This window comes from Bacillus sp. RZ2MS9 (assembly GCF_001816185.2).
GTDB classification, from domain to species: Bacteria; Bacillota; Bacilli; order Bacillales; family Bacillaceae_G; genus Bacillus_A; species Bacillus_A cereus.
On sequence record NZ_CP049978.1, the window covers coordinates 4,384,750 to 4,500,092 of the forward strand.

A 115,343-nucleotide genomic window follows, 5' to 3' on the forward strand; every position below is an offset into this window, starting at 1 on the left:
TGAACGAATACTTTATTAACCGCATCTGATAAACCTTTGTCTAATGTGAAGCGTTCACGAGAATAGTCTAGTCCTAAACCAACTTTCCCCCATTGTTGACGAATGTGAGAAGCGTACTCTTCTTTCCACTCCCAAGCTTTTTCAAGGAATTTTTCACGGCCAAGATCGTAACGTGAAATACCTTCTTCACGAAGTTTTCCTTCTACTTTCGCTTGTGTTGCGATACCAGCATGGTCCATTCCTGGAAGCCATAGTACATCGTATCCTTGCATACGCTTCGTACGAGTTAAAATATCTTGAAGAGTTGTATCCCAAGCATGACCTAGGTGTAACTTACCAGTTACGTTCGGAGGTGGAATTACAATTGTATACGGTTGTTTCTTCTCGTCTCCTGTTGCTTCAAAATATTTGCCTTCAAGCCACCATTGATAAAGGCCTTCTTCAACGGACATATGATCATATTTAGTTGGTAAATTCTTTTCCGTGTTTGACATTATTTTCCCTCCTTAAAATAAAAAATGTCCCTCATCCAAAAAGGACGAGGGACATCGCGGTACCACCTTTATTTACAAACAAATTCATAATTTGCTTATACTCTTAATTTGATAACGGACAAATCCGTCTTTTCCTAATAAGAACTATTCCGTTCAGAAAAGATGCTCCAGGGCTACCTTCTAACATAACTATCTAGAGAATCTCTCAGCTAATGATTCTCCTCTCTGAAGACGTTTCATGTTATACTCTTCCCCTTCAAGGCATTTATATGATTGTTAATTATTATATACAATAGTGTAAAAAACGAAACCTTATTCGTCAAGATAAATTTAAAACTACAGCTTTTCGTGCAAAAAAAAGAAGATAAGTAGAATCCTCTACTTATCTTCTTTCCCCCGCTATTTGCGGGCAGTAAGACCTCCACCTCAAAACTCAGCTGAAGCAAAGAAGTTAGATGGGAGCCCTGCTGCCCGTAAACGCCCAATTGGTGAAGGCTAATCATCAGCGGAGAATGCCTTTACTTTATCCGTTCCCTTGCTGGGCAGCTTGTAATTGCGACAGGAAATATTCTATATTGCTAACGAGCCAATGCGATTGTTGCAAACTCTTTACTCCGCGCAGTTCATTTTCCTCGTTGCGATTATCTCTTCTTTTCTTATAAGACTGGATTTGCCGAATAAATTGCGATGGATACGTCATATACGCAAACATAAGTAGTTGCTCTTCTTTCGTAAAAGGGAAATTTTTTTGATACATTTGAAACCATTCAAACCGATCACTTCTTGCGATTGGATATGTGTTTAAAGACCGTGAATAAAAACCTACTATATCTTGCACAGGCGTTGCAAACTTCGATTTTTCTAAACTAATAAAATAGCCATTCCGCTCATAGTCAAATAAAAAATGATTAAGTGACACATTACCATGCACAAAAGTAATACGCGTTTTCTCTTTTTCTTTCATCGCATCGTTCCACTCATTTAATTGCTTCGTTGCAAATTCACGCGCTCTCATTACATGATGATAGTACGTACAATATTGCAATTCAAACGGGGACATATACCATTTTGATTCAGATTCTACGAGAAACTCTTCTAACATCTCACCATCATTTTCCCAACGATCGGATATACTTGTATAATGTTTTTCTAAATCTTCTTCCGTATACGTTTCTTCCTTCACAGTTTTTTGATGCAACGTTCCAAGTGTCTGAAACATTTTATGGTATTGATCATTGTCCTCACCGTTTCCTTCTGCACGTTCTAACCAAGGCATTAAATAATAATTATACGTCCCGTCACTTAAAATATAACTTCCATCCGTCGCATGATATATAGGTACATAATTTGAAAAACCTTTCTCCTTCAAATATTGAATATGATGCAGAAAGTTATTCCGCTCTAACTTTCTGCCTTCTATTTTCTTGAGTGCATATGGACCTTGATTCGTATAAATTTTCATTACATTTCCGTGCTCTTCCATATGCTGCGTATCCAATCTATATTGCCTCACAATAGGTTCATAGTGATTTCGCAACTCAATATCCATACGAATAACCCTTTCTATTCAAAACATAGCCTCTAAGAAAGGAAGTGAGTGAAAACACTCACTTCCTTATTTCGTCTTTACCCTTGAAACGGGAATATAAATAATTTGCCCCGTATTTAAAAATATATCTTCTGTTTGATTGACACGGTGTAAATTTTGTACAGACGTTTCATAACGGTCTGCAATAGATTCAATTGTATCCCCTTCTTGCACGAAATACATTCTTAACTTTGTAAATTCTTCTTCCGGTTCTTTCGTAAATAGTTTTGTTAAATAAAGCGCATTTTCATCTCGCTGTGAGTACTCTTCTTCTTGTTCTTCCTGCTTTTTCGCTTTTTCTTTCTTGAAATCTTTTCGTCCGAACAGTTCAAATTGTGGCGTTGTTTCTTGCTCCTCTTCACGTTCCACAAATTCATGTTCTTCTATTTTCTCTTCTTCTAATTCCTGCTCTTTTCTTTCCTCTAATTGGAACGGTTCAAATGCGTAATCTTCCCACTCATCTGATTCCTTATATGCTGGTTCTTCTACATGCGGCGCCGGTCTATTTTCATCCTCTTGCGCTGAATCTTCTTCTAACTCAGCATACACCGTTTCTTCCTCTTCAACTTCATCCTCGCTTCTCTCTTCATCACACAAACCGGTAATAGATATATCCGCTAATAATTGTAAGCAACCATTTTCCTTTAATTCATAATCAAATTCCTCGATTGATACATATAGCTCTTCAATTACTTTCACTCGATTTCTCGGAATTGATATTTCAAGTGGAAAGGAATGTACAAGTTCATTAACCCCATCTTCTCTTGTTTCTACATAATCAATTGACTTTGCTGGCGATAGTTCTCTTAATGAATACGCCGAATCATCTTTTCGTGCAACATACTCTCCCGTTAAATCTAATTGTCCTCTCACGATTACTTCATGATCAAGCTCTTCTATCTCAACGTCTGGATCTAACGAAATTGACAAAAGTTCTTCGACTTCCTGTCCTTTTTGGAACCACACAGATTCTTTTAATGAAAATCGTAATGAATGATCTGCAGCCACTTCTTTTCCCCCTCCCAAACTATATGTCATTACAGATTTATGTGCGGAAAGCTTACTTTATGAATAAAAAAAATCGCTCCCCTTACGGAGAGCGATTTTCTCTAATACATTACGCTTTTAATTTTGACATTGCAATTTCAGCTGCTGCAATCGTCGCTTCAATATCTGCATCACTATGTGCTGTCGATAAGAATAAACCTTCGAATTGAGATGGTGGTAAGAATACACCTTGTTCTACCATTTCACGATAGTAAGCCGCAAAGAATTCTAAGTTTGAAGATTTTGCTGCATCGTAATTAATAACGGGTTCATCTGTAAAGAAAATACCAATCATAGAGCCTGCACGGTTAATATGGTGCGGAATGCCATGTTTTTCAGCTGCTTTACGTAATCCAGCTTCTAACATTTCAGCTTTACGCTCAAATTCTACATATGATTCTGGCGTTAACTGTACTAACGTTTCATAACCTGCCGCCATTGCAAGTGGGTTACCTGATAAAGTACCAGCTTGGTAAATCGGTCCGCTTGGCGCAACTTGGCGCATAATTTCCGCTTTACCACCGTATGCTCCTACTGGTAAACCACCACCGATTACTTTACCTAAGCATGTTAAATCAGGCGTTACGCCATAATAACCTTGGCCACAATTATAAGCTACTCGGAACCCTGTCATTACTTCATCAAAAATAAGCAATGCACCGTTTTGTTCTGTTACTTCACGAAGACCTTCTAAAAATCCGGGCTGCGGAGGAACAACCCCCATATTTCCTGCTACTGGTTCTACAATTACACAAGCAATATCATCACCGAATTGTTCAAACGCGTATTTTACACTTTCTAAATCGTTATAAGCTACTGTAATCGTATTTTTCGCTACACCTTCTGGTACACCAGGACTATCTGGTAAACCTAAAGTCGCCACACCAGAACCAGCTTTAATTAATAACGAATCACCATGACCGTGGTAACAACCGATAAATTTCAAGATTTTATTACGACCTGTATAACCACGAGCTAAACGTAGTGCACTCATTGTTGCTTCCGTTCCAGAGTTAACCATACGCACAATCTCAATTGATGGCACGCGCTCAATAACAAGTTTTGCTAATTTATTTTCAATTTCTGTTGGTGCACCGAAGCTTGTACCTCTTTCAGCAACAGATTTTAACGCTTCTACAACACGATCATTTGCATGACCATGAATTAAAGGACCCCATGATAATACGTAGTCGATGTATTCATTCCCATCGATATCATATACTTTAGAGCCTTTTCCACGCTCCATAAACAACGGATTCATCCCAACAGACTTAAAGGCACGAACCGGGCTATTTACGCCACCAGGCATTAAGTCTTGCGCCTCTTCAAACGCTGCAATTGACTTATCAAACTTTTTCATTATTTAGCGCCTCCTTCTTGTAACCATCTTGCTGCATCTTTTGCATGATACGTAATAATTAAATCTGCTCCTGCACGTTTCATACTAATTAATTTTTCAAGAACAACTTCTTTTTCATTAATCCAACCATTTTGCGCTGCCGCTTTAATCATCGAATATTCACCACTTACATTATAAGCGACAACTGGTAAATTAAAGTTATTTTTCACATCACGAACGATATCTAAGTAAGAAAGCGCTGGTTTTACGATTAAGAAGTCTGCACCTTCCATTACATCTGATTCTGCTTCACGGAATGCTTCCATACGGTTTGCTGGATCCATTTGATATGTTTTACGGTCACCAAATTGCGGTGCACCGTGCGCAGCATCACGGAATGGTCCATAAAATGCTGATGAATATTTCACAGCGTACGACATAACTGGCACGTGTCCAAAACCATTTTCGTCTAATGCATGGCGAATTGCTGTTACGAAGCCGTCCATCATGTTTGATGGCGCAATAATGTCCGCTCCTGCTTTCGCTTGACTTACAGCTGTTTTCGCAAGAACTGCAAGAGACTCGTCATTTAAAATAATACCATCTTCAATTACACCGCAATGACCATGGCTTGTAAATTGACATAAACATGTGTCTGCAACTACTACTAGCTCAGGGAAATCACCTTTAATTTGCTGAATAGCACGTTGTACAATTCCATGATCACAATATGCTGATGATCCAACTTCATCCTTTTCAGCAGGTAAACCAAATACAATAACAGAACGAATACCTAAATCAACAACTTCTTGCATTTCAGCTTGCAATAAATCTAAAGACATTTGATATACGCCTGGCATAGAAGGAACTTCATTACGAACATTTTCACCTTCTAATACAAAAATAGGGTAAATAAAATCTTCCGTATGTAAAAACGTTTCACGCACAAGCGCACGCATGCCCCCGCTTTGTCTTAAACGACGATGACGATTAAATTGTAAAGAGTTCATAGATTTCTATCCCCATTCTTTCATTTTATAGATTCACAAACACATTGTAGTAATGCTTCTACAGTGTACTCTTTCGGCACAATAACAGACGGAAAATAAAGACTTGCCTCTTTTTCCGTAATAGGTCCTATACAAGCAATTGTACATTTTTTTGTCCATTCTCTCCAGTTTGTACCCTCAAGTAAACGAACAAAACTAGTAACAGTTGAAGGGCTCGTAAATGTAATAATGTCTACTTTCCCTAACTTCAATGCCGCTATAAGCTCTTGCTTTTTTTCTATATTCACTTTCGTACCGTATACGGTTAGCTCATCTAGAGAAATACCAATTTCCCGAAGTGCAACCGGAATTACCTCTCTTGCTAAATTCCCTTTCGGAAATAAAATACGTTCATTTCCACTTAATTCTTTTAGAAACTCTTCTGCAAATGCTTCTGCAACAAATGAAGTCGGAACAAAATGAACTTGATAGCCCCTTTTTTCTAACTCTAATTTTGTTTTCACACCTACCGCAGCGATTTTAATGGTTAGTGGTAGTTTCTTTTTTAAACTATCTAGAAAAAAACCTACACCATTTCTGCTCGTAAAAATAACCCAGTCGTATGAATGTAGCTGCTCTTCAATATGTTGAATTTGCCTATGAGACATACCTTCCATACGCAAAAGCGGAATTTCCAATGGAATTCCGCTCTTTTCTTTCACTGCTACACTCATTTGTTTCGCTTGATGCTGGGCACGTGTAATCAATACCGTTTTTCCAGCGAGAGCGTTCATATTTATTGTTGCTCCTTATTTGCAGCAAGAATGAGTTCTTTGGCGCCTTGCTTAATTAAACGGTCCGCGGCCTCTAATCCTACTTCCTCAGGATTAGTACCCACTACTGTCTCTTTTAATAAAACAGAGCCATCCATAGAGCCGACAAGAGCTGTTAATTCGATTGCATCGTTTTCTGTAAGGGTTGCATATCCAGCAATTGGAACTTGGCATCCACCTTCAAGTTTATGAAGAAATACTCGCTCCGCTGCCACTGTTCTTTCTGTTATCGTATCATTAATATGCGCTAACAATTGCAATAAATCCTTATCATCCTCACGACACTCAATCGCTAATGCACCTTGTCCTACAGCAGGTACACATAACGCTTCATCTAAATGTTCTGTAATAACTTCATCATCCCAGCCCATTCTTTGTAATCCAGCTGTCGCTAAAATAATCGCATCGTAATCTTCTTCTTTTAATTTACGTAAACGTGTATCGATATTCCCGCGAATCCACTTAACTTGTAAATCTGGTCTCGCAGCGAGTAGCTGTGCACTACGTCTTAAACTACTCGTACCTAAAATAGCACCTTCCGCTAACTCTTTAAACGATGCTCCATTTTTTGAGATAAAAGCATCACGAGGGTCAACACGCTTTGGTGTACAGCCAATCATTAAACCTTCTGGAAGTACGGCTGGCATATCTTTCATACTATGTACAGCCATATCGATTTCTTTCGTAAGTAGCGCATGTTCAATCTCTTTTACAAACAAGCCTTTGCCGCCTACTTTTGAAAGAGTAACATCTAAAATAACATCACCTTTTGTGACAATTTCTTTCACTTCAAATTCATATGGTAGACCTAGGGCTTTTAACTGATCAATAAACCAGTTTGTTTGCGTTAATGCTAGTTTACTCTTTCGTGATCCTACAATAATTTTGCGCATAATTCTCTCTCCTCATTATAAATACCAAAAGTGGAAATTGGATAAACTGCTTAATAGAAAAATGTTTACTAGCATTACGAGAAACGATCCGATATTCCACTGTACAATTTTCTTACCTTGCAACACATCTGCCGCTCGTAAATATAAACCTGTGCAATACACAAATAGAACGACAAAAGATCCGATTACTTTCGTATCATACCAATGGAAATTATCCAATTTTGTATATCCCCATATACATCCTAATAAAATTGCTAGTAAGAAAAATGGAACAGAAAATAAATTTAATCCGTAAGACATAGATTCTAGCTTCGGTAAATTCCCTAACCTTCTTAATCTCGCATTCCATTTTTTCTTTTTTAATAGGCGATATTGTAATAAGTACATAATAGAAAAAATGAACGATACAGTAAACGTTGCGTAAGAAATAATTGCCATACCGACATGCACGTATACAAGTTCTGAAACTAATTGTTCCGCAAGTACTGGCGACATCTTTCCGAGCGGTGTAAAAATAGAAAAAGCGCTTACGCCAAATGCAACAACATTTGTAAAAAAGACTAAAAAGTCGATTCTCATAAATCGATTAATGACTAACGACATCGTAATCAATAACCAAACATAAAAATAAATCCCTGATAATAAAGTTAAAATAGGATTCGTTTCTGAATCTGTAGCCCTAAGCAACATAAAAATAGACTGCAGGACCCATACAATCGCAAGTAACCAAAAAGCAAATCGGTTCGCCTTTCGGTTACTTTGGAAATAATCTATAAAATATAAACTAATGCTACAAGCATATAAAATAATTGCAATATGATAAATAATACTGTTATTTAAAAAACTCATCCGATCATCCTTCCAAATTATAAAGATGGAACGGATGGTGTCCACACTTTTTTATGTTCTACTTCTTCCGCACAACTCTCTACGTCTTCCGTTTCTAAATCGAAAATCTTCGCAAATAACGCTAATTTTTCGCTCGCTCCCTCTTCAGCAGCTATTTCTTTCGCTACTAAAATTGGGTCTTTTAATAATTGATTAATAATACTTTTCGTATGCTTACTAATGACTTTTTTCTCACGATCACTAAGGTTTGGTATTTTTCGCTCTAGGCTTACCATCGTTTCACTTTGGATTGCAAGTGCCTTATCACGAAGAGCTGATATTAATGGAACAACACCAAGTGTACTTAACCACGTTTTAAATAGAACAATTTCCTCTTCAATCATAAATTGAATTTTCTCTGCTTCTTTCAAACGCTCAGCACGGTTTGCCTCCACTACTCCTTGTAAATCATCAATATCATACAAGAAAGAACCTTCTAGCTCATCAATCGCTGGATCAATATCACGTGGCACTGCAATGTCAACCATAAACAAAGGGCGACCAGAGCGCATTTTCTCTACCTTCGTCATCATCTCTTTCGTAATGACATACTCCGATGCACCAGTTGAACTAATTAAAATATCTGCTTCTAATAATGCACATTGTAATTCGCTTAACGATTTTGCATGTCCCATATATTTCTCAGCCATTACTTCTGCTTTCGAAAGCGTCCTATTCATAACTGTTACTTTACGAGCACCACTTCCATATAAGTTTTGCAGTGCAAGTTCGCCCATTTTACCAGCACCAAGAATAAGCACATGACAATCTGTTAACTCGCCAAATATTTTCTTTCCAAGCTCAACAGCAGCATAACTAACAGACATCGCACTTTCCCCGATTGTTGTTTCTGAGTGGGCACGTTTTGCTAATGTAATGACTTGCTTAAACAATTCATTAAAAATTGTGCCTGTTGCTTTAACTTGTTGCGCTTCTAAAAAGCTATCTTTTATTTGACCTAAAATCTGCGTTTCTCCGACTACCATAGAATCTAAACCGCACGTTACGCGGAATAAATGATCTATTGCACCATCTTGTTCAAAAATAGTTAAATATGGCGCGACTTCTTCTATTTCAAGCTGAAACCAATCAGCTAAAAACTTCTTAATATAATACCGTCCCGTGTGTAATTGATCGACAACAGCATAAATCTCAGTGCGATTACAAGTTGATACAATGACATTCTCTAACACGCTCTTTTGATTTTGTAATGTAGTCATCGCTCGCTCTAGTTCTGCTGCCTGAAATGTGAGTTTCTCACGAAATTCTACAGGGGCTGTTCGATAATTTACACTAACAACAAGAATATGCACGCAGCATGTCCCCCTTCACCCGTTTTATCACTTTATCTACTATCATAATACAACTTTCCTCTTATGAATCTGACAATCGTGTGAACAACCGATTATTTTTTAATTATTCTCCGTATGTAATAAAGGAGATTCAGTAACACTAATAAAAAAACTTCTACTTTATAATGATTATAAATTAATAACTCTATTTGTACGTTACCAAAAAAAGCCCTCATAATCAAGTGATGGAAACTATTCCATATAAATTATAACATCATCTTCCCTATCTTCTTTCATCATGAAGGAAAATATGTATGATTGTTCCAAAATGCAACAAAGACTTTCTCAATACAATGTATTTGACATTGTATTTCTTTTTCGTTATATTGGTTTTACAAAATTAAATTGTGCACAATTTAATTAGAAGGGAGTTATTTATGACAGAGGACTCTTTGCATCTAGATAACCAACTTTGTTTTTCTATTTACGCCTGCTCTAGAGAGGTTACTCGTTTTTATCGACCTTATTTAGAAGAAATGGGTATTACGTATCCCCAGTACATTACTTTACTCGTACTATGGGAGCAAGATGGACTAACAGTAAAAGAAATTGGAGAACGTCTATTTTTAGATTCTGGTACGTTAACACCTATGTTAAAACGCATGGAATCATTAAAACTTGTAAAACGTGTTCGTTCCAAAGAAGACGAGCGAAAAGTTTGTATTGAATTAACAGAACAAGGCAAAGATTTAAAGGAAAAGGCTTGTTCATTACCGACAACGATGGCTACAAACTTAGGAATTACAGAGCAAGAATATCGCTCTTTATTAATTCAACTAAATAAACTAATTGACACAATGAAAACAATTAATGATGGAAAAGGGGAATAAATATGGATAAATTATATACTGCTTCAGTAACAGCAACAGGTGGAAGAAATGGGAAAGTAGTTTCAGATGATGGCATATTAAATCTTGATGTAAAAATGCCGAAAGCACTAGGTGGTGCAGGCGGAGAAGCAACAAATCCAGAACAACTATTTGCAGCTGGTTATGCAGCTTGTTTCGATAGTGCATTACAACTTGTCATTCGTACAAAACGTGTGAAAGTAGAAAGTACAGAAGTAACTGCTCACGTTTCTATCGGAAAAGATACAGATGGTGGTTTCGGTCTATCTGCTGTACTTGATGTACATGTGGCTGGCGTTTCACATAGCGAAGCACAAGAACTTGTAGAAGCGGCTCACGGTGTATGTCCTTACTCGAAAGCAACACGAGGAAATATTGAAGTTACATTAAACGTACGCTAAAAAATTTAGCAAAACAAAAACGCGCGACATTCGTCACGCGTTTTTTGTTTTTGTAAATTTATGAATTGCTTTCCACGCTTCTTCTTTTCCAAGTCCTGTTTCAGAAGAGAATAGAACAATTTCATCGCCAATTTCAACAGCAAGCGTTTCTTTTACAACTTTTAAATGCTTTTGCCATTTCCCTTTCGGAATTTTATCGGCTTTCGTCGCAATAATAATTGTTGGGATTTCATAATGCTTTAAGAAATCATACATCATCACGTCATCACTTGTTGGTTGGTGACGTAAATCAACTACTAATACAGCTGCGTCTAATTGCTCACGAGTTGTAAAGTACGTTTCAATCATTTTCCCCCATGCAGCGCGCTCCGATTTAGATACTTTTGCATATCCATAACCTGGAACGTCAACAAAGTGCATCATCTCATTGATTAAGAAAAAGTTCAGCGTTTGCGTTTTTCCTGGTTTAGAAGAAATACGCACTAACTTTTTACGATTTAAAATTTTATTAATAAAGGAAGACTTCCCCACATTTGAACGACCTGCTAATGCAATTTCTGGTAAATCACTGTCTGGATATTGTTCTGGTTTAACAGCACTAATTACAATATCTGCTTTTGTTACTTTCATTGTTTCACTCCTACTAATGCGTGCTCCAATACTTCATCTAAATGAGATGCAAGCACAAACGTAAGGTTTTCTTTTACGCTCTCTGGAATATCATCTAAATCTTTCTCGTTTTCTGCTGGCAAAATAATTTTTGTTAAGCCTGCGCGGTGAGCACTTAATGTTTTTTCTTTTAAACCACCAATTGGTAATACACGACCACGAAGTGTAATTTCACCTGTCATACCCACTTCTTTACTTACAGGAATACCTGTTAGCGCAGAAATAAGTGCCGTTGCCATCGTAATACCTGCTGACGGTCCGTCTTTTGGAACTGCTCCTTCTGGAACGTGAATATGAATATCATTTTTCTCATGGAAATTCGGATCGATCTGAAGCTCTTCTGCACGAGAACGTATATAACTAAACGCAGCTTGTGCTGATTCTTTCATAACATCCCCAAGTTTCCCTGTTAAAATTAGTTTCCCTTTTCCTGGCGCTACAGAAACTTCAATGGCAAGTGTATCGCCGCCTGCTGCTGTGTAAGCTAGACCTGTTGCCATACCAACTTGGTCTGTTTTTTCAGCTTGCCCATAACGGAATATGTGTTTACCAAGTAAATCAACAATCTTTTTCTCTGTCACAACGATACGTTTACGTTCTGCTGTAACGATAATCTTCGCTACTTTACGGCAAACTTTTGCAATTTGGCGCTCTAGCGTACGAACACCAGCCTCACGTGTATAATAACGAATAATCTCAAGCAGCGCTTCATCACGCACTTGTAAATTACCTTTTCGTAAGCCATGTTCTTTTAATTGTTTCGGCAATAAATGCTCACGAGCAATGTGTACTTTTTCAAGTTCTGTATAGCCAGCAATCGAAATGATTTCCATGCGGTCAAGTAATGGACCTGGAATACTTGAAAGTGTATTAGCAGTTGCTACAAACATAACTTTTGATAGATCATATGGTTCTTCAATGTAATGATCACTGAAGTTATGGTTTTGTTCTGGATCTAATACTTCAAGTAATGCCGCTGATGGATCTCCACGGAAATCGTTAGACATTTTATCAATCTCATCTAATAAGAAGACTGGATTAACTGTTTTCGCCTTTTTCATACCTTGAATAATGCGTCCTGGCATTGCTCCAACATATGTACGACGGTGACCACGAATTTCAGATTCATCACGCACACCACCAAGAGATACACGGACGAAGTTACGATTCAATGATGTTGCAATTGAACGCGCTAACGAAGTTTTGCCGACCCCAGGAGGGCCTACTAAACAAAGGATAGGTCCTTTTAATGAATTCGTTAACTTCTGTACAGCTAAATATTCAAGTACACGCTCTTTCACTTTTTCAAGACCGTAATGATCGTTATTTAAAATCTCTTCCGAATGAGCAAGATCAATTATATCTTCTGTTGCCTCTGTCCACGGAAGCGCTAATAACCAATCAATATAATTGCGAATAACACCACTCTCCGCAGAACTTGCTGGTAACTTTTCATAACGATCTAATTCTTTCAGGGCAGCCTTCATTGTTTCTTCCGGCATTCCTGACTGTTCAATTTTCTCACGAAGTTCTTCTACTTCTCCGCCCTTGCCTTCTTTGTCGCCAAGTTCAGTTTGAATCGCCTTCATTTGCTCACGTAAGAAATATTCTTTTTGCGTGCGCTCCATGGAACGTTTCACTTTTTGCCCAATTTTCTTTTCTAGGCTAAGTAACTCTTGTTCATCTTGAATAATTGAAATAAGTGTTTGTAATCGTTCTTTTACAGATACAATCTCTAAAATCTCTTGTTTCTGCTTCGTTTTAATCGGCAAGTGAGAAGCAATTAAATCAGCTAATCTCCCTGGTTCTTCCACATCAGCTACCGTTGCAAAAGTTTCATTTGAAACTTTTTTCGAAACTTTAATATATTGTTCGAAATGCTCCAGTAACGTACGCATAAAAGCTTTCTCTTCTAAATCATCTTCTACTTCTTCAGTTACCGTTTTAATAGACACTTGTACTACATTTTCTTCTTCGATAAACTCTATTACTTCTGCTCTATGTAAACCTTCCACAAGGACACGAAGCGTACCGTTCGGCAATTTTAACATTTGCTTCACTTTCGCCACTGTACCTACACTATATATGTCATCTTCTTTCGGATCATCGATATTCATTTCTTTTTGCATTGCTAAAAAGATGATATTTTCATCCATTGCCGCCTGCTCTAGTGCTTGTATCGATTTATCACGTCCTACATCAAGATGCAAAACCATCGTTGGATATACGAGAACGCCTCTTAATGGTAGGAGGGGCACGATTCTTTCGTTCGTATTCATACTAGACATAGCACCTCCATAATAAATTAAACTCCTGTTCAACTATTTTATATTACAATACACCTAGATGCAATTGCTGAGATTCCGCGCAATTGTAAATAGCTTGTTTTTCTACCTCACGAAAAGAAAAAGACTCCGATTAAGCATACAAACTTAAACGAAGTCTGGCAAATTTTATTATTGTTTATTTTTACATAGATTGTGCATCTGTTTCGTCTACGTTAGTATGTACATCTAGCTCTCTATGCATATTTCCTTGCATAAACGTTAACTCAAATACTTCTTTTAACTTACGGACAGGAATAATTTCAATTCCCTTGATCGTATACAAAAATGGTTGCATATTTTCAGCAGGAATAATGACTTTCTTAGCTCCCGCTTTTTTCGCAGCTTTTATTTTTGCGTATACACCACCAATAGGCTTTACTTCTCCGTGTATACTTATTTCACCTGTCATCGCTACTTCATTATTTACATACGTGCGATGCACCGCAGAATATACACCTGTTGCCATAGCGATTCCTGCAGAAGGGCCATCAATCGGGATACCCCCTGGAAAATTAATATGTATATCGTATCCTTCTGGCAACACATCTAAAGAACGAAGTACTGTTAATACATTATCAACAGAGCCTTTCGCCATACTTTTACGACGAATAGATTTCGTTTGACTACCAATACTTTCTTCTTCCACAATTCCGGTAACATTTACCGATCCTTTATCTTTCGCCGGAATTGCTGTTACTTCAATTTCTAATAACGCACCTGTATTTGGTCCGTATACAGCAAGACCATTTACAAGACCAATCCTTGGAATCGGATAAATGCGCTTTTCATATTTCGGTGTAAGCTGACTTGAGTGAACAACCCACTCTATATCTTCATCCTTAATGAAAGAACGTTCTTCATTTATCGCCATACCCGCAGAGATTTGCACGAGATTAATCGCTTCTCGTCCATTCCTTGCATACATCCCAATCATCTCAATACCATTTTCACCTATTTGCATTTCCACTTTTTCCGCGGCATTTTTCGCTACTTTTTGAATTTCTTCCGTATCTAATTCACGGAAAAATACTTCTAAGCAACGTGACCGAATAGCAGGAGGAATTTCCTCTGGCGAACGTGTCGTTGCTCCAACTAAGCGAAAATCTGCCGGTAAGCCTTTTTGGAAAATATCATGTATATATGTTGGGATCATTGTATTTTCTTCACTATAGTACGCACTTTCTAAAAATACTTTTCGATCTTCTAACACCTTTAACATTTTGTTCATTTGAATCGGATGGAGCTCGCCAATCTCATCAATAAACAAAATACCACCATGTGCATCTGTTACAGCACCTTTTTTCGGTTGCGGAATACCTGCTTGCCCCATCGCCCCAGCACCTTGATAAATCGGATCATGCACCGAACCAATTAAAGGGTCTGCGATACCACGTTCATCAAACCGAGCTGTTGTCGCATCAAGTTCAATAAATGTTGCATTCGTACGAAATGGAGATTTAGGATTTCGTTTCGCTTCTTCTAATACAAGACGTGCTGCCGCTGTTTTCCCAACACCTGGTGGGCCATATATGATTACATGTTGCGGATTCGGACCACAAAGAGCCGCTTTTAACGACTTAATCCCGTCCTCTTGCCCTACAATATCTAAAAAGGTTGTAGGACGCACCTTTTCTGCTAGCGGCTCTGTTAAAGAAATCTCACGCATTTTACGAAGTTGTTCTAATTCTTTTTTCGATTCTCGATCAATTGAAACTTTTTGTGTTCGTTGATTTCGAAGTAAATGCCAGAAATACAATCCGACAATTACACCAAAAACAAGTTGAACAACTAAAAATATATTTGTCCAGCTCATTATTTATTTCCTCCCGCAATATTTTATCTCTTAGTATTTCCGCGGAGGAACGTAGCTAAACATAAAGAAAAACAGCAATTATAAAAATTGCTGTTTCCCTTTCGCATTATGCAGATGTTTTTGTATCAAGTACAGTACCGTCTTGTAACACCAATTTTGGCGGCTCATTATCAGCTACTGTTTCTTTTGTAAGAATACACTTCTCGATATCTTTACGAGATGGAAGTTCGAACATTACATCAAGCATTAAGCCTTCAATAATAGAACGAAGTCCACGAGCACCCGTTTTACGTTCAATTGCTTTTTTCGCAATTTCGATTAGTGCACCTTCTTCAAACTCTAACTCAACATCGTCAAGCTCCAATAGTTTTTGGAATTGCTTAACAAGTGCATTTTTCGGTTTCGTTAAAATATCAACAAGAGCATCTTCATCAAGTGGCTCTAGGTTCGCAATAACTGGAAGACGACCGATAAACTCTGGAATTAAACCAAATCTTAAAAGATCCTCTGGTAATACGTGAGATAAAACATGCTTCTCATTTACATCAGCATTTTTCTTCTCAGAACCAAATCCAATTACTTTTTCACCAAGGCGACGTTTAATAATCGGCTCAATGCCATCAAACGCTCCACCACAAATGAATAAGATGTTCGTTGTATCAATTTGAATAAACTCTTGGTGCGGATGCTTACGACCACCTTGAGGTGGAACGCTTGCTACAGTACCTTCTAAAATTTTCAGAAGTGCTTGCTGCACACCTTCACCAGATACATCACGTGTAATTGATGGATTTTCGGACTTACGTGCCACTTTATCAATCTCATCAATATAAATGATTCCTTTTTCCGCTTTCTCTACATCATAATCAGCTGCTTGAATTAATTTTAGTAAGATATTTTCTACATCTTCTCCAACATATCCAGCTTCTGTTAAAGATGTTGCGTCCGCGATTGCAAATGGAACATTTAGAATACGCGCTAACGTTTGTGCAAGTAATGTTTTACCACTACCTGTTGGCCCGATAAGTGCGATATTACTCTTCGCTAATTCTACATCATCAATTTTGCTGTTAGAATTAATGCGTTTGTAATGGTTATATACCGCTACCGCTAGTGCTTTTTTCGCGCTATCTTGCCCGATGACATACTCATCTAAGATTTCACGAATTTCTACCGGTTTCGGTACATCTTTGAATTCTACTTCTTCGTCCTTCGCAAGCTCCTCTTGTACAATTTCAGTACAAAGTTCGATACACTCGTCACAAATGTAAACACCTGGACCTGCCACTAACTTTCGAACTTGCGTTTGTGTTTTACCACAGAAAGAACATTTTAATTGCCCTTTTTCATCATTAAATTTAAACATATTTTCACACCCCTTACAAAGTGCTAACCTCTTGCCTTCGTATGTACACGATAAATGTATCGTATGTAAATACATATTATGTCACTACGTGGCGAGAAATACAAATAATATGACTAGTTATGTACAAATAAAAAATTTTTAAAACTTTTGAAATATGTATATTCGACTTGTAAAGGAACTTTTCCTTCTCCATCGAAAAGTTTTATAAATATATTTCTATATTTATAAAACAAGGCACGATTTTAATCGTGCCTTGTTATTTTATTATGCAGCGTTTTCTACTAAGAAGTCTACAGCTTTACGCACTTTAAGATCTTCAGCTAAAGCGTCTACGCTTCCAAGAGCTTGCTTGATAGCGTCTACTGGCATACCGTACATTTCAGCCATTTTTTCAACTTCTGCAGTTACTTCTTCTTCAGTAACTTCGATGTTTTCAGCTTCAATGATAGCTTCAAGAACAAGATTGATTCTTACACGTTTTTGTGCATCTTCTTTCATTTGCTCTTTTAATTTGTCAGCATCAGTACCTGTGAATTGGTAGTAAAGCTCAAGGTTCATACCTTGTTGGCTTAAACGTTGCTCGAATTCACGAACCATACGATCTAACTCAGTGTTGATCATAGCTTCTGGAATTTCGATTTCAGCGTTAGCAGCAGCTAATTCTACTACTTCGTCACGTACTTTGTGCTCAGCTTCGTGCTTTTTGCCTTCTTCTAAGTTTGTGCGAAGTTTTGCTTTTAATTCATCAAGAGTTGCAACCGCTTCGTCTGCTTCTTTAGCGAACTCGTCGTTTAACTCAGGAAGTTCTTTTGTTTTGATTTCGTGAATTGTTACTTTGAATGTTGCTGGTTTGCCAGCTAATTCAGCAGCATGGTACTCTTCTGGGAATGATACTTCAACGTCTTTAGACTCACCAGATTTAAGACCGATTACTTGCTCTTCGAAACCTGGGATGAATGTACCAGAACCGATTGCTAGAGAGTAGTTTTCGCCTTTTCCGCCTTCAAATGCTTCGCCATCAACGAAACCTTCGAAGTCGATTACAGCTGTATCACCGTTTTCAACAGTTCCTTCTTCTTTAACAACTAGTTCAGCTTGACGCTCTTGTAAAGATTTTAATTCGTTCTCTACATCTTCGTCAGTTACAGTTGTTTCAACTTTTTCTACTGCTAAACCTTTGTACTCACCTAATTTAACTTCAGGTTTTACTGTAACTTTTGCAGTGAAGATAAGGTTAGCATTTTTTTCGAACTTCTCGATGTCGATTTCAGGATGATCAACTGGGAAGATACCAGCTTCTTCAATCGCTTCACCGTATGCTTTTGGTAAAATGATATCTAAAGCATCTTGGTATAAAGATTCAATACCAAAGCGTTGTTCGAATAATGGACGAGGCATTTTTCCTTTACGGAAACCTGGTACGTTAATTGTTTTTACTACTTTTTTGAACGCAGCGTCGATAGAGTTGTTTACTTCTTTAGCATCAACTTCGATTGTTAAAACGCCAACGTTACCTTCTAATTTTTCCCATTTTGTAGACATTTATTCTTTCCCTCCAACTATAATAATGTATGCACATACCTCTATAGATTAAGATCTTCATTATCTCTTTTTTGAAATAACAAATACACAAATAATCCTCTAGCAAAAGCTTTCAGATATAATGTTCCAATCTACTAATTGCCCAGAAGACAACTACGGTATATTTTGTTCGAGAATAATATGAAACATATTAAGTAAGAGAATTACACTTCTCTTCTCTTACAAACAGGCAGTTTTCTGCCTTTTGCAACCCTTACATTATAACATAGAATATGCTCGTTTCAAGAACTGAACGATTCTTTTTCATAATTATACGGGCAAATATCCTTCTCTTTCAACACGTAATAACCATTGATAGGCAATATGAAACTCTTCCAATTCGATATTGTATGCTGCCATAAGCTCTTCTTCATCAATAGCCAATCCGAAACGCTTTCTTCCAATTCTCTCTAAAACAGCTGACCAAATCTCTTCTTTATCCATTAATAGAGCGAATGGGAAAACGCTAATTTGCAATTCTTTCCAATATGTAACCATCGCTTCAAATATATCGGGATAATTTTGCTCTAATCGACTTGATAATTTATGTATAATGTTATTGGATTGCTCCTCATTATGACCTGTAAATGCTGGAATTACCTTAATCGTATTCCCAAACTTTTCTACCTCTATTTCCTCTTCTACCTGACTTTCTATCATTTTATACAAAATAGAAGTTTTCAAATAGGGGTGTTGCTCTTCGTCTATTAAAAATTTCTTTAAAACAGGTAATGCAAGATCTAAGTCTTTTAATGAAAGTCGCTGAATCGCTCTTAGCTTCTGTCCAAAGTTTTCTCCAAAAATTTCTTTAGTAAACTCATCCAACTCAAAATTTGAATCCACTAGCGATGCGTCTCCCTCATTTAGCATACCTTCTGCAAATAAAGCAAGCTGCGCTAATTTTTCCTTTTGATCAGGCATTATATCTTTCGTTTGTAAAACCTTTTCAACAGTTTCAATAACACCTTCATAATCATTTGTTTGAACTAAAATAGTCACGTACGTTTCAAGAATATCACCAAATAAGACAACTCCTGTTTTAAGCAACTGTTCACATTTGTCTTTCGCTTCTTCCATACGTTTTAATTCGAGTAAACAAATAACTGAAGCTAATTCCGTTTGTTCCGTTTCCGCATTATACTGACGTAATATTTCAAAGCAGCGCAATGCATCTTCGAACTTCCGCTCTTTCAGCGCTAAAAAACCTTCATCAATATAGCGCTCTGATAGTTGTGGAAACAATACGACCGTATTTTCTTTTTTATCCATACGTCCGCCTCTTTTTCTTGATTTTAATTATGTTCAAAGTAAATATATCAAATGCGTAATGAGAACACAACATCCCAAAACTATTTGTTTGAAATATGAAAATATTTAATTTTTACATTCCAATACAAATAAATCTCTACTAAAAATTAAAATTGTACAAGTAAAAATCCCCAGCAACAAACGCAGAGGATTCATCATTAATGGAAAGCTTTTATAATTGTGGGGTATATTACAAGGGTAATAATTTGGAGAACAATAATTGCCATAACAATCATGCTAAAATAGAAGATTGGTTTACTTCGCTTCATTAAAAACATAATAATAAGCATCGTACAAGCAAACAAACTTAAGAAGAACAAACTTGTTGTCGAACTAAGTATACCACTTGGGACAAAGAACAATAACACTACACTACAAGTACCTATAATTCCAAATAACCATTCCATTCATTCACTCATTCCCTTTCCCTCTCATGGCTGTTTTCTCTAAGCAATCAAATGTTTCACAACATCAACTACATACGTTAATTTCTCATACGCTACAAATCCAAAAGCAACCGTCAAGCCCGTTACAACTAATCCTTTCATCATTTCTGCCTCCTCGTTTTATCGTTGTTATCTTCATTATAAAAGATTAGCAATTTCTTACCATCGAACTACCTTACAGTTACCTTACAGAATTGTAAGATTTCAAAAAGAGATTGAAAAACACCTCATATCTCTTGAGGTGCTTTCACGGAATTTATTTATAATCACTTGCAAAATTAACTTTTTTTCTTTGTTATTTTTCGGAGAATCCACTCTTAAACTAATAGATTTACTAAATAATTTAGGATCAAAATAATTATTCATTACTTTTCTTAACTTACCTTCAGATATTTTCATATTACAAGAAAACAAAGGATGAAGATCATGTTAATATATTTTTGTACAATTAAGAATTTAATTTACAAGGGGGATTATATATGTTTAAAAAAATGGCCGCAGATGTATTAGGACTAAGCGATGTAGGTTCTGTTATTACACCTAAAGACTATGATAAGGTCGATGCCGATGATTATGTAATGCATGAAGATGGGGAGAAAATTTACTTTCTAATTAAATCGAAATCAGATGAATATTGCTTCACAAACAAAGGGTTAATTCACTTAGACGGTACAAGCGCAACAAGTAAAAAACGTACACTACGCCGCTTTAGCTATAGTAAATATCAAATTAAAAACGTAGCGCTTGAAACTGCGGGAACGATTGATTTAGATGTAGAAATTAAGTTCCAAATGGGCGATGAGCATTACTCAATTGATGTTCATAAAAAACATATTGAAGAATTAAAAGATTTATATAAGGCTTTACTTAAAATCGAAGAAATTTCATACGACAACGATATTACATTACAATATGCACACAAAAGTTTAGATATGGCATCTAATGCCTTTAGCCGCATTTCAAACGCACAAGTAAACTTAGCAGAGCAATTTAAAGAGATGAACGAGATCGCCTTTAACTGGCTTGTTGATACGAAGAAACAATATAATGTGAAAGATTATGGTTTTGTCTTTGACAAGTTTATTAACAACTAATTTAAAACAAACAAAAAACCTTGTTATCAAAAGATAACAAGGTTTTCTTAGCGCCCCAGGAGAGATTCGAACTCCCGCTCCGCCCATTTCCGTACTATTTTATATATTTTGATCGCAGTCTTAATATATCTTCTCCTTCGCGAATGCCTGCCGATCCTTTCCTCACATTTTTTACGACAGTCCAATTCGGGTTAGTTTCATCACCGATGTTCTGTACTGTAAAATTGCCATCACCATATTTCCGGTGACCTTCCGCCAATTTCTCCGTTAAATCATTCTCATTTGATCTCGCCATCTTTGCGCCATCTCCCTTTTTTATACGACCTTCTTAAACCATCTAACCAATCACAGGTCCAGTCAATTGGAGATTCTCGTTTTCCGCTTCTATTAATTGTAACACACTACCGGGAATAAGTTCCGATAACTGCTGCTGAATTGTACTAGAATGGTAAAGAGTTTTATAATATTGTAAGTAAACAATTAAGAGAATCTGGATATGGATTTGAGTTCCATCATAAACCTATTGATTCTTTAAATTAAATAAGAGGAATAGGGCGCATAAATGGCGCTCTTTTTATTTAAGAAAAAGAAGTACATATGCAACTACTTAATATCAAAGGAAAGGTCGCAAATATCAAGAATGAACTACACCTATAACCCAAACATCAAATTTTAGACAAACAAAAAACCTTGTTATCAAAAGATAACAAGGTTTTTTTAGCGTCCCAGGAGAGATTCGAACTCCCGACCGTACGCTTAGAAGGCGTATGCTCTATCCGGCTGAGCTACTGGGACATGGAGCGGGTGAAGAGAATCGAACTCTCGACCAGAGCTTGGAAGGCTCTTGTTTTACCACTAAACTACACCCGCATATGTTATTTTCTTTTCTTTTCTTCGTTAGCGCCGTTGCCCTATCGACAATATTTATTATATGTATAACCACACATAAAGTCAACACCTTTTTTAAAAGAGGATAAATTTTCTTATCCTCTTTTAAAAACTGCTTGTTCAACTAGTTGTCCGTCTAACGTTTCAAAACGAACTTCCATTTGATTTTCATCCATTTCTAATAAAGCAAATGTCTTTTCTACACGCTGACGTGGTAATAAAATACTGCCTGGATTAATAAATAAAACGCCCTCGATTAATTCCGCACCTAATACGTGAGAATGTCCAAAGCATGCAACTTGCGCTCCCACTTCTTCAGCATGGTACGCTAGCGTTTGTAATGTCATTTTCACATTATGGCGATGTCCATGCACAACTAAGAAGCGAATTCCATCTACATCAGTTACAATTTCATCTTGAAAGTTAGCATAATCACAGTTTCCTTTTACAACACGGAAACCTTGCAGTTCTTCATGAGCAGGCGTTAGCTCTGAATCACCGCAATGAATCATGATATCTACTTTCCCTTCATATTTCTCTTTCAACTGCTGTAATTCCTTCACAGAGCTATGACTATCACTTACGATTAAAGCTTTCATCATTCTCTCTCCCTTATTCTCCTAAAAACCATTCCGGGATTTTTTCTTCTAATTTACGAAGAGCACGGCCACGATGGCTAATAGCATTTTTCTCATCTGAACTTAGTTCCGCCATCGCTTTTTTATATTCTTCCACATAAAAAATCGGATCATATCCAAAGCCGTTTTCCCCGCGGCGTTGTTCTAAAATAAATCCTTCACATGTCCCGTTTACAATGACAGGCTTTTTATCACCTTCAGGGAAAGCAACTGCTAATGCACAATAGAAACGAGCTTTACGCTTTTCAAACGCTACTTCATTTAATTCTTGTAACACTTTATCAATATTCGCTTGATCATCTTTCGGCTCTCCAGCAAAACGAGCTGAATACACGCCTGGTTTCCCGTTTAACGCATCTACAATAAGACCTGAATCATCCGCAATTACAATTGCATTCAACTGTCTACTCAAACTATCCGCTTTTAAGATCGCATTTTCTTCAAATGTTTCACCAGTTTCTTCGACTTCTTCAATATGAGGAAAATCGTGTAATGATTTCACTTCTAAATCAAATCGCTCAAATAACTCAGCAAACTCACGTACTTTCCCCATATTTTTTGTCGCTACAACAACTTGTTTCATACTTTCCACCTCTACTCTATATGAGATACGATGTCACCTAAAGCTTCTTTTTGCATATCAATCAGTTGGAAAATGCCTTGTTCTGCTGCATCAAGTAGTTCATTTAACTGCGCTCTACTAAACGTCGCTTCTTCTCCAGTTCCTTGCACTTCAACAAACTGGCCTTTTCCAGTCATAATCACGTTCATATCAACGTCTGCTTTAGAATCTTCTGCATAGTTTAAATCTAAAACAACACCTTGTTCTTCAACAATCCCTACTGACGTTGCTGCTAAATAATCTTTTACTGGAATTTTAGATACTTTTTCTGCTTGTAATAACTTCTCAAACGCTAATACCATCGCTACATATGCACCTGTAATAGAAGCTGTTCTCGTTCCACCATCCGCTTGAATAACATCACAATCAATCCAAACCGTTCTCTCGCCAAGCGCTTCTAAGTCAACTACCGCACGTAATGCTCGTCCAATTAAGCGCTGGATTTCCATTGTACGTCCTGTTACTTTCCCTTTACTTGACTCCCTAATTGTACGTTGTTCTGTCGCACGTGGAATCATCGCATATTCAGCTGTTACCCAGCCCTTTCCCTCTCCACGCATAAATGGCGGGACACGCTCTTCAATTGTCGCTGAGCAAATCACCTTTGTATCCCCAACCTCAATTAATACTGATCCTTCTGGATGTTTTAAATAATTCGTATGAATATGTATATGGCGTAATTCTGTTTTCTCTCTACCATCTACTCGCATAAAAATAACCTCCTCTTAATTACTACTCGTTAGTATAGCCAAATTTAAATGTATGATATGTATACAATAAAAGAAGAGGAACCCAAAAAGCAATTCCTCTTTCTTACTTAAGTATATCAAATTATTGACGATTAAAAACTACCTGTATTCACGTTTTCTGGACGATCTACAGGTTTTATTAACTTTCCGCCCTTTTCATCTATAAGATTTGCTTTTCCATTTACTTCAATAGAAATATTTTTCACACCTTTCTTTTCTGTTAAAGATAAAACTAACGACTTCAATACGTAATTTGAAATCATATTTTTATCTGGGTTTACAAATATATTTTCATTAAAGTTTAATGTAAGGTTTCCGTCTTGTAATTTCGGATTCGTAATAAGCTTAACGCCTGGATTAAAATCATTCAGGAGCGATTGATGGATCGGACCTTTTACAAGTTCATCTATAATTGCTGCATAGTCATTTTCTTTACCTTCTGCAACGCGGCGTGTGACTGGTACGTAGTATTGCTGTTTATTATTATTTTGCGCCATAAAATACAGTGTGACTGGTTTTGTATTTGTTACATCTGCTACTTGTTCATCATCGAAGTTAATACCATTTGCACGGCTCACTCCTTCACCAAGCGGTGTACCACCAACCGGCATCTTTGCCAATTTCTCACCATTTATTTGGAACTGCACTTGTTTTATCTCTGTAAATTGCGTCAACGTCCAAGCTATAGATTCAACGATTTGACGCTCTTCTTCTTTCGCATAGTTTTTCATTTCTTTAGAGAAATCAATAACTGCCGTTCCGTCCTTTTTCAAATCTAAGGTCATCGTTGTATTCGCCGGAATGACTGCACGAAACCCATTCGGTAATAAATTCGTTACCGGTCCATCTTTCACAAGGTATTCTAATGTTTGCTTCACAGTCTCATTTGCTTTCGGAGTAGGTATAGCTAACGTTTGTGGTACAACATAACCATTTTTATCAACAAGGTATAGTTCTCTATTTACCATTTGCCCTTGCTTATCTTTTTTAGCTACTTCTTTCTTCCCACCCTCTGTATACGTAACTTGTTTTGGCGGATCAATTTGTTCAGTTGCTTTCTCTTGATTTATAAAGCCACACCCTGTTAGTAAAACAGCGCTCACAGTAGCACCAACAACCCATTTAAAAGTGGATTTAGGCATGCCATTCCCCCCTAAAATCTAAGTTTGTACTATTATGTATACGAGCTGTTTCACGTTTTAGAACAAGCTGTGCCTCTTATAAATTGAAACTTTAATCAGCAGGGGTCTTACTACCCAGCAAATAGCAAGATAAAACAAAAACTCCTGATTTCTCAGGAGCTCACTTATATAAATTCTACTATTATTCTTTTTCTAAATGAATATGCTTCACATTTTCAATCGGTTGACCGAACCATTTGGATGCAATTTCTTTAAACAAGCCTATTTTTCCTGTTGTTAAGAAGAGATGATCGCTTTGTTCTTCTCCTTCATTCAACATTTTACTATGATATAAGATTGTACTTACTTCACGTGCTGTTTCATCACCAGAACTAATTAGTTGTACTTTATCTCCCATTACTTTTTTAATAACAGGTCCTAAAATCGGATAATGTGTACACCCTAATATAAGTGTATCAATATCGGTACTTTTCAGTGGTTGCAGCGTTTCTCTTACAACTTCATACGCCATTTCACTTTCGAAATTCCCACTCTCTACAAGTTCAACGAAAGGTGGACAAGCTAAACTTTCTACCATAACACGGTTATTAATAGACTTTAACGCCTCTTCGTATGCACCACTTTTCACCGTTCCAATCGTTCCAATAATCCCAACGTGATACGTGTTTGTCACTTTTAAAGCTGTACGTGATCCTGGGTGAATAACTCCTACTACTGGAATTGGTAATTGTTTTTGCATCTCTTCTAATACAACTGCAGTTGCTGTATTACACGCAATAACTAACATTTTAATATTTAAATCTAGTAAATGCTCCGTCATTTCCCACGTAAATTGACGTACTTCTTCTCGAGAACGTGGACCATAAGGACAACGTGCTGTATCTCCTAAATATATGATACGCTCTTTCGGCAACTGACGAATTAATTCCTTTGCTACTGTTAAACCGCCAACTCCTGAATCGATAACACCGATTGCTCTATTCAACTTCATCACCCGTTTTCTCATTCATCATCTTTTATGCTTATCATTATATTTTACACACTTTAAGTTCGCTCACTTCAAATGCTTCTGTATGAAAATTTTCATTTTCCCATGTATAGACTAGGACCTTTTTTATTTTGCTCCTTTTTTTCGTAATTTGCAAGATAGAAAAATAACCGACCTTCTATAAGAAAGTCGGTTTCTTCTATATAAAGTGCATATTCATTGCTCCATCTTTTTTTGAAAAGAAGACATTCCTATTAATAAGAAGAAATGAGCAGAAATTAAAATGACGATAATTTATTTACAGCCCTTTTTATAGCCTTACCTATTTCCACGCTAGACTGTGGATTTTGTCCTGTAATTAAATGACCATCTACTACTACATGCGGCGTAAAATTGGGGGCTACATAAAACAAAGCTCCTTCTTCTTTCAACTTACTTTCTAGCAAAAACGGAACGCGCTTTTCTAAATGTACAGCTCTTTCTTCATCGTTTGTATAACCTGTTATACGCTTACCCGCAACAAAAAACGAGCCATCCTGATTTTTCACACCGACTAAGGAGCTTACTCCGTGACAAACAGCCGCTACAATCCGGTTATTGTTATACATATTCTCAATCAAATTTACTACATATGGATTACCTGGAAAATCTACAATCGCCCCGTGCCCACCACCAAATAAAACCGCATCATAATCCGAAAAATGAACATTTGAAATCGGCCTCGTATTTTGCAATAAAGAAGCTACATGCTTGAATTCGCGAGGTATACCATTCGGAATAGACACTCTATCTATAGGTACTCTCCCACCTTTTATTGACACAATATCAACATCAAACTTAGCCTTTTTAAATACATGATAAGGAGCTGCGAGCTCTTCCAGCCACAAACCAGTCGGGTGTCCATTCATATCATGAGCACTTGTTGAAACTAACAGTATCCTTTTCAACATATCCCCTCCTTATTACCTATTTATGTATGGAGTGTTCTTATCATTCATATAGCAAGTGAAGCAAACAAAAAATAGCCGACTTTTATATAAAAGTCGGCTGCTTTCTTATAATTCGAGCTCTCCCATACGAAGAAGCTCCACAACTGCTTGTGAACGTCCTTTAACCCCTAGCTTTTGCATTGCGTTTGAGATGTGGTTGCGAACTGTCTTTTCACTTATAAAAAGTTCACCTGCAATTTCCTTCGTTGTTTTATCTTGAACCAGCAATTCAAATACTTCTCTCTCTCTCTTTGTGAGTAAAGGTTTAGATTGATACGCTTTTTCCTTCAACTGGTATAACCCTCCTTGCTTAAGCCAGAGCTGTGTATGTGTAAGTTGGGTGTTTATTTAGTCAAGATATTGTATGAACGAAATGTGCAGGTGGTGAATGAAAATGGGCTTTATTTCCTATGTTATTTTAGACTTTTATACAGTGCGTACACTCTTTTTATCCACTTACTTTCCAACGCGCCATATTTGTTCTAGCAATATACTTACAACCGTACCTACAAATAAACCATTACCGAATATATATTGCATAACAGACGGCAAGGATTGGAGTGCTCCAGACGGTAAAAACATAACGCCGCTGCCAAATAATACTGCAACGCCTAAAATCGTCACATTCCTTTCACTCATCGGCACTTGTTTTATATTATTAAATCCAATTCCAATTAACTGTACGAACGAAGCCATTAAAACAGCCGATGCGACAGCTGATGGTAAAGATGCTAAGTAACGAATAATACTTGGAAAAAGAGACATTACGACTAGTAACGCACATGCCATTAAGAACGATCGTATATACTTTTGTTTTGTTAAACGTATAAATCCTGCCGTTGCTGGTAACGGAACGACACCTACAGTTGAAAATACAGAAGAGATGAGATGCGAAATCCCTCCAACCCATGTTCCATCTTTCAACTGTTTTTGTTCAATAGTCGCTTTATGAATAGTTGCTTGATTAATTGCTATAATAGCTGCCACCGTATTCGAAACTAAAATACATACCATAACGAAACTTGATACAGCCATACCTGTATTCCATTTTGGAAGTCCCCAAGCAAATATATGTGGAAGTTGCACAAAATGAGTTACTTGAGATGGGATTGTCACTTTTCCTGCAATGAGAAAAATAATCCACCCACTAATTAATCCTATTAAAACTGCATAACTTTTGACAAAGCCTTTTCCAAAATTAGATAGTATAATAACGAACAGAAATATACTAAACGCGATCATTGCTGTAAATCCGTCGATTTGAGAAATAGTAGCTGTAATTCCTAACATTCCTTTTAAAAATACACCACTTAATTGTAAACATAATAAAAGTAAAAACGTCCCTGTCACAAGCGGCGTAAATAAAAATAAAATACGTCCTATAAAACCAGTTACTCCTAATCCTATTAAAATAACACCGGAGATTATCATTCCTAATTCTAAAATTTGCAGTGTACTATGTAATTGATCTTGTCCGGCCGTTGCATAAGCAAGTACGGTAAATACACCAACCCAAGATCCAGCCGGCCCATCCGCAATTGGCAGTCTATGCCCAAGCCATCCTTGTAAAAAAGAAGATATACCAACTACAAAAAACGTACGCTGCATTAAATAAAATATTTCTTCCGTCGTAAGATGAAATAATCCGCCAACGACAATTGGTAGTGCGATTGAATTTGCTAATAAAAATATAAACCATTGCAAAGTTCCCATAATATGATTTTGGTTATGTTGATTGTCCAATTTTTTCATCCCTTCTAGCTTTCCTATAAAAATATATTGTAAGAATAAAAAAGAAGAGTTCTATACTCACCATTAGAACCCTCCTCAAAATATTTAAACGATTCTTCTACACAAGATTATTTAATTCCACCTCATTTAAACTTCCAACAACAATATTTCCTTTATACACGACTAAACGTTTTTCTGTTTGACGCGCTACTGCTTCAGCAGCGCATGTCGCATTCGTCAAAACAAAGTTCGCTTCATCCCCTATATTCGGCCATACTCGCTTCCCTTCATTATTTAACGTTTCTTTTCCTCCTGTAATAAAGCGGAGTGCTTTTCCTAAAGACCTTTCGTCACTCCACCCAAAACGCTCTGCTAATCGATTCACCTTTTGAAGCATATCACCTGTTCCAAACGGTGACCAATGATCTGTAATGCTATCATTGCCTAATGAAACCTTAACGCCTTTTTTATCTAATAACGGAATTGGGATTACTTGTTTACCAATTGGCACTGTTGAAGTAATATCAATATTTACATTTGCGAGTCTTTCTGCCACTTCTTCAGCCTCTTTATCAGTAACACCACCAAGTCCAAGTGCATGACTAATCGTTACACGGCCTTGCCATCCTGCTTCTTCTGTTAAACTTGCCAATCTCTTCATCGTAAACGTTCCAAGATTATTCGCATCGTGCAAATGAATATCAACATCCGCATTAAATTCTACTGCGATATCCATAATTGTATGTAATGACTTTTCAATGTCATTATCTACTGTAGCTGGATCTACTCCTCCGACTAGATGAGCACCCATACGCATCGCATCTTTCACGAGTTGCACAGAATCACTGCGCAATAATCCATGTTGCGGAAACGCAACAATTCTACTAGACACTCGATTTTTATATGTTTCTAATGCCGCTAACGTCGCCTCCAGATTACCAAGCCCAATAATCGGATCGACATTACAATGCGTTCTAATATTCGTTGCACCATTTTGCAGTAGTAACTCTAGCATATTTTCCGCTCTATTTTGGGCAGTCGCTAATTGCTTTGGTAAAATTTTTTCTTCTTCATTAAAACGTGTAAAAATACTTTCTGCTGGCATACAAGCTTTCCATGGGCCACTATAATATGTTTTATCAATGTGAATGTGCATCTCTTTGAAAGCTGGCAACATTAATAAGTTCTTAGCATCAAAAGTTACTATATCTTCCTCTTGAACAATCCCTTTTATAATTTTTTTAATTCGACCATCTTCAATAAGTAAACTGCATAATTCTGTTTCTGTTTGTGAAATTCTCTCTTCTTCATATGTATATCCTGATTCAAGCATTACGTTAGTCAACCAATATACTGTCATCTCTATTTCCCCACCCTTTATTAAAAATCACCTCATAACTACAAGTTTAATATCCACTGAAAATTAAGACAATTAATACGATCACTTCTCACAAAAAAATGTAATACAACCCCATAGTCTTCTCATAAATTTCCATATAGAATAAAAGTATGCAGTTTGATATAAAAAGGAGTTGATTGGAATATGTCAAAAAAGTTATGTAAATCCGAAACTGATAAAATGCTATTTGGTATATGTGGTGGTTTAGGAGAATATTTTGATATTAGCTCTACTCTTATTCGTATCATTTGGGTTATTGCTGTTTTATGTTTTGGGACAGGATTTTTAGTTTATTTCATTTGTTTATTACTTATGCCACGTTCGTACTAACGGCATTATTTCACATACTTAAGAAGAGCAAATCACCTATAGAATCCTATAGGTGATTTTTTCATGAAGAATATTTCATCGTTAAATGTAATACCGCTACTTCTTCTTCTTCATTTTTATAAATATGCTTCTTATTCGCTTCAAATTGAATGGAATCAAACTCATTTAATTCGTATACATCATTCTCCACTTGAATAGACACTTTCCCTTTCATTACCGTTACAAGCTCAATCGCACCTTCATGATGAGCTTCTGGCTCATATATACTATTTGATCGTAAACAAGCACGGTGCATTTCCATCCCTGTTTCTTTCGTATAACGGAACATCGTTTCTAAATGCCACGCTTGTCCTTCATCTACTGCAAATCCTTCTCCACAGCGCGCAACAGCTACAGGTTCTCCAACAACCATTAATCTGGATAAAGGAATTGATAACCCTTTCGTTATTTTCCAAATGACAGCTAGTGTCGGATTTGTTTCCCCTCTTTCGATCTTTCCTAATGTTAATTTACTAACTCCTGTTTTATGAGCTAATTCTTCTAAACTTAATTTCTGTTCATTTCGAATTTGTCTCAATAACTGTCCAACTTGTTGAATGACTTCTTTCGTTTGCATATCTTCATTTTCTTTCATATATAAAACCACCTTAAAGTATAAAATAGTTTACTTTTAATAATTAAAAGTATATCATACTATACATAATTATTTATTTTCGAAAGGAGTGTTATACTTCATGCGCGCAATTTTATTAGGTCTTTTATCATCGGCCTTTTTTTCTGCAACCTTTATTATTAATAGAGCAATGAATGTATCTGGAACGAGCTGGGCTTGGACAGCTTCCTTCCGTTTTTTATTTGCTCTTCCTATTTTATTCCTTATCGTTTTATTTCGCAAAAACTTTAGGGGATTATGGGAAGAGTTAAAAAAACATCCATTGGCATGGATCGGATGGGGTTCTGTTGCCGGTATTGGTTTTTATTCTTTATTAAGTTTCGCAGCTGTCTTTTCTCCAGCTTGGCTCGTTGCTGGAACTTGGCAAGTTACGATTTTAGCTGGTTTACTACTATCACCACTATTTTTCGTGAAAATAGAAACAAAATCAGGTACGAAACTTGTACGTGGAAAAATTCCACTTCGTAGCTTATATGTTGCATTATTTATTTTACTTGGTGTAATTTGTATGCAAGCAACTGCCGCAGGCCATATTACAATGACTCAGTTCATTTCAGGTTTTTTACCTGTCGTATTAGCCGCTTTCTTATATCCGTTCGGTAACCGAAAAATGATGGAGCTTGTTGGTGGACGCCTTGATACGTTCCAACGTGTATTAGGAATGGCAATTGGAAGTCTTCCTATAACAATCTTGCTTGGTATATACGGATTTTCTACTACTGGCATTCCAACATCCAACCAAATGCTTCAAGGATTTTTGTTAGCATTATGTTCCGGTGTTATTGCAACGATGACATTTTTCTTTGCTACTGACTTAGCAAAAGATAACCTCGCTCTACTTGGAGCTGTTGAAGCAACACAAGCTGGAACGATGGTCTTTACCGTACTTGGAGAAATCATTTTCTTAAATGGTTCACTCCCTGGAGGACTTTCTCTCATCGGAATGATTATTATCATGTTAGGAATGGTTGCAAATAGTATTTTAAACCGTTCTGTTCCAGTCGTTAAACAGAAAAAATCAGCATAAAAAAAGGGTATGGTTCTATAGAGATGAACCATACTCTTTTTTATTGTCCCCCTATTTCGCCTTATCAGAATAGTATTTCATTGGCTGCTTATACTAAAACTTATGTTATAATACGTTTCATGCGCATTAATAGGAGGTAAATTATGTTAAAAAAAGCAATCGCTGAATTTATTGGTACATTTGTACTTGTATTATTCGGAACTGGAGTAGCTGTCACTGGCGGCGGAATTGAAGGAATTGGAACATTAGGAATCGCTATGGCTTTCGGTCTATCTATTGTAGCTATGGCATATAGCATCGGAACAATTTCTGGATGTCACATTAACCCAGCAGTATCAGTAGCTATGTTCATCAACAAACGAATGAACGCTATGGAACTTTGTTATTATGTATTAGCTCAAATTTTAGGTGGTTTATTAGGAACTGCAACGTTAGTAACAATTTTAAAATCTGCTAAAACACCTTTAGATAATTTAGGACAAAATGGTTTCGGAACTCTTGGTTTATCTGGAGCATTTTTAGTTGAGTTCATTTTAACTTTCGTATTTATTTTAGTTATCGTTGCTGTAACAGGTAAAAAAGGAAGTTCTTCTTTAGCTGGACTAGTAATTGGTTTCACATTAGTTTTAATTCACTTATTAGGAATTCCGTTAACTGGAACATCTGTTAACCCAGCTCGTAGTATCGCACCAGCTTTATTTGTTGGTGGAGAAGCACTTTCTCAACTATGGGTATTCATCGTAGCACCAATTCTTGGTGGTATCTTCGCAGCTATCGTAGGTAAATTCATTTTAAATACTGAAAAATAGAATTTTCAATATTTCTGAATAAAAAAAGGCGAGCCCTCATTATGAGGAAGCTCGCTTTTTTTATTCTTTCATTTTAGACTTTAAATTTGTAACTAATTGATCTACCGTTACATTTGCAAGTACGTTTTCCATCGCTTCTTGCGCTTGCATTAAAATAATTTCTAATACTGATTGAATATTAGCTCCTACTGGACATTCAATGTTGGGATTTTCATGGAAGGAAAATAGCTGTCCTTCTTCTACAACTTCCACTGCTTTATATACATCAAGTAATGTAATTTCTTCTAAATCTCGAGCAAGTGTCGTACCACCTTTACCAGCTTGTACATCAACAAGTCCTGCTCTCTTCAACATTCCTGTAATGCGACGAATCACAACTGGATTTGTATTCACACTACCGGCAATCCATTCAGAGGTACAGCGAGAGTTTCGATCTATCGCAAGTAATGTCAGCATATGAACACCTACTGTAAAACGACTACTAATCCCCATCTGCACACCCTCCTTTTTATTCATTCTATTAAAAGACGACTCTTATCATTATATACTATTTTTAATTTATACATAAAGAAAAAGCATGATTTCAATAAGAAATCACGCTTTTCTCTCATTATTGACGCTTTATAAATTTCGCTAAATCTTTAAATTTCACTTTATCTGAGTAATTCATTACGCCGTTTACGTAAATGCGGCTTGTAACAGCATTTAATACCGCAATTGTCGCCAATAAGACTGCTAATGTTATCGTAATTTCTAGCATACCTGCTTCACCAGCTACAATACGTGAGAAGGTAACCATCGGTGTAAAGAATGGAATGTAAGAACTTACAACGACGATAGTACTATTCGGATCACTTAATGATTTAATACTAATAAAGAATGCAGCCATAATTAAAATCATTACCGGGAAAGATACAGCTTGTAAATCCTCCGTCTTAGACACGACAGCTCCAGCAGCAGCATACATCATCGCATAAAGTAAATATCCCGTAATGAAATAAACAAGAAACATGCTGATAACCTTTGCATCTAATTTCGTAAAGTCAATTGGAATACCAAATAGTGAGGCACTTTCTAAATCGACCCAACCTAACAAATATGGAATAAGATAACCACACGCCAATATGACAAGTTGCAATAACGCCGTTGAAACAACCGCTAAAATTTTCGCATACATCATCGTAAGAGGCTTCACTTTCGGAAGCATTACTTCCATTACACGTGACGCCTTTTCAGATGCAATATTCATTGCGATTGTATTTCCGAACGCTACAATAAACATATATAAAGCAAATGTAAAGAAATAGGCAATTCCGAAAGAAGATGTACGATCTTTTATCGCTTCTTGCTTTACTTGAATTTCTGTTTGTAATTGCTGTGCAATTTCTGGTGAAACATTATTTTTGGCAATCGTCACCATCGTATATTGTTGCTTTAAATATCCTGCCATAATTGCAGAAGTTGCTTGGCTTGGAAATCCATTATACATATATGTAATCGATGGAGCCCCATCCTTTTCCGTCACATGGAATAGACCATCTAAATCGCCTTCTTCTACTTGCTTATGCAGTTTATCAAAATCATCCTTTGAACCAATTGTTATTTTTGCTGATGGCAATAGCTTATTTAGCTCATCTTTTTGTACTTTATATGTGGAACTCTCTACTACAACTGCAATTTTATCTTTATCCTTATTTTTATCATCGCCTGAAGTAAAATGATTAAATGCAAAAATCCCAAACACAACTAAAAATAAAATCGCACTCGTAATTAATGATTTTTTAGATAAAAATGCTTCCCTAAAATAAAATGAAAATACGTGAGAAAATTTACGCATCGTTATTTCGCCCTCTCTACAAAGATTTCGTTTAACGTCGGCTCTAACATTTTGAATTGTCGTAAGCTAACACCTTGCTCTTGCAACTGTTGCAAAATCTTGAGAGCTTCCGCATCGTCTTGTACTTTCACATAAAGAAGGCCTTGTTGTTTTTCATACGATACATGTATAGCTTCTAATCCCTTTTCATTCTCTACTGTATCTTCAATCGTTAAATTACGGAAACCGTATTCTTTCTTAATATCACTTAGCTGTCCTTTTACGACTGCTTCACCTTTTTTCAAAATACATACATGTTGGCAAAAAGCCTCTACTTGTTCCATACGATGACTTGATAAAATAATCGTCTTTCCGCTCTGTACTTGTTCTTCAATAATACTAGCTAACACCCCAGCATTAACTGGATCAAGACCGCTGAATGGTTCATCTAAAATGAGAAGTTCCGGATTATGAAGAAGAGCAGCAATTAATTGGATTTTTTGCTGATTCCCTTTTGAAAGCTCTCCAGCCGTTTTAAATTTATATTCTGGTATCGCTAAACGCTCTAACCAGTGATCAATAGCATGATCTACTTCTTTCTTCGACATTCCTTCTAATCTACCAAAATATCGCAGCTGATCTATTACTCTACTTTTTGTATATAAACCTCTTTCTTCTGGTAAATACCCAATTGTTACACCACTATTTCCAAATGCTTTTCCATCCCATGTAATCGAACCTTCATTAGGCGTTAATAATCCGAGAAGCATTTTGATTGTTGTTGTTTTCCCTGCACCATTTCGTCCAAGTAACCCTAGTACTTCACCTTTTGGTAACAAAATTTGCAAACCGTTAACTGCTTTTGATTCCCCAAATTGTTTCGTTAAGTTTTGAATTTGTAAACTCAAGTATAAAGCCTCCCCTTTAGTATCATTCGTACTCTCTTTCAAAGACTATGTTTATTCAAGACAAAATATAGCACCACGCTTCATCCTCTTATATGTAAACATCGTCATTAATCCATCATTTGTCCTATTTAGTTAAAATTGTAAATAACAAAGTTCTTTTTGTCAATTATAATTGTCATTACGACAATAAAAATTGTCAAAACAACTATTATTATTTTGCTCATCTTTCTAATATAGGACATACTACTATATATACAAAAGACAATATGCAAATGTTCATATAAAAATATTATATTTTAATATATAATATAAAATGATTTTCTAACATCAAGGAGGATACATATGAAGATGAAGAGGGGCATTACCACTTTATTATCTGTAGCGGTTCTATCTACATCACTTGTAGCATGTTCAGGAACACCAGAGAAAACAGTGGCAAAAGAAGAGAAAGTAAAATTAACAGAACAACAATTAATGGCTGATTTATGGTATCAAACAGCCGGTGAAACGAAAGCACTTTACTACCAAGGGTACAACATTGGTCAATTAAAGCTTGATGCAATTCTTGCAAAAGGGACAGAGAAAAAACCTGCTATCGTGCTTGATTTAGACGAAACTGTTTTAGATAACAGTCCTCATCAAGCAATGAGCGTAAAAACAGGCAAAGGCTATCCTTACAAATGGGATGATTGGATTAACAAAGCTGAGGCTGAAGCCCTTCCAGGCGCAATTGATTTCTTAAAATATACAGAGTCTAAAGGTGTAGATATTTACTACATCTCAAATCGTAAAACGAATCAACTAGATGCGACAATTAAAAATCTTGAGCGTGTAGGTGCTCCTCAAGCAACGAAAGAACATATATTACTACAAGATCCGAAAGAAAAAGGAAAAGAAAAACGCCGTGAACTCGTTTCTCAAACTCATGATATTGTCTTATTCTTCGGTGATAACTTATCTGATTTCACAGGTTTTGATGGAAAATCTGTAAAAGATCGTAACCAAACAGTAGCAGATTCAAAAGCACAATTTGGTGAGAAATTCATTATTTTCCCGAATCCAATGTATGGCGATTGGGAAGGCGCTTTATATGATTATGATTTCAAAAAATCAGATGCAGAAAAAGATAAAATCCGTCGCGACAACTTAAAATCATTTGAAGTAAAATAAAAGAGGATGGCATTCGCCATCCTCTTTTATTTTACTTTCTCTGTTAAAGGCAAGATAAATACTTCCACACGTCTATTCTTTGCCTTTCCTTCTTGTGTATCGTTTGGAGCAATTGAACGGTATTCTCCGTATCCAATCGCACTAAATTTTTCTGGTTGTAATTCTTTATTTTGCAGTAATACTTGCATAAAATTAACTGCCCGCTGCGTACTTAATTCCCAATTCGACGCAAACTGCGCATTGGCAATAGGGACATTATCCGTATGACCCGATACTGTAATTTCACGAGGTGACGCTGAAACAAGTAAGCTAGACATCTCTTTTGCAATCCCTAAAGATTCTAATTTCACATCTGCTTTCCCCGAATCAAACAGTATATTTTCTAATATTGTCACCATTAATCCCTTTTCAGTTAATTTAGTTTGAAAAGAAGAGGATAATTGTTTTTCATTAATATATTGATCAATCTTTTTTTGTAATGCTTTCAATTCATCCATCTCTTTTTTTTCTTTAGCTCTAGCTTCTTCTTGTTTTTTTGCTTGTTCTGCCTCAAGGCTACTTGCTGATAATTCTTTTTCATCATTTGGCTTTTGATCGCTTAAAAATTCTTTGTTACCTGTTCCCCCAGCTAATTCACTTCGAAAAGCAACTGCCATCTGTTTAAACTTCGCAGCATCTATACTACTCATTGCGAATAAAACGATAAACAATGCAAATAACAACGTTAACATATCAGAATATGGGATTAACCATGTTTCATCGATATGCTCATCATGTTTTTTCTTTTTGCCTCTTCTATTTTTCTTACTCCGCATTTTTTTCTGCTCCTTTTTCTAGCTTTTTACGCTCAGTTGCAGAAAGTGCACCTAAAATGCGGTTCTTCATAATAAACGGATATGTACCTTCTTGTAACATTAATAAACAATCAATGATTAAACGTTTTTTCTCAATTTCAGCTGAAGATTTTTGCTTTAACTTATTTGCAAATGGATGCCATAATACATAACCTGAAAAAATACCAAAAATCGTTGCAATAAACGCACCCGAAATAGCATGACCTAACTTTTCAATATCAGTTAAGTTACCAAGCGCAGCTACAAGACCGATAACAGCACCTAAAACTCCTAATGTCGGTGCATACGTACCAGCTTGCGAAAAAATAGCAGCTCCCTTTGCATGTCTTTCTTCAATTGCCTCTAATTCAGATTCCAAAATCTGCTCCAAATCTTCTGCGGATACGCCATCAATCACAAATTTCATACCGCGCAAAAGAAATTCATCTTGAATTTTGTCTAATTGTTGCTCTAAAGACAAAATACCGTATTTTCTACTTTCAGATGTCCAATGAACAAATAATTCTAGCAACTGTTCATAACTTAAATCCTTTTTATTTGAACCAAAAAGAACTTTAAATAGTTTTGGAACCCTTTTTAGTTGATTCATCGGAAATGCAATACATACTGCAGCAAATGTACCGATAAAAATAATTAATGCTGCGGCAGGATTTAATAAGGCTGTTATGTCAGCGCCCTTGACGACCATCCCTACTATCACTGCTACAAATCCTAAAATAAGTCCAATAATTGTTGCAAAATCCATTCCCATTCACTCCCAGTCTATACAAGAAGTTCTCTATTCTCGATAATCGCTACATCTTCTTATGTATATATATTACATAAAAAATGCATTTCATGAAAGATAAGAAATGAATTATATAAAAAAATACTACAAATTCACACATTTTCTGACATTTTCTTTGCATTTCTATTACGTTATGACTCTTATATTCCTTTTCCAACAAACTAGATTTATAATAAAAAAAACATTACACATTTTATTAAGAAGGGACTGTGATTACAAGGCATCATGAAAAAGATAATAATTATTTCTGCCACTACTATTGTAATCGGGATCACATCTTTCGCTTACTTTGGTTCTAAAACACCACTACATAATGAAGCAAAAGCTGTCGAAAGTCAAAAGCATAATAACCATAAAAAAGAAGAGATTCCTGCTTTTCCAAAAGCTGATCATAATGCAAAGAAAATAGACAATGACTTTTCAGTGGTAACAAATCCCAAATCTAATCTTGTCTTAATTAATAAACATCGAAAACTACCAGATGGATACATTCCTGAAGACTTAACGAGACCAAATGTACCATTTATTAGTCCAAAAGATAAAGAAAAAACATTGCTGCGAAAAGATGCTGCAGAGGCACTTGAAAACATGTTTAAAGCTGCGAAAAAAGAAGGGCTTGATCTTACAGCTGTATCTGGTTATCGTTCATACAAACGCCAAAAATCGTTGCATGATACATACGTTAGACGCCAAGGAAAAGCCGAAGCTAATTCGGTAAGCGCAATTCCTGGTACAAGTGAACACCAAACGGGTTTAGCAATGGATATTAGTTCAAAATCAGCTAAATTTCAATTAGAGCCTATCTTCGGGGAGACAGCAGAAGGAAAATGGGTCGCAGAACACGCTCATGAATTCGGCTTTGTCATTCGTTACTTAGAAGATAAAACAGATACAACAGAATATGCATATGAACCATGGCACTTACGCTACGTTGGTAATCCATACGCTACATACCTATATAAACATCACTTAACATTAGAAGAAGCGATGGAAGACAAAAAATAAGAGAGCAAATTGCTCTCTTATTTTTCTTTCACTCTATTATTGTAGTAATTTCTTCTTCCATTCTTCAGGCCATGGTTCGCCTCTTCCTGTTTTTTTCGACGCTTGAACCATCATTCCACGACCTACTAAACAAACCTCTCCTGCTGCATTCTTCACCATATAATGTAAATCTAAAGAAGAATTCCCGACCGATCCTGCCTTTACATACACCTTCAGCTGTTCATCAAAATATATTTGCTTAATAAAATTACATTGTAAATCCGCAACAACGATCATCGTTTCTGATGATGCATGTGTCCACTCTTGCATAAATCCAAGTTCTTTAAACAACGCAATACGAGCTTCTTCAAAATAAGTAAAAGCAACGACATTATTTACATGTCCAAACATATCTACTTCACCAAAACGAACCTTTACAGGGTTGTAAAACGAAAAACCACTTTCCCATTGCTCAAAGTCTTCAATATAAGAAATCCTCTTCATTGTTATCTCCCCTTTTCACCTTTAAATAAACAGAATAAACAGAAAAATAAAGTTATAAATATTGCCTCTTCGATATGAAGAGGCAATATTTATTAATAGTTATTATCGCTACCAAAGAAATCTTTGAACGATTGAATTGTTGTATCACGGTTTAATGCCGCAATTGAAGTTGTTAAAGGAATACCCTTCGGACATGATTGCACACAGTTTTGAGAGTTACCACAGTTTGCTAGTCCTCCATCTCCCATAATTGCACGTAAGCGATCTGCTTTATGCATTTCACCCGTTGGATGTGAGTTGAATAAGCGAGCTTGTGATAACGGTGCTGGTCCAATAAAGTCAGACTTACTGTTTACGTTTGGACATGATTCTAAGCAAACACCACATGTCATGCATTTTGAAAGCTCATAAGCCCATTGACGCTTTTTCTCAGGCATTCTTGGCCCTGGACCTAGGTCATACGTACCATCAATTGGAATCCACGCTTTAACGCGTTTTAGAGCATTAAACATGCGACTACGATCAACTTGCAAGTCACGTACAACCGGGAATGTCTTCATCGGTTTTAAGCGAATTGGTTGCTCTAATTGATCGATAAGTGCCGTACATGATTGACGTGGTTTTCCGTTAATCACCATCGAACATGCACCACATACTTCCTCTAAGCAGTTCATATCCCATGCAATCGGAGTTGTTTGGTTCCCTTTTGAATCAACAGGATTACGACGGATTTCCATAAGTGCTGAGATAATATTCATATTCGGACGATATGGAATTTCAAACTCTTGGTCAAACGCTTGCGCATCTGGCCCGTCTTGTCTCGTAATGATGAGGCGGATTGTTTTCTCAGACATGTTGTTTATCCCCCTTCTCTTCACCCTTAGCAGCTACATCGTGTTTTGAAGAATAATCACGTTTACGTGGTTTAATTAACGAAATATCAACGTCCTCGTAATGGAATGCTGGTGCATTTCCTTCTCCCTCAAATTTTGCCATCGTAGTTTTTAAGAAGTTTGCATCATCACGATTTGGGAATTCAGGTTTGTAATGCGCCCCACGGCTCTCATTACGGTTATATGCGCCAATTGTAATAACACGTGCTAACTCAAACATATTTGCAAGTTGGCGTGTAAATGAAGCACCTTGGTTACTCCATCTTGCTGTATCGTTAATGTTAATACGTTTGTAACGAGCCATTAATTCTTCAATTTTCGCATCTGTTTCTAATAATTTTTTATTTTCACGAACTACTGTAACGTTATCTGTCATCCATTCTCCAAGCTCTTTATGAAGAACATACGCATTTTCGTTACCATCCATCGTTAAAATATTGTTAAATTTCTCTGTTTCGATTAATTCATTTTGCTCATATACAGTAGATGAAACAGCATCAGATGATTTAGAAAGACCTTTCATATACTCAATTGCGTTTGGTCCTGCTACCATACCACCATAAATTGCTGATAATAGTGAGTTTGCACCAAGACGGTTACCACCGTGCATAGAATAATCACACTCACCTGCTGCAAATAAACCTGGAATATTTGTCATCTGTTTATAATCAACCCATAGTCCGCCCATTGAATAGTGAACAGCTGGGAAGATTTTCATCGGTAGTTTACGAGGATCATCCCCTGTAAATTTCTCATAGATTTCAATAATTCCACCTAGTTTAATATCTAGTTCTTTTGGATCTTTATGAGAAAGATCTAAGTACACCATGTTTTCACCGTTAATACCTAGTTTTTGCTCTACGCAAACATCAAAGATTTCACGCGTTGCGATGTCACGAGGTACAAGGTTTCCGTAAGCCGGATATTTTTCTTCTAAGAAGTACCATGGTTTACCATCTTTATATGTCCAAACACGTCCACCTTCACCACGTGCAGATTCACTCATAAGACGTAATTTATCGTCTCCAGGAATTGCCGTTGGGTGAATTTGAATGAACTCACCGTTTGCATAATATGCGCCTTGTTGATATACAGCAGAAGCTGCTGTACCTGTATTGATAATGGAGTTTGTTGATTTTCCGAAAATGATACCAGGGCCCCCTGTTGCCATAATCACGGCATCTGCTCCGAAACTTCTAATCTCCATAGTTTGTAAGTCTTGTGCAACGATTCCTCGGCACACACCTTCATCATCAACAACAGCTCGTAAGAAATCCCAACCTTCATATTTCGTTACAAGTCCTGCTACTTCGTGACGACGTACTTGCTCATCTAATGCGTAAAGTAATTGCTGTCCAGTTGTTGCACCAGCAAATGCTGTACGGTGATGTTGCGTTCCACCAAATCGACGGAAATCAAGAAGTCCTTCTTCCGTACGGTTGAACATAACACCCATACGGTCCATTAAATGAATGATACCAGGTGCTGCTTCACACATTGCTTTAACTGGTGGTTGGTTCGCTAAGAAGTCCCCACCATAAATTGTATCGTCAAAGTGGATCCATGGAGAATCCCCTTCACCTTTCGTATTTACGGCACCGTTAATTCCGCCCTGAGCACATACAGAATGTGAACGTTTTACTGGTACTAAAGAAAACAGTTCAACATTTACTCCTGCTTCTGCCGCTTTAATCGTTGCCATTAAGCCAGCCAAGCCACCGCCGACTACTATAAGTTTCCCTTTCATGCTCTCCCACTCCTTACTGGTTTGCTAGCTGTGGATCGATGAACGCTAATAATGCACTCACACCTACATAAGATAAACCTAAGAAAATAGCTAATGTTACATAAGTAGAGATTCTTTGTGAACGTGGAGATACTGTAATTCCCCAGCTGATGCAGAATGTCCATAGTCCATTTGCAAAGTGGAAAATTGTTGAAACAACACCAACTAAGTAGAATGCAAACATAGCTGGATTGTTTAAAATATCTGCCATCATATCATAGTTTACCTCTTTACCTAACATTGCTTGAATACGAGTTTCCCAGACGTGCCAAGAAATGAAGATCAGCGTAACGATACCTGAAATTCTTTGGAAAACGAACATCCAGTTACGGAAATAACCGTAAGAAACCGCATTGTTCTTAGCTGTAAATGCAATATATAAGCCATATATAGCATGGTACAGTATCGGTAAAAAGATGATGAAAATTTCTAGCGCATACCGGAATGGAAGGAGCTCCATAAAGCCTGCAGCTTTGTTAAAAGCCTCTGCTCCTCGTGTTGCAAAGTTGTTTACAGTTAAATGTTGCGTCAAAAAGACACCAACCGGGATGACCCCCATTAATGAGTGCCACTTACGAAACGTATACTCGCGGCCTTTCATGTCCCCATTACCCCCCTTGAATGTTTGACTGCTGTTTTCAGATTAGTTTATGACAATAATGTTTTTTCACTATTGGCATAAGAAAAACTGAAAAAATTATTCGAAATATTTCAGCATAATTTGATACCAAGTTCATTTTACTCCTATTTTTGTCGAAGCGTCAAGAAAACGTATACATAATTTGCATATAATTTGCCAATTCTTTTTTTCTTCTTATATATTCAGATTTTCCTAAAGAAAAATCTGTTTTTATAAATGTGAAATGTTATATAATAATCCCTATAGAAAGAGGGGAATATTGTGAGTAAAAATACAATCGATACAACATCTTTAGAAGATGTTTCATTGAACGCCTTCGCTTATGAATTGCTACGTGAAGAATTACTACCTGATTTAATCGGCAACGATTTAGATGGTATTTTATACTGGTCTGGTAGAAACCTTGCAAGAAAATATCCGCTAGAAACAATTGAAGAAGTCATTCAGTTCTTTGAAAAGGCTGGCTGGGGCACTTTAAGCATTGTTGAACATAAGCGTCGTGAAATGCAGTTCCAACTTAAAGGCACACTCATCGCAGAACGTCAAAAACAAAAACGACATTCTTCTTATCAACTAGAAGCCGGATTCATCGCTGAACAAATCCAAAAGCAACGGAACGTCGTTGCAGAGTCATACGAAGAAAAGAAAAAACGTTCTGACTCTATTACATTTCTTGTAAAATGGGATATAAAAGATCTCATTGAAGTGTAAGCATTACCTACAGTCAACTAGACATATCAGTTTAGTTGACTTTTTTGTATTTTCATTCAGATACGTTTATTTTAAATCTTCAGAAATTATACCAAAAAACAGAAGACGTTGTAAACTACAACGTCTTCTTATCTGTTAAATACGTATAAATCGTCTCCGCGACATTTTTCGGCATACCCGCTTCGACAAATTCCTCTATAGAAGCTTCTTTCATCTTCTTTAATGAACCAAAATGTTTTAACAATACCTTTTTCCGTTTATCACCGATTCCTGGAATATCATCCAATGCTGATTGAATGACAGATTTCCCGTGTAATTGACGATGGAATGTAATCGCAAATCGATGCACCTCATCTTGAATACGCTGCAACAAATAAAATTCTTGACTATTTCTCTCAAGTATCACAGGTTCCGGTGGATCCCCAATAATTAAATGGGAGGTTTTATGTTTATCATCTTTTACAAGACCTGCCATCGGAATATATAATCCGAGCTCATTCTCTAAAATATCACTTGCAGCCGCTAGATGGCCTTTTCCTCCATCAATAATAATCAAATCAGGTAAAGGTGAATTTTCTTTAAGCGCCCTTGTATAACGGCGCCTCACAACTTCTCTCATAGACTCATAATCATCTGGTCCTTGAACCGTTTTAATTTTATATTTTCGATACTCTTTCTTCGCCGGTTTCCCATCGATAAAAGCAATCATTGCAGAAACGGGATTTGTTCCTTGAATATTTGAGTTATCAAACGCTTCAATACGATATGGCGTTTCAATCCCAAGCTGCTTCCCTAAATGATCTACCGCTTTAATCGTTCGTTCTTCATCACGTTCAATTAAGTAAAACTTCTCTTCAAGAGCAATCTTCGCATTTTTATTTGCCAATTCTACAAGGTCTTTTTTCTTACCACGTTTCGGCTGCGTCGCTTCCACTTCTAAAAAGCGCTCTACTAATTCCGAGTCTATACTTCCTGGAACGACAATTTCCTTCGGCTTAAAATGACTACTGTTTTCATAAAATTGGCCGATAAACGTTAAAAAACCCTCTTCTGGTTCATCGTAAATTGGAAACATAGAAACATCACGTTCAATTAGCTTTCCTTTTCGAACGAAGAAAACTTGAACACACATCCATCCTTTATCCACTGCATATCCAAACACATCACGATCCACTAAGTCACTCATAATCATCTTTTGCTTTTCCATAATCGCATCAATATGAGCAATTTGATCACGCAACTCTTTTGCACGTTCAAACTCTAGTTTCTCTGAGGCCTCATACATTTTTATTTCTAGTTCTGAACGAACTTCTTTATGTCCACCATTTAAAAACTTAATAATTTCATCTACAATTTCTTTATTTTGTTCTTCCGTCACTTCTTTCACACAAGGTGCTAAACATTGACCCATATGATAATACAAACAAACTTTATCTGGCATATTCGTGCATTTCCGAAGTGGATACATACGATCTAGCAGTTTTTTCGTTTCATGAGCAGATTGTGCATTTGGATAAGGACCAAAATATTTCCCTTTATCTTTTTTTACGTTTCGAGTAATGAGTAAGCGAGGTTGCTTCTCCGCTGTAATTTTAATAAAAGGATATGTTTTATCATCTTTTAATTGAATATTATATTTCGGATCATATTTTTTAATTAGATTTAACTCTAAAATAAGTGCTTCTAAATTCGAAGAAGTTACAATATATTCAAAATCAACAATTTCTCCTACAAGCCGCAGTGTTTTCCCATCATGTGAACCAGTAAAGTACGAGCGCACACGATTTTTAAGCACTTTTGCCTTTCCGACATATATAACCGTTCCTTGCTTATCTTTCATCAAATAACAACCAGGTTGATCTGGTAAAATAGCCAACTTCTCTTTCAAATGTTCGTGCACTCGTCTCCCTCCATTTCTACATACTTAGCATTTTTATTTTCCCTTGAAAACATACTATGCCCAAACACCCAACATACGTTCTTTTATTGTAACGGAAAGACTGTAAAAAAGAAAATAAAAAAAGCTACCAAATGGTAGCTTTTTTATTTTAGAAGTGTTTAGAAACTAATTCTACTAACGCTTCTTTCGGTTTGTAACCTAACGCTTGATCAACTACTTTACCGTCTTTTAATACGAAAAGAGCTGGAATGCTCATTACTTCGAATTGACGAGCAGTTTCTTGGTTTTCATCAACGTCTACTTTTACTACTTTTACTTTTTCGCCTAGTTCTGCATCGATTTCCTCTAATACAGGAGCGATCATTTTACAAGGTCCACACCAAGGTGCCCAGAAATCTAATAATACAACACCTTCGCTAGTTTCAGCTGCGAAGCTTTGGTCATTTGCGTTTACAATTGCCATTTTATTTCCTCCTTCAAGTATATTCTACCAAGAGTATATCATTAACTTATATACGTGGCGAATAATATGTATCGTTATGTATTGTAACAAAAAAATGTTCCTTTATACTATATAAAAATACGGATTAAATACTAAAAAGATGAGAGACAGGGGATCTCTCACCTTTTTCTATATATAGGGGTACTTCACTTGGAACTCAAGGGTACTAAAATCATGAATGTACTTTTAACTTTTTAAACTCTTCTGTTAAAAGAGGTACAACTTCGAATAAGTCACCGACAATACCGTAGTCAGCTACTTTAAAGATACTTGCTTCTGGATCTTTATTAATCGCAACGATTATTTTTGAGTTAGACATACCTGCTAAATGCTGAATCGCACCAGAAATACCACATGCAATGTATAAGTCTGGGGTAACAACTTTACCAGTTTGACCAATTTGTAATGAGTAATCACAGTATTCAGCGTCACAAGCACCACGAGATGCCCCAACAGCGCCACCTAGTACGTCAGCTAACTCTTTTAATGGTTTAAAGCCTTCTTCACTCTTCACACCGCGTCCACCAGCGATAATAACTTTCGCTTCAGAAAGATCCACACCTTCTGCCGTTTTACGGACAACATCTTGAATGATTGTACGTAAATCTTTCACATCAACTGTAATAGAAGATACGTCACCGCTGCGAGACTCATCTTTTTCCAGAGTTGCAATGTTATTTGGACGCACTGTCGCAAATAACATGCCGTCTGTTACAATCTTCTTCTCGAATGCTTTACCAGAGTAAATTGGACGAGTGAAGATAACATTTCCACCTTCAACCTCTAAAGCAGTTACGTCAGAAATTAAACCAGCTTCAAGCTTCGCTGCTAATTTTGGTGATAAATCTTTGCCAAGTGCTGTATGTCCAAAGACAATACCTTCTGGATTTTCTTCAGCATGTACAGCTAAAAACGCTTGTGCATAACCATCAGATGTATATGATTTTAATTTATCATTTTCAACTGTCACAACGCGATCTGCACCGTAATGAATCAATTCATTTGCAAAAGAGGCAACGCTGTCTCCAATTAGAAGACCTACTACTTCACCGCCTTCTGCAATTGTTTTTGCTGCTGCTACCGCTTCAAAAGAAACGTTACGTAGCGATCCATCACGAACTTCACCCATTACTAATACTTTACGAGCCATAGATTTTCCCTCCTGCATATATAATTTCGTATTTTATTAGATTACTTTCGCTTCTGTATGGAGCAACGATACAAGTTCTTTTACTTGATCTTGCAGCTCGCCTTGTAACACTTTTCCTGCATCTTTCTTAGGAGGCAAATAGATTTCAATTGTTTTTGTCTTTGCTTCCACATCATCTTCTTCTAAATCTAAATCATCTAATTCTAATTCTTCTAGCGGCTTTTTCTTCGCTTTCATAATACCTGGAAGCGATGGATAACGCGGTTCATTTAAACCTTGCTGTGCTGTTACTAAAACTGGTAATGAAGTTGCAATCACTTCTGTATCACCTTCAACATCACGCTCAATCTTCACATTTGTACCGTCAATTTCAAGTTTTGTAATTGTCGTTACATACGGAATATTTAACGCTTCAGCTACGCGTGGTCCTACTTGTCCAGATGCACCATCAATTGCAACGTTTCCGCCTAAAATTAAATCTGCATCTTTATCTTTTAAATATTCAGCAAGCACTTTTGCTGTCGTGAACTGGTCACCATTTTCTACATCATCTTCAATATTAATTAATACAGCTTTATCACAGCCCATTGCTAATGCAGTACGAAGTTCTTTCTCACTATCTTCGCCACCGACTGTTACAACTGTAACTTCTCCACCTTGTGCGTCTCTTACTTGAATTGCTTCTTCAATTGCATATTCATCGTAAGGGTTGATGATGAATTCCGCTTCGCCATCGTAAATTGCACCGTTTTTAATTACGATTTTTTCTTCTGTATCAAATGTTCGTTTCATGAGTACGTAGATGTTCATTCCATTTACCCCCTTGTTTTTCAGAAAGATTCTATCAATTTTAATTTTCTGTTAATTTATATTAAAAAAATAATTGAACTACCTGCCACTAAATGAAGGTTTACGCTTTTCTAAAAATGCAGCTACACCTTCTCTTCCATCTTCACTCGTAAATACTTCACCAAAAATCTGTGATTCACGTTGTACACCTTCATAGTAATGAGACGATTTTGTCGTTTGCAATAACTCTAGTACAGCACGAGTTGTTGCTGGACTTTTTCCAGCAATTTGTTTTGCAACTTTAAGCGTATCATCTAAAAGAGATTCTTCAGAGAACAATCCGTTAACAAGTCCCCACTTTAATGCTTCTGCACCAGTAATTGGTGTACTTGTTAACATCATTTCACAAGCTTTCGCTTTCCCAACATAACGTGGTAAGCGCTGTGTACCTGCAAAGCCAGGAATTAATCCAAGTGTTAATTCAGGTAAACCAAGTTTTGCACTTTCAGTTGCAAAGCGCATGTGGCAAGACATAGCAAACTCAAGGCCGCCGCCCAGTGCCGCTCCATGAATTGCCGCAATAACTGGTTTTGAACATTTTTCAACACGCTCAAACGTAACTTGTCCAAGCTGTGCTAATTCTGTTGCTTGCTTCGCTTCAGTAACAGATGTAAATTCTTTAATATCTGCTCCCGCTGAGAAGAAACGTCCTTCACCATGAATAACAACAACACGAATGTTATCATCCTTTTCCACTTGATCAATTAATTCAGTAACGTCATGCATAACTTGTGAAGACATCGCATTCGCTGGTGCGTGATTTAACGTCGCCACCGCGATATGATCTTCAACTCTTACAGATAGGAATTTCAACATGATCCCTCCCATTATTGACGATAACCACAAGCTGCAATAAGTAGCCCGTGTACCGTTTTTGAAAGTGCGACCAGATCATACTTATGATCGCTCATTACCCAATTGGTCACAACTTCATCCACTGTTCCAAAGATCATTTGTCTTGCCACGCGAACATTTAAATCTGCTTGAAATTCACCTTGTTTTATACCAGTCTCTAAAATCTCATCCATAACTTGTAAGTAGCCTTTTAATACTTCATTTATTTTAAGGCGCAAGTCTTGATTGGACTGCCTCAGCTCTAATTGCGTAACGATAGCAAGAGGATCATTTTGCGACAACAGCAAGAAGTGCGTTTCTACCAACATGAATAACTTCGATACAGCGCTTTCAATTCCTGCTGTTTTTTGACGAATTGTTTCGACAAATTCTCCCATCTTCTCTTGGAATAAGGATATTAATATATCTTCTTTATTTTTAAAATATAAATAAATCGTGCCATCAGCTACCCCAGCTTGCTTTGCGATTTTAGAAACTTGCGCTTGGTGGTACCCATTCTCCGCAATCACAATGACTGCCGCATCAATAATTTGATTGTATTTCGGTCTATTTTTCTTCACTTTACTGTCCCCTTCAAGAAGATGACTGAATGAATAGTCATTCATATTCTTATAATACTGACTATTTAGAAAAGTGTCAATCCTATTTTTTCAAAAAGAAAGGGCCTTAGCCCGTTTGCTCATCCTCATTCTTTCTCTTCTCTTCATCTATTAGAACACGGCGCAAAATTTTCCCTACTGTCGTTTTCGGCAATTCATCTCTAAACTCATATACTTTCGGCACTTTATAAGCCGCTAAATATTTACGTGCAAACTGATTTAATTCTTCCTCAGAGCACTCCGTACCTTCTTTTAACACAACAAATGCTTTAACTGTCTCTCCTCGGTACGGATCTGGAACTCCAATTGTCACTACTTCTTGCACTTTTTCATGCTCATATAATACTTCTTCAACTTCACGAGGATACACATTAAATCCACTCGCGACAATCATATCTTTCTTGCGATCTTTTACATAGAAAAATCCATCTTCATCCATGTAGCCAACATCACCTGTATGGAGCCAGCCATCTTGCAATACAGCCGCTGTTTCCTCTGGCTTATTCCAGTATCCTTTCATAATTTGAGGACCTTTCACTACAATTTCCCCTATTTCTCCTGGCGGTAATGCCTCACCAGTCTCAAGTGACATAATGATTGCTTCTGTATCTGGCCACGGAACTCCAATGCTACCTGGCACTCGCTTTTCCCATAAAAAATTACTATGTGTAACTGGAGAGGATTCTGTTAAACCATATCCCTCTACTAGTTTACCACCTGTAACTGTTTCGAACTTTTCCTGTACTTCTACTGGCAGTGGTGCTGATCCACTAATACAAGCACGAATAGAAGAAATATCGTATTCTTTTAAAAGTGGGCTATTTAAAAGAGCGATATAAATAGTTGGTGCCCCTGGAAATAGTGTCACTTTATGCTTCTTAATCGCTTCAAAAACCATTTTCATATCAAACTTTGGAATAAGGACCATTTTGTATCCTTGCATAACACTCAAATTCATAACAGCCGTCATGCCGTACACGTGGAAAAATGGAAGAACCCCAAGAACGACTTCTTCTCCTTCTTTGCAATTATATAACCATTGAACTCCCATTAACGTGTTAGAGACGAGGTTTTTATGCGTTAACATAACGCCTTTCGGAAATCCGGTTGTTCCTCCTGTGTACTGTAAAAGAGCTAGATCATTTTCAGGATCACAAGGCTCCTCAACATCCGTATTCACTTCTTTTTCTACTGAATTCCAAAGATGAATCGTTTCACTCTCTGATACTTTCACAACTAAATTTGACTGTTTTTTCTGCACAAATGGATACAATAGATTTTTAGGGAATGGTAAAAAGTCCGCAATACGAGTTACGATAATATGCTCAATTTTTGTAGCAGATTGAACATTCGTTACTCTTGGAAACACTAAATCGAGACAAAGAATTACTTTTGCTCCCGAGTCATGAAGCTGATATTCTAATTCTCTCTCTGTATACAGTGGATTTGTTTGTACTACGATACCTCCCGCAAGTAATGTGCCGTAATAACCAATTACAGCTTGCGGACAATTCGGCAACATAATAGCAACTCGATCACCCTTTTCCACACCGAGCTTTTGAAGATAATTTGCAAACCTCTTCACCTTATCATGGAAGTCCGAAAACGTAATATCCTTCCCTAAAAAGTGAAGCGCTTTCTTTTCTGGGTAGCGAGAAGCCATCTGTTCTACATATCTATGAAGCGGCTGAATATCATAAGAAATCGTACTCGGAATTTCCTCTGGATAACTTTTCAACCATGGTTTTTCCACCTTCATTCCCCCTTCAAATACATAAAAATAAATGAATGTTCATTCATGATGGTTATTTTCATTATATTATAGTCACCATAGCGTTACAATCATAATATTCTGACTTTTGTATAACTATGCTTTACTTCATTAACTTCTTATTATATGTAGAAACTCTCTTAATCTTAAAAGAGTAAGAGAGTTATAGTTTAACTTAATCTTATTATCGTTAACACTGCTCCTGGAGTAGTTGTTGATAATGTTGCGACAGCTAACAAACCAAATAATTGCAAGCTAATAGCATCTCCTGCTGCGAGAGTTGTAATGATTGTTGCACTAAATGATGTGGTTGCTACCGCAGGAGCATTAATCGTCCCAGCAAGTGCCCCTCCATTAATTGTAATCCGTGAACTGACTAATAATGAAGCCGTTATATTAATTGTATATGAAATATAATAATTACCAGCATTTGCAACCGTAAATACTGTGTTTCCACCAGAAACAGTAATTCCTGGACCGATGTTTTGATTATTTGGAAGCGGGACATTCGTTCCACCAAGAACTACAGATATCGCTGTTCCCGACGTATTATTTGCAAATGCATATGTCGCCGTGATACTTGTACCTGTTGCTCCGGTTGGACCTGTTGAACCCGTTGATCCTGTTGCTCCCGTCGGACCGGTTGATCCTGTTGAACCCGTTGGACCTGTTGATCCCGTCGATCCTGTTGGACCTGTTGCTCCCGTCGGACCTGTTGATCCTGTCGATCCTGTTGGACCTGTTGATCCCGTTGGACCTGTTGATCCCGTCGGACCTGTTGATCCTGTTGAACCCGTTGGACCTGTTGCTCCCGTCGCTCCTGTTGGACCTGTTGAACCCGTTGGACCTGTTGCTCCCGTCGGACCTGTTGCTCCCGTTGGACCTGTTGAACCGGTTGAACCCGTTGCTCCCGTTGGACCTGTTGCTCCTGTTGAACCTGTCACTCCTGTTGAACCTGTCGCTCCCGTCGGACCGGTTGAACCCGTTGCTCCTGTTGAACCTGTCACTCCTGTTGAACCTGTCGCTCCCGTCGGACCGGTTGAACCTGTTGCTCCTGTTGAACCTGTCGCTCCTGTTGGACCTGTTGAACCGGTTGAACCCGTCGGACCTGTTGAACCCGTTGGACCTGTTGCTCCCGTCGGACCTGTTGCTCCCGTCGGACCTGTTGCTCCCGTTGGACCTGTTACTCCCGTTATTCCTGTTACTCCCGTTATTCCTGTTGCTCCCGTCGGACCTGTTACTCCCGTTATTCCTGTCGCTCCCGTTGGGCCTGTTGCTCCCGTTGATCCTGTTGAACCTGTTGATCCTGTTGCTCCGGTTGGACCTGTTGCTCCTGTTGCTCCCGTCGGACCTGTTGAACCCGTCGGACCTGTTGCTCCTGTTGAACCCGTTGATCCTGTTGCTCCCGTTGCTCCCGTCGGACCTGTTGAACCTGTCGCTCCGGTTGGACCTGTTGAACCCGTTGATCCTGTTGAACCGGTTGCTCCCGTTGGACCTGTTGAACCCGTTGGACCTGTTGGACCTGTTGCTCCTGTTGCTCCCGTTGCTCCGGTTGGACCTGTTGCTCCCGTCGCTCCTGTTGGACCTGTTGAACCCGTCGGACCTGTTGCTCCTGTTGAACCCGTTGAACCCGTTGATCCCGTTGGACCTGTTGCTCCCGTCGGACCGGTTGAACCTGTCGCTCCGGTTGGACCTGTTGAACCCGTTGATCCTGTTGAACCGGTTGCTCCCGTTGGACCTGTTGAACCCATTGGACCTGTTGGACCTGTTGGACCAAGCTTAGGGACTGTCCCATCACAACTAAAACAACACGAATCAACATGTACACCATTTTGATTATTACAACTACAATATCCATTTGTATTATTGAGCCATGAAGACATGTTGATTCCTTCCTTCAAATTCAATCTTATAAGTACAAGTAAGAAATTAAAAAACATTTATCAAATCAGACCGAAAGCTTTATTCAGTGGAGATAAATATAGATTTATCCCGTACATTCTAATAATTATTACATGCGATACTATCTCCTTTTGCTTGTACTTTCGCCTCTCTAGTTAAATGAAATTCCTTTTCTAAATTCTTCATACACATATGGATTTTAATCTTACATAACGATATTCGTATAATTCGTTATTTTTCAGCAAAATTTTAAAAATATAATTACGAATAAAAAACTTATTTTGGGAAAGAAGATGAAGAAAATTCTTAGTATTTTCATGGTTGTTCTTCTATTCGCTGTTGAATGCGGACAGCAAAAAAGAGGAGAAAAAGGTAACAACGATAGAAGATAAAAAGCAAACTATAACAATTAAACATACTGAAGGGGAAACAAAATTAGATAAACCGGCGAAAAAAGTTGCTATACTTGGAACACCTTATTTCTTATGGTTGATGAGGAAAAGTGGGAAGAAAGTTAATTAAAAGACGACTTCATATATGTGAAGCCGTCTTTTCCTATTATGGCAGAAAATTAATATAGGCTTTGTACATAATATATATAACAAGTGAATACATGATTATATTGAATACACTTCGTTTTAAAGTTAACTTTCTCTTTAATTTCTTATCTTGTAATCTCAATTCTATTCCATTTGCTATTTTCAACCTACCTACTATTTGAAATAACTCTCTGTAATCATCAGCATTTCCCAATAATACGTATTCCTTATCATTTTTATACTTTATATGCAGAAACTCGCTTCCACCTTTACGGTCTAATATTGTTTTCATATTGTAGCAATGCTTAATTAATTATTTCTTGTGGAACAGGGATTATATTATCTCTCACGAATTTAATCTATGAACAAAAATAGGAGGGATAACTATGTACCAAACAATTGAAGGCTTTTTACAATCATGGACATACGAGGCTGAGTCTACTCAGAAAATGCTTGATTCATTAACCGATGCATCTTTATCACAGGAAATTGCACCTGGGCACTGGACGTTAGGAAGAATTGCTTGGCACATCGTGACGGCAGTTCCTGTGATACTATCTGGCACAGGGCTAAAGTTTGAAGGAGAAACGAAAGATTATCCTGTTCCAACTTCTGCAAAAACAATTGCAGATGAATACCGTAAAGTAAACGCGGCTTTTGTTGAAACACTTCAAAGTAAATGGACTGATAAAGACTTAGCTACTATTAATGACTTCTTTGGTCGCCCTATGCCGAATTCTATATTTTTAATGACACTCATTAATCATCAAAATCACCACCGCGGACAAATGACGGTTTTAATGCGACAAGCTGGCTTAACAGTTCCTGGCGTATATGGCCCCGCAAAAGAAGAATGGGCTGCGGCTGGAATGGAAGCTCCTAAAATGTAACGACAAAAAAGACAAGATGTTTACACATCTTGTCTTTTTCTGTAACTTGTTTCATGTGAAACTATTTTTTGTTAATAGTTGTTTTATGGAAAAGATAGGTTAAAATGAATACATACTATGAAGAGGAGTAACCAAATTGAATACAAAGAATAAAAAAATAGCTATGGGCACTATTTTATTAACTTCTATTATTGGAGTTATTAGTGTATCTCTTTATTTCACCTATTATGGTACCCCTTGGGGAAAACAAGCAGCAATTACGGAATCAAAAGAATATATTACAAAATACTTCGATTTAGATGCGGAAGTCAAAAATACTTCTTACGATGCTAAAATGAATAGCTATGCAATCTCCTTTGAAACAAGTGGAGACGGAGAGTTTACTATCGAATATAAAAGTCCTAATAACTTTAACATTTCTCCAGGAGTGCAAAAGTATTTAAGCACACACTCTAAATTTACAGAGTAGTACCGAAACATACATATACAAAAAAGAGTTGGTGTAACGCCAACTCTTTTTCTTATTCTTTTCATACAGTTATATCTTCCTTCTCTATATTTTTAATTCCGTAATATGCAATCACAGCTCCAATTGCTGCGAGTGCTAGTTGAAGGGGAAGTAAAGTTGCTGTAGGAAACTCTGGGTTGGTATTCATTGCAATTGAGACAACGATAAGAGATGAAACAATTGTAGTTGGCACTGAACGTTTACGCATTCCGAAATATAATGGGATTAAACTCATCCCCGCAGTTGCAATGGCTAAAGGAACTAGTTTTATTCCTTCTTGCACCAATTGATCTACTGTGAATGAATGAGGAATAATTGAAAAACAACTATCTATCCCAAAGAAAATTCCTACTACTAAAATGTTAGATACAATAACTGTTATAAATGTTACTATCGCTGTAATAGCCAACTTACTAGCCATCATTTTCTTTCGATTAATGGGATAAGAAAACATGAGTAGTATTGTTTTATTTTTATATTCGTCAATTATTAACCTTGCTATTAATACACTACCAAAAATAATAAATGTTGCTCTTACTACTGTACTAGCCATTAACAAAATCATCTGCGGATCTCTTATTTCTGGATCTCCTTCTATTTGTGCAATGAAACTAACAAAGATTAATAATGCCAGTATAATAATATTTGCAATAACTGCTCCCCTCACATACCATCCAAACTTAAACTTCTTCAATTCTAACTTCATAAGACGTAGCATGATATTCCTCCTTCCTCCTTGGACTTAATCAATATAAATGACTCCTGTTTCACTTAAAATCTTCGCTTCATTTTTTGCATCACCAATCGTTCCTACTTTTATTTTGTCTGTATTTTTATCTTTCTTAAGTCCTTTTAAATCCACTATTACGTCAGCCGAATTACTTTTAGCCATAAGCTTCAATGATGCAGGGACACCTTTATACCGTACGCCAATATCACCTGATTTTGTTTCTATAAATAATGATTTTCCTTCTGTCATATCTTTCAGTAATACTTCCCCAGATGTTGATGTGATGTTCATATTTGAGTTACTTACATTTGTTATATAGTTATCACCAGTCGTAGACTTTATATTTAATTCTTGTACTGAACTACCTTTTAAAACTAACTCTCCACTTTGCGATATAAATTCACCTTTCTCGGCTGATAGTCCTGTAATCATTTCATCTCCAGACTTGCCTTTTGTCATGATATTTTTTACTACTATATCTCTTATTTTCACATCACCCGATTTATTATTTACTACAATTTTATCTATTTCTTTCTTCGGAATAGCTATAGATATACTATTTTTCTTCCTAAACGTGAAACCATTAAAAAATCTGTTCATCTTTTGTTTTTGCTTAATCACAATTTTATTTTCATCATTTTCTATTTTGACAGGATCTATCTCTTTATCTGCTTGTTCACCTTGAGCGGAAATTACTATTTTATTAGCGTCTGTACTTTTAAATTCAAGATTCCAGTTTTCATTATCTACTTCTATTTCTTTTATATTATTTATCTCAAAAGACTTTTCTTTCTTAAAATCTTTCCCCTGAAATACCTTAATACCAAAAACTACACTAGCAATTGTAATGAATAATATTGCAATTACTATCATTTTTTTCACTATTCATACCCCAGTTCGTTTTTGTTTTAAGCTTGCTTCACGCCACATCGATCTTGTCGATTTTACGATATGAAAGATAACTGATGAAAATTCCTAATAAACAGAGCACTATTGGGATAGCTATAAAATTAAACAGACTTACTTGACCGTTTCCAGGACCAAAGTTACTACTAATTAGCATTCCGATTATTACTGCAGAAGTAATTGTTGTGGGTGTCGATTTCTTTCTCATCCCAAAAAATAAAGGAATTAAACTTATACCAGATATCATAAATGCACTTATAAAAGTAGTTGGAACGATAGATATTATTTCACCTATCGTAGCTGGTGTTTCAATCAGTCCCATCATTGGACTCACAAAATATACAAGCAAACTGATACTGAAAGTAGCGATAATCGTGCTCACAAAACAAAAACAAAAAACAATTGTTAATTTCGCTCTCATTAGCATTTTTCGTTGCAATGGGTACATAAATAGTAGTTGCATTGTTTTGTTCTTATACTCATCAATTACTAAACGTGATAAAATGACCGAACTAAAAATAATGAATGTTATCCTAATAAAAGTGTTTATTAAAACCATTTGTTGCGTGAAGTCAAAGAAGAGCACGTCTCCCTCGGCTTTCATTCCCAACGCCATAAGGCTTACTGCAGCGAAAATTGCTATAATACAAATTGCTACCCCTTTAAAGTAACTAGATAATTTATGTTTCTTCCATTCGAGCTTCATTAATCTAAGCATACAAACCACTCCTCCATTCTTTATATAACTGTCTTTACGCTGCTAACATTCTAATTCCAGCAGTAACGAAGCTTAACATTCCTATTACTATTAGAATTAACAACCATTTCCGCTCAGGTTTTCTATAATATAAAATCCCACTTATGAACATTACGATCAATCCACTTAGTAGATTCACTAACAATCCATTAAGCATGAATGCCCTCTCCATCCATTACATTTAAGAAATATTCTTCTAAGGAACTATGTTTCTTATTAATACTTTCAATTTCCACATCGTTCATAATAAGTGCTTTTGAAATGGCCTGCTGAGACGCTAACGTATCATACACACGAATCATGGTTCCACTCATTATTTTGTAGTTTTTTATACCAAGTTTATCTTCTAAAATATAAGCTGCACGTTTCACATCAGGAATAGTGATTTCAATGTACTCTGTTTGTTTTCCGTTAATACTCTTCATTGAAACTTCTTTTATTAGTTTTCCATTTTGAATCACACCAATTGTATCGGCCATTAGTTCCATTTCACCTAAAATATGACTAGAAACTAATAATGTAATGCCATATTCTTTGCAGAGCATTTTAAATAAGTCTCGTAACTCTTTAATACCAATTGGATCTAAACCGTTAATTGGTTCATCTAAAATGAGCAATTCTGGCTTTGTCACGATTGCTCTTGCAATACCGAGTCGTTGTTTCATTCCTAATGAAAAATCTTTTACTTTTTTATTATCTACCCCTTGTAGTTTCACTAAATGTAAAGCATGGTCAATTGCATTTTTATCGTAGTAGCCCATGTATTCACAATGTAGGTCTAAGTTTTCTTTCGCCGTTAATTTATCATAAAAGATTGGGTATTCAATAATTGTCCCCATTCTTTTTAATACTTCATAAGATGTATCTGTTAATTTCTCACCGAAGATTTCAATATCACCACTCGTCGGTTTTATTAAATTTGTAATCATTTTCATAATCGTTGTTTTACCAGCACCGTTTGGTCCTAAAAAACCGTAAATTTCTCCTTTTTTCACATGCATGTTAACACCGGAAATAACTTCTTTCCCTTTAAACACTTTCGTTAACTGGTTTGTTTTTAATATATATGTCATGTTACTTTCCCCTTTCGCAATACTCTATATTTCTATAATAGACAACGGAAATCTCTTTTTTCTTACCCGTTTCTTACAAATTCCTTACGCTGAAAAAAAGCTTGTAGAATCTACTGCTCTACAAGCTAAAACTGTATCTTTATTAATGCAATTGTAAAAATTGTTTTTTCATACGGTTTACTAGAAAGATGAATTTTTCCGTCCATCGCTTCCACAAGCCGTTTCGTAATCGTTAATCCTAGACCGCTTCCTTGGTACAATCTATTTCTTGAATCTTCAAGTGTGTACATACGCTCAAACACTTTATCAATATGAGATTCATCAATCCCTTTTCCTTTATCCCATACATCTATATACACGCCCGTGTCATCATCTCTTAACGTCATACCGAGTGCCTTTCCATCGTCTCCATATGTAATTGCATTTGATATTAAATTATTCAATACCCTACCTAATACTTCTACATTTCCAAGTGCATATATATTTCTTTCTGGTATATCAATATGAACCTGAAAACCTTTCGTCGTCACTAAATCATAAAATGATAAAATCTTCTCGCGGCAAACTTCATTCATATTTATTTTTGTCATTTCAATTGCTTTGTCACCAGATTCTAATTTCGCTAAATCAAAAAACTTATGAATTAATTCCATCACTTCTAGTGTTTTCGTATGCACTTTCTCAAGTAATATTTGTTGTTCTTCTTTATTTATCGTTTTATCCTTATTTAACATTTCTGTATATCCAAGAATAACTGTTAGTGGTGTTTTCAAGTCATGCGAAATATTTGAAAGCATTTTTCTCATCGAAATTTCTACTTTTGCATGATCTGCATTCGTTTTCTGTTTTGCATCTAATAATTGATTAATCGCCACTAATAATTTTTGCAATTCTAGATCATCTGTCATAACGAGTAACGTCTCACCTGTTTTTTCATTTACAATACTTTCTAACTTTTCATATGTGTATCGTAAATTTTTACTACTATTTTTTCTCATTTTATATTGCATATAAATAACACATAACAATATCAAAATAATACCTATTAACAAATTGATCATATTACATCACTTCCAGCTTATAGCCGATGCCCCATAGCGTTTTAATATATTCTGGATTAGATGGATCACTTTCGATTTTCTCACGCAATCTTCTCATATGAACATTAATAACGTTATCGTCACCGTAATACTCTTCATTCCAAACTAACGTATATATTTGCGCTTTCGTAAATACACGATTTTGGTTCTTTACGAATAGCTTTAAAATCTCAAATTCTTTTAAAGTAAGTTTGAGAGGCTTCCCGTTTTTTTCTACAGTAAAATTAATTGGATCAATTGTTAAATCACCAATTTGAATCATTTTTTCTATTGTTTCTGTAGCCGAGTATTTCGTAGACCTCCGAATACCTGCTTTTACACGTGCAGCCAATTCAATCATAGAAAACGGCTTACAAATGTAATCATCTGCTCCAAGTCCTAATCCAACAGCTTTATCAACATCTGTATCTTTTGCCGACATCATTAAAATCGGAACTGCACTTTTTTCTCGAATGATTCGTACAACCTCTAAGCCATCTAGCTTTGGCATCATAATGTCAAGGATAATCAAATCAAATGAACCTTTTAAATATGTGTTCACGCCTTCTTCTCCATCAGACGCAATCGTAACTTGAAAGCCTTCCTTTATTAAATACTTTTCCACCATCTCTTGAATTGAGATATCATCTTCAACTAATAAAATATGATGTGACATATGTCTATCCCCTTTTTACAAACGTTAACAATCCAATTGTATCGTAACTACTACAGACTGGAAACAATTATATGAATTTTCAAACCAACTTCCCTTCCTTCCTTAACAATGATATGATGAAATTCACTACGATTGTTCATAATTAACTTTATATAAAGGAGACTTATCATGTCAGAAAACAAAAAAGTAAGCTTAGCTGATTTAATGCGTGAACAACTTGCTAAGAAAAAGCAAGGAAATGGAAATGGTCAAAATGCAAAAAATCAAAGCCAAGAAACAAAAAAATTACAAAACCAACAAACAAAGAAAACAAACAACCAACGTAGACGTACAGGTGTATAAATGAACGGACAAAAACGTTCTAATATCGCCCCCGGTCTTGAAGTTGATATTGTATTAAAACAAGATCAACGAACAGGCAAATTAACACGTGGAATTGTAAAAGATATTTTAACAAACTCCCCTTCCCATCCGCATGGCATTAAAGTGCGATTGCAGGACGGGCAAGTCGGTAGAGTACAAAATATCGTTCAATAAGAAAAGGAGCTCAAGTAAACTCGAGCTCCTTTTCTTTATTAACCTTTAATTTTCTCGATGAAAACTACTTTTAAGTAGTCTCCTTCTTTAAATTGATCAATGGTACGGAAATCTTCTGGTAAAGAATGTTCTTCTAATATTTTATATTTGCCATTCATTTCTTTAAAGGCTGTATCGATAAAGCCTTTAAACTTTTTCATATCGAATGCGCTACAATTTGTAGAAGCAACGATAATACCGTTATTTTCTGTAATAGCAATTGTTTCTTTTAATAAATTTTTATAATCTTTTGCTGCACTAAATGTATATTTTTTTGAGCGTGCAAAGCTTGGAGGGTCAAGTACGACCATATCAAATTTCATTTTTTTCTTCGCTGCATATTTGAAGTAAAGAAATACATCTTCTACAATAATATCTTGCGCTTCATAATCAACTTCATTTACACTAAACTGCTCAATCGTTTTACTTAAACTACGATTTGCAAGGTCAACACTCGTCGTTTTACTCGCTCCGCCAAGCGCTGCAAATACAGAGAAAGCACCTGTATAAGAGAACATATTTAACACTGTTCTTCCTTTTGCATATTTATCACGAATTTGTTTTCGAACGTTACGTTGATCTAAAAATACCCCAACCATTGCCCCATCATTTAAATAAACCGCAAAGTTTACACCGTTCTCTTTTACGATAAGTGGGAACTCGCCGCGCTCTCCTGCTACGAAATCATCCCCCTCAATATATTTCCCTTTCGTATCAAAACGCTTTTTCTCATAAATACCTTTAAAGTTTGCTACTTTTTGAAGAGCGGCTATAATCTCATCTCTGAAAGTATAAATCCCTTCACTATACCAACTTACTACATAATAGCCATCATAATAATCGATAATTAGTCCTCCAAGACCATCACCTTCACCATTCACCACACGGAATGCTGTCGTATCACTTGATTTGTAAAATTGCTTTCGTTTATGTAAGGCAGATTTGATTTTACTTTCAAAGAAAGATTGATTAATTTGTTCACTCTCTTTTCTCGTTAAAATCCAGCCGTACCCTTTATTTTGTTTTCCATAATAGCCTTTTCCGATAAATTGGTTCTTCTCATCTACTACTTTAATGATTGTTCCTTCTTCACGAACATCATTTAAATTTTGAATCGCATCTTTTAAAATAAGCGGATATCCACTTTTAATTTCTTTTATAAATTTCGGTTTTATTTTTACAGTTACTTCTGATCGCATATAATAACTTCCTTTCCATTTGCATGCTTTCTCTACAGGAAGCATTTAAAAAACGAGACTGAAAAAACAGCCTCGTTTCACTATACCATATTATTGCTTTGCTAGTACAACTCGCTCATTCTCTCGCTTAACTGCCACATATTTACTACATTTTGAACTGGAAATCTTACTGTCCAACATAATATAAAAAACTTTTATATTTCACATTTACCATTGACATTGATAATGATTTTCATTATCATTTTATGTATATGAGTTCTTGAAAATATAGCTACATTTATAGGAGGAATAAACATGATTATTGTTACAAATACAGCTAAAATTACAAAGGGAAATGGACATAAATTAATTGAGCGTTTTAATAAAGTAGGTAAAGTTGAAACGATGCCAGGCTTTTTAGGTCTAGAAGTTCTTTTAACGCAAAATACAGTTGATTATGATGAAGTAACAATTAGCACTCGCTGGAATGCAAAAGAAGATTTCCAAGGTTGGACAAAGAGCGCTGCATTTAAAGATGCTCACTCACATCAAGGCGGAATGCCAGAATATATTCTTGATAATAAAATTGCTTACTATGATGTAAAAGTTGTACGTATGCCAATGGCTGCAGCACAGTAAAAACAGTCCTTTTTTAAAGTATAGAATATGAGAAGCGTTATCTATCACTTCTCATATTCTATACTTTTTTCTTTAATTTCTTTTTATTAATTTTGCGTGTACAACTAGCCTTCCAGCCTCTGAATCAAGCGCATAGTCACAAGTAGAAAGTGTTACGATTTCATCATTAGCCGTCAATTCCGTATCCGTTTTGTACAGTGATTTTTCTTGAATTTCCTTTAAGAACGATGTATATGCTGCATCATTTTCAAAATCCGTTTCAATGTAATAAAAGTCCGTTGTTGTCGTGTATACTGAAAAAACTTCCACGTCGTATCCTTCAAATAATGTATCGTAATATAATTTACGATGAGACATAAAAAAGTCTTCATCCAACATCTTTTTTAAACTACCAAACATAGAACCGTCTTTCATACGATGGCCATATAAAATCGTATTTCGATTTTGAGATTTCACATCATTACGATGGTCCATAAAAATGCTTCCCGCTCTCATATCTTCACCTTTATAATTACGAAATAAATAGTAATCATTATCTTTTGCTTGAACGATTGGATAATTAATTTGTGTATCATCCATCGTAATCCATCCGACTATCTCTGGATTAATTTTCTGGAGATCCTGAAACTGTTTACGTACCTCTCCATCTTCTGATTTTTCTTCCATTGGACTTCTTTTATAAATATGTTGTGCCTCAGCCATTACTTTACGATTTTCATAATAATCCATGAAAATCCCGCCCAACTCATACATTGAATAGAAAAAGATTCCTAAAAACACAATTGTAAGTATGCGTTGAAAAAAAGAATTCTTTTTCCGTCCTTTCTTACTATTCAAATTATCACCTCAAAACGGATTATGCTCAGCCTTTAGATTCCCATAGGTACCATGTACAATCCGGTATCTTCATCCTGCTTTACAATGACATCTACACCATATATTGCTTTAATCATTTCTTCTGTTATTACATCATTAGGATTACCTTTCGTAATGATTTCTCCATCTTTCATAACGATAATATGGTCGCTATAACGAATGGCTTGATTAATATCATGTAATACCATTACAATCGTTAGTCCATGCACTTCATTTAACTCTTTCACTAACTCTAATATTTCTAGCTGATAGTAAATATCTAAATATGTGGTCGGCTCATCTAAGAAGAGCATTGGTGTATTTTGAGCTAATGTCATTGCGATCCAAACTCGCTGCCTCTCTCCACCAGATAAAGCATAAATTGGCTTATCACGCTTACTTTGTAAATTCGTACATACTAGCGCACGCTCAATCGCTTCTCTATCTTCATCTGTTTGCGGAGAGAATATATTTTTATATGGCATACGCCCGAAGCTTATTAGCTTTTCCACTGTAATATCTGCTGGAGCCTCATTTTGTTGATGGACAACCGCTAGTTTTCTAGCAAACTCTTTCGGTTTATATTCACTAATCGCTTTCCCATCAAGTATTACTTCTCCACTGCTAGGAGCGTGGTTTCTAGACATGACACTAAGTAATGTTGATTTCCCACATCCATTCGGTCCAATGATTGTTGTAATTTTCCCAATTTCTATTTCACTACTAACAGACTTTAATCGATTTGTTATGTTATCGTATGAAAAGGTTACATTTTTAATTTCCATGAACTTTATCACTCTTTCCAAGCAAGAATATTAAGAATGGACCACCAATAACCGCCATAATTGTTGCTGCTGGAATTTCGTTAGGTGGCACAATTAACCTTCCAATCGTATCTGCCGTCAAAATTAATAACGCCCCTGCAAGAGCAGAAAATGGAATTAATACTTTATGGTCTGAACCGACTAATTGTCTTGAAATATGCGGAACTAGTAATCCTACAAAAGCAATAACACCTGCAATCGCTGTTGATACTGCCGCTAAGAGTACTGCAATGGCAGAAATAATAAGACGAACTCTCGTCACGTGCAAGCCTAAGTTTTTCGCAGTCTTATCTTGTAGCGATAATAAGTTACACCAAGCTCCTACGAACAGAGCAAGAATAAGACCAATCGTTCCATAAGTCACCATTATTTCTACATCGCCCCACGTCTTCATTGTTATGTTAGAAGTCGTCGTTTGCTTAATACTCTTAATAAAATATCCACAAATCGTAACGAATGATTCATTTAATCCAGTAAACATTGCATTAATGGCAATACCAATTAAAATAATGCGAAGCGGGCTTAATCCTGATTTCCATGAAAACGAATAAACGAGATAACATGCAAGCGCACCACCTAAAAAGGCGAATACGGGTGTCCAGAAAAAGAATTGCGGGAACAACGTAATAATAACGAGTGTCATAAAACTTGCTCCTGAAGATATACCGATTACCCCAGCATCAGCGAGTGGATTTTTCATAACAGCTTGAAAAAGCACACCTGAAACAGCGAGAGCCGCTCCAGTGAACAACGCAATAATAATACGCGGAAAACGTAAATCTTTAATGACTTCAACATCTTCATTTCCACCTGTAAATATCCCTTGTACAAGTTCAACAATACCTACTTCTAAACTACCTTTCATCGCTGACAATGATGTCATAACAATAAGCAATGCAGTAACAATGAGGAAACTCCAAGTTTTTTTATTCATTCTACTCTTCCTTTATATTAAAATGCATCACGGATACATCATTTTTTTCAATTCATCTAATGCTTCAATTGCTGCTAAATTACCTGTCGTTCCAAATAAACGCTCTTCTAAATCGTAAACACGGTTATTTTTAACCGCAGCAAAGTGTTTCCAAATATCATTTGTTTTAAATTCTTTATCAAACATTTTTACAACTTCATCAGGCATACCATGAGCTGCTCGTAAAATAATATCTGGATCAGCTTTCTTTAAATACTCTGTATTAGAAGCTAAATATTCTACTTGTTCACCTTGCACAATATTTTTACCACCTATTTGTTTCACTAAATCTCCAATATAAGAATGCTCTGTTGCTACTAAATAACTTCCCGGCACACCTAATAAAATAAGCACTGTCGGTTCTTTCTTTCCTTTTACTTCTTTTTGAATGCTAGCAACCTTTTTATCTAATTTAGTTACTACTGCTTCGGCCTGTTTTTCACGCCCATATTTCTTACCTAAATCGCTAATAGAACTTTGCATATTTTTCAAACTCGTTAAATCTAAAAAGTTTGCTTTCATACCCACACCATCAAAAACTGGCTTTAATTCATATTCAAGTGTTGTCACAGATAACACTTCTGAAGGCTTTAATGACTTTACCTTTTCCATATCTGGACTCATTGGATTCCCAACTTCAGGTAAACCTTTATATCGCTTCGGTAAAGTTTTAGAACTTGTTGGAACGCCGACTAAATCTACTTCTAACGCATCCATAATTTCAGTAACAGCCACTGTTGTTGCAACGACGCGCTCTTTACTTTCACTCTTTACCTGCTTTGCTGATTCTTTTTTTGGTGATGAGCACCCGGCTATACTCATTAACAAAATGATAGCCATTAGTACACTTGCAATTTTCTTCACTCTCAATCACCACTCCTTTCCATACAATATGAAACAAGTCTTGATGCACGCGAACATGCATCAAGACTCCAAAAATTACAATCTACCTGCTCTATATTTACGAACTAGTAAAGCAAGTGAACCTAGCAGTAACACCATGTATAAACCAAGTTGTGCTGTATCTGCAGTTTTTGAGTTTTTCTCTTTTTTCGAATCATTTTTTGTATCTTCTTTTTTCTTGTGACCATCTGCATTTCGATTAAAATCAGGAGTACCTACTGTTTTTACATTATCTACTTTCGGTGTAGTCACTGGATTTTTCGGTTCATTTTTCGGTTCCTCTTTAATAGTTCCTAACGCGCCGATATTATTTGTATCAAATCGAATTTGTACATCGTAGAAATGATGGTAGTTCATCTCATCGATGTCTACCTTTACTTTTGCGTTTAATTTTTTAAATAGATCTTCTACTTCAAACTGTACTACTCGCGTATTTGCATTTTTATCTTCGCTTACTACTTTCGCATCAGCGAATAGTTCATTGTTTTCCGTTTGGAATTTCGTAATCCACGCACTATTTTTCAGCGTCATCTCAATATATTTTTTACCATCTTTTACGATTAATTTCGCTGGATTTACAACATAGTCATTCATCTTTGAAATCTCATCTGTTTTATCTTTTAATACTTTAAATGTAATATCATATTGGCCATCTACTAAATTTTCCGGATCAACTATTACTCTCGGTTTATTATTTTCATCTTGGTTGTTGTTTCCACCTTGGTTGTCGTTTCCGCCCTGGTTGTCGTTTCCGCCTTGGTTGTCGTTTCCGCCTTGGTTGTCGTTTCCACCTTGGTTGTCGTTTCCGCCTTGGTTGTTGTTTCCGCCTTGGCTATCTAACGGCTTAATGCTACCTTTATCAAATGCAAATTGAATATCGTAAAAATGGTGATAATTCATTGAATCGATATCTACTTTTACTTTTGCATTTAACTTTTTTGATAAATCTGGTACTTCTACTTCCACTACGCGTGTATCAGCTTTTTTATCTTCACTTATTACATGTGCATCAACAAACGAACCATTTTTCTCAAATTCAAATTTTGTAATCCAAGAACTGTTCGTTAACGTAAATGATACATACTTCTTACCATCTTTTACTTTTAGCACACCTGGACTTTTTGTATATGTGTTCATCATTGAAATTTCGTCTGTTTGATCTTTTAATGCTTTGAAATTGATGCTGTATTCACCATCTTTAATTGTTTCAGCATCTGGTTTTTTATTTTCATCTGGTTTTTCTACTTCTGGTTTTTCTACTTCCGGTTTTTCTGCTTCTGGTTTTTCTACTTCCGGTTTTTCTGCTTCTGGTTTTTCTGCTTCTGGTTTTTCTACTTCTGGTTGTTTCTCTTCATTTTTAATTTGTTCAAGTTTATCTTGTTCAAATAAAAGTTGTACATCATGCGTTTGCTTATAATTTCTTGATGCCATTTCGATAAATACTTTTGTATTTAGTTTTTTAGATAAATCGTTTACTTCAAACTCTACTACTCTTGTATCTTTTTCCTTATCCTCACTCACTACTTTTGCATCAACAAATGCGCCATCTTTTTCCGTTTGGAAATTTTTAATTAATGAGCTACTTTTTAATGTTACAATTGCTTTTTTCTTACCGTTTTCTACTTTTAATACTCCTGGATTTACCATGTAAGTATTCATCTTAGATTCTTCATCTGTTTGATCTTTTAACACTTTAAATGGAATGCTGTACGCACCATCTGTAATTGTGTTAGAATTTGGTTGTTGATCTGGGTCAGGCTTTTGGTCGGGCTTCTGACTTGGATCCGGTTTTTCATTTGGATCTGGCTTATTAGCTGGGTCCTCTTTTTCATTTGGTTGTTCCACATGAATTGGTGTAATACTATTTTGATCAAATGCAATACGAACGTCGTACTCATGATGATAATTTAAAAAATCAATATCTACTTTTACTTTTGCATTTAATACCTTCTCTGCATCTTCTACATCAAATTCTACTACTCTTGTATCTTTTTCTTTATCTTCACTAATTACATTTGTCGCAACTAGCTTACCTGCTTTTTCTGTTTCAAACTTCGTAATCCATGAACTATTCGTTAATGTAAAGGATACTTTCTTTTTCCCATCCTTCACTTTTAAAGTCCCTGGGCTTACTGAATATTGATTCATCATCGATTCTTCATCTGATGTATCTTTTAAAACTTTGAACCCAATTGAATATTCACCGTCAGCCAACTTGGTAGCTGCTTGAACTGCAAGTGGTTGTAATGTTGATACGAATGTAAATATCATTAAAAACATAGCAACAATAATTTTTGTATACCTGTTCAATGGAACGACTCTCCCTTTTGAAAATTATTTAATACTGCTCCCATCAAATACAAAGCGAATATCATATGAAGCATTATAATTAATAATTGGAATATTAATTTTCACCTTTCCATTTAGTTTTTTTGACAAGTCAGCAACTTCAAATTCTACTACTCTAGTATTATCTTTTTTGTTTTCACTTAACACGTTTGTTTCTACAAATTGACCATCTTTTTCTACTTGGAAACTTTTAATAGAAGCACTATCTTTCACTTTAAATGAAACATATTGTTTTCCATTTTTAACTGTTAATGTTGCTGGGCTTTCAAAATAACTATTCATTCTAGACGATTCATCTTTATCGCCTTTCCATACAGTAAAAGCAATATTATATTTTCCATCAGCTAGTTTTGTAGCAGCCTTTGCATCTTGTAAACCTAGTGTTGCGATAAACGTAAATAAAACAGCAAATACGGCAATAATCATTTTAAATTGTTTAAACATATATTCATCACCCTTCAAAAGATTTATTTACTCAACTTCACTTTACGAATTAAGAAAGCACCTGAAATAAGAATTAACGCTACAAATAATCCAATACGTGCTTCATCGCCTGTTTTTGGGTTATCTGTTTTTTCAGCTTTTCCATTTTCATTTTTTGTTTCTTTGTTCACTTCTTTAGCTGTTTCCTTACTCTCTACTTTTGTTTTCTCTTCTTTTACTTGTGTATCTGTTTTCGCTTGATCATTATTTTTTGTTGTAGCAGCTACGCCGTTATCGCCACCTACAGCTTTTACATTTGCATCAAATGCAAAACGAATTGTGTAGTGGTGGTCATAGTTTGCATTTGGTACAACAACATGAATTTTTACAGCTGCCGGTTTGGATAAATCATCTACTTTAAACTCTACTGTTCTTTTATCTGCCGATTCATCTTTACTAACAACTTTCGCATCAACAAAATTCCCGTTCTCTGGTGCTTTAAATTCTGTAATCCAAGCACTATGATTCATCGGAACTTGTACTCTCATCTCACCGTTTTTCACTATTAATTTTGCTGGCTTTTCAAAATAGTCATTTGCCATTGAAGCTGAATCATTTTCCGCTTTTTGAATTACGTAATTAATATCGTAAGTACCATCAGCTAGTTTTGCTGATGCATTCCCGTATGGCATTACAAGAAAAGCTAACATACATACGAACGTTATAATAAAAGCGGGTAATACAGAAACCTTTTTCATTTTTCTTGTTTCCTCCTTGGTTATCTTTCATTTCACTTTTTGAAAATGATAATTATTCTCAATTTATAAGAAAAAAAATAATCTCTTCTACCTATTATTTAATTAGCATTCTTTTATGTAACATAAGTATTATTGATTATCATTCTCATTTAATATTAAAAATAATATCTCACCCTATTCCTTATACGAAGGCATAGAAACTGAGAAAAAACGATACAACGTATTTATTGATTATCATTCTCAATGCAAATCAAAAAAATAAACTATCTCTTCTCCTCTTCTTTCACCTCTTCCCATAACAACACTATAGTTATAGAAACCCCTTTTCCCTCACTTCCCTTCCAATATTTCCACAACTAAGTCAATCTTAGCCTACTCATAAATTTTTTGTCAACTATATTACGTATAAAATTTTTAATATCTAAATTTCTCTATATGCGGCTTTTTTTACAAAAAAAGAGACTTTCTATTATAGAAAGCCTCTTTTCTCTATTTTTCTACAGCAATTTCCTGCTTTTGAAACTTAGAAACTATATAACCAAATCCTATACCGATTATGCCTGGAACTAACCAACCAATTCCTACACTATATAATGGAATCTTATCTAAAATAGGTGCTAGCGCTGCAATTTGAAGGTTTGCATTGTGTAATCCATCAAAGAAACTTATTGCAAATGCTCCTACAATCCCGCCCACATACATCGCTAATGGAAGACGAACATAGTTTTCAACAAGTGATAATACGATAAGTACGATTCCAATTGGATAAATTGCGATTAAGATTGGTAACGCTAATGCATTTAACTGAGTTAACCCAAGGTTTGCTACCATAAATGCTAATACACAGAAAATGAAAACGACTTTTTGATAAGAAAGCTTTGGTAATAAGGAAGAGAAGTAATCACCACAAGCTGCAACAATACCTACAGAAGTTGTTAAACATGCTGCTGTAATTGCGATCCCTAGTAATAAAGTTCCGTAGCTACCAAATAAATGATTCACGACATTTGTTAAAATAATTCCTCCGTTTGCGCCCATTCCAAGTGACACACTAGAAGCTCCAAGATAAGCAAGTGCTAAATACACAAGTAGTAGACCAAGCGCTGCAATAAATCCTGCAAAGATTGTTACTTTTGCAATACTGTTTTTATTTGTAATTCCTTTTTCTTTTAACGCATGAATTACAACATTTCCGAATACCAGTGCTGCAAGTCCATCTAAAGTTAAATATCCATCAATAAATCCTTTAAAGAGAGGAGCACTATACGCTTCTGTCGGTGCACCAAATTCTCCAATTGGTGTAATAAGTGCTTTACCTACGATAATTGCAATAACAGCTAATAATATTGGAGTTAGCACCTTACCAATACGACCCACTAATTTCGAAGGATTTAAAGCTAAATAGAAAGTGACTGCAAAGAAAATAAGTGTAAAGATAACAAGTGGATATGACTGACCAGCTATCTCACTTGGTAAAAACGGTGCAACACTCATCTCATAAGCTACTGTTCCTGTACGCGGCACACTTACGAATACGCCTAAACATAAATAAATTGCAGTGATAAAAACAAGTGCGAATATAGGATGTACACGTCCTGCTAGCTCATTAATATCTCCCTTTAAAGCTATAACAATTACTCCTAATAAAGGTAGTCCAACGCCTGTTACGATAAAACCAAACAGCGCGATCCATACGTCCGTTCCAGCACCTTGCCCTAACGCTGGTGGAAAAATCATATTACCTGCACCAAAAAACAGTGCAAATAACATTAAACTTATTGCAAACATCTCCGAAAACTTTAAAGATGATTTCATTTCTACTAACCTCCTAAAATAATAAATTAACAAAATATTCTGAATTAAAATCCGTCACATATCCTCTTTCAAGCATACTTCCCCGTAAAAGAACGCAAAAAACACCCGTCCCTAACAAAGGGACGAGTGTTGAAATCGTGGTTCCACCCTTATTCTAATAAAATGAATTTATAACGAAATAAGCTCATTTTATAGCTCGTGTAAATTGATAACGGTTTTATCCGCCAAGAATTACAATGCATCATGTATGCAGTTCACTCTTGAAGTTTAGAGGTGGTAAGCTTGTCTTTTCGTATTAGGAAGCTCACAGCCTAAGGCTTCCCTCTCTGAGAATCGTAAAATACAACTCATGTCCTCATCATTACTTTTATAAAATATCTTGTCGAAACTTGTTGTTTTTTATTATATGGGCTATTTTTTAAAAAATCAATAGTTTTATTTTTTCTGACAAAAAAAATATAGGGAGAAAATTTTCCCTCCCTATAACTGCCCTATTAAAATTTCTAACTCTTCAGCTGTAACGCTCCGCCACTTTCCAACTTCAAGCTCATTTAGCTCTATATTCATAATGCGTACTCGCTTTAGCTTTATTACAGTAAACCCGAAAGCTCGACTCATTCTACGAATTTGCCTGTTCATTCCTTGCGTTAAAACGATACGAAATGTTGATTGATCGACTCTTGTCACTTTGCACGGCTTCGTCATTCCATCTTTAATCTTTACACCGCTGGACATCTCATCAATAAACCAGTCCGTAAAAGGTTTATCGACTGTGACAACATATTCCTTCTCGTGCTCATGATCACCATGTAAAATTCGATTCGCAATGCCGCCGTCATTCGTTAATAAGATAAGTCCTTCCGATGCTTTATCTAATCGTCCAACTGGAAAGATTCGCTCTGGATAATTGATATAATCAATAATATTATCTTCAATATGATCAGCTGCTGTACAAGTAATTCCGACTGGTTTATGAAAGGCTATGTACACCTTTTCTTTCTCTTCTTTTACAATAACTTGCCCATCAATCGTTACAACATCACCATCGCTCACAAGTTCACCGTGCGTACATATTTCACCATTAATAGCCACGCGTCCAGCTTTAATGAGGCGATCTGTTTCACGTCTGGAGCATGATTTTGCTTCGCTTATGTATTGGTTGATTTTCATGTTCTATTCCTTTTCACATATATTAAAAGCGTCAATCTATGGCAATATAATTCTGCCACGATTGACGCTTTTTCACTTCGCAAAAACAACTAAATAAATAACCCCAATCACCAAAAATATTCCGCAACAAGCTAACAATACTTTTGCAAGTTTGTCCATAAACATATAATGGTTTCCCCTTTGTTTCGTTGTTTTCTATTTTAATTCGACAACTGTTACGCCTAGGCCTCCCTCGCCCATGTCGCCGTAACGGAAGGTTTTTACACCGCGATGCTTCTTCAAGTAATCTTGTACACCTTGGCGAAGTGCTCCTGTCCCCTTACCGTGAATAATTGATACGCGAGGATAGCTTGCAAGCTGGGCATCGTCTAAGTATTTCTCAACGCGCGCCATTGCATTTTCAAATCGTTCACCACGAAGGTCAAGTTCTAATGAAACGTGATAGTCTCTACCTTTTACCGTTGCAACTGCTTTTTTCTCTGTTTGCTTCGGTGTGTTAATGTATTCCATGTTAGATTCTTTTACTTTCATCTTCAGAATACCGATTTGTACGCTCCACTCAGTATCGCTTACTTTTTCAAGTAATTGACCTTTTTGACCGAACGTTAATACTTTTACTTCATCACCTGCACGTAACTGTTGCTTCGGCGCAGTGTTTTTCACGTTTACTTTTTGTTTCTTAACAAGCTCTGGTGCTGCGCCTTCTAGACGGCTCTTCGCTTCAATTAACTCGTGATCTTTCACGTTTGCAAGCTGTGCTTTACGCAATTGACGAAGTTCTTGAATAATGCCTTCTGCTTCTTTCTTTGCAGCTTCGACTTTTTCTTCCCCTTCTTTTTGCGCTTTTAATAATCGTTCATCGCGATCTTCGTTAAATTCAATGATTTGACGTTGTAATTCACGATGAAGTTTTTCAGATTGTTTGCGAAGTGCTTCTGCTTCGTTCCAGTCACGCTCTGCGTTCTTCTGGCTTTCTTCTAACTTCGCAATCATATTTTCAATTTTATTCGTATCTGTACTAATGTGGTTGCGTGCTTGGTCAATAACGCGATCAGATAATCCAAGACGTTTCGAAATTTCAAAGGCATTACTACGTCCTGGTACACCGATTAATAATTTATAAGTTGGACTTAATGTATTTACATCAAACTCAACACTCGCATTAATAACTTGCTCACGGTTATATCCGTATGCTTTTAATTCTGGATAATGCGTCGTTGCAACAACGCGAGCACCGCGATTACATACTTCATCTAAAATCGAAATTGCTAGTGCAGCCCCTTCTTGTGGGTCTGTTCCAGCACCTAATTCATCGAATAAAACTAAGCTTTCAAAATCAGCTTTTTCTAAAATATCAACGATGTTCACCATATGTGAGGAGAACGTACTTAAACTTTGTTCAATCGATTGCTCATCACCGATATCAGCAAATATATTTTTAAACACACAAATCTCTGACTCATCCATTACTGGAATGTGAAGACCAGATTGCGCCATTAAAACACAAATACCAACTGTTTTCAGCGTAACTGTTTTACCACCTGTATTCGGTCCTGTAATAACAATTGTCGTGAAATCTTTACCTAACATAATGTTATTTGGCACAATAATTTCTGGATCGATTAGCGGATGGCGAGCTTGTCTTAAATCCATATAACGCTCGTTATTTACGATTGGTTTCGTTGCTTTAATTCGCTTTGCATAAAAAGCTTTCGCAAAAATGAAATCAAGATTCGCAACTACTTCTACGTTTGATAAAACGATATCGGCTTCTACTGCCACTTCTTCTGTTAACATCAATAAGATGCGTTCGACTTCTTGTTTCTCTTTCACACGAGCTTCTTGCAGTGCGTTATTTAATTCTACAATGACTTGCGGTTCAATAAATAACGTTTGTCCAGAAGCTGATTGATCGTGAACAATACCACCATATACGCCGCGGTATTCTTGTTTTACTGGGATTACGTAACGTTCGTTACGAATCGTTACAATCGAGTCAGACAGCATCTTTTGCGCATTTGAAGAGCGCGTCATATTTTCTAATTTTTCACGAATACGGCTTTCCGCAGTACGAATTTGAGTACGAATACCACGCAATTTATCACTTGCGCTATCGACTACTTCACCGCCGTCACCGATACAATTTGTAATTTTCTTTTCTAAATCATATAAAGATACAATTTGAGCGACGTGAGTTTCTAAAATCGGAAGCTCGACACCGTTATCAGCCATATCTTCAATGAAACGTTTCATATTACGACTACCATACATCGTATTCGCAATATCAAGTAATTCATTTGGACTTAACATACTCCCAATTTTTGCACGCTTCACATTTGAGCGAATATCCGTAATACCACCTAATGGTGCACTACCTTTTAAACGAATAACTTTCGCTGCTTCATCCGTTGTATCTTGCATTTCTACAATTTCTTCAAAATCAGTGCTCGGCACTAAATGCTTCACTTTGTCACGGCCAAGTGAAGAGGCTGTATGTTCAAGTAATTGTTCTTTTACTTTATTGTATTCTAATACACGCAACGTTCTTTCTAACATGTTGCAGGTCCCCCTTGCGTTACTTATTACGTTTAATATAGTCTAATAAACGTTCAATATCCCATGTGTTAATCACGTTATCTTTTTGAATCCAACCTTTACGTGCTGCTGCTACACCTGTTTCCATATCTTCTAACATTTCAAGTGTATGAGCATCTGTATTAATCGCTACTTTTACACCAGCATCTTGTGCTTGTTTTAATAATTTAGCGCTTAAATCTAGACGGTTCGGATTCGCATTTAATTCTAAAACTGTATTTGTCTCTTTTGCGAGTTCAATTAATAAATCTGTATCTACATCATAACCCTCACGGCGCCCGAGAAGACGTCCTGTCGGATGAGCAATCATTGTGACATGTTTATTCTCAAGTGCAGTACGCAGACGCTTCATGATCGTTTCACGGTCTTGTGAGAAGCTAGAGTGAATCGCTCCAATGACATAGTCTAATTCTTCTAATACTTCATCATCAAAATCAAGCGAGGCATCTGGTAAAATGTCCATTTCAATTCCGCGTAAAATTGTAATGTCTGGATACTTTTCATTCATACGTTCAATTTCTTTCGCTTGCTCACGAAGACGCTCTTTCGTTAAACCATTCGCTACTTTTAAGTATTGCGAGTGATCAGTAATCGCCATAAACTTATATCCACGAGCACGGCACGCTTGTACCATTTCTTCAATAGAAAAAGCACCGTCACTCCAAGTTGTATGCATATGTAAATCACCTTGTATATCGGAAAACTGAATTAAGTTCGGATACTCTTTAATTAATTCAATTTCTTTTCCATCTTCACGCACTTCTGGCGGAATAAATGGTAGACCGAAATGAGCAAAGAAGTCTTCTTCAGTCTCAAATGTTTTCACTTCACCTGTTTCTAAGTTCTCTACACCGTACTCACTAATTTTCTCGCCTTTATCTTTTGCGATTTGACGCATTTTTACGTTATGGTCTTTTGATCCTGTGAAATGGTGAAGTGTTGTAATAAACTCTTCTGGTTTTACTAAGCGGAAATCGATTGAAATATCATATTCATATTGAAGACGAACAGAAACTTTCGTATCCCCACTTGCGATTACTTCAATCATATTATCAAATTGTAGTAAATGCTCACGTACCGCTGCTGGTTCTGTCGTTGCAATGATAAAATCTAAATCTTTCACTGTTTCACGAACACGGCGCAAACTACCAGCGCGAGAGAAACGAATTACTTCAGCAATATTCGACAATTTCTCCTCTATTTCCCCGGCAATAGGCAATACCATCGCAATTGGTAAACGCTCTGGACGAGAGCCTACTTGATCGATTGCTTCTAATATTTTCTCTTCTGTCTTCTTACCGAAACCAGCTAAAGCTTGTACTTTATTTTCCTCACAAGCAGCTTTTAACGTCTCCATATCAATAACGCCTAGCTCTTTATATAACTTAGCCACCTTTTTACCACCAAGACCTGGTAGTTTTAATAACGGCAATAAGCTACTCGGTACTTCTTTTTCAAGTTCTTGTAATACTTCAGATGTTCCCGATTCTATATATTCTTGAATAACGGCTGCTGTTCCTTTTCCGATGCCCGGAATCTTTGTGAAATCTTCAATCTCAGAAAGACTACGATCGTCACTTTCTAATGCTGCTGCCGCTTTACGAAATGCAGATATTTTAAATGGATTCGCACCCTTTAGTTCCATAAAAAGCCCGATTGTCTCTAATAATTTGATAACTTGTTTTTTATTTACTTTCATCATTACCCCGCCTTTCTTTCATAGAAAAAAACTTCTCTTTCCGAAAAAAGAGAAGTTATACTCTGCTACCTGTCTGCCATAGTTCCTTCACCTTTTCAGATAGAATCGGTGTATCGTCTACAATTATTTTGCTAATTGATGATTTTTGTAATGGTGTTTGTACTTGTTCAATCGGAAGAATGTTTCCAATGATAATTAAGACAAACAAAACAATATATACTTCTAAAAATCCGAGGATTGCCCCCGCAAACGCATTTACTTGCTTTAAAACCGGTATTTCTGCAAACATATTTAACAAATTACCAAGTAATGAAAGTGCTATTTTTGTAATAATAAACAATATGATAAACGCAAGCGCTTGATAAAATACTGTCTCAATATTATTTGCATCAATCCATTCTGGAACAGATACGTTTTTATCAAATGGATACGGAATAAATTTCGCAAGTGCTGGCGCTAAATCTTTACAGTACCAGTATGCAACAAGGTATGCGATAATAAAGCTTGTTAACTTTACAAGTTGCAGAATAAACCCTCTGCGTAAGCCGAGGAAAAATCCCATAACAAGCAGTAAAATGATAATAATATCAATCATGTTATTCCATTCCTTTTTTTGTCATACTTTCTTTCAATTTCTCATGTTCTTCTTTTAATTTTATGTAATCGTGTATGACGTTTACCGCCGTCAATACCGCTAGTCTACTCGTGTCAAGCGAAGGATTCTTGGCATTGAGTTCGCGCATTTTATCATCCACAATCGCTGCTACCATGCGGATATGACTTGTACTTTCATCGCCAACAACTGAATATTGCTGACCATAGATTTCTACATTAATTCGACTTTTCTTTCCCTTTTGTTGTGACAACTCACCGGCCTCCAATCACGTACAGAATCCTAAAGTTTATCATACCATGAACCTTCATAATATGGAAACAGAAAGAACAATCCGATATGATAAAAATAACAATATAAAAAAAGGGGCGACCATTATGTCAAATTCTATCGTAATTCAAACAAATTCTACAGTAATTGAAGACATGAAACAACAATATAAACATTCACTTAGCCCGAAAATTCCACAAGGCGGAATCTTCATGGCAAAGGTGCCATCTTGCACGATTACAGCGTATAAATCTGGAAAAGTAATGTTCCAAGGAGGCCGCGCTGAAGCAGAAGCTTCTCGTTGGCAAACTGTCTCTCACGCGCCGAAAACAGCTGTAAAAAAATCTGTCGATTCACACCGTTATGCGCCGCCTGCTTCCATCAGTACAATGTCTATTGTAGGGTCTGATGAAGTTGGTACTGGTGATTTCTTCGGACCAATGACAGTCGTTGCTGTATATGTGGATGCGAAGCAAATTCCACTACTAAAAGAACTTGGTGTAAAAGACTCTAAAAACTTAAATGACGATCAAATTACTGCCATTGCGAAACAACTTCTACACGTTGTTCCTTATAGCTCTCTTGTCCTTCATAACGAAAAATATAACGAGCTATTTGATAAAGGAAACAACCAAGGTAAGCTAAAAGCTTTACTACATAATAAAGCTATTACAAACTTATTAGCTAAAATGGCACCTACAAAACCTGAAGGCGTCTTAATCGACCAATTCACACAACCTGATACATACTACAAATATTTAGCAAAACAAAAACAGGTACAGCGTGAAAATGTTTATTTCGCTACGAAAGGTGAAAGCGTCCATTTAGCAGTAGCCGCTGCTTCTATTTTAGCTCGCTACTCATTCGTAAAACAGTTTGACGAACTAAGTAAAAAAGCTGGTATGCCACTTCCGAAAGGTGCTGGTAAACAAGTTGATATCGCTGCTGCTAAATTAATTCAAAAGCTTGGTAAAGAACGATTACCCGAGTTTGTGAAACTGCATTTCGCTAATACGGAGAAGGCGCTTCGCTTATTAAAATAGTATCGACAAAAACAGGAGCCTACAAACTCCTGTTTTTTGTTTCATCCTACTATTGTCCTTATAGTTTTGTTATAATTATAATATACAGATTATTCTAACATAGGAGGAGATCTACATTGCTACTTCTACAAATGATTCTAAATATTTTACTAGGCGATCCACACGAAAGACAGTTCGAAATTAGAGAAAACATTCAGCTACTAAGTGAACAACCAGCGTTCAACGATTTAATAGAGCGTTATGGTCGATCTTTCTTATTAAACTTTCGGATTCGAAGATTTATCGGGAAACACGATGCACGCTTGTTAATACATAATCCAGCAAAACTACAACACTTCTGTGAAGAACTTGAATGTATGATTAGAAAAAGGAGGTTTTTCATATGAACGCTGTAAAAGTTAAAAAGGTACTATATGCTTTCGTACACCTCATAGGCCCACTTTCTTACCTCACTATTTCTATCATTTGGGGAGCTTTTTTCACTACTAAATCCACATTCGAAAATATATATGATAATCTTGGCGTGATGGCCATCTATTACGTGTTCATAAGTTTACTGTGGTTTTTCTATTTAGATCGATTAGACAAAGACATAAATAAGATTACAAAAGAAATTAACGATAATAAGATGTAACACATAACAAAGGAGAGCCCTTAAGACTCTCCTTTGTTATGTTAGCTTCGTTTCTGCTTCTTATTTGATGAAGATACTTTATGAGAACCTGTTTCATGTGTCGTCGTTCCTTGTCCTTCAACTTCTGGAGAACCTAGGCCCGATCTTGAATGATCTTTTTTCACTTTTTTACTCATTTATATTCACCCCTTCGCGTTACTTTTTGCTACGAGGGAATAAACTATACAATATGTAAAATAAAAAGCGAGAGGAAATCCTCTCGCCTTTTTTCATATTTTAGAATTCAGAAGAACCTGGAGTTCTTGGGAATGGAATTACGTCACGGATGTTAGCCATACCAGTGATGTACATTAGGAAGCGCTCGAAACCTAGACCGAATCCAGCGTGTTTTGTACCGCCGTATTTTCTAAGTTCTAAGTACCACCAGTAGTCCTCTTCGTTCATACTTAATTCTTTAATTCTGTCTACTAAAACGTCCATTCTTTCTTCACGTTGGCTTCCGCCGATTAATTCGCCGATGCCAGGAACTAGAAGGTCAGTAGCAGCTACTGTTTTACCGTCTTCATTTAAACGCATGTAGAATGCTTTAATGTCTTTCGGATAGTCAGTTACGAATACAGGGCGTTTGAAGATTTCTTCTGATAAGTATCTTTCGTGCTCTGTTTGTAAGTCGATTCCCCATTCTACTGGGTATTTGAAGTCAGCACCTGATTCTTGAAGCACTTTAATTGCTTCTGTATATGTGATGCGACCGAAGTCAGAGTTGATTACGTTGTTCATGCGCTCTAGAACTGTTTTATCAACGAAGCTGTTGAAGAATTCCATTTCTTCTGGTGCATGCTCTAATACGTATTTCATTGCATATTTCAGCATATCTTCTGTAAGGTTCATTACGTCACCTAGTTCAGCGAATGCAATCTCAGGCTCAACCATCCAGAACTCAGCAGCGTGACGAGTTGTGTTTGAGTTTTCTGCACGGAATGTAGGTCCGAATGTGTATACATCACGGAATGCTAATGCATAAGCTTCAGCGTTCAGCTGTCCACTTACTGTTAAGTTTGTTTCTTTACCGAAGAAGTCTTTTGACTCATCAACTTTTCCGTCTTCACCTTTTGGTAGGTTATTTAAATCTTGCGTTGTTACGCGGAACATTTCGCCAGCACCTTCTGTATCACTACCAGTGATGATTGGTGTGTGGACATGTACGAATCCACGCTCTTGGAAGAATTGGTGAATCGCAAATGCTGCGATAGAACGTACGCGGAACGTTGCAGAGAATGCATTTGTTCTTGGACGTAAGTGAGCGATTGTACGTAAGTATTCAAACGTATGACGCTTCTTTTGAAGTGGGTAATCAGAATCTGATAAGCCCTCGATATCAATTTTTTCTGCTTTAATTTCAAATGGTTGCTTCGCTCCCGGCGTTGCAATTACTTTACCTTCTACTTTAACTGAAGAGCTAAGTGGAAGTTTTGCAATTTCTTTGAAGTTCTCTAATTCTGTATCGAAAACGATTTGAACGCTTTTGAAGAAGCTACCGTCGTTTAATTCGATGAAACCAAATGCTTTTGAATCACGTAAGTTACGAATCCACCCTGATACTTGTACTGTTTGATCTGCATACTTTTCTGTATCTCTATACAGACTTTTTACTAATGTGTTTTCCATAGTGAAATTCTCCTTTGCTCATATATTTAAATACAAAAAAACCTTTCATCCATAAAGGGACGAAAGGTTAAACTTCGCGGTACCACCCAATTTGTCATAAAGACCAACTTTAACTCGTATGTAATACATACTTCCCGGTTTGTAACAGGCCGGATTCCCGTCTAAGTCTACTCTTGAATACAAAATTCAATTTCGGTTAGCAACTCCAAGGTGTTCTTCACATATACCGCCTCATCAGGCTCTCACCGTCCCTGACTCGCTTTGGATTATAGTATATACTACTTTTCCTTATCATCGTCTTTCATTTTGTTAAACTAAAATTAATGTACTACATTCGAGAGAAAGATGCAAGGTGTCGGAAAATATATGAGCGATTTTTGTAATATATCGACTTACCGACAGTGTCCGACAACCAATCCAATAAAAAAATTGCCGGAATGAATCCGGCAATTTTCTAATTACTTACGTAACTCCGCACCGAATTTCTCTTCTACCGTTGTTAGTACACGGTTATGTGCTTCTGTTACTTCTTCGTCTGTTAATGTACGTTCTGCATCGAAGTAAGTCATAGAGAATGCAAGTGATTTCTTGCCTTCTTCCATTTTTTCACCTTCGTATAAGTCGAATAGTGTTACGTCTTTCAGAAGTTCTCCGCCAGCTTCAGCAATGACTTGCTTCATTTCACCAGCTTTTGTTTCTTTTGTTACTACAACAGCCATGTCACGTGTCATAGATGGGAAACGTGGAATTGCTGAGTAGTAAGTTTCCTCAGCGTCTGCACCGAATACTTTTACAAGAGATAATTCAAATACGAATGTATTTTTCACATCTAATTGTTTTTCTGCTTCTGGGTGCAATTGACCGATGAAACCAATTACTTCGCCATCTAATACGATGTCAGCTGTACGGCCTGGGTGCATACCTTCACGTTTTGCCGGTGCATATGTGATTTGATTTGAAACGCCAAGCACGTCGAATAGTCCTTCTAGTACACCTTTCACAACGAAGAAGTCTACTACTTTCTTCTCACCTTGCCATGCATGGTGAAGAGCAAGACCTGTCATAACACCTGCAAGATGTTGTTCTTCTTTCGGAAGTTCTCCTTCTTCTGTCGGTAAGAAGATAGAACCTACTTCGTATAAAGCAACGCTGTCGTTTTTACGAGCGACATTGTATGAAACTGCTTCTAGTAATTGCGGTACTAAGCTTAAACGAAGTTGGCTACGTTCTTCACTCATTGGAAGTGCAAGACCTACAGGCGCCTTTTCGTTTGGCTCAACCATATATTGTTTCGCTTTGTCAGCGCTTGTTAATGAATACGTAATTGCTTCATATAAACCAGCACCCTCTAAGAAGCGGCGTACTTTACGACGTTTCGTTTGTGCTGATGTTAATTTACCACGAGTCATCGTTCCAGAAGGTAATGTAACTGGAATGTGGTCATAACCGTATAGACGGCCCACTTCTTCTACTAAGTCTTCTGAAATTGTAATATCAGGACGACGTGCTGGTACATTTACATGGAATGTTCCTTCTACTTCTGTAAATGGGAATTTCAAGTTTGTGAACATTGTACCCATTTCACTCGCAGAAATATTTGTACCTAATACACGGTTTACTTTTTCAGCAGTAACAGATACTGTACGCTCTTGTACTTGTAAGTTGTCAGCTTCTACTACACCTTCAAGTGCTTCACCGCCAGCATATTTCGCCATTAAAGCAGCTGCGTGTTGAATTGCTTCAAATGTACGTGTTGGATCGATTCCTTTTTCGAAACGTGCACTTGATTCACTACGAAGACCTAAGTCTTTTGATGTACGACGTACTGTTTGACCTGCAAAGTATGCAGACTCAATTAGAACGTTTACTGTCTCATTTGTAACTTCAGAATCCGCCCCGCCCATTACACCAGCAACAGCTAAAGCTTTCGTGCCGTTTGTAATTACAAGATGGTGGCTTTGTAATGTACGCTCTTGATCATCTAACGTTTCAATTTTTTCGCCTTCTTTTGCAAGACGAACAACGATTTCTTTTGAACCTAATTTATCGTAATCGAATGCATGTAACGGCTGACCGTATTCCATTAAAATGTAGTTTGTAATATCAACTACGTTGCTAATTGGACGAATGCCAGCTGCCATAAGACGAGTTTGCATCCACATTGGTGATGGACCAATCTTTACGTTTTTAACCATTTTTGCAATGTATAACGGGTTTTCTTCTTTCGCTTCTACACTTACAGAAATATAATCAGAAGTTTTTTCTGCTGTTTCTTGTAAGTCGATAGCTGGAAGTTTTACTTCGCGGCCATAAATAGCAGCTACTTCATATGCAACACCTAACATGTTTAGGCAATCTGCACGGTTTGGTGTTAAACCAAGCTCAAGTACTTCATCGTGTAAGTTTAAAATTTCAAGTGCATCTGCACCAACTTCAGCGTCACTTGGGAAGATGAAGATACCATCTGCATATTCTTTTGAAACTAACTTTCCATCAATGCCAAGCTCTTGAAGAGCACAAACCATACCGTGAGAAGCTTCACCGCGTAGTTTTGCTTTTTTAATTTTGAAGTTACCAGGAAGTACAGCACCAACTTTTGCAACTGGTACTTTTAAACCTTTTGCAATGTTAGCAGCTCCACAAATAATTTGAACTGGCTCTTCTTCACCGATATCGATTAAGCATTTGCTTAATTTATCAGCTTCTGGGTGTTTTTCACATTCTAATACGTGACCAACTACAACACCTTTTACACCTTTATTTAATACTTCAACGCCTTCTACTTCAATACCACTTTTCGTGATTTTGTCTGCTAGTTCTTGTGCTGTTACATCTTTAATATCTACATACTCTTGTAACCAACGATATGATACGAACATATTTATCCTCTCCTTCCCTTACGCTCGTTTGAATTGTTGTAAGAAACGTACATCATTTGTATAGAAATGACGAATGTCATCTACTCCGTATTTCAACATTGCGATACGCTCTGCGCCCATACCGAATGCGAAACCTTGATATTCTTTTGAATCATAACCAGCCAGTTCAAGTACGTTCGGGTGAACCATACCTGCGCCTAGAATTTCAATCCAGCCAGTTCCTTTACAAGTGCCGCAACCTTTGCCATGACACATCATACAAGAAATATCCATCTCTACAGATGGCTCTGTGAATGGGAAGAAACTTGGACGAAGACGGATTTCACGATCTTCACCGAACATCTTTTTCACGAATACTTGCAGTGTACCTTTTAAGTCACTCATACGAATGTTTTTATCAATTACAAGACCTTCAATTTGCATGAACTGATGTGAATGCGTCGCATCGTCGTCATCACGGCGATACACTTTACCAGGACAAATAATTTTGATTGGGCCTTTTTCTTTATTATTTTCCATCGTACGTGCTTGCACAGAAGATGTATGTGTACGTAGTAACGTTTCTTCTGTAATGTAGAATGTATCTTGCATATCACGCGCTGGGTGATCTTTCGGTAAGTTTAGTGCTTCGAAGTTGTAGTAGTCTTTTTCTACTTCTGTTCCTTCAGCTACTTCATAACCCATACCGATGAATACATCTTCAATTTGCTCAACAACAGCTGTTAACGGATGGTGACAACCTGTTTCAACAGGACGACCTGGCAGTGTAACATCGATTGTTTCAGTAGCTAATTTCGCTTCGATTACTGCTTTTTCTAAGTTACTAATTTTGTCATCTAAACGCGTTTGAATCGCTTCACGCACTTCATTTACTAATGCTCCCATACGTGGACGCTCTTCTGCTGACAATTTTCCCATGCCGCGTAATACTTCTGTAATTGGGCCTTTTTTTCCTAAATACGCTACGCGTACGTCGTTTAAGCCCTTTAGCTCTTTCGCTTCTTCAATAAGCTCTAACGCTTTTTGCTTTAGCTCTTTTAAACGTGCTTCCATTTTGGAACCCTCCTAATTTTAAAAATAAAAAAACCTCGCTCCCAAAAAGGGACGAGGTAAATTCGCGGTACCACCCTAAATTGACAGAACAAGTCTGCCCACTCATTAGTTATAACGATCAATTCTGACCGGAACGCCTTTACATATACATGGTCCTGGCGTCAACTCCAGAGGTGAATTCACTTCCGTCTACCATAAGAATGCTTTCAGTCTACGGCACTCTCTCCCTATATGGCGATTTTGTAAGTTACTCTTCTCTATCAACGTTTTTCGTTATTTAACTTTTAATATAATGTACTTCAACTTATTATAAGAAGTTTTTTATTTGTTCGCAACCGGGCTTTGCAAATAATACGTTAAAATCCCTGCTGCAACCGCAACATTTAATGATTCTGCCCCGCCGTAAATCGGAATATACAAGTTTTGATCCGTTTTTGCAAGAATTTCTTGGCGTACGCCATTTCCTTCATTTCCTACAATTAATGCAAAACTGCCAGCCGGCGTTACTTCACCATACGGAACTCCATTTTCAAGAGCTGTTCCATATACAGGAACGTTGTTTTCTTTTAACTTGTCTACCCATTCTTCTAAGTTCCCTTTTACAATTGGTAAGTGGAAAATAGAGCCTTGTGTAGAGCGGAGTACTTTACTATTGTAAACATCAACACAACCTTCTCCAAGCACAACGGCGTGAATACCAGCTGCATCAGCTGTACGAATAATTGTTCCTAAATTACCTGGGTCTTGCAGGCCATCTAATAAAAGGAATTTCCCATCAGTAAGAGCTACTTCTTTCTCATGCTTCTCACAAACAGCAAATACACCTTGTGTCGTTTCTGTTTCACGAAGTATTTTGACAATCGCCTCAGGTACAATATACATTTCCACATCATTAACTGTCCAATCTTTCGGAAGGTCTGTCTGATCTGAAACGATAAGTTCTGTTACAATTCCTGCCTTCAAAGCTTCCTCGACTAAGTGGAATCCTTCTACAAAAAATAAACCTTTTTTATCGCGTTCTTTTTTCGTTTGCAGCTTTTTCCACTGCTTTACACGCGGATTTTGTACTGAATCAATGTTTTTCATAATATGTATTTCCCTCTCTTCTTGTCTTATCATTATAGCCTATTTTTCATACATATTTACATAAAAAAGAACAAAAACTAACGTCAGTTTCAATTCTGAAGAAGAGGTGAAAGCAATGAGTTTTAATTTACGCGGTGCTGTATTAGCGAATGTATCTGGAAATTCACAAGATCAATTACAAGAAACAATCGTCGATGCAATTCAAAGCGGTGAAGAAAAAATGCTTCCAGGTCTTGGCGTTTTATTTGAAGTCATTTGGAAAAACGCTGATGAAAATGAAAAGCACGAAATGTTAGAAACACTAGAGCAAGGATTAAAAAAATAAGCAATTTGAAAATCACCTTTGCATAAGCTAAGGTGATTTTTTTGCAGAAATTTTTTTTCTTCTCCTAAACATTTCTACTTTACTAACGAACTATGATGGAGTACAATGTTCAAAATACATTTAAACCGATCGATTTTTCTTCATATACACCATAAGATAAAAGGAGTGAATGTTTTATGCACCGTATTACGCTTGAACAAATTTTTAAACACCACATTACACAAAAATACGTAAACCGTTCTGGAATGGTCCACGCGATTGCTGTCGCTTACCATGCGTTTCACCTAGCCAAAAAGCATCACGCCTCAGTCGATGCTGCCACAAAAGCTGGCTTCCTTCATGATATTGGACATCATACGTGGTACACAGGCGGCGAATGGGATTATGACTTATATAAAAAGAATGATATCCATGCAATTAAAGGTGCTGAAAGAGCACATAAATTACTTATTAGATTAGGAGAACATCCAAAACTAGCAAAAGAAATTTCTATTGCAATTCTTCTTCATACAGATTCTTTCTTAGTGGAACAAGAAATTGAAAGAACATCTCTTCAAAATATTATTAAATGGGCAGACGAAGCAGATGAAGAACCGGGCGGAGCGCATCATTATCGAACAATTTCTTATGAAAAAGCACTTAAAGCAATTCAGCAATTAGATCGATTGGTAGAGCGTGAATTGCAAATAGAGCAAGCAAAATTGAATAACAAGACAGAACATAGTTATCAATGAGAAAGAGGCATCACTACAGGGTGATACCTCTTTTATTATTTTATGGAAAATACACCTTTATATGTAATATTTAAATATTACGCCTGAAAACAAAATGCCTTATAATTAAATATACAAATATAAAGAGGTGATTCTACATATGCAACCCGCTACACAACTTTCTAATGAACAGAAATACTCTATGTCATGGGGACAATTTATTAGCTCCGTTGTATTCGCTTTTTTCGGAACCGGACTTATTACTGTGTTCCTCGCAATGCCCTTAACAATTTATACAGCCGGTCTTACAGATAAAAAACAAATTGCCCTGTATGAATCTATCGTAAATACTGCAAGTATTGTATTACAGCTAGCCGTGTTGTTATTCTTCATTTTTAAATTCGAACCCGCAAAAAAATTACTACTACAATCATTTAACTTTAAAGCACTGAGAGAATGGCGTACATACGTATACTTACTTCTTTTCTTCGCTATAAACATTTTACTTAATTACATCTTGTTAAATTATGTGTTCCAAGACGCAACAAAGCAGCAATCTTCCGCACTAAACTTAGATGTCTTTAAGCAGTATCAAATATTATTACTTCTGGGCTTTGCAATACTCACACCAATTTTTGAAGAGCTTATTTTCCGTGGCTTTATACTTCGCTTTTTCTCAGAACGCTTTCCATTTTGGATTGCAGCGATTATAACAAGCTTCTTCTTCGGTATCGCTCATACATACTCACTTGGCGTAATGGTCATTACTTTCTTCATGGGATTATTAATGGCTATTTTATGTAAAAAAACAAAATCCATTATTCCAGCTATGTTATTTCATATTATGAATAATTTGTTGGCATTCTTGAATTAGAAAGAGGTATCCTCACGATACCTCTTTTATTAATTCGTATGATCACTTCTCATCTCTATCAATTTATACATATTTATTAATAATATCCAAAATAAACCTCATGTAGTAAAATATAACTTAATTCATATAAAGGAGTTTACATATGTTCAGTGTTATTTGGATGCTTTTCACGCCACTTCTCTTACTATGCGGGATTGCTGGTGGAATTTTTTTAATAGTAACAGGAATTAAATATCGGAAATTACTCGTTGGTTTAATGGGGCTACTTAGCCTATCCTTTGTCACACTACCTTTTGTTTTTTTAAGTATAGGAATTAATATGGATACAATCTTCCCCATTCCAACTGCTCTATACTGGACCCTATTTTCTTTAACTGGATTATTAGCTGGATTAAGTGGATTACAAGCAAAGATTAAAAGTATCCGTAATATGGGATTCATTATTTTTATCGCTGGTATATTAGGAGTTATCTTCTGGTTACTCATGACTGTGGGTGATTCATACTATATATAATATTTTTTGAAACTCACAAATCGGAGGTAACACAGAAGTGTTCGGAATATTAACTTGGATGATTTTAGCTCTTACTTTAATGGTATGCGAATTCATCGTTGGCATTTTTTTAATTATTTTTGGTATTAAATGTCGTAAATCATTTACTATTATAGCTGGTTTCATTAGCATATCTCTTATCGTTTTTCCTATCATTTGTATAGGTTATGGAATAGACTTAGAGGGGATGATTCCAATTTCAGGAACTTTATATTGGGGTCTCTTCTCTTTAGCTGGACTATTAGCTATTATAAGCGGCAGACAAATATCAAGTATTCGTGCTATGGGAACAATTTTGTTTATAACAGGGCTGTGCTCCGTAGCTGGTTACCAGCTTTTATATTTAACTGCATAAAGAACACAAAAAAGCAGGGAATTTAATTCCCTGCTTTTCTATTTGGTTTATTGCCTGATGGTAAGAAGAACGATAACACCCAAGCAATCCCTGCGAGTATCGTTGCAATTAAGAAGGCATCGTTAATACCGTTAATTGCAGATAGCTTTGAAATTTGTCCATATAATAGTTGTGTGCTCATCGCGTCTCCTGCTTGAGCTGATCCAGCTAAGGCCGCTAAACTTTGCCCCATGCCGTGTATTTTATCAACTAAAATTGGGTTTGATGTTGTTAACATGTTGCCGTAATCTGCTACGTGAGCAGTCGTTTGTTGCGTCATAAGTGTAATTAAAATCGCTGTTCCGATTGAACCCGCTACTTGTCTTGACGTATTTTGCGTTGCTGTACCGTGAGAAATTAATTTCATCGGCAGCGCATTCATACCAGCCGTCATAATTGGCATCATAATGAATGACATACCAATTGAACGTATAATATAATCCGTCATAATAACGCTATACGGTGTATCCATCGATAATTTTGTAAATTCATATGTCGCATACGTCGTAATTGCCAATCCAATTATCGCTAATGGACGAATGCCATATTTATCGAATAATTTACCCGCTACTGGTCCCATGATCCCCATAATTAATGATCCTGGAAGAAGTAGTAAACCAGATTCAATTGGCGTAAAGCCACGAATGTTTTGCAGATATACTGGAAGCAATAACATACCTCCGAATAATGCCATCGTAACGATTGCGTTAATTACTAAAGTGAAAGTAAATACTGGATATTTAAATACTTGTAAATCAAGCATTTTATTGTCCGTTGTTAACTCTCTCCAAATAAATAACGCTAAACCAATTACACCAATGATAAGTGAAATAACAACTTCTGCACTAGTCCAACTATTATTTCCAGCCTCACTAAATCCGTACAGCAAGCTTCCTAGCCCAATACTTGAACTAACAACACCAAATACATCTAATTTTGTTTTAGACACTGGCTGAGCTAGTGTAAAGAATTTTAAAGATAGGAACGTAATAATTAAACCGATAATAAACATCGCATAGAACATTAAGTTCCAGCTGTAATTTTCAATTACCCAACCTGTTACAGTCGGTCCGATAGCTGGAGCTAAAATCATCGCTACACCTAGTAACCCCATCGCTGCTCCGCGCTTATGAGGCGGGAACAATGTCATAAAGATATTCATACCAACCGGCATTAAAATACCCGCACCAACTGCTTGAATTACGCGGCCCGTCATCATCATCGTAAAGTTTCCGGAAGTAGCACAAATGATAGATCCTACCGTGAAGAATAACATTGCTGCTACGAATAATTTACGATACGTAAATCGTGAAACTAAAAATGCACTAATCGGTACTAAAATACCATTTACAAGCATGAAGCCTGTAATTAACCATTGTGCTGTTGAAGTTGATACGTTAAATTCATTCATTAACGGAGGTAATGCAACGTTAATGATTGTTTGGTTTAAAATAGAAACGAACATGCCGAGAATTAATACAGCTACAACTGCTTTTACGTTCACATTCTCTACAGGCGTAGACATTTGTTTTTTCGGCACTTCTTTTTCTTGTTTTACTTCTTCTTGCTTTCCTGTTTCTAACTCAACTACATTAGAAATTTCCGATTCTTGCTTTCGTTCAATTTCTTTCTCTTCTGTTTCAACTTTACTTATTTCTATTTTACTTACGGCTGGGACTTGTTCTTCTCCCATTTTCGTTTTTTTCTTTCGTAAAAGACGATTTACAAGGAAGAAGACGATTATACAAAATAGTGCATATCCTGCAATTACAATTGAGGACATCTCATCTCCCCCTTACTTATGAATACGAACTGTCACATTCATGCCAGGAACAATATTTACTGATTTGCTATGATCTAAAGAAATTTTAACTGGTACTACTTGTGTTACTTTCGTATAGTTCGCTGTTGCGTTGCTTGATGGCAACATAGAGAATGTATTCGCTGTTGTTAAGCCAACTTGTTCTACTTTTCCTGTTAACGTTGTATCTGGGTATGCATCTACATACACATCTACATCTTGACCTTTTTGAACATCATCAACATCTGTTTCTTCAATGTTTGCTGTTACCCATAAATTGTTCATATCGAACGCGTAAGCAATCGGGCTACCAGCTCCAACGAAAGCATTTGTTGTTGCGTTTGATTGTACAACCGTTGCATTTTGTGGAATTGTTACATCTACTGTTTGTTCTCCATTAGCTGCCGCTACAGTAACAGTACCTAGTTTATCGTTCTCATTATAATTTTTTCCTACTTCAGCTTTCCAGTCAGTTAGTTTACCTGCTACTGGTGAAGCAACCGGAATTACCTTCCCATCAATCTTTGCATTGTCTGTTTTTAAGTAATTTTCCGTTTGGTTGTAATAGTAATAACCGCCAATACCGCCGCCAACTAGTACAATTAATGTGATAATGTTGATAATTACCATTCTTCGAAACTGATTCATTGCATTCCTCTCCTTATATCGCATATAATTTTTTTCTAAACTATTTATGTCCTTATTGTTTAGATTGTTTAATTGTTAATTATATTAACCTTTTAACAAAAAAATCACACCATCTGCAGCGTAAATCGAAATTTATCTACCTGCGAGCGGTGCTGATTTCTGAAGGACTATCGTTTATAATTATAAATAATTATTTTGAATCTACAACCGACAATTTACGTATGAAATGTTGCTTAAACAACAATATAATACCAATATGTTGTTTAAGTATAGAAAATTAAACGAGGAGAAGAAAAATGTCTATTAAAAATACAAATGATCCACGTGTAAAGCGAACGAGACAACTCATTCAGGATGCTTTTGTCGCTTTAGTAGGCGAAAAAGGCTTTGAAAATGTAACTGTGCAACATATCGCAGAACGCGCTCCTGTAAATCGCGCTACATTTTATAGCCATTACCATGATAAATATGACCTATTAGACAAAAGTATTGAAGAAATGTTAGAGAAGCTAGCAGAAGTAATTAAACCGAAAAATAGAAATAAAGAAGATTTTCAACTTACATTTGATTCACCTCACCCTACATTTTTGGCTTTATTCGAACATATCGCAGAAAATGTAAACTTTTATAACGTTATGCTTGGGGATAAAGCTGCCGGAAACTACTCTTATAAAATGATGAAAACAATACAAGTGCATTTAACATTAAGCTTGTCTATTTCACAACCAGATGATGAAGATCTTATGGTTCCTCGTGATATTTTGATTAGTTATGTGACAGGGGCTCACATCGGAATGATTATGTCATGGTTAAAAAGAGGAATGATATATACTCCGCATTTTATGGCGATGCAATTAACTCGTTTAATTATTTTAGGCGCTCATACTGCAGCAGGATTAGAACGGCCTTTTTAAACATAAAAAAGCGAAGGAGAATCTCCTTCGCTTTTTCTATTAATTAAATGTAATGTTATGTACAGCCTCTTTATCAAGACGTTTAATAACTTCTACAATTAACTTTACTGCATTTTCATAATCATCACGGTGTAACATTGCCGCATGAGAATGGATATAGCGCGTTGCAATTGTAATTGCCATAGAAGGAATACCATTTACAGCAATGTGAATCGCACCCGCATCCGTTCCTCCGCCCGCTACTGAATCATATTGATACGGGATTTGTAATTCATCAGCAACATCAACTACGAAATCACGTAAACCTGTATGTCCAATAACAGAAGCATCATATAAAATGATTTGTGGTCCATCGCCCATTTTACTTTGCGCTTCTTTTGACGTTACACCCGGTGTATCTCCAGCGATACCAACATCTACTGCGAACGCGATATCTGGTTTAATATAATTCGCAGATGTTTTTGCGCCACGAAGACCAACTTCTTCTTGTACAGTTCCAACGCCGTATACAACATTTGGATGCTTTTCATCTTTTAATTGTTTTAATACGTCAATTGCAATTGCACAACCGATTCGGTTATCCCATGCTTTTGCAAGTAACATTTTTTCATTCTTCATCACTTGGAATTCAAAGTAAGGTACAACTTGATCTCCTGGTCGTACGCCCCACTCCATTGCTTCTTCTTGGCTAGAAGCACCGATATCGATGAACATGTCTTTAATTTCAACTGGCTTTTTACGAGCTTCTGGAGGTAAAATGTGCGGTGGTTTTGAACCAATTACACCTGTTACATCTCCTTTACGCGTTACAATCGTCACGCGTTGCGCAAGCATAACTTGTGACCACCAGCCACCAACCGTTTGGAAGCGAAGGAAACCTTTGTCATCGATTTGTGTAATCATAAATCCAACTTCATCCAAATGACCTGCAACCATAATTTTCGGGCCGTTTTCTTCCCCTACTTTTTTTGCAACTAAACTCCCTAAGTTATCAGTAGAAAGTTCGTCCGCAAACGGCTCGATATATTTCTTCATTACTTCACGTGGTTCACGTTCATTACCAGCAATACCACGTGCATCCGTTAATTCTTTTAGCATTGTCAATGTCGCGTCTAATTTTGTCATTGCCAACACCCTCCTTTTTCTTCAGTCAATTCATTATACAATAATTAAATTGAAATATTCAAAAATTAAATTAGTATCCTTGTGTTTGACGCTGATGATTTACTTCATTTTTATCTAAATATGCTTTTTCAATCTCTTCTTGCTCAAATTCAAGTGCTTGTCCAAGTCGAAGATAGCTCGTAAATAATTCAATATAGTTTGTAATAGATGGTTGATCTGTAAAACGAATTACTTTCGCATATGTGTCTAAGAAAATTTCCACTTGTGTTTTATTCGTTTGTGCACATTTATAGAATAGGAAGTTTTTATCAATACCTAAATCAATTCCGATTGATAAAATAAAATGCAAACCATCTACGTACTCTTCTAATATCACTTCACGCTCCGAAGCTGGTTTGTTGCTCCAATATTTAAAACAACGTGTTTCATTTGCAAGTTCTCCAATTTCTACAAGAAGAGCTAACATTTTTTCTTTTAACAATTTTTTCGGTTGTAAGTCATGTTCTTTTGCAATACGGTCATCTAATTCTTTTTGTAATTTAAATAGTTGTAGTAAGTCCATTCTATTGTCCTCCTCCAACATCGCATTTTACGCAACAATGTTGTTTCATCTCAAAGTTCATTATTATGTTTCAGTTCTTATGAATAAGTCAGCTATCTACCTCTTTATAAAATAGCTTGTCCTTAATTTACAAATACGTTTCAGTCATCGCTCTTAAATTGTTCATCTGATGAAAGTTCCATATCATCTTTCCATTATAGCAGTGTCGTTTCGGCTAGGAAAGATACTCTTCTTTCCAAAAGAGCAGAATTAAAAAAAGCCAGGAGTATTCTCCTGACTTCATATGTATATTCTTCTATACTGCTATAACTTTTATATTGATTTTGTCATATTGATAACGACATAGTCGTTAATCTTTAGAATTTCTTTCACTTCTAACTTCTATTTGAATACAAATAAAAAACCTTAGAAGAAAATTCTTCTAAGGTTTCAACTAATTAATTAGTTAATGTTGTTTTTTGCAACTGTTGCTAATTCAGCGAAAGCTTTTTCGTCATGAACAGCTAAGTCAGCAAGCATCTTGCGGTTAACTTCGATGCCAGCATTTTTAAGACCGTGCATTAAGCGGCTGTAAGAAAGACCATTCATACGAGCTGCTGCGTTGATACGTGTAATCCATAATTTACGGAAGTCACGTTTCTTTTGACGGCGGTCACGGAATGCATACATTAGAGATTTCATAACCTGTTGGTTAGCAACCTTGAATAATGTATTTTTTGAACCGTAGTAACCTTTTGCTAATTTAATTACTTTTTTACGACGTTGACGAGTAACTGTACCACCTTTTACTCTTGGCATAATATTACCTCCTAATTGTTCTATATATCAGCCGAACTTATTTTAAGTTGTCAAGCATTTGACGAATGCGTTTGAAGTCACCAGCGCTTACTACACCAGCTTTACGTAGTTTACGTTTAGCTTTTGTAGATTTGTTAGCGAATAAATGGCTTGTGTAAGCGTGAGAACGTTTCAGTTTACCTGATCCAGTCTTTTTGAAACGCTTTGCAGCGCCGCGATGAGTTTTTTGTTTAGGCATAGGTATTTCCTCCTCTATCTATTACTTATCGTTTTTCGGTGCTAAAACTAAGAACATACTGCGTCCTTCCATTTTAGGCTTAGATTCAACTGTACTAACTTCAGCACAAGCTTCTGAGAAGCGATCTAAAACACGTTGACCGATTTCTTTATGAGTAATGGCACGTCCTTTAAAGCGAATTGACGCTTTAACCTTGTCGCCTTTCTCTAAAAACTTGATAGCATTACGAAGTTTTGTGTTAAAGTCGTGTTCATCAATTGTTGGACTTAAACGAACTTCTTTCATGCTAATTACTTTTTGATTTTTGCGCTGCTCTTTTTCTTTCTTCTGTTGCTCAAAGCGGAATTTACCGTAGTCCATAATGCGGCATACTGGCGGTTTCGCATTTGGAGCAACTAATACTAAATCAAGATTAAGATTTGCAGCTAAGTCTAAAGCGTCATTACGAGACTTGATTCCAAGTTGATCGCCATTTGCGCCAACTAAACGTACTTCACGTGCACGAATTTGCTCGTTAATCATCATATCCTTGCTAATAGTAAGCCACCTCCAAGGTTTTCTCAGAACATATTTTGTAGTCATAGAACCCGAACAAAAAAAGTGCGGGCATACGACACCCACACTTGTAAAATCTTAAGTAAGAAATACATTTACCTGTTAACTGCGAATGCGTCCATCAGGTGAGAAGCGGGTGCTTCTACTTGTTCCACAAAACAATATTCTATTATCCTTGATGAGTTTATCATAGGACATGACGTCTGTCAAGAAGACGCGATGTGTTTTACTAACAACAAGAAATATTGTAACAAACAACTAACATACTTGCAATACTTTTTTATGATAAGTGTTACATGGTTATTTTTTCTAATTTCTCTCGAGTATATTACATAAAAAAGCCGCGGTATACCGCGGCTTTTTCTTATCGTTTTCCTTCTACTTTAATCATGTCAACAAAAGCATCTAATGCGATTGTTTCTGATTTTTGTTCACCATATTTACGTACGTTTACGCCGTTTTCAGTTACTTCATTGTCACCTACTACAAGCATGTACGGAATTTTTTGCATTTGTGCTTCACGGATTTTGTAACCGATCTTCTCTTCACGAGTGTCTAATTCAACACGGATACCAGCACGACGCAATTCGTCTTGTACTTTCTTCGCATAGTCTAAATGTACTTGCGGAGAAACTGGAATTACTTGTACTTGAACTGGAGCTAACCATGTTGGGAATGCACCTTTGTATTCTTCAATTAAGAAGGCAACAAAACGTTCCATAGTTGATACAACACCACGGTGAATTACAACTGGACGATGTTGTTTACCGTCTTCACCAACGTATGATAATTCAAAGCGTTCTGGAAGTAAGAAGTCTAATTGTACAGTTGAAAGTGTTTCGTCTTTTCCAAGAGCAGTACGAACTTGAACATCAAGTTTTGGACCGTAGAATGCCGCTTCACCTTCAGCTTCATAGTAATCAAGACCCATTTCATCCATAGCTTCTTTTAACATACCTTGTGCTTTTTCCCACATCTCATCATCCGCATAATACTTTTTAGTATCTGCTGGGTCGCGGTAAGATAGACGGAATGAGTAGTTCTCTAAACCGAAATCTTTGTACACTTCTAGAGTTAAGTTTACAACACGTTTTAACTCTTCTTTAATTTGATCTGGACGAACGAAAATGTGCGCATCGTTTAAAGTCATTCCGCGTACACGTTGTAATCCAGATAACGCACCTGACATTTCATAACGGTGCATTGTTCCAAGTTCTGCAATACGGATTGGTAATTCACGGTAGCTGTGAATATCATTTTTATAAACCATCATATGATGAGGACAGTTCATTGGACGAAGAACTAATTCTTCGTTATCCATTTCCATTGATGGGAACATGCCATCACGGTAGTGGTTCCAGTGACCAGAAGTTTCATAAAGCTCTCTGCTCCCTAGTACTGGAGTATATACGTGATCATAGCCTAAGCTTGCTTCTTTATCAACGATGTAACGCTCGATAATGCGGCGGATTGTTGCACCTTTTGGTAACCAAAGTGGTAAACCTTGTCCTACTTTTTGGCTATTAGTAAATAGTTTTAATTCTTTACCTAATTTACGGTGATCGCGCTCTTTCGCTTCTTCAAGCATACGTAAGTGCTCATCTAATTCTGCTTTCTTAACGAATGCAGTACCGTAAATACGTTGTAGCATTTTATTATTGCTATCGCCGCGCCAGTAAGCACCTGCAACGCTTAATAATTTAAACACTTTAATTTTCCCTGTAGATGGAAGGTGAACACCACGACAAAGGTCGAAGAATTCGCCTTGCTCATAGATTGAAATAACTGCATCTTCTGGAAGATCGTTAATTAAATCTAATTTTAACTCATCGCCGATTTCTTCAAAGCGACGAATTGCTTCTGCACGTGGTACTTCATGACGAACGATTTCTAAGTTCTCGTTCACGATTTTTTGCATTTCTTTTTCGATTTTCTTGAAGTCTTCAACTGTAATTGCTTCTTCCATATCAATATCGTAGTAGAAGCCATTTTCAATTACTGGACCAATGCCAAGCTCAACCTTAACATCTTTATATAAACGTTTTAACGCTTGTGCTAAAAGGTGGGCTGTTGAATGGCGTAAAATATATAGGCCATCTTCAGAATCTAATGTAATGATAGAAACTGCACCATCTTCTTCGATTGGTGTAACAAGATCGATCATCTCATCGTTTAATTTTCCAGCTACAGCTTTTTTCTTTAAGCCTGGGCTAATAGAAGCTGCGATTTCTTCAGTTGTTACGCCTTTTGGAAACTCCTTCACAGCTCCATCAGGGAAAGTAATTTTAACTACATCTGCCATCACTGGTCACTCCTCTTTTTCTCAAAATAAAAAACACTCATCCCGTAAAAAGGGACGAGTGTTGAATTCGTGGTTCCACCCTTGTTCCAATTAACATAATTGTTAATTGCTCAAGTTCAACATAACGGTGTTGTCCGTTAGCAATTACTAGAAAAACCGTTCACTGCTAAAGTTTAGAGGTGGTAAGTAATAATCCCGTACTAGGAAGCTCACACCCTAAGGCTTCCCTCTCTGAAAATCGTAGAAAACTACTCATGTCCTCATCATGACATTTCAATATATTTCATTTATGTAGGTAATTATATGCTCAAAAACTTAGAAAATCAAGGGCGTTACCTTTATTTTTTAAATTTTTCACATTGCGCTCAAAATCATGTAATCCATGTAATTGGACCCGTTCTTGGAACACATTTCGCAAAGTAATAATCATATTATGGTCTTGTTCTTTCGTATATAAATAAATCTTTTTAGGCGAAATAGAAAGAAGCGGCGCAATTACTTTCGTATCAATATATACATCATTTTGCTTTAATAATTCCTCATCTATATATTGGACCAACTTCTCCTGTTTTAAACGTCTACCTTTATCATCATAAAAGATAAAGCTTTCATCAAAAATAAGATGCACGCAAGACAAACGTGATTTACGGCTACTTACTTGTTGCCGAAGCGTCTCAATGAACATTTGGTATTCTTGCTCCATCTTATATTCATCAATTGCCACTTCCGCAAGTTTAGCCACCATTTCCCTATATGTACGAAGACGAAAACGGATATATGATGAAAACGAGAATGAGAGCGGATCACAAAGCCAATTATTTAAAGAAGACTTAATATATGACTCAAATGCGTTACGCGTTAAATCCTGAGCTACACCTTTTCTTCTTCCCTTTAAAATCTCATGTGCCATGTGCAATATTTGATGACACTCTTCTTGTTCTTCATAAAAAAACTTTTCTTTTAAAATCGTATAAATCCACTCATTTTGTTTCACATTCACAATGAAATACACCATTACTGGCAATAAGATTTTTTCAATATAATTCGATTCACGTACTGGTATGTGAATCACCACTTTTTGTTCCTGTAAATACACACTCGTTTCCTTATATAACACTTCCGCTCTTTTCAGCAATTGTCTATATACGTGCATAGCATCATTTTTTTCTTCGAAGCAAATTTCAATCACTTTTGTCCCCCCTTTTATCCCCGCTCTAAAGGACTGTATCTATACGTTACAAATCCTATAAGAGTCCGTCCCGCGTGAATTTCACTCTTAGTAGAATCACATTTCCTATCGTTAGAAAATCCACTCAATATGGCTTGCTAATTTTATATATATTAAGGGAGGGAGAAAAAAATGATACAAGCTACTATGAATTTTTATTGTATACTTTACTTATCAATAAAAGGGGGTATCTGAATGTTTGAATATAAATTCGTAAAAGTCGAATTACATTGGGGGTTCACTCGCTCAAAACCAGCTGAAGACTACCAAGAAATTATTCAAGAACATGCTAGAGATGGCTGGAGGTTCGTACAGATTGTTGCCCCTACGTTTGGCAGTTCTGGACAACCTGAATATTTCGATCTCATATTCGAAAAGAAAATATCACTATAATACAAAAAAAGAGCAAGCTGAGAAGCTTACTCTTTTACTTATGACGACGGTTTTTCCCACCAATTGGAATTGGTTTCGCTAAATATTTAATTCTTTCCATAATACGTGCTGCTTTCATTTCTTCAGCCTCACCACGCTGCGTATACGTTAAATGGTGTTCCAGTTGTTTAAAATCAAAATTAGACGTAAAGAACGTCGGTAAGTTTTCTAACATACGGAATTGCAAGATTGCACCAAGCACATCGTCACGCACAAAGCTTGACATCGCTTCTGCCCCGATATCGTCTAACATTAAAACTTGTACGCGTTTAACCGCATCAATCTTTTCACCAATCGAATTATCTTGAATTGAACTTTTAATTTCACGTAAAAATTCCGGGAAGTATACGAGCATCGAACTTATTTTCTTTCGAGCAAGCTCGTTCGCTATTGCTCCTAAAAGGTACGTTTTTCCTACACCAAATTTACCGTACAAATATAAACCTTGTGCTTTTTTACCTGGTTCATATGTACTTAAAAATTCATTCGCTGCACCAATTGCATCGATACGTGCATTTAAATCAGAAGGGTCTAAGTTTTCCATAGTTGCCTGCAAAATATCCGTTGGCATATATACACTTTGAACGAGTTTTTCATATTTCTTTCTCTCGTCATGCGCTACTTTTCTAACGCAGCGATCGTATTGAATATCAATCATCTTCCCTTGAATAACAAGCTTTGGCTCATAACCTTGTAGCATATTTTTACATGAACCTAAATCCGGACAATCCACGCAACCTACACTTTGTCCAATATATTCATATAACTTCACAAGACTGCGCTCAATCATAGAAGTCGTTACTTCACCCTTATGTTCGTCTATAAATTCTTTCACCCGCGGATGCGCCATTACTTCTGCCTTTAGTACTTCATATCTATTTTTAAAGTTTTCATTTTCCATTAATTTTGCAAATGAATTTTGAATATGCTCCATTTTCTCACCTCAAAGAGCGTTCATTCTCTTCTATTAATCACGCTTATATTTTTTTAACACTTCTTCTAGTCGTTTTCTTTCATCTTCTAGCGTACTTGCATCTTTTTCTACACTTGTATCTTTCTTCTCTGTTTCTTTCTCTTGTTCTTTCGGCTCTTCTTCCTTAAGCCAATCTGGCACCATTTCTTTCCGCACCGTTTTCTTCGCCGTACGGCCTTTTTTCTTCGTCTCAGCCCACTCTTGATATTGACGGTTCTCTTCTTTCGCTAACGCCATCGCGTCCGCTACTGTACCGACCTTTTTACGTGCCCAATGCCCAGCAATCTTCTCGACATACGTTTTCGCAAGTTTCATATCTGAGCGTAGCATAACGTAATAAATAAGTACATTCACAACTCCTGGTGTCAATTTTTGATTAATCATGACATCTTCAACGATCTGCAAGTCCGCTTTCGTTGCCTCTGCACCACCAGAAATCTCTTTCAATAGTTGTTTTGGCGAGATTTCCTCTAGCTGCTTTATTAACATCTCCTCTTGCGATGAAGGCTCTTTCTCTTTCATCGTACGTGCAGCATGAGGCTGTACTCTTTCACTTAATACCGGTAATGCTTGACCATTTTCAAATTGATACCAATCGCGCGCTCCTTTTCTAAGCCTTTCCGTATCAATTGTTTGCATCTCTGTCACTGCACCAAGAACGATATTTTGCATCGATAACACATCTACACCATACACGTAAGCAAGTGTTATAACGCAGTCTCTCACTTGATCTGTAATCGCCTTTTTAGGAACAAGAGCGGACAATCCATCTACAAATAAAGAGAAATCAAAGAAATCATTCCAAACTTTCGGAGCGTCTCCCTTCTCGTTACTTGGCATAGTTGTCGTTTTTGGAATACGAAGGTCTTCTTGCGCATGCTCAAGCTGTCCTGGATTAAACGAACCAAACACATCATTGAAAGAACGCGTAACATTTTCATAAGAAGCAAAATCAAATTCTTCTTCTAAGAAATATTGCTTTACTTGATTATATTTTGTCCGGCTCAATCGATTGTATAAAAAGATACTTAAAACAATATCATCAAAAAACTGCTTCGGAGATAAAGGTGGTTGCAACTCATATATGAACATTCGAATATCTTTTTCTTTCTTAATATATACCCTCAATAGCCCAATTGCCTCTAACTTTACTCGTTCCTCATATATTTCAGGAAGTTGCATTTGCATAGTCACCATAAGGGAATGATGCGTATTCTCTTTTCCAAATACACGATCTTGCTCTAGCTCTCCCCATAGTGTCATGTATAAGCTAAAAGCTCTACTACCTATTAACGGCTGATACAACATCGTTAACACTTTTCGGTCGTAATTGTGCAGTAGCCCTTTCGCACTTACTTTATAACGATCAATCGGCAATAGCTCCATCCATGACTGTTTTTCCATTCTTGCTTTTCCTTTCTCTCATCCAATCTATCCTCTACTTCATTCGTTCTATCTTCATTATATAAATTCTTAGTGAAAAAGAGCTATTAGCTTGCGCTTCTAGCTCTCTTATCCTATTACTTACGGTATGTAAAGAGAATAAAATACAACTTCTACTCTCTTTCTTTTTGCAGTATATCTTTTAATTCTTCAATAAATACATTTAAATCTTTAAATTGACGATATACAGAAGCAAAACGTACGTAAGCAACATCATCAATATCGCGAAGTTCTTCCATGACAATTTCACCAATCATATCACTTTTCACTTCTGATATACCTAAATTACGCAGTTCACGTTCCACGCTTTGTGTTACTTCTTCTAATTGTCTTAAAGATACTGGTCTTTTTTCACACGCTTTAATTAAACCACGTAAAATCTTTTCTTTATTAAACTCTTCTCGTGTGCCTTCTTTTTTTACAACGATAAGAGGTGACTCTTCTACCCTTTCAAAGGTCGTAAAGCGACTTAAGCAGCTTTCACACTCTCTCCTTCTTCGAATAGAGCGCCCCTCGTCTACCGGACGCGAATCTAACACTCTTGTACCATTATGAGAACAGGATGGACAACGCAATACATTCACTCCTTTACACTATACTCTTTATTTTTATCTACTCACTTCACCTAAAATATATATACAATATTATATAACTCATTCTAACTCTCTTACCACTTTAAGTTTCAGCGCATCACTTTATCATCTCATCCTTAAAAATAAGATGGTATATAGAGCACTACCTCATTTGCAAGAATCCAATTTATTCAACTAACGAGTACGTTATATTTTTCCTTTTTTATAAACTAAAAAAGAGGTGCATTATACACCTCTTTACATTTTAAATCAATTATGTTCTTTTTTAAAGAGCTTTTGTTTCTCTCTGCTTAATTTCGAAGCTACCAGTTCCTCGAGGAAGCTCGATGCTCTCACGCGTTTTCGCGTTTAAACCTTCTGCAATATATTCTGCAGCAACATTTGGATCAATACGATCCCCACAAGTATAAACATCAATACTTGCGTAACCGTGCTCCGGAAAGCTATGAATTGTTAAATGTGATTCCGAGATAATTACTACTCCACTTACACCTTGTGGTGCAAATTTATGGAAAGCAACCTCACGCACTTCAGCACCAGCTTTTAGTGCTGCATCCACAAATAATTGTTCAATATACGGCATGTCATTCAGTTTGTCGAAATCGCAATCCCAAAGTTCAGCAATCACGTGACGACCCATCGTATCCATAGTATCCATTCTACAGTTCCCCCTTGTAAATTTATTCTAACTGTTCGAATTGAAAACTAATTTGCAATTTGGCTTGCTCCACTACCACGGGGGAAAGTTAGTCCAGAGAGGTCCTAACCCTTTAAGTAGTGACTACGTACCTCAGCTCTTAAGTTTACGAGTGTTAGTATACTTTGTTTATTTTCATTTTGCAACAACAGTTTTTTCGATTTTCTGTCATATTTTCCTCTTTACTTTTCCCTAAAAAAAATAAACGATTCACAAATGCAGTAATCACAACGCTTCGTGGTATGTCCACTTTTTTAAATATACTTATATAATTTTTTTCCTTTTCAGAAAAAATTAAAAAAAGAGGGCAAATGTTGCCTTGCCCTCTCCTCCCTTATTCACTTAAATGTGTTGCACATTTTCTTGTTTCGCTAACTCTTCAACAACTAACGTTACAAGATCTACAACACGACGAGAGTAGCCCCACTCGTTATCATACCAAGCAAGTACTTTCACTTTACGATCACCCATTACCATTGTAGATAAACCATCAATAATAGCTGAGTGTGTATTTGTATTAAAGTCGATAGATACTAAAGGCTCTTCGCTGAATTCTACAATACCTTTTAACGCACCGTTTGCAACAGTTTTGAATGCATCGTTAATGGCTTCAACTGTCACATCGCGTTTTACATCTACTACTAAATCAACAAGAGACACGTTTGGTGTTGGTACACGAAGTGCCATACCATGAAGTTTTCCGTTTAAATGTGGAAGAACTTTTGCTAGCGCTTTCGCAGCACCTGTCGTTGTCGGAATGATTGATTGTCCGCAAGCACGTGCTCTTCTTAAATCTTTATGTGGGTTATCAATATTTTTTTGGTCATTTGTATAGGCGTGAACTGTCGTCATTAAACCGTTTTCAATTCCAAACTGCTCATCTAACACCTTCACAACAGGCGCTAAACAGTTTGTTGTACAAGATGCATTTGAAATAACAGTATGTTTTGTAATATCTAATTGGTCTTCGTTCACACCAACTACAATTGTTACATCTTCATTTTTACCAGGCGCTGTTAAAATTACTTTTTTCGCTCCAGCTTCAACGTGAAGAATTGCTTTTTCTTTTGAATTAAATTTACCAGTTGCTTCAATTACAACTTCAACACCTAAATCTGTCCAAGGCAATTCCTTTGGATCGCGGTTGTTTAAAAGGCGAATCATTTTTCCATCAACTAATAAGTGATCTTCAAATGCTTCTACTGTTCCGTCAAACTTGCCATGAACTGTATCATATTTAATTAAGTGTGCTAACGTTTCAGATGGATAGCTTGCATTGATTGCTACAATTTCGAATGCGCTTTCTTTTATTGCTTGACGAAATACCATTCTCCCAATACGTCCAAATCCATTAATTGCCACACGAGTCATAATATGTTATCCCCCTTGAATGCGTTATACTATTTATCTCCAATCCCAATAATAGTATAACACAAAAAGGGGATATGTCACTAAGCATTTTCATTAATTTCACAATTTTTTAGTCAATAATGTTCCACTTCTTTAAAATTACCTGCAATTGTGTTTTCGTTCCCATAATTGTGCCATCATTATTTATCACTTCATCTGCATTTTTCACTTTTTCTTCTAACGGCATTTGAGATTGAATACGAGCTGTTGCTTCTTCTTCTGAAAAGTTATTTCGTTTCATTAAACGTTCTAATTGCGTATGCGGCTTAACCGCTACAACTAAAATGCGGTCAACGAGACTTGTTAATTTGCTTTCAAATAAGAGAGGAATATCTAACACAACCGCTTGCATACCTTCTTTTATGTACATTTCCTTTTGCCTATTCATTTCCTCACGCACTGCAGGATGAACAATTTTATTTAACTGCAATCGTTTTTCTTCATTATAGAAAACGACACTTCCTAGTTTTGGACGATCTAGTTCTCCATCTTCTTGTAACACTTCCGTTCCAAATACTTCTACTATTTTGTTATATGCTGGTTTTCCTCGCTCTACAACTTCTCGTGCAATAATATCTGCATCAATAACTGGTATGCTCAGTTCACGAAACATTTGAGACACTGTACTTTTTCCACTTGCAATGCCTCCTGTTAATCCAATTACTACTGTCATCATAATCCTCCTCATAATAAAAGGCGCGAAACTAATGTTCCACGCCCATACTTACATTTTCCAAATTCCAATAATAATGAGTAATACTCCAGGCAGGAATGTAAATTTTTGTAACCACTTCATATTCGATAAAACCGTTCCAAGTTTCATTCCAATAAATAAAAACAAAGAACTCATAATTGCAACTAATATCGCCATCATAGCGGGTGCATACCCTAATAAAGATGCACCAATTCCGGCACCAAATGAGTCTACAGAAAGAGCGATACCCAGAAGCAATGCTTCTCCTGCAGAAATGGTTCCTGATTTATCAAAATCTGCTACAGTCGGTTTCCGTAAAATTTGAATCACTAGCCCTAGCGAGGCAATCTCTAATTTCCAGACCTTCTCCTCTTGCTTCGGTTCTTCTTTTTTCTCACTTCGAAAAAATTGATATAATACCCAAATCCCTATTCCAATAAGAACAAGCCCACCGATACGCGTTGCGATAACAGGTGAAAATACTTTCGCGATCATATGTCCAATTCCCATTGAAACAAGCATAACAGCCGCTGAACACATTCCGATAATTATAATTGATCTTAGTGGAATTCTTACGCTTCTTAAACCATATGTTAGCCCTACACTACAGCTATCCAAGCTTAATGTAAAAGCTAATAAAATAAGAGATAAATAAAGGTACATCGGTAAGCTCCTCCCTTATACATAGCTCTGCTGTATGTATATGACAAATGCCTATCCGATGTTATCTCTTTTCTATATTCTAGGCTGACAAATTGGGCAGTAATGCGTTCCTCGCCCGCCAACAACTGTTTTTTCTAATATCGTGCCACAAGTTACGCACGGCTCTCCTTTTTTCCCATATACATTTAGGAGTTCTTGGAACGAACCAATTTGCCCTTGTGAGTTGATATACGTCCGAATTGTACTTCCGCCACGCTTTACTGCTTCCCCTAGCGTTGTAACGGTAGCCTCATAAATTCGCTCAATTTCTTCTACTGTTAAAGACGAAGCTTCTCGTTCCGGGTGAATTTGAGAACGGAATAAAACTTCATCTACATATATATTTCCAAGCCCTACTAAAAGACGCTGATCCAGTAGCACAACTTTTATTTTACGATTTGTCTTTTGTAATCTTTCTTGTAAATACTGCGGTGTCATTTCAGCATCAAATGGCTCCGGACCTAAGTCCGCAAGAGGCATTTGGTTCATTTCTTCACCTTTCTTAAAGAGATGCATCGTACCAAACTTTCTCACATCTTTATAATGTAATTCCGTTCCATCTGTAAATAAGAAACGGACGTGCGTATGTTTATCAATCGGCTCATCCTCTTGATGTAGTAAAAACTTACCTTCCATACGCAAATGTGAAACAATAACATAATTCGTTACATATAAAAGCAAAAACTTTCCTCTTCGCTTTATATTTTCAATCTTCTCGCCTTTTAGCATTTCTTTAAAGATTTCTGCATCATCCGGTCGTTTCACTATTTTTGGATAAGTAACAATAACATCTTCAATCGTTTTTCCTGTTACAAGATTTTCAAGTGTCCGTCTGACGTTTTCAACCTCTGGTAATTCAGGCATTTCATCACTTCCTTATTTTGCGTCGTACCAAGTTGGACCGTAAGAATAATCAACTTTCAGCGGAACTGCAAGTTCAATTGCATGCTCCATTACTTCAGGTACAAGCTTCTCTAATTTTTCAATTTCTTCTTTTGGCGCTTCAAATATCAATTCATCGTGTACTTGCAGAAGAAGACGTGCTTGTAATCCTTCTTCTTCTAAACGATCCGCCATAATAATCATCGCTTTTTTAATAATATCTGCGGCAGTACCTTGAATTGGTGTATTCATCGCTGTACGCTCAGCGAAGCTACGTAAATTGAAATTACGACTTGTAATTTCTGGAATATAACGGCGACGATTTAATAATGTAGCCACATATCCTTTTTGTTTCGCATCTTTTACGATGTCCTCCATGTATTCTTGTACACCAGGGAAACTTTCTAAATACTTTTCAATAAATTCCGCTGCTGCTTTTCTTGTAATTCCTAAGTTTTGTGAAAGACCATAATCACTAATACCATATACAATTCCGAAGTTAACAGCTTTCGCTTGTCGTCTCATATTTGAAGTTACTTCATCTTTTTTAACGCCAAATACATCCATAGCTGTTTTCGTATGAATATCCATATCATGTTGGAATGCTTCAACTAGCCCTTTATCATTTGCAATATGAGCTAATACACGCAGTTCGATTTGTGAGTAATCAGCCGCATACATAATCCATCCTTCTTCTGACGGAACAAATGCCTGACGAATCTTTCTTCCTTCTTCTAATCGAATTGGGATATTTTGCAAGTTCGGATCCGTTGAACTTAATCGACCTGTTTGCGTTAACACTTGATTAAAGCGAGTATGAATTTTAGATGAATCTTCATGTACAACTTTCAGTAAACCTTCAATGTAAGTTGAATTTAGTTTCCCTAATTGACGATAATGTAAAATATTTGGAATAATTTCATGGTGATTCATAAGCTTATCTAGTACATCAGCTGACGTAGAATAACCTGTTTTCGTCTTTTTAATAACCGGCAAGTTTAAGTTCTCAAACAGAATAACACCAAGCTGCTTCGGTGAATTAATATTAAATTCTGTTCCCGCAAGCTTATAAATTTCCTGTTCCATTTCCTTTAATCTACCCGCAAGTTCTTCTCCCATATTACGAAGACGCTCTGTATCAACTTTTACACCCTTTACTTCCATATCAGCTAATACACGTGCAAGCGGCAATTCTAACTCTGTAAACAGTTCATATTGCTCATTCTTCTTTAACTCTTCAACGAATGTTTGCTTTACATCATATAATACATGCACTTTACGAGCCACATGCTCCGCTACTACCTCTAACTTTGGAACAGCACGCTTCGCACCTTTTCCGTAAACTTCTTCATCAGATTTCACAGCATGCGTTTCTTTCATTTTCGCTACAGTACGGAAGTCTTTATCCGTATCAGCTGGATCTAGTAAATAAGCAGCGATTAATAGATCAAAGTCAATCCCTTGCATATCTATCCCATTCCATTTCAGTGCAACGATTGCACGCTTCGCATCAAATGTATGCTTTCTCATTTCTCCATCTGCAAGCCACTCTTTAAAAGCATCTGACTTAAGAGCAATGTCTGTCTGAATAAAGTAACATCCATTTTCATTTTGAATACCGAAACCTTGAATGTCTGCTTTATGATAGTTATCTTCTTGTACTTCAACGATAAGCGCACTATCTTGCTGAAGCATTTCTTCTGTAACTTCTTCCACAATATCAAATGTAATATCATCTAATTCAGCTGGAGCAGTTTCTTCTGGCGTAACGCCTAATTTATTTAAAAGAGATGTAAATCCTAAACTCTCGAACATTGGAATGACATCACTTGCTTCATATCCTTTATACGCCATATCATCCACATGAACTGTAATCGGCGCATCTGTAATAATAGTTGCAAGATCCTTACTCATAAGAGCTTGTTCTTTATTTTCTTCCAGTTTTTCTTTTAATTTCTTCCCACTTACTTGATCTATATTTTCATACACCGCTTCAACCGTTCCAAACTGTGTTAACAATTTAATTGCCGTTTTTTCACCAACTCCTGGTACACCTGGTATATTATCTGACTGGTCTCCCATTAAACCTTTCATATCGATAATTTGCTTTGGTGATAAGCTGTATTTTTCAAATAAAGCTTCTTTCGTATATTCATCCACTTCTGTAATCCCTTTTCGCGGAATACATACAAGCGTGTTATCAGAAACAAGTTGAAGTAAATCTTTATCTCCTGAAATAACTTTTACACTTGCCCCTTGCTCACTCGCTTCTTTCGCTAACGTTCCCATGATGTCGTCCGCTTCATAATTTTCTAATTCATAACGCGGTACATTGAACGCATCCAGCATCTCACGAATAAATGGGAATTGCTCTGATAATTCAGGTGGAGTCTTTTGACGCCCTCCTTTATACTCACTATACGTTTTATGACGGAACGTTGTTTTGCCTGCATCAAACGCCACTAACATATGAGTTGGCTTTTCTTCCTCTAATATTCTCATTAACATCATTGTAAAACCGTAAATTGCGTTCGTATGTATACCTTTGTCGTTATTTAAAAGCGGTAGTGCAAAGAAAGCACGATACGCGATATTATTACCATCTACTAATACGACCTTTTTTTCCAAAATTGAAACCTCCCCATACAAATTTGAAATGATTTTTTTCACAGAAAAAAACCGTTCCTTTCCTCTCTCTATATTAACATGACTAATAGAGAGAAGAAAAATAACGGCTATTTTCTTTCATATATAAAACAGACTTATATTGGCATAAAGGGAAGTGACGAGAACAGCTTAACTATTCTCGTCCAAAATTACTCCTTGGATGAAGGGGTTTTCATGTATTATATTAACAGAGCTTTATTAATATTTAATTAAGCCATTGTTAATATATTGTAAACATCCTTCATCCTATTTTTCAGTTGCTGATTTCGGTAAAACAACTGTAAACGTTGTCCCTTCTCCAACTTCACTATCTACTGTAATCGTACCTTGATGCGCCTCAACTAAATGCTTTACGATCGACAATCCAAGGCCGGTACCACCAGTATTTCTACTTCTTGCTTTATCCACCCGGTAGAAACGTTCAAAAATACGCGGAATTTCCTCTTTACTAATACCAATTCCAGTATCCGATACTTTTATATAAGCATTATATTTATCTTCCGCTAACTCTACTGAAACAACGCCTCCAGCCGGTGTATATACGATTGCGTTATTAATTAAATTAATAAAGATTTGTTTCAAACGACTTGGATCTCCAATAACAGAGGCACGTTTTAATACATTCACTTGTAAAGAGATTTCTTTTTCTCCTGCTTTATTATCAAGCACCATATGAATATCTTCAAGCAGCCCCTTCATGTCAACGGTTCCCATATTTAATTTAAATCCTTGTTGTTCGATCTTCGACAAATCTAATAAATCTTCAATTAATCCTTGCATGCGCTCACTTTCTTTTAAAATAATGTGCAAGAAATGTTCGCAGAATTTTTTATTATCCATCGCTCCGTCTAAGAGTGTTTCTGAAAAACCTTTAATAGAAGTAATCGGTGTCTTTAATTCATGAGAAACATTCGCTAAAAAGTCTTTTCTCATTTGTTCTAATTTCTTTAACTCTGTTATGTCATGGAATACGAGAACAATCCCTTTCCATTCATGGTTTGTCCCGATAATAGGCGCTCCATATACTTCGAAATGCTTCCGTTCAATTCCAAGTGGTAATAACATTTGTTTACGCACTTTCACTTCTGTCATAAAGATTTCTTCTACAAGCTCAATAATTTCTGTATGATGAAACGATTCATAATATAAGCGATCTAAATATTCTTCATCTGTTACGTGGAAAGTTTCCTTATAAGAGCGGTTTACAAGGTTTATATATCCTCGGCTATCAATTAAAATCATTCCGCTTCCCATATTTTCAATTAACGTATGCAGACGATCTTGCTGCATTTCTTGTTCAAGTGTCATCTCTTGTAAATTTCGTGCTAAAATATTAATCGCTTTACTCAGCATTCCTGTTTCATCCGAATGACTTTCGTATGCACGTGCTTTATAATTACCCTTTGCCAATTCAATTGCAACTTTCGTAACCGATTCAATCGGCCTAATATATTGCCCTGTAATTTTCATACCTAAAAATACAACTACGAGACAAGCAATGACAAATCCGATAATTAATAATCCCCACGTTTTTTGATGTACGTCTCTTAAAGGATCAATTATACTTTTCACCAAAATGTATCCTTGTTTTCCTTCCACATCTTGAACGAACACCGCATGATAAAATTCATTCTTTCGATCCGTTTCTTTCGTAATCACTTTACTTCGTTGTTTTGCCACTTCCGAAGAAAGTTCTTTAATCGTCTCTGGACTAAATGCCAATTCTTGTCCTTTTCTATATTGAACTTTCTTTTTTTCATCCAAAAATACGATAGAAGCTGGTATTTTTTCTTCTAACTTTTCAAATACGTATGGATTTTTTAAGACATTATCAAAACCTTGCTCTTCTGCTAACGTCGCAACATACTCTGTCTCTTTTACCATTCTCTCTTTAGCATGATCTATATAGTAGTTTTCAAACACAGTTTCTAGTAATAAACCTAGTCCAACTAAAATAAATACAATAAGAGAAACAAATGTAAAAAGAAGCCTGGAACGAAATTTATTCATTCCCTTTTGGCTCCTCTAATTTATATCCTAAACCACGTATCGTTTTAATGTACGTCGGTTTTTTCGTATTTTGTTCAATTTTATCGCGCAAATGGCTAATATGAACATCAACAATTCGTGTATCACCAGCAAAATCGTAATTCCATACAGCACTTAATAATTGATCACGTGTCAACACGCGACTTTTATTTTTCGCAAGATACACAAGTAGTTCAAATTCTTTTGGTGTTAATTCAAGCTTTCTTCCTTGGAAATAAGCCTCATAAAACTCCGGTAAAATTTTAAGTTCTGCAATTGTGATGCTATCTTCATCTGGCGCTTCTGCAACTTGTTCTTCTTGTTGTAATTTCGTGCGGCGCAAAATCGCCTTCACACGAGCAACTACTTCTCTTGGACTAAATGGCTTTGTCATATAATCATCTGCCCCAAGTTCAAGGCCTAGCACCTTATCAAACTCATCATCTTTTGCCGTTAACATTAAAATCGGCGTCATAACGCGCTGCAATCGTAATTCTTTACACACTTCCATACCATCCATTTTCGGAAGCATTAAATCTAATATAATTAAATCTGGGCGTTCTGTTGTCGCTTTTTGAAGCGCCATTTCTCCATCCATCGCTGTTATAACTTCAAACCCAGCTTGTTGTAAATTAAATTCGATTAAAGTTAAGATAAATTCCTCATCATCAACTACTAAAATACGATTGTTCATTCTTTTCCTCCAAGTTATAGACTTGAAACCTTCTTCATCCTAGTATTTTCCCCGTTATTCTCATCATACTAGAAAACAAGGTCCCTCTCAATATAATTGTCTATTCATGGATTCGGATTGTGCTATTGTTATTCCTAAAAACAATTACGTTCGCCTCAATTATGTTTTGTTATCCATACTTTATATACTTCCATATCGTTATTAAATTCTACTTCCGTATGAATATTGAGTTCTCGATTTTGCGCTAAGAGAAAAGATAAAGCATACGCTATTTTATAATCTGGTGTTTCATATCCATCAAATACTCTCCCGTACATTTCATTCACAAACCCGTCTGCCCACACTTCAGCTTTTCTTACCGTTTCAAAGATCACTCTTCTCTTTTCCACCTCACCTAAAAAACCACTCCTTTAATTGACTTCAATTACCGATAATTATATTATTAATCTTAATATATAAATTAACAATATACAGAGGTCTATTATGCGACTAATACTATCCATTCTATCTTTAGCAGTCACATGTATCCTTGCTTTTAACGCTCCGAGCTGGGATACGATTAAAACGGGGTGCTCAGAATTTGCTGAAGGGTTCAAAGAAGGGTTCTTCAACTAAAAATAGCGCTAGCATCCTTATTAAAGGTATGCTAGCGCTATTCATATTTTCATCTTTTAAAAATTATCTAATGCTTTTTCCATAATGGAAACAGATTTAAAAGGTGGCGTTACTGTTAATGAACCTTTCACAACAGTTTCTCCTTTTTCATCATGAGCAGATACAAGCATATCAATTGTATGTTCCTCCTCAGAAACAGCCACAACTTCAAAGTGGATTTGTAACGTTTCATAATGGTGAACATGTTTCACGAATGTAAGGTCCTTTCTCGTAATATGACTTCCTGGACCCGGTAAATATTTCGTAACCGCCGTTGTAATCATTCCCGTTAGCATAATGCTTGGTACAATCGGCTTTTCATACGGAGTTTGGGATGCGTAATCATGCTGAATATATAATGGATTGGCATCATTCGTTAACCCTAAGTACAATAACAAATCTTTATCCTCAATTTTTTCAGTGATAGATAATTTCTCTCCTACTGTAATTTCATCCATTTTACGACCAATTTGAACTTTTTTCTTTAACATGTTACAACCCCCTCCGATTTTTTCACCTTATTATCCTACTAAAAGCGATACCTTATCCGAAATTTACTATGATGAGGGCAATGTATAGTATAAATCTACAGTTTCATTATAGGATATTACAAATGATAGCGTTTTCATATTATTTCAAAAAAACAATTCGGTAAATAGTAGAAAAAGATTCGGAATCCCGAATCTTTTTCACTACTATTCAATTATTAAACAAGAACTTTCATTACGTTACGTACAGATTCTACAGAGCGATCTAACGCTTCTTTTTCATCTGCAAGAAGTTCTAATTCAATAATTTTTTCAATTCCGTTACCACCTAGAATTACTGGTACCCCTAAGTAAAGGTCACTATAACCATACTCACCTTCAAGGTACGCAATAGCCGGTAATACACGGCGTTGATCTTTTAAGATTGCTTCTGTCATTTCAACTAAAGAAGCTGCTGGTGCGTAATATGCACTACCGTTTCCTAATAAGCCTACAATCTCACCGCCACCTTTACGTGTACGTTCTACGATTGCTTCTAAACGCTCTTTCGGAATTAACGTTTCTAACGGAATACCGCCTGCATATGAATAACGCACAAGAGGTACCATGTCGTCACCGTGTCCACCAAGAACAAATCCTGTAATATCTTTTACAGAAAGATTTAATTCTTGTGCGATGAATGTACGGAAACGAGCTGTATCTAATACACCCGATTGACCGATAACACGCTCTTTCGGGAATCCTGCTTCTTTAAATACAGAATATGTCATTGCATCAACTGGATTTGTTAACACAACAATAATTGCATTTGGTGAATGTTTTGCAATGTCGCGCGTAATACTTTTCATAATTTTAGAGTTTGTTGCTACTAAGTCATCACGGCTCATACCAGGCTTACGTGCAATACCTGCTGTAATAACGACAACGTCAGAATCAGCAGTATCTGCGTAATC

Annotated in this window: 116 protein-coding genes, 2 tRNA genes, 4 pseudogenes and 6 other annotated features (2 of these 128 only partly in view); of the genes and pseudogenes, 26 read left to right on the top strand and 96 right to left on the bottom strand. The window is 36.4% G+C overall.

Features of this window, described 5'->3' with window-relative positions:
• The 9 genes from BHV55_RS22335 to hemA all read right to left on the bottom strand — a co-directional run.
• A protein-coding gene (locus BHV55_RS22335; RefSeq protein WP_070756969.1) for a valine--tRNA ligase crosses the window boundary here: on the bottom strand, window positions 1–494 show its start. The gene continues 2,152 nt to the left of window position 1, outside the view; the window shows 494 of its 2,646 coding nt (coding positions 1–494); the start codon lies at window positions 492–494; its stop codon lies beyond the left edge, outside the window.
• A gap of 37 nt (window positions 495–531) precedes the next feature.
• Window positions 532–763 (bottom strand) — a binding site (T-box leader).
• Window positions 764–1,017: 254 nt separating this feature from the next.
• Entirely contained in the window at window positions 1,018–2,043 is a 1,026-nt protein-coding gene (ysxE, locus tag BHV55_RS22340) for a spore coat protein YsxE (protein WP_000350658.1), read from the bottom strand.
• Window positions 2,044–2,109: 66 nt separating this feature from the next.
• Window positions 2,110–3,120: a stage VI sporulation protein D gene (spoVID, locus tag BHV55_RS22345; protein WP_003285397.1), complete on the bottom strand. Its 1,011-nt coding sequence runs from the start codon at window positions 3,118–3,120 to the stop codon at window positions 2,110–2,112.
• Window positions 3,121–3,199: 79 nt separating this feature from the next.
• On the bottom strand, window positions 3,200–4,489 hold the full coding sequence (hemL, locus tag BHV55_RS22350) for a glutamate-1-semialdehyde 2,1-aminomutase (RefSeq protein WP_000712943.1): 1,290 nt from the start codon (window positions 4,487–4,489) through the stop codon (window positions 3,200–3,202).
• Window positions 4,489–5,478, bottom strand: a complete 990-nt coding sequence (gene hemB, locus BHV55_RS22355) for a porphobilinogen synthase (protein WP_001087065.1) — start codon at window positions 5,476–5,478, stop codon at window positions 4,489–4,491. The genes hemL and hemB overlap by 1 nt, the downstream gene beginning before the upstream one ends.
• A 20-nt stretch (window positions 5,479–5,498) precedes the next feature.
• Window positions 5,499–6,251 (bottom strand): uroporphyrinogen-III synthase, encoded by a 753-nt coding sequence (gene hemD, locus BHV55_RS22360; protein WP_000992354.1) that lies wholly within the window; start codon window positions 6,249–6,251, stop codon window positions 5,499–5,501.
• A gap of 2 nt (window positions 6,252–6,253) precedes the next feature.
• Window positions 6,254–7,183, bottom strand: a complete 930-nt coding sequence (gene hemC, locus BHV55_RS22365; RefSeq protein WP_001226396.1) for a hydroxymethylbilane synthase — start codon at window positions 7,181–7,183, stop codon at window positions 6,254–6,256.
• Window positions 7,184–7,198: 15 nt separating this feature from the next.
• On the bottom strand, window positions 7,199–8,032 hold the full coding sequence (locus BHV55_RS22370; RefSeq protein WP_000008991.1) for a cytochrome c biogenesis protein: 834 nt from the start codon (window positions 8,030–8,032) through the stop codon (window positions 7,199–7,201).
• A 17-nt stretch (window positions 8,033–8,049) separates the two neighbouring features.
• Window positions 8,050–9,384 carry a glutamyl-tRNA reductase gene (gene hemA, locus BHV55_RS22375; RefSeq protein ID WP_000547867.1) on the bottom strand — a complete coding sequence of 445 codons (1,335 nt, stop codon included), beginning with the start codon at window positions 9,382–9,384 and terminating at the stop codon, window positions 8,050–8,052.
• 416 nt (window positions 9,385–9,800) lie between these two features.
• Here hemA and BHV55_RS22380 point away from each other — a divergent pair, with 416 nt between their 5' ends.
• Both BHV55_RS22380 and BHV55_RS22385 read left to right on the top strand, forming a co-directional pair.
• Window positions 9,801–10,253 (top strand): MarR family winged helix-turn-helix transcriptional regulator, encoded by a 453-nt coding sequence (locus tag BHV55_RS22380; protein ID WP_000133916.1) that lies wholly within the window; start codon window positions 9,801–9,803, stop codon window positions 10,251–10,253.
• Window positions 10,254–10,255: 2 nt separating this feature from the next.
• Entirely contained in the window at window positions 10,256–10,672 is a 417-nt protein-coding gene (locus BHV55_RS22385) for an organic hydroperoxide resistance protein (protein ID WP_000359781.1), read from the top strand.
• A gap of 33 nt (window positions 10,673–10,705) precedes the next feature.
• On the opposite strand, the gene ysxC is transcribed toward BHV55_RS22385, so the two are convergent.
• From ysxC to BHV55_RS22420, 7 genes are all read right to left on the bottom strand, one after another.
• Window positions 10,706–11,302 (bottom strand): ribosome biogenesis GTP-binding protein YsxC, encoded by a 597-nt coding sequence (gene ysxC, locus BHV55_RS22390; RefSeq protein WP_000869116.1) that lies wholly within the window; start codon window positions 11,300–11,302, stop codon window positions 10,706–10,708.
• Window positions 11,299–13,629, bottom strand: coding sequence for an endopeptidase La (gene lon / locus BHV55_RS22395; protein WP_000097285.1), 2,331 nt, complete (start codon window positions 13,627–13,629; stop codon window positions 11,299–11,301). Before lon ends, ysxC begins: the two co-directional genes overlap by 4 nt.
• A 181-nt stretch (window positions 13,630–13,810) precedes the next feature.
• The gene (gene lonB / locus BHV55_RS22400; RefSeq protein WP_000119180.1) at window positions 13,811–15,481 is read right to left on the bottom strand and encodes an ATP-dependent protease LonB; all 1,671 of its coding nucleotides are present in this window, start codon (window positions 15,479–15,481) and stop codon (window positions 13,811–13,813) included.
• A 106-nt stretch (window positions 15,482–15,587) separates the two neighbouring features.
• Window positions 15,588–16,847, bottom strand: coding sequence for an ATP-dependent protease ATP-binding subunit ClpX (clpX, locus tag BHV55_RS22405; RefSeq protein ID WP_000472289.1), 1,260 nt, complete (start codon window positions 16,845–16,847; stop codon window positions 15,588–15,590).
• Between the two features lie 264 nt (window positions 16,848–17,111).
• Window positions 17,112–18,389, bottom strand: coding sequence for a trigger factor (gene tig / locus BHV55_RS22410; RefSeq protein ID WP_000105215.1), 1,278 nt, complete (start codon window positions 18,387–18,389; stop codon window positions 17,112–17,114).
• 309 nt (window positions 18,390–18,698) lie between these two features.
• Complete coding sequence (locus BHV55_RS22415) at window positions 18,699–19,697, bottom strand: hypothetical protein (protein ID WP_000358272.1); 999 nt, start codon at window positions 19,695–19,697, stop codon at window positions 18,699–18,701.
• 197 nt (window positions 19,698–19,894) lie between these two features.
• Entirely contained in the window at window positions 19,895–20,143 is a 249-nt protein-coding gene (locus tag BHV55_RS22420) for a hypothetical protein (protein WP_001983650.1), read from the bottom strand.
• A gap of 518 nt (window positions 20,144–20,661) precedes the next feature.
• Here BHV55_RS22420 and BHV55_RS22425 point away from each other — a divergent pair.
• Complete coding sequence (locus BHV55_RS22425; RefSeq protein ID WP_000473868.1) at window positions 20,662–21,276, top strand: PH domain-containing protein; 615 nt, start codon at window positions 20,662–20,664, stop codon at window positions 21,274–21,276.
• Between the two features lie 94 nt (window positions 21,277–21,370).
• Here the strand turns inward: BHV55_RS22425 and BHV55_RS22430 are convergent, their stop codons facing one another.
• Complete coding sequence (locus tag BHV55_RS22430) at window positions 21,371–21,571, bottom strand: hypothetical protein (protein WP_000124460.1); 201 nt, start codon at window positions 21,569–21,571, stop codon at window positions 21,371–21,373.
• A 152-nt stretch (window positions 21,572–21,723) separates the two neighbouring features.
• Here BHV55_RS22430 and BHV55_RS27945 point away from each other — a divergent pair.
• Window positions 21,724–21,816, top strand: a pseudogene (locus BHV55_RS27945) (DUF6572 domain-containing protein); the annotation flags it as partial.
• Between the two features lie 181 nt (window positions 21,817–21,997).
• Here the strand turns inward: BHV55_RS27945 and BHV55_RS22435 are convergent.
• From BHV55_RS22435 to BHV55_RS22485, 11 genes are all read right to left on the bottom strand, one after another.
• A tRNA-Arg gene (locus BHV55_RS22435) sits at window positions 21,998–22,071 on the bottom strand.
• A gap of 1 nt (window position 22,072) precedes the next feature.
• Window positions 22,073–22,146, bottom strand: a tRNA-Gly gene (locus BHV55_RS22440).
• A gap of 113 nt (window positions 22,147–22,259) precedes the next feature.
• A complete protein-coding gene (locus tag BHV55_RS22445; protein ID WP_000645505.1) occupies window positions 22,260–22,763 on the bottom strand; it encodes a metallophosphoesterase in 504 nt (167 codons plus the stop codon).
• A 13-nt stretch (window positions 22,764–22,776) separates the two neighbouring features.
• Entirely contained in the window at window positions 22,777–23,385 is a 609-nt protein-coding gene (locus BHV55_RS22450; protein ID WP_000815943.1) for an XTP/dITP diphosphatase, read from the bottom strand.
• 11 nt (window positions 23,386–23,396) lie between these two features.
• Window positions 23,397–24,134 carry a ribonuclease PH gene (gene rph, locus BHV55_RS22455; RefSeq protein ID WP_001261765.1) on the bottom strand — a complete coding sequence of 246 codons (738 nt, stop codon included), beginning with the start codon at window positions 24,132–24,134 and terminating at the stop codon, window positions 23,397–23,399.
• A 131-nt stretch (window positions 24,135–24,265) separates the two neighbouring features.
• Window positions 24,266–25,315, bottom strand: coding sequence for a spore germination protein GerM (gerM, locus tag BHV55_RS22460; protein WP_001126746.1), 1,050 nt, complete (start codon window positions 25,313–25,315; stop codon window positions 24,266–24,268).
• Window positions 25,316–25,496: 181 nt separating this feature from the next.
• Window positions 25,497–26,306 (bottom strand): glutamate racemase, encoded by an 810-nt coding sequence (gene racE / locus BHV55_RS22465; protein ID WP_000774005.1) that lies wholly within the window; start codon window positions 26,304–26,306, stop codon window positions 25,497–25,499.
• A gap of 275 nt (window positions 26,307–26,581) precedes the next feature.
• A complete protein-coding gene (locus BHV55_RS22470) occupies window positions 26,582–27,253 on the bottom strand; it encodes a type 1 glutamine amidotransferase domain-containing protein (RefSeq protein ID WP_000919606.1) in 672 nt (223 codons plus the stop codon).
• Window positions 27,254–27,358: 105 nt separating this feature from the next.
• Window positions 27,359–27,583 carry a spore germination transcription factor GerE gene (gene gerE, locus BHV55_RS22475; protein ID WP_000659484.1) on the bottom strand — a complete coding sequence of 75 codons (225 nt, stop codon included), beginning with the start codon at window positions 27,581–27,583 and terminating at the stop codon, window positions 27,359–27,361.
• 165 nt (window positions 27,584–27,748) lie between these two features.
• Window positions 27,749–29,044, bottom strand: a complete 1,296-nt coding sequence (locus BHV55_RS22480; protein ID WP_000732141.1) for a purine/pyrimidine permease — start codon at window positions 29,042–29,044, stop codon at window positions 27,749–27,751.
• Between the two features lie 97 nt (window positions 29,045–29,141).
• Window positions 29,142–30,383, bottom strand: a complete 1,242-nt coding sequence (locus BHV55_RS22485) for an amidohydrolase family protein (protein WP_000219560.1) — start codon at window positions 30,381–30,383, stop codon at window positions 29,142–29,144.
• Between the two features lie 183 nt (window positions 30,384–30,566).
• Here BHV55_RS22485 and BHV55_RS22490 point away from each other — a divergent pair, with 183 nt between their 5' ends.
• Window positions 30,567–30,752: a PspC domain-containing protein gene (locus BHV55_RS22490; protein WP_000038411.1), complete on the top strand. Its 186-nt coding sequence runs from the start codon at window positions 30,567–30,569 to the stop codon at window positions 30,750–30,752.
• A 61-nt stretch (window positions 30,753–30,813) separates the two neighbouring features.
• Here the strand turns inward: BHV55_RS22490 and BHV55_RS22495 are convergent, their stop codons facing one another.
• The gene (locus BHV55_RS22495; protein ID WP_000661924.1) at window positions 30,814–31,386 is read right to left on the bottom strand and encodes a helix-turn-helix domain-containing protein; all 573 of its coding nucleotides are present in this window, start codon (window positions 31,384–31,386) and stop codon (window positions 30,814–30,816) included.
• Between the two features lie 100 nt (window positions 31,387–31,486).
• Here BHV55_RS22495 and BHV55_RS22500 point away from each other — a divergent pair, with 100 nt between their 5' ends.
• On the top strand, window positions 31,487–32,452 hold the full coding sequence (locus BHV55_RS22500; RefSeq protein ID WP_001201630.1) for a DMT family transporter: 966 nt from the start codon (window positions 31,487–31,489) through the stop codon (window positions 32,450–32,452).
• A 143-nt stretch (window positions 32,453–32,595) separates the two neighbouring features.
• Window positions 32,596–33,261: an aquaporin gene (locus BHV55_RS22505; RefSeq protein ID WP_000913213.1), complete on the top strand. Its 666-nt coding sequence runs from the start codon at window positions 32,596–32,598 to the stop codon at window positions 33,259–33,261.
• 60 nt (window positions 33,262–33,321) lie between these two features.
• Here BHV55_RS22505 and BHV55_RS22510 read toward each other — a convergent pair whose 3' ends face one another.
• From BHV55_RS22510 to BHV55_RS22520, 3 genes are all read right to left on the bottom strand, one after another.
• Window positions 33,322–33,753: an Rrf2 family transcriptional regulator gene (locus tag BHV55_RS22510; protein WP_000512998.1), complete on the bottom strand. Its 432-nt coding sequence runs from the start codon at window positions 33,751–33,753 to the stop codon at window positions 33,322–33,324.
• Window positions 33,754–33,871: 118 nt separating this feature from the next.
• Window positions 33,872–35,098 (bottom strand): ABC transporter permease, encoded by a 1,227-nt coding sequence (locus BHV55_RS22515; protein WP_016118684.1) that lies wholly within the window; start codon window positions 35,096–35,098, stop codon window positions 33,872–33,874.
• A gap of 2 nt (window positions 35,099–35,100) precedes the next feature.
• Complete coding sequence (locus tag BHV55_RS22520) at window positions 35,101–35,985, bottom strand: ABC transporter ATP-binding protein (RefSeq protein WP_070756970.1); 885 nt, start codon at window positions 35,983–35,985, stop codon at window positions 35,101–35,103.
• A 342-nt stretch (window positions 35,986–36,327) separates the two neighbouring features.
• Here BHV55_RS22520 and BHV55_RS22525 point away from each other — a divergent pair, with 342 nt between their 5' ends.
• A complete protein-coding gene (locus tag BHV55_RS22525; protein ID WP_000782768.1) occupies window positions 36,328–37,155 on the top strand; it encodes a 5'-nucleotidase, lipoprotein e(P4) family in 828 nt (275 codons plus the stop codon).
• Between the two features lie 26 nt (window positions 37,156–37,181).
• Here BHV55_RS22525 and motB read toward each other — a convergent pair whose 3' ends face one another.
• Together motB and motA are read right to left on the bottom strand one after the other, a co-directional pair.
• A complete protein-coding gene (motB, locus tag BHV55_RS22530; RefSeq protein WP_001256734.1) occupies window positions 37,182–37,970 on the bottom strand; it encodes a flagellar motor protein MotB in 789 nt (262 codons plus the stop codon).
• Window positions 37,960–38,754, bottom strand: a complete 795-nt coding sequence (gene motA / locus BHV55_RS22535; RefSeq protein ID WP_000344852.1) for a flagellar motor stator protein MotA — start codon at window positions 38,752–38,754, stop codon at window positions 37,960–37,962. Before motA ends, motB begins: the two co-directional genes overlap by 11 nt.
• Window positions 38,755–39,021: 267 nt before the next feature.
• Between motA and BHV55_RS22540 the strand changes: the two genes are divergently transcribed.
• On the top strand, window positions 39,022–39,801 hold the full coding sequence (locus BHV55_RS22540; RefSeq protein WP_000720201.1) for a M15 family metallopeptidase: 780 nt from the start codon (window positions 39,022–39,024) through the stop codon (window positions 39,799–39,801).
• Window positions 39,802–39,837: 36 nt separating this feature from the next.
• Here BHV55_RS22540 and BHV55_RS22545 read toward each other — a convergent pair whose 3' ends face one another.
• From BHV55_RS22545 to sdhC, 4 genes are all read right to left on the bottom strand, one after another.
• The gene (locus BHV55_RS22545; RefSeq protein WP_000822734.1) at window positions 39,838–40,284 is read right to left on the bottom strand and encodes an acyl-CoA thioesterase; all 447 of its coding nucleotides are present in this window, start codon (window positions 40,282–40,284) and stop codon (window positions 39,838–39,840) included.
• Window positions 40,285–40,376: 92 nt separating this feature from the next.
• Window positions 40,377–41,138, bottom strand: coding sequence for a succinate dehydrogenase iron-sulfur subunit (gene sdhB, locus BHV55_RS22550; RefSeq protein WP_001291827.1), 762 nt, complete (start codon window positions 41,136–41,138; stop codon window positions 40,377–40,379).
• The gene (gene sdhA / locus BHV55_RS22555; RefSeq protein ID WP_000676750.1) at window positions 41,131–42,924 is read right to left on the bottom strand and encodes a succinate dehydrogenase flavoprotein subunit; all 1,794 of its coding nucleotides are present in this window, start codon (window positions 42,922–42,924) and stop codon (window positions 41,131–41,133) included. The genes sdhB and sdhA overlap by 8 nt, the downstream gene beginning before the upstream one ends.
• Before the next feature lie 13 nt (window positions 42,925–42,937).
• Entirely contained in the window at window positions 42,938–43,564 is a 627-nt protein-coding gene (gene sdhC / locus BHV55_RS22560) for a succinate dehydrogenase cytochrome B558 (RefSeq protein ID WP_070756971.1), read from the bottom strand.
• A gap of 300 nt (window positions 43,565–43,864) precedes the next feature.
• On the opposite strand from sdhC, the gene BHV55_RS22565 reads away from it, so the two are divergent.
• Window positions 43,865–44,314: a YslB family protein gene (locus BHV55_RS22565; RefSeq protein WP_000042226.1), complete on the top strand. Its 450-nt coding sequence runs from the start codon at window positions 43,865–43,867 to the stop codon at window positions 44,312–44,314.
• A gap of 115 nt (window positions 44,315–44,429) precedes the next feature.
• Here BHV55_RS22565 and uvrC read toward each other — a convergent pair whose 3' ends face one another.
• From uvrC to BHV55_RS27950, 8 genes are all read right to left on the bottom strand, one after another.
• Complete coding sequence (gene uvrC / locus BHV55_RS22570) at window positions 44,430–46,214, bottom strand: excinuclease ABC subunit C (protein ID WP_000544295.1); 1,785 nt, start codon at window positions 46,212–46,214, stop codon at window positions 44,430–44,432.
• A 148-nt stretch (window positions 46,215–46,362) separates the two neighbouring features.
• Entirely contained in the window at window positions 46,363–46,677 is a 315-nt protein-coding gene (gene trxA / locus BHV55_RS22575; protein WP_001018943.1) for a thioredoxin, read from the bottom strand.
• A gap of 211 nt (window positions 46,678–46,888) precedes the next feature.
• Window positions 46,889–47,866 (bottom strand): electron transfer flavoprotein subunit alpha, encoded by a 978-nt coding sequence (gene etfA / locus BHV55_RS22580; protein WP_000101944.1) that lies wholly within the window; start codon window positions 47,864–47,866, stop codon window positions 46,889–46,891.
• 36 nt (window positions 47,867–47,902) lie between these two features.
• A complete protein-coding gene (gene etfB / locus BHV55_RS22585; protein ID WP_001029028.1) occupies window positions 47,903–48,676 on the bottom strand; it encodes an electron transfer flavoprotein subunit beta in 774 nt (257 codons plus the stop codon).
• A gap of 78 nt (window positions 48,677–48,754) precedes the next feature.
• Window positions 48,755–49,531: an enoyl-CoA hydratase gene (locus tag BHV55_RS22590; protein ID WP_000911292.1), complete on the bottom strand. Its 777-nt coding sequence runs from the start codon at window positions 49,529–49,531 to the stop codon at window positions 48,755–48,757.
• 11 nt (window positions 49,532–49,542) lie between these two features.
• Window positions 49,543–50,130 (bottom strand): fatty acid metabolism transcriptional regulator FadR, encoded by a 588-nt coding sequence (locus tag BHV55_RS22595; RefSeq protein WP_000742223.1) that lies wholly within the window; start codon window positions 50,128–50,130, stop codon window positions 49,543–49,545.
• Window positions 50,131–50,236: 106 nt separating this feature from the next.
• Window positions 50,237–51,922 (bottom strand): long-chain-fatty-acid--CoA ligase, encoded by a 1,686-nt coding sequence (locus BHV55_RS22600; RefSeq protein WP_000414742.1) that lies wholly within the window; start codon window positions 51,920–51,922, stop codon window positions 50,237–50,239.
• Window positions 51,923–52,110: 188 nt separating this feature from the next.
• Window positions 52,111–53,691, bottom strand: coding sequence for a BclA C-terminal domain-containing protein (locus BHV55_RS27950; RefSeq protein ID WP_481748197.1), 1,581 nt, complete (start codon window positions 53,689–53,691; stop codon window positions 52,111–52,113).
• Between the two features lie 444 nt (window positions 53,692–54,135).
• Between BHV55_RS27950 and BHV55_RS22610 the strand changes: the two are divergent.
• Window positions 54,136–54,322: pseudogene (locus tag BHV55_RS22610) on the top strand (ABC transporter substrate-binding protein); the annotation flags it as partial.
• Between the two features lie 78 nt (window positions 54,323–54,400).
• Here BHV55_RS22610 and BHV55_RS22615 read toward each other — a convergent pair.
• A pseudogene (locus tag BHV55_RS22615) lies at window positions 54,401–54,673 on the bottom strand (septation ring formation regulator EzrA); the annotation flags it as partial.
• Between the two features lie 94 nt (window positions 54,674–54,767).
• Between BHV55_RS22615 and BHV55_RS22620 the strand changes: the two are divergent.
• Window positions 54,768–55,271, top strand: a complete 504-nt coding sequence (locus tag BHV55_RS22620; protein WP_000284977.1) for a DinB family protein — start codon at window positions 54,768–54,770, stop codon at window positions 55,269–55,271.
• Between the two features lie 136 nt (window positions 55,272–55,407).
• On the top strand, window positions 55,408–55,740 hold the full coding sequence (locus BHV55_RS22625; protein WP_070756973.1) for a YfjL-like protein: 333 nt from the start codon (window positions 55,408–55,410) through the stop codon (window positions 55,738–55,740).
• Window positions 55,741–55,801: 61 nt separating this feature from the next.
• Here BHV55_RS22625 and BHV55_RS22630 read toward each other — a convergent pair whose 3' ends face one another.
• From BHV55_RS22630 to BHV55_RS22660, 7 genes are all read right to left on the bottom strand, one after another.
• Window positions 55,802–56,497: an ABC transporter permease gene (locus tag BHV55_RS22630; RefSeq protein WP_070756974.1), complete on the bottom strand. Its 696-nt coding sequence runs from the start codon at window positions 56,495–56,497 to the stop codon at window positions 55,802–55,804.
• A gap of 24 nt (window positions 56,498–56,521) precedes the next feature.
• Window positions 56,522–57,391, bottom strand: a complete 870-nt coding sequence (locus BHV55_RS22635; protein ID WP_070756975.1) for a DUF4097 family beta strand repeat-containing protein — start codon at window positions 57,389–57,391, stop codon at window positions 56,522–56,524.
• A 37-nt stretch (window positions 57,392–57,428) separates the two neighbouring features.
• Window positions 57,429–58,133, bottom strand: coding sequence for an ABC transporter permease (locus tag BHV55_RS22640; RefSeq protein WP_000945211.1), 705 nt, complete (start codon window positions 58,131–58,133; stop codon window positions 57,429–57,431).
• Between the two features lie 34 nt (window positions 58,134–58,167).
• On the bottom strand, window positions 58,168–58,329 hold the full coding sequence (locus tag BHV55_RS22645; RefSeq protein ID WP_000931763.1) for a hypothetical protein: 162 nt from the start codon (window positions 58,327–58,329) through the stop codon (window positions 58,168–58,170).
• Window positions 58,322–59,245 carry an ABC transporter ATP-binding protein gene (locus BHV55_RS22650; protein WP_048568486.1) on the bottom strand — a complete coding sequence of 308 codons (924 nt, stop codon included), beginning with the start codon at window positions 59,243–59,245 and terminating at the stop codon, window positions 58,322–58,324. Before BHV55_RS22650 ends, BHV55_RS22645 begins: the two co-directional genes overlap by 8 nt.
• A 125-nt stretch (window positions 59,246–59,370) precedes the next feature.
• Window positions 59,371–60,306: a HAMP domain-containing histidine kinase gene (locus BHV55_RS22655; RefSeq protein WP_070756976.1), complete on the bottom strand. Its 936-nt coding sequence runs from the start codon at window positions 60,304–60,306 to the stop codon at window positions 59,371–59,373.
• Between the two features lies 1 nt (window position 60,307).
• Window positions 60,308–61,000 (bottom strand): response regulator transcription factor, encoded by a 693-nt coding sequence (locus BHV55_RS22660; RefSeq protein WP_000018029.1) that lies wholly within the window; start codon window positions 60,998–61,000, stop codon window positions 60,308–60,310.
• 168 nt (window positions 61,001–61,168) lie between these two features.
• Between BHV55_RS22660 and BHV55_RS22665 the strand changes: the two genes are divergently transcribed.
• Window positions 61,169–61,342 (top strand): hypothetical protein, encoded by a 174-nt coding sequence (locus tag BHV55_RS22665; RefSeq protein ID WP_001293578.1) that lies wholly within the window; start codon window positions 61,169–61,171, stop codon window positions 61,340–61,342.
• Complete coding sequence (locus tag BHV55_RS22670; protein ID WP_001014310.1) at window positions 61,343–61,537, top strand: YwbE family protein; 195 nt, start codon at window positions 61,343–61,345, stop codon at window positions 61,535–61,537.
• A 38-nt stretch (window positions 61,538–61,575) separates the two neighbouring features.
• Here BHV55_RS22670 and BHV55_RS22675 read toward each other — a convergent pair whose 3' ends face one another.
• Window positions 61,576–62,775 carry a class I SAM-dependent rRNA methyltransferase gene (locus BHV55_RS22675; protein WP_001255971.1) on the bottom strand — a complete coding sequence of 400 codons (1,200 nt, stop codon included), beginning with the start codon at window positions 62,773–62,775 and terminating at the stop codon, window positions 61,576–61,578.
• A 294-nt stretch (window positions 62,776–63,069) separates the two neighbouring features.
• On the opposite strand from BHV55_RS22675, the gene isdG reads away from it, so the two are divergent.
• Window positions 63,070–63,393: a heme oxygenase gene (gene isdG, locus BHV55_RS22680; RefSeq protein ID WP_000587818.1), complete on the top strand. Its 324-nt coding sequence runs from the start codon at window positions 63,070–63,072 to the stop codon at window positions 63,391–63,393.
• 72 nt (window positions 63,394–63,465) lie between these two features.
• Here the strand turns inward: isdG and srtB are convergent, their stop codons facing one another.
• From srtB to zapA, 13 genes are all read right to left on the bottom strand, one after another.
• Window positions 63,466–64,230, bottom strand: coding sequence for a class B sortase (srtB, locus tag BHV55_RS22685; RefSeq protein ID WP_070756977.1), 765 nt, complete (start codon window positions 64,228–64,230; stop codon window positions 63,466–63,468).
• 32 nt (window positions 64,231–64,262) lie between these two features.
• Window positions 64,263–65,033 carry an ABC transporter ATP-binding protein gene (locus tag BHV55_RS22690; RefSeq protein WP_070756978.1) on the bottom strand — a complete coding sequence of 257 codons (771 nt, stop codon included), beginning with the start codon at window positions 65,031–65,033 and terminating at the stop codon, window positions 64,263–64,265.
• Window positions 65,023–66,006, bottom strand: a complete 984-nt coding sequence (locus BHV55_RS22695) for a FecCD family ABC transporter permease (RefSeq protein ID WP_001036847.1) — start codon at window positions 66,004–66,006, stop codon at window positions 65,023–65,025. The genes BHV55_RS22690 and BHV55_RS22695 overlap by 11 nt, the downstream gene beginning before the upstream one ends.
• A 27-nt stretch (window positions 66,007–66,033) precedes the next feature.
• Entirely contained in the window at window positions 66,034–66,915 is an 882-nt protein-coding gene (isdE, locus tag BHV55_RS22700) for a heme ABC transporter substrate-binding protein IsdE (protein ID WP_070756979.1), read from the bottom strand.
• A 69-nt stretch (window positions 66,916–66,984) separates the two neighbouring features.
• Entirely contained in the window at window positions 66,985–69,258 is a 2,274-nt protein-coding gene (locus BHV55_RS22705; protein WP_070756980.1) for an NEAT domain-containing protein, read from the bottom strand.
• 24 nt (window positions 69,259–69,282) lie between these two features.
• Entirely contained in the window at window positions 69,283–69,741 is a 459-nt protein-coding gene (locus BHV55_RS22710; protein WP_000476163.1) for an NEAT domain-containing protein, read from the bottom strand.
• 23 nt (window positions 69,742–69,764) lie between these two features.
• On the bottom strand, window positions 69,765–70,478 hold the full coding sequence (gene isdC, locus BHV55_RS22715; RefSeq protein WP_000757952.1) for a heme uptake protein IsdC: 714 nt from the start codon (window positions 70,476–70,478) through the stop codon (window positions 69,765–69,767).
• Window positions 70,479–70,967: 489 nt separating this feature from the next.
• Window positions 70,968–72,293 carry a branched-chain amino acid transport system II carrier protein BrnQ6 gene (gene brnQ6 / locus BHV55_RS22720; RefSeq protein WP_000842650.1) on the bottom strand — a complete coding sequence of 442 codons (1,326 nt, stop codon included), beginning with the start codon at window positions 72,291–72,293 and terminating at the stop codon, window positions 70,968–70,970.
• Window positions 72,294–72,408: 115 nt separating this feature from the next.
• Window positions 72,409–72,664, bottom strand: a binding site (T-box leader).
• A gap of 109 nt (window positions 72,665–72,773) precedes the next feature.
• Complete coding sequence (locus tag BHV55_RS22725) at window positions 72,774–73,463, bottom strand: 23S rRNA pseudouridine(2604) synthase RluF (RefSeq protein ID WP_000700746.1); 690 nt, start codon at window positions 73,461–73,463, stop codon at window positions 72,774–72,776.
• Between the two features lie 195 nt (window positions 73,464–73,658).
• A complete protein-coding gene (locus BHV55_RS22730; protein ID WP_000893716.1) occupies window positions 73,659–76,019 on the bottom strand; it encodes an endonuclease MutS2 in 2,361 nt (786 codons plus the stop codon).
• Between the two features lie 19 nt (window positions 76,020–76,038).
• Window positions 76,039–77,757, bottom strand: a complete 1,719-nt coding sequence (gene polX, locus BHV55_RS22735; protein WP_000867517.1) for a DNA polymerase/3'-5' exonuclease PolX — start codon at window positions 77,755–77,757, stop codon at window positions 76,039–76,041.
• 55 nt (window positions 77,758–77,812) lie between these two features.
• A complete protein-coding gene (locus tag BHV55_RS22740) occupies window positions 77,813–78,352 on the bottom strand; it encodes a CvpA family protein (protein WP_000565412.1) in 540 nt (179 codons plus the stop codon).
• Window position 78,353: 1 nt separating this feature from the next.
• Window positions 78,354–78,623, bottom strand: a complete 270-nt coding sequence (gene zapA, locus BHV55_RS22745; RefSeq protein WP_000082701.1) for a cell division protein ZapA — start codon at window positions 78,621–78,623, stop codon at window positions 78,354–78,356.
• A gap of 124 nt (window positions 78,624–78,747) precedes the next feature.
• Between zapA and rnhC the strand changes: the two genes are divergently transcribed.
• From rnhC to BHV55_RS22760, 3 genes are all read left to right on the top strand, one after another.
• Complete coding sequence (gene rnhC, locus BHV55_RS22750; RefSeq protein ID WP_000071566.1) at window positions 78,748–79,683, top strand: ribonuclease HIII; 936 nt, start codon at window positions 78,748–78,750, stop codon at window positions 79,681–79,683.
• Between the two features lie 116 nt (window positions 79,684–79,799).
• Window positions 79,800–80,069, top strand: coding sequence for a hypothetical protein (locus BHV55_RS22755; RefSeq protein WP_000925537.1), 270 nt, complete (start codon window positions 79,800–79,802; stop codon window positions 80,067–80,069).
• Window positions 80,066–80,317, top strand: a complete 252-nt coding sequence (locus BHV55_RS22760) for a hypothetical protein (RefSeq protein WP_070756981.1) — start codon at window positions 80,066–80,068, stop codon at window positions 80,315–80,317. Before BHV55_RS22755 ends, BHV55_RS22760 begins: the two co-directional genes overlap by 4 nt.
• A 41-nt stretch (window positions 80,318–80,358) precedes the next feature.
• On the opposite strand, the gene BHV55_RS22765 is transcribed toward BHV55_RS22760, so the two are convergent.
• The 5 genes from BHV55_RS22765 to BHV55_RS22785 form a co-directional block, all read right to left on the bottom strand.
• Window positions 80,359–80,493: a YuzL family protein gene (locus tag BHV55_RS22765; protein ID WP_000039590.1), complete on the bottom strand. Its 135-nt coding sequence runs from the start codon at window positions 80,491–80,493 to the stop codon at window positions 80,359–80,361.
• A 100-nt stretch (window positions 80,494–80,593) separates the two neighbouring features.
• Window positions 80,594–81,985, bottom strand: coding sequence for an asparagine--tRNA ligase (gene asnS / locus BHV55_RS22770; protein WP_000432178.1), 1,392 nt, complete (start codon window positions 81,983–81,985; stop codon window positions 80,594–80,596).
• Window positions 81,986–82,037: 52 nt separating this feature from the next.
• Window positions 82,038–82,289 (bottom strand) — a binding site (T-box leader).
• A 154-nt stretch (window positions 82,290–82,443) separates the two neighbouring features.
• Entirely contained in the window at window positions 82,444–84,864 is a 2,421-nt protein-coding gene (pheT, locus tag BHV55_RS22775) for a phenylalanine--tRNA ligase subunit beta (protein WP_000498191.1), read from the bottom strand.
• Between the two features lie 18 nt (window positions 84,865–84,882).
• The gene (pheS, locus tag BHV55_RS22780; RefSeq protein ID WP_070756982.1) at window positions 84,883–85,917 is read right to left on the bottom strand and encodes a phenylalanine--tRNA ligase subunit alpha; all 1,035 of its coding nucleotides are present in this window, start codon (window positions 85,915–85,917) and stop codon (window positions 84,883–84,885) included.
• Window positions 85,918–85,961: 44 nt separating this feature from the next.
• Window positions 85,962–86,190: a binding site (T-box leader), on the bottom strand.
• A 48-nt stretch (window positions 86,191–86,238) separates the two neighbouring features.
• Window positions 86,239–87,036 (bottom strand): TrmH family RNA methyltransferase, encoded by a 798-nt coding sequence (locus BHV55_RS22785; RefSeq protein ID WP_001986644.1) that lies wholly within the window; start codon window positions 87,034–87,036, stop codon window positions 86,239–86,241.
• An 82-nt stretch (window positions 87,037–87,118) separates the two neighbouring features.
• Here BHV55_RS22785 and sspI point away from each other — a divergent pair, with 82 nt between their 5' ends.
• The 5 genes from sspI to BHV55_RS22810 all read left to right on the top strand — a co-directional run bounded on the left by sspI (window position 87,119) and on the right by BHV55_RS22810 (window position 89,823).
• On the top strand, window positions 87,119–87,328 hold the full coding sequence (gene sspI, locus BHV55_RS22790; RefSeq protein ID WP_000009509.1) for a small acid-soluble spore protein SspI: 210 nt from the start codon (window positions 87,119–87,121) through the stop codon (window positions 87,326–87,328).
• A 176-nt stretch (window positions 87,329–87,504) separates the two neighbouring features.
• Entirely contained in the window at window positions 87,505–88,062 is a 558-nt protein-coding gene (locus BHV55_RS22795) for an HD domain-containing protein (protein WP_000554786.1), read from the top strand.
• 139 nt (window positions 88,063–88,201) lie between these two features.
• Entirely contained in the window at window positions 88,202–88,915 is a 714-nt protein-coding gene (locus tag BHV55_RS22800) for a CPBP family intramembrane glutamic endopeptidase (protein WP_001182122.1), read from the top strand.
• A gap of 142 nt (window positions 88,916–89,057) precedes the next feature.
• Window positions 89,058–89,429: a DNA-binding protein gene (locus BHV55_RS22805; RefSeq protein WP_070179522.1), complete on the top strand. Its 372-nt coding sequence runs from the start codon at window positions 89,058–89,060 to the stop codon at window positions 89,427–89,429.
• A gap of 37 nt (window positions 89,430–89,466) precedes the next feature.
• Window positions 89,467–89,823 (top strand): ammonia permease, encoded by a 357-nt coding sequence (locus BHV55_RS22810; RefSeq protein WP_070756983.1) that lies wholly within the window; start codon window positions 89,467–89,469, stop codon window positions 89,821–89,823.
• A 22-nt stretch (window positions 89,824–89,845) separates the two neighbouring features.
• Here BHV55_RS22810 and BHV55_RS22815 read toward each other — a convergent pair whose 3' ends face one another.
• The gene (locus BHV55_RS22815) at window positions 89,846–91,645 is read right to left on the bottom strand and encodes a DHA2 family efflux MFS transporter permease subunit (RefSeq protein ID WP_000095272.1); all 1,800 of its coding nucleotides are present in this window, start codon (window positions 91,643–91,645) and stop codon (window positions 89,846–89,848) included.
• Window positions 91,646–91,657: 12 nt separating this feature from the next.
• On the bottom strand, window positions 91,658–92,311 hold the full coding sequence (locus BHV55_RS22820) for an HlyD family secretion protein (protein WP_001071419.1): 654 nt from the start codon (window positions 92,309–92,311) through the stop codon (window positions 91,658–91,660).
• Window positions 92,312–92,607: 296 nt separating this feature from the next.
• On the opposite strand from BHV55_RS22820, the gene BHV55_RS22825 reads away from it, so the two are divergent.
• On the top strand, window positions 92,608–93,225 hold the full coding sequence (locus tag BHV55_RS22825; RefSeq protein WP_000023661.1) for a TetR/AcrR family transcriptional regulator: 618 nt from the start codon (window positions 92,608–92,610) through the stop codon (window positions 93,223–93,225).
• 39 nt (window positions 93,226–93,264) lie between these two features.
• Here the strand turns inward: BHV55_RS22825 and BHV55_RS22830 are convergent, their stop codons facing one another.
• From BHV55_RS22830 to ytxC, 7 genes are all read right to left on the bottom strand, one after another.
• Complete coding sequence (locus tag BHV55_RS22830) at window positions 93,265–94,350, bottom strand: M42 family metallopeptidase (RefSeq protein WP_000163555.1); 1,086 nt, start codon at window positions 94,348–94,350, stop codon at window positions 93,265–93,267.
• Window positions 94,351–94,420: 70 nt separating this feature from the next.
• Window positions 94,421–94,912, bottom strand: a complete 492-nt coding sequence (locus tag BHV55_RS22835) for a dUTP diphosphatase (RefSeq protein ID WP_000365050.1) — start codon at window positions 94,910–94,912, stop codon at window positions 94,421–94,423.
• 441 nt (window positions 94,913–95,353) lie between these two features.
• On the bottom strand, window positions 95,354–95,710 hold the full coding sequence (rplT, locus tag BHV55_RS22840; protein WP_001138362.1) for a 50S ribosomal protein L20: 357 nt from the start codon (window positions 95,708–95,710) through the stop codon (window positions 95,354–95,356).
• Between the two features lie 37 nt (window positions 95,711–95,747).
• Entirely contained in the window at window positions 95,748–95,948 is a 201-nt protein-coding gene (rpmI, locus tag BHV55_RS22845; RefSeq protein WP_001125945.1) for a 50S ribosomal protein L35, read from the bottom strand.
• 21 nt (window positions 95,949–95,969) lie between these two features.
• Complete coding sequence (infC, locus tag BHV55_RS22850) at window positions 95,970–96,473, bottom strand: translation initiation factor IF-3 (RefSeq protein WP_000973215.1); 504 nt, start codon at window positions 96,471–96,473, stop codon at window positions 95,970–95,972.
• A gap of 63 nt (window positions 96,474–96,536) precedes the next feature.
• Window positions 96,537–96,657: a sequence feature (ribosomal protein L20 leader region), on the bottom strand.
• Between the two features lie 210 nt (window positions 96,658–96,867).
• Window positions 96,868–98,805 carry a threonine--tRNA ligase gene (thrS, locus tag BHV55_RS22855; RefSeq protein ID WP_000786083.1) on the bottom strand — a complete coding sequence of 646 codons (1,938 nt, stop codon included), beginning with the start codon at window positions 98,803–98,805 and terminating at the stop codon, window positions 96,868–96,870.
• A gap of 47 nt (window positions 98,806–98,852) precedes the next feature.
• Window positions 98,853–99,081 (bottom strand) — a binding site (T-box leader).
• A 31-nt stretch (window positions 99,082–99,112) separates the two neighbouring features.
• Entirely contained in the window at window positions 99,113–99,994 is an 882-nt protein-coding gene (gene ytxC / locus BHV55_RS22860; RefSeq protein ID WP_000569629.1) for a putative sporulation protein YtxC, read from the bottom strand.
• A 234-nt stretch (window positions 99,995–100,228) separates the two neighbouring features.
• Here ytxC and BHV55_RS22865 point away from each other — a divergent pair, with 234 nt between their 5' ends.
• The gene (locus tag BHV55_RS22865) at window positions 100,229–100,426 is read left to right on the top strand and encodes a DUF4177 domain-containing protein (protein WP_000464456.1); all 198 of its coding nucleotides are present in this window, start codon (window positions 100,229–100,231) and stop codon (window positions 100,424–100,426) included.
• A 34-nt stretch (window positions 100,427–100,460) separates the two neighbouring features.
• On the opposite strand, the gene dnaI is transcribed toward BHV55_RS22865, so the two are convergent.
• The 14 genes and pseudogenes from dnaI to mdh all read right to left on the bottom strand — a co-directional run.
• Entirely contained in the window at window positions 100,461–101,399 is a 939-nt protein-coding gene (dnaI, locus tag BHV55_RS22870; RefSeq protein ID WP_000400104.1) for a primosomal protein DnaI, read from the bottom strand.
• A 33-nt stretch (window positions 101,400–101,432) separates the two neighbouring features.
• Window positions 101,433–102,842 carry a replication initiation and membrane attachment family protein gene (locus BHV55_RS22875; protein ID WP_016110776.1) on the bottom strand — a complete coding sequence of 470 codons (1,410 nt, stop codon included), beginning with the start codon at window positions 102,840–102,842 and terminating at the stop codon, window positions 101,433–101,435.
• A gap of 152 nt (window positions 102,843–102,994) precedes the next feature.
• A complete protein-coding gene (gene nrdR, locus BHV55_RS22880; protein WP_001203687.1) occupies window positions 102,995–103,456 on the bottom strand; it encodes a transcriptional regulator NrdR in 462 nt (153 codons plus the stop codon).
• Window positions 103,457–103,739: 283 nt separating this feature from the next.
• Window positions 103,740–104,123, bottom strand: a complete 384-nt coding sequence (speD, locus tag BHV55_RS22885; protein WP_098413228.1) for an adenosylmethionine decarboxylase — start codon at window positions 104,121–104,123, stop codon at window positions 103,740–103,742.
• A 390-nt stretch (window positions 104,124–104,513) separates the two neighbouring features.
• Window positions 104,514–105,542, bottom strand: coding sequence for a glyceraldehyde-3-phosphate dehydrogenase (locus BHV55_RS22890; RefSeq protein WP_000198974.1), 1,029 nt, complete (start codon window positions 105,540–105,542; stop codon window positions 104,514–104,516).
• 109 nt (window positions 105,543–105,651) lie between these two features.
• Entirely contained in the window at window positions 105,652–106,254 is a 603-nt protein-coding gene (gene coaE / locus BHV55_RS22895) for a dephospho-CoA kinase (RefSeq protein ID WP_000219315.1), read from the bottom strand.
• 51 nt (window positions 106,255–106,305) lie between these two features.
• The gene (gene ytaF / locus BHV55_RS22900) at window positions 106,306–106,938 is read right to left on the bottom strand and encodes a sporulation membrane protein YtaF (protein WP_000281743.1); all 633 of its coding nucleotides are present in this window, start codon (window positions 106,936–106,938) and stop codon (window positions 106,306–106,308) included.
• Window positions 106,939–107,010: 72 nt separating this feature from the next.
• On the bottom strand, window positions 107,011–107,841 hold the full coding sequence (mutM, locus tag BHV55_RS22905; protein ID WP_001114478.1) for a DNA-formamidopyrimidine glycosylase: 831 nt from the start codon (window positions 107,839–107,841) through the stop codon (window positions 107,011–107,013).
• A gap of 12 nt (window positions 107,842–107,853) precedes the next feature.
• Complete coding sequence (polA, locus tag BHV55_RS22910; RefSeq protein WP_000412804.1) at window positions 107,854–110,487, bottom strand: DNA polymerase I; 2,634 nt, start codon at window positions 110,485–110,487, stop codon at window positions 107,854–107,856.
• 285 nt (window positions 110,488–110,772) lie between these two features.
• Window positions 110,773–112,536, bottom strand: coding sequence for a sensory box histidine kinase PhoR (phoR, locus tag BHV55_RS22915; protein ID WP_001032106.1), 1,764 nt, complete (start codon window positions 112,534–112,536; stop codon window positions 110,773–110,775).
• On the bottom strand, window positions 112,529–113,248 hold the full coding sequence (phoP, locus tag BHV55_RS22920; RefSeq protein WP_001065220.1) for a two-component system response regulator PhoP: 720 nt from the start codon (window positions 113,246–113,248) through the stop codon (window positions 112,529–112,531). Before phoP ends, phoR begins: the two co-directional genes overlap by 8 nt.
• Before the next feature lie 155 nt (window positions 113,249–113,403).
• A pseudogene (locus tag BHV55_RS22925) lies at window positions 113,404–113,642 on the bottom strand (hypothetical protein).
• Window positions 113,643–113,919: 277 nt separating this feature from the next.
• Window positions 113,920–114,393: a MaoC family dehydratase gene (locus tag BHV55_RS22930; RefSeq protein ID WP_000914180.1), complete on the bottom strand. Its 474-nt coding sequence runs from the start codon at window positions 114,391–114,393 to the stop codon at window positions 113,920–113,922.
• 215 nt (window positions 114,394–114,608) lie between these two features.
• On the bottom strand, window positions 114,609–115,343 hold the 3' portion of the coding sequence (mdh, locus tag BHV55_RS22935) for a malate dehydrogenase (protein WP_000153232.1). Its footprint extends 204 nt past the window's final position; 735 of the gene's 939 nt are visible here — the last part of the coding sequence; its start codon lies off the right edge, out of view — the gene reads right to left on this strand; the stop codon is at window positions 114,609–114,611.

Excerpts from the sequence above, each read along its gene's own strand:
- ysxE (WP_000350658.1), bottom strand. The coding sequence starts at position 2,043 with ATGGATATTGAGTTGCGAAATCACTATGAACCTATTGTGAGGCAATAT.
- spoVID (WP_003285397.1), bottom strand. The coding sequence starts at position 3,120 with ATGACATATAGTTTGGGAGGGGGAAAAGAAGTGGCTGCAGATCATTCA.
- hemL (WP_000712943.1), bottom strand. The coding sequence starts at position 4,489 with ATGAAAAAGTTTGATAAGTCAATTGCAGCGTTTGAAGAGGCGCAAGAC.
- hemB (WP_001087065.1), bottom strand. The coding sequence starts at position 5,478 with ATGAACTCTTTACAATTTAATCGTCATCGTCGTTTAAGACAAAGCGGG.
- hemD (WP_000992354.1), bottom strand. The coding sequence starts at position 6,251 with ATGAACGCTCTCGCTGGAAAAACGGTATTGATTACACGTGCCCAGCAT.
- hemC (WP_001226396.1), bottom strand. The coding sequence starts at position 7,183 with ATGCGCAAAATTATTGTAGGATCACGAAAGAGTAAACTAGCATTAACG.
- BHV55_RS22370 (WP_000008991.1), bottom strand. The coding sequence starts at position 8,032 with ATGAGTTTTTTAAATAACAGTATTATTTATCATATTGCAATTATTTTA.
- BHV55_RS22380 (WP_000133916.1), top strand. The coding sequence starts at position 9,801 with ATGACAGAGGACTCTTTGCATCTAGATAACCAACTTTGTTTTTCTATT.
- BHV55_RS22385 (WP_000359781.1), top strand. The coding sequence starts at position 10,256 with ATGGATAAATTATATACTGCTTCAGTAACAGCAACAGGTGGAAGAAAT.
- ysxC (WP_000869116.1), bottom strand. The coding sequence starts at position 11,302 with ATGAAAGTAACAAAAGCAGATATTGTAATTAGTGCTGTTAAACCAGAA.
- lon (WP_000097285.1), bottom strand. The coding sequence starts at position 13,629 with ATGTCTAGTATGAATACGAACGAAAGAATCGTGCCCCTCCTACCATTA.
- lonB (WP_000119180.1), bottom strand. The coding sequence starts at position 15,481 with ATGAGCTGGACAAATATATTTTTAGTTGTTCAACTTGTTTTTGGTGTA.
- clpX (WP_000472289.1), bottom strand. The coding sequence starts at position 16,847 with ATGTTTAAATTTAATGATGAAAAAGGGCAATTAAAATGTTCTTTCTGT.
- tig (WP_000105215.1), bottom strand. The coding sequence starts at position 18,389 with ATGTCTACAAAATGGGAAAAATTAGAAGGTAACGTTGGCGTTTTAACA.
- BHV55_RS22415 (WP_000358272.1), bottom strand. The coding sequence starts at position 19,697 with ATGGATAAAAAAGAAAATACGGTCGTATTGTTTCCACAACTATCAGAG.
- BHV55_RS22420 (WP_001983650.1), bottom strand. The coding sequence starts at position 20,143 with ATGGAATGGTTATTTGGAATTATAGGTACTTGTAGTGTAGTGTTATTG.
- BHV55_RS22425 (WP_000473868.1), top strand. The coding sequence starts at position 20,662 with ATGTTTAAAAAAATGGCCGCAGATGTATTAGGACTAAGCGATGTAGGT.
- BHV55_RS22430 (WP_000124460.1), bottom strand. The coding sequence starts at position 21,571 with ATGGCGAGATCAAATGAGAATGATTTAACGGAGAAATTGGCGGAAGGT.
- BHV55_RS22445 (WP_000645505.1), bottom strand. The coding sequence starts at position 22,763 with ATGAAAGCTTTAATCGTAAGTGATAGTCATAGCTCTGTGAAGGAATTA.
- BHV55_RS22450 (WP_000815943.1), bottom strand. The coding sequence starts at position 23,385 with ATGAAACAAGTTGTTGTAGCGACAAAAAATATGGGGAAAGTACGTGAG.
- rph (WP_001261765.1), bottom strand. The coding sequence starts at position 24,134 with ATGCGAGTAGATGGTAGAGAGAAAACAGAATTACGCCATATACATATT.
- gerM (WP_001126746.1), bottom strand. The coding sequence starts at position 25,315 with ATGCCTAAATCCACTTTTAAATGGGTTGTTGGTGCTACTGTGAGCGCT.
- racE (WP_000774005.1), bottom strand. The coding sequence starts at position 26,306 with ATGAAGTTGAATAGAGCAATCGGTGTTATCGATTCAGGAGTTGGCGGT.
- BHV55_RS22470 (WP_000919606.1), bottom strand. The coding sequence starts at position 27,253 with ATGTTGAAAAGGATACTGTTAGTTTCAACAAGTGCTCATGATATGAAT.
- BHV55_RS22480 (WP_000732141.1), bottom strand. The coding sequence starts at position 29,044 with ATGAAAAAATTGGACAATCAACATAACCAAAATCATATTATGGGAACT.
- BHV55_RS22485 (WP_000219560.1), bottom strand. The coding sequence starts at position 30,383 with ATGACAGTATATTGGTTGACTAACGTAATGCTTGAATCAGGATATACA.
- BHV55_RS22490 (WP_000038411.1), top strand. The coding sequence starts at position 30,567 with ATGTCAAAAAAGTTATGTAAATCCGAAACTGATAAAATGCTATTTGGT.
- BHV55_RS22495 (WP_000661924.1), bottom strand. The coding sequence starts at position 31,386 with ATGAAAGAAAATGAAGATATGCAAACGAAAGAAGTCATTCAACAAGTT.
- BHV55_RS22500 (WP_001201630.1), top strand. The coding sequence starts at position 31,487 with ATGCGCGCAATTTTATTAGGTCTTTTATCATCGGCCTTTTTTTCTGCA.
- BHV55_RS22505 (WP_000913213.1), top strand. The coding sequence starts at position 32,596 with ATGTTAAAAAAAGCAATCGCTGAATTTATTGGTACATTTGTACTTGTA.
- BHV55_RS22510 (WP_000512998.1), bottom strand. The coding sequence starts at position 33,753 with ATGGGGATTAGTAGTCGTTTTACAGTAGGTGTTCATATGCTGACATTA.
- BHV55_RS22515 (WP_016118684.1), bottom strand. The coding sequence starts at position 35,098 with ATGCGTAAATTTTCTCACGTATTTTCATTTTATTTTAGGGAAGCATTT.
- BHV55_RS22525 (WP_000782768.1), top strand. The coding sequence starts at position 36,328 with ATGAAGATGAAGAGGGGCATTACCACTTTATTATCTGTAGCGGTTCTA.
- motB (WP_001256734.1), bottom strand. The coding sequence starts at position 37,970 with ATGCGGAGTAAGAAAAATAGAAGAGGCAAAAAGAAAAAACATGATGAG.
- motA (WP_000344852.1), bottom strand. The coding sequence starts at position 38,754 with ATGGATTTTGCAACAATTATTGGACTTATTTTAGGATTTGTAGCAGTG.
- BHV55_RS22540 (WP_000720201.1), top strand. The coding sequence starts at position 39,022 with ATGAAAAAGATAATAATTATTTCTGCCACTACTATTGTAATCGGGATC.
- BHV55_RS22545 (WP_000822734.1), bottom strand. The coding sequence starts at position 40,284 with ATGAAGAGGATTTCTTATATTGAAGACTTTGAGCAATGGGAAAGTGGT.
- sdhB (WP_001291827.1), bottom strand. The coding sequence starts at position 41,138 with ATGTCTGAGAAAACAATCCGCCTCATCATTACGAGACAAGACGGGCCA.
- sdhA (WP_000676750.1), bottom strand. The coding sequence starts at position 42,924 with ATGAAAGGGAAACTTATAGTAGTCGGCGGTGGCTTGGCTGGCTTAATG.
- sdhC (WP_070756971.1), bottom strand. The coding sequence starts at position 43,564 with ATGAAAGGCCGCGAGTATACGTTTCGTAAGTGGCACTCATTAATGGGG.
- trxA (WP_001018943.1), bottom strand. The coding sequence starts at position 46,677 with ATGGCAATTGTAAACGCAAATGACCAAAGCTTCGCAGCTGAAACTAGC.
- etfA (WP_000101944.1), bottom strand. The coding sequence starts at position 47,866 with ATGGCTCGTAAAGTATTAGTAATGGGTGAAGTTCGTGATGGATCGCTA.
- etfB (WP_001029028.1), bottom strand. The coding sequence starts at position 48,676 with ATGAACATCTACGTACTCATGAAACGAACATTTGATACAGAAGAAAAA.
- BHV55_RS22590 (WP_000911292.1), bottom strand. The coding sequence starts at position 49,531 with ATGTTGAAATTCCTATCTGTAAGAGTTGAAGATCATATCGCGGTGGCG.
- BHV55_RS27950 (WP_481748197.1), bottom strand. The coding sequence starts at position 53,691 with ATGGGTTCAACAGGTCCAACGGGAGCAACCGGTTCAACAGGATCAACG.
- BHV55_RS22620 (WP_000284977.1), top strand. The coding sequence starts at position 54,768 with ATGTACCAAACAATTGAAGGCTTTTTACAATCATGGACATACGAGGCT.
- BHV55_RS22630 (WP_070756974.1), bottom strand. The coding sequence starts at position 56,497 with ATGCTACGTCTTATGAAGTTAGAATTGAAGAAGTTTAAGTTTGGATGG.
- BHV55_RS22640 (WP_000945211.1), bottom strand. The coding sequence starts at position 58,133 with ATGCTTAGATTAATGAAGCTCGAATGGAAGAAACATAAATTATCTAGT.
- BHV55_RS22645 (WP_000931763.1), bottom strand. The coding sequence starts at position 58,329 with ATGCTTAATGGATTGTTAGTGAATCTACTAAGTGGATTGATCGTAATG.
- BHV55_RS22650 (WP_048568486.1), bottom strand. The coding sequence starts at position 59,245 with ATGACATATATATTAAAAACAAACCAGTTAACGAAAGTGTTTAAAGGG.
- BHV55_RS22655 (WP_070756976.1), bottom strand. The coding sequence starts at position 60,306 with ATGATCAATTTGTTAATAGGTATTATTTTGATATTGTTATGTGTTATT.
- BHV55_RS22660 (WP_000018029.1), bottom strand. The coding sequence starts at position 61,000 with ATGTCACATCATATTTTATTAGTTGAAGATGATATCTCAATTCAAGAG.
- BHV55_RS22665 (WP_001293578.1), top strand. The coding sequence starts at position 61,169 with ATGTCAGAAAACAAAAAAGTAAGCTTAGCTGATTTAATGCGTGAACAA.
- BHV55_RS22670 (WP_001014310.1), top strand. The coding sequence starts at position 61,343 with ATGAACGGACAAAAACGTTCTAATATCGCCCCCGGTCTTGAAGTTGAT.
- BHV55_RS22675 (WP_001255971.1), bottom strand. The coding sequence starts at position 62,775 with ATGCGATCAGAAGTAACTGTAAAAATAAAACCGAAATTTATAAAAGAA.
- isdG (WP_000587818.1), top strand. The coding sequence starts at position 63,070 with ATGATTATTGTTACAAATACAGCTAAAATTACAAAGGGAAATGGACAT.
- BHV55_RS22690 (WP_070756978.1), bottom strand. The coding sequence starts at position 65,033 with ATGGAAATTAAAAATGTAACCTTTTCATACGATAACATAACAAATCGA.
- BHV55_RS22695 (WP_001036847.1), bottom strand. The coding sequence starts at position 66,006 with ATGAATAAAAAAACTTGGAGTTTCCTCATTGTTACTGCATTGCTTATT.
- BHV55_RS22710 (WP_000476163.1), bottom strand. The coding sequence starts at position 69,741 with ATGTTTAAACAATTTAAAATGATTATTGCCGTATTTGCTGTTTTATTT.
- isdC (WP_000757952.1), bottom strand. The coding sequence starts at position 70,478 with ATGAAAAAGGTTTCTGTATTACCCGCTTTTATTATAACGTTCGTATGT.
- brnQ6 (WP_000842650.1), bottom strand. The coding sequence starts at position 72,293 with ATGAAATCATCTTTAAAGTTTTCGGAGATGTTTGCAATAAGTTTAATG.
- BHV55_RS22725 (WP_000700746.1), bottom strand. The coding sequence starts at position 73,463 with ATGAAAATCAACCAATACATAAGCGAAGCAAAATCATGCTCCAGACGT.
- BHV55_RS22730 (WP_000893716.1), bottom strand. The coding sequence starts at position 76,019 with ATGTTAGAAAGAACGTTGCGTGTATTAGAATACAATAAAGTAAAAGAA.
- polX (WP_000867517.1), bottom strand. The coding sequence starts at position 77,757 with ATGAAAGTAAATAAAAAACAAGTTATCAAATTATTAGAGACAATCGGG.
- BHV55_RS22740 (WP_000565412.1), bottom strand. The coding sequence starts at position 78,352 with ATGATTGATATTATTATCATTTTACTGCTTGTTATGGGATTTTTCCTC.
- rnhC (WP_000071566.1), top strand. The coding sequence starts at position 78,748 with ATGTCAAATTCTATCGTAATTCAAACAAATTCTACAGTAATTGAAGAC.
- BHV55_RS22760 (WP_070756981.1), top strand. The coding sequence starts at position 80,066 with ATGAACGCTGTAAAAGTTAAAAAGGTACTATATGCTTTCGTACACCTC.
- BHV55_RS22765 (WP_000039590.1), bottom strand. The coding sequence starts at position 80,493 with ATGAGTAAAAAAGTGAAAAAAGATCATTCAAGATCGGGCCTAGGTTCT.
- asnS (WP_000432178.1), bottom strand. The coding sequence starts at position 81,985 with ATGGAAAACACATTAGTAAAAAGTCTGTATAGAGATACAGAAAAGTAT.
- pheT (WP_000498191.1), bottom strand. The coding sequence starts at position 84,864 with ATGTTCGTATCATATCGTTGGTTACAAGAGTATGTAGATATTAAAGAT.
- pheS (WP_070756982.1), bottom strand. The coding sequence starts at position 85,917 with ATGGAAGCACGTTTAAAAGAGCTAAAGCAAAAAGCGTTAGAGCTTATT.
- BHV55_RS22785 (WP_001986644.1), bottom strand. The coding sequence starts at position 87,036 with ATGATAAGACAAGAAGAGAGGGAAATACATATTATGAAAAACATTGAT.
- sspI (WP_000009509.1), top strand. The coding sequence starts at position 87,119 with ATGAGTTTTAATTTACGCGGTGCTGTATTAGCGAATGTATCTGGAAAT.
- BHV55_RS22795 (WP_000554786.1), top strand. The coding sequence starts at position 87,505 with ATGCACCGTATTACGCTTGAACAAATTTTTAAACACCACATTACACAA.
- BHV55_RS22800 (WP_001182122.1), top strand. The coding sequence starts at position 88,202 with ATGCAACCCGCTACACAACTTTCTAATGAACAGAAATACTCTATGTCA.
- BHV55_RS22805 (WP_070179522.1), top strand. The coding sequence starts at position 89,058 with ATGTTCAGTGTTATTTGGATGCTTTTCACGCCACTTCTCTTACTATGC.
- BHV55_RS22815 (WP_000095272.1), bottom strand. The coding sequence starts at position 91,645 with ATGTCCTCAATTGTAATTGCAGGATATGCACTATTTTGTATAATCGTC.
- BHV55_RS22820 (WP_001071419.1), bottom strand. The coding sequence starts at position 92,311 with ATGAATCAGTTTCGAAGAATGGTAATTATCAACATTATCACATTAATT.
- BHV55_RS22825 (WP_000023661.1), top strand. The coding sequence starts at position 92,608 with ATGTCTATTAAAAATACAAATGATCCACGTGTAAAGCGAACGAGACAA.
- BHV55_RS22830 (WP_000163555.1), bottom strand. The coding sequence starts at position 94,350 with ATGACAAAATTAGACGCGACATTGACAATGCTAAAAGAATTAACGGAT.
- BHV55_RS22835 (WP_000365050.1), bottom strand. The coding sequence starts at position 94,912 with ATGGACTTACTACAACTATTTAAATTACAAAAAGAATTAGATGACCGT.
- rplT (WP_001138362.1), bottom strand. The coding sequence starts at position 95,710 with ATGCCAAGAGTAAAAGGTGGTACAGTTACTCGTCAACGTCGTAAAAAA.
- rpmI (WP_001125945.1), bottom strand. The coding sequence starts at position 95,948 with ATGCCTAAACAAAAAACTCATCGCGGCGCTGCAAAGCGTTTCAAAAAG.
- infC (WP_000973215.1), bottom strand. The coding sequence starts at position 96,473 with ATGATGATTAACGAGCAAATTCGTGCACGTGAAGTACGTTTAGTTGGC.
- thrS (WP_000786083.1), bottom strand. The coding sequence starts at position 98,805 with ATGGCAGATGTAGTTAAAATTACTTTCCCTGATGGAGCTGTGAAGGAG.
- BHV55_RS22865 (WP_000464456.1), top strand. The coding sequence starts at position 100,229 with ATGTTTGAATATAAATTCGTAAAAGTCGAATTACATTGGGGGTTCACT.
- dnaI (WP_000400104.1), bottom strand. The coding sequence starts at position 101,399 with ATGGAGCATATTCAAAATTCATTTGCAAAATTAATGGAAAATGAAAAC.
- BHV55_RS22875 (WP_016110776.1), bottom strand. The coding sequence starts at position 102,842 with ATGGAAAAACAGTCATGGATGGAGCTATTGCCGATTGATCGTTATAAA.
- speD (WP_098413228.1), bottom strand. The coding sequence starts at position 104,123 with ATGGATACGATGGGTCGTCACGTGATTGCTGAACTTTGGGATTGCGAT.
- BHV55_RS22890 (WP_000198974.1), bottom strand. The coding sequence starts at position 105,542 with ATGACTCGTGTGGCAATTAATGGATTTGGACGTATTGGGAGAATGGTA.
- coaE (WP_000219315.1), bottom strand. The coding sequence starts at position 106,254 with ATGACAGTAGTAATTGGATTAACAGGAGGCATTGCAAGTGGAAAAAGT.
- ytaF (WP_000281743.1), bottom strand. The coding sequence starts at position 106,938 with ATGTACCTTTATTTATCTCTTATTTTATTAGCTTTTACATTAAGCTTG.
- mutM (WP_001114478.1), bottom strand. The coding sequence starts at position 107,841 with ATGCCTGAATTACCAGAGGTTGAAAACGTCAGACGGACACTTGAAAAT.
- phoR (WP_001032106.1), bottom strand. The coding sequence starts at position 112,536 with ATGAATAAATTTCGTTCCAGGCTTCTTTTTACATTTGTTTCTCTTATT.
- phoP (WP_001065220.1), bottom strand. The coding sequence starts at position 113,248 with ATGAACAATCGTATTTTAGTAGTTGATGATGAGGAATTTATCTTAACT.
- BHV55_RS22930 (WP_000914180.1), bottom strand. The coding sequence starts at position 114,393 with ATGTTAAAGAAAAAAGTTCAAATTGGTCGTAAAATGGATGAAATTACA.